Source organism: Rhodovulum tesquicola, assembly GCF_024128855.1.
Classification (GTDB): Bacteria; Pseudomonadota; Alphaproteobacteria; order Rhodobacterales; family Rhodobacteraceae; genus Rhodovulum; species Rhodovulum tesquicola.
This window is the reverse complement of record NZ_JAMYDV010000006.1, coordinates 56611-168055: the sequence shown is the minus strand read 5'-3', so window position 1 is coordinate 168055 and position 111445 is coordinate 56611. Positions and strand designations below refer to the sequence as shown.

The 111445-nt window shown below is 68.3% G+C and carries 109 protein-coding genes, 1 other RNA gene and 2 riboswitches (1 of these 112 cut by a window edge); of the genes, 67 read left to right on the top strand and 43 right to left on the bottom strand.

Going from position 1 to position 111445, the window contains the following annotated elements; genetic code table 11:
* Positions 1-142: 142 nt before the first annotated feature.
* On the bottom strand, positions 143-496 hold the full coding sequence (locus NHN26_RS07990; protein ID WP_253088960.1) for a thioredoxin domain-containing protein: 354 nt from the start codon (positions 494-496) through the stop codon (positions 143-145).
* Between the two features lie 77 nt (positions 497-573).
* Between NHN26_RS07990 and NHN26_RS07985 the strand changes: the two genes are divergently transcribed.
* Both NHN26_RS07985 and NHN26_RS07980 read left to right on the top strand, forming a co-directional pair.
* Positions 574-795 carry a hypothetical protein gene (locus NHN26_RS07985; protein WP_253088959.1) on the top strand — a complete coding sequence of 74 codons (222 nt, stop codon included), beginning with the start codon at positions 574-576 and terminating at the stop codon, positions 793-795.
* Positions 796-831: 36 nt separating this feature from the next.
* A complete protein-coding gene (locus NHN26_RS07980; protein WP_253088958.1) occupies positions 832-2100 on the top strand; it encodes a DUF2254 domain-containing protein in 1269 nt (422 codons plus the stop codon).
* Between the two features lie 81 nt (positions 2101-2181).
* Here NHN26_RS07980 and gcvP read toward each other — a convergent pair whose 3' ends face one another.
* The 6 genes from gcvP to NHN26_RS07950 all read right to left on the bottom strand — a co-directional run bounded on the left by gcvP (position 2182) and on the right by NHN26_RS07950 (position 8527).
* On the bottom strand, positions 2182-5031 hold the full coding sequence (gene gcvP, locus NHN26_RS07975) for an aminomethyl-transferring glycine dehydrogenase (protein WP_253088957.1): 2850 nt from the start codon (positions 5029-5031) through the stop codon (positions 2182-2184).
* A gap of 11 nt (positions 5032-5042) precedes the next feature.
* A complete protein-coding gene (gcvH, locus tag NHN26_RS07970) occupies positions 5043-5402 on the bottom strand; it encodes a glycine cleavage system protein GcvH (RefSeq protein ID WP_253088956.1) in 360 nt (119 codons plus the stop codon).
* 9 nt (positions 5403-5411) lie between these two features.
* Positions 5412-6542, bottom strand: coding sequence for a glycine cleavage system aminomethyltransferase GcvT (gcvT, locus tag NHN26_RS07965; RefSeq protein ID WP_253088955.1), 1131 nt, complete (start codon positions 6540-6542; stop codon positions 5412-5414).
* A gap of 72 nt (positions 6543-6614) precedes the next feature.
* A riboswitch (glycine riboswitch) is annotated at positions 6615-6700 on the bottom strand.
* Positions 6701-6792: riboswitch (glycine riboswitch) on the bottom strand.
* 139 nt (positions 6793-6931) lie between these two features.
* A complete protein-coding gene (locus NHN26_RS07960; protein WP_253088954.1) occupies positions 6932-7525 on the bottom strand; it encodes a hypothetical protein in 594 nt (197 codons plus the stop codon).
* A gap of 63 nt (positions 7526-7588) precedes the next feature.
* On the bottom strand, positions 7589-8017 hold the full coding sequence (locus NHN26_RS07955) for an FKBP-type peptidyl-prolyl cis-trans isomerase (RefSeq protein WP_132693195.1): 429 nt from the start codon (positions 8015-8017) through the stop codon (positions 7589-7591).
* Positions 8018-8140: 123 nt separating this feature from the next.
* Positions 8141-8527 (bottom strand): VOC family protein, encoded by a 387-nt coding sequence (locus tag NHN26_RS07950; RefSeq protein ID WP_253088953.1) that lies wholly within the window; start codon positions 8525-8527, stop codon positions 8141-8143.
* 117 nt (positions 8528-8644) lie between these two features.
* Here NHN26_RS07950 and NHN26_RS07945 point away from each other — a divergent pair, with 117 nt between their 5' ends.
* From NHN26_RS07945 to NHN26_RS07890, 12 genes are all read left to right on the top strand, one after another.
* Positions 8645-9334, top strand: a complete 690-nt coding sequence (locus NHN26_RS07945) for a haloacid dehalogenase type II (RefSeq protein ID WP_253088952.1) — start codon at positions 8645-8647, stop codon at positions 9332-9334.
* Positions 9331-10167 (top strand): alpha/beta fold hydrolase, encoded by an 837-nt coding sequence (locus NHN26_RS07940; protein WP_354595926.1) that lies wholly within the window; start codon positions 9331-9333, stop codon positions 10165-10167. Before NHN26_RS07945 ends, NHN26_RS07940 begins: the two co-directional genes overlap by 4 nt.
* A gap of 8 nt (positions 10168-10175) precedes the next feature.
* Positions 10176-11138, top strand: coding sequence for a threonine ammonia-lyase (locus tag NHN26_RS07935; RefSeq protein WP_253088969.1), 963 nt, complete (start codon positions 10176-10178; stop codon positions 11136-11138).
* A complete protein-coding gene (locus NHN26_RS07930) occupies positions 11135-12253 on the top strand; it encodes an endonuclease/exonuclease/phosphatase family protein (RefSeq protein WP_253088951.1) in 1119 nt (372 codons plus the stop codon). Before NHN26_RS07935 ends, NHN26_RS07930 begins: the two co-directional genes overlap by 4 nt.
* A gap of 60 nt (positions 12254-12313) precedes the next feature.
* Positions 12314-13102, top strand: coding sequence for a 3-oxoadipate enol-lactonase (pcaD, locus tag NHN26_RS07925; protein ID WP_253088968.1), 789 nt, complete (start codon positions 12314-12316; stop codon positions 13100-13102).
* A gap of 84 nt (positions 13103-13186) precedes the next feature.
* Entirely contained in the window at positions 13187-13894 is a 708-nt protein-coding gene (locus NHN26_RS07920) for an alpha/beta fold hydrolase (RefSeq protein WP_253088950.1), read from the top strand.
* Positions 13891-14721 carry a 3-oxoadipate:acetyl-CoA acetyltransferase gene (locus tag NHN26_RS07915; RefSeq protein WP_253088949.1) on the top strand — a complete coding sequence of 277 codons (831 nt, stop codon included), beginning with the start codon at positions 13891-13893 and terminating at the stop codon, positions 14719-14721. The genes NHN26_RS07920 and NHN26_RS07915 overlap by 4 nt, the downstream gene beginning before the upstream one ends.
* Before the next feature lie 75 nt (positions 14722-14796).
* A complete protein-coding gene (locus NHN26_RS07910) occupies positions 14797-16017 on the top strand; it encodes a TCR/Tet family MFS transporter (protein ID WP_253088948.1) in 1221 nt (406 codons plus the stop codon).
* A gap of 17 nt (positions 16018-16034) precedes the next feature.
* Positions 16035-17117, top strand: coding sequence for a Zn-dependent alcohol dehydrogenase (locus NHN26_RS07905; RefSeq protein WP_253088947.1), 1083 nt, complete (start codon positions 16035-16037; stop codon positions 17115-17117).
* Positions 17118-17211: 94 nt separating this feature from the next.
* A complete protein-coding gene (locus tag NHN26_RS07900; RefSeq protein WP_253088946.1) occupies positions 17212-18660 on the top strand; it encodes a hypothetical protein in 1449 nt (482 codons plus the stop codon).
* A gap of 142 nt (positions 18661-18802) precedes the next feature.
* Positions 18803-19951, top strand: coding sequence for an AI-2E family transporter (locus tag NHN26_RS07895; RefSeq protein WP_253088945.1), 1149 nt, complete (start codon positions 18803-18805; stop codon positions 19949-19951).
* Between the two features lie 393 nt (positions 19952-20344).
* Positions 20345-21793 carry a c-type cytochrome gene (locus NHN26_RS07890; RefSeq protein WP_253088944.1) on the top strand — a complete coding sequence of 483 codons (1449 nt, stop codon included), beginning with the start codon at positions 20345-20347 and terminating at the stop codon, positions 21791-21793.
* A gap of 71 nt (positions 21794-21864) precedes the next feature.
* On the opposite strand, the gene NHN26_RS07885 is transcribed toward NHN26_RS07890, so the two are convergent.
* From NHN26_RS07885 to NHN26_RS07870, 4 genes are read right to left on the bottom strand one after another with little or no spacing between them, the layout of a single operon-like run.
* On the bottom strand, positions 21865-24156 hold the full coding sequence (locus NHN26_RS07885; protein ID WP_253088943.1) for a nitric oxide reductase activation protein NorD: 2292 nt from the start codon (positions 24154-24156) through the stop codon (positions 21865-21867).
* Positions 24157-24159: 3 nt separating this feature from the next.
* Entirely contained in the window at positions 24160-24963 is an 804-nt protein-coding gene (locus tag NHN26_RS07880) for a CbbQ/NirQ/NorQ/GpvN family protein (protein WP_253088942.1), read from the bottom strand.
* 55 nt (positions 24964-25018) lie between these two features.
* Complete coding sequence (locus NHN26_RS07875) at positions 25019-25375, bottom strand: ribulose bisphosphate carboxylase small subunit (RefSeq protein WP_132695484.1); 357 nt, start codon at positions 25373-25375, stop codon at positions 25019-25021.
* Between the two features lie 21 nt (positions 25376-25396).
* Positions 25397-26818 (bottom strand): form I ribulose bisphosphate carboxylase large subunit, encoded by a 1422-nt coding sequence (locus NHN26_RS07870; protein WP_253088941.1) that lies wholly within the window; start codon positions 26816-26818, stop codon positions 25397-25399.
* Between the two features lie 126 nt (positions 26819-26944).
* On the opposite strand from NHN26_RS07870, the gene NHN26_RS07865 reads away from it, so the two are divergent.
* From NHN26_RS07865 to NHN26_RS07850, 4 genes are all read left to right on the top strand, one after another.
* Positions 26945-27889, top strand: a complete 945-nt coding sequence (locus tag NHN26_RS07865; protein ID WP_253088940.1) for a LysR family transcriptional regulator — start codon at positions 26945-26947, stop codon at positions 27887-27889.
* 85 nt (positions 27890-27974) lie between these two features.
* Complete coding sequence (pheT, locus tag NHN26_RS07860) at positions 27975-30374, top strand: phenylalanine--tRNA ligase subunit beta (protein ID WP_253088939.1); 2400 nt, start codon at positions 27975-27977, stop codon at positions 30372-30374.
* A 26-nt stretch (positions 30375-30400) separates the two neighbouring features.
* A complete protein-coding gene (locus NHN26_RS07855; RefSeq protein WP_253088938.1) occupies positions 30401-31054 on the top strand; it encodes a phosphoribosyltransferase in 654 nt (217 codons plus the stop codon).
* Positions 31055-31064: 10 nt separating this feature from the next.
* Positions 31065-31514 (top strand): YtoQ family protein, encoded by a 450-nt coding sequence (locus NHN26_RS07850; protein WP_132695493.1) that lies wholly within the window; start codon positions 31065-31067, stop codon positions 31512-31514.
* Between the two features lie 157 nt (positions 31515-31671).
* Here the strand turns inward: NHN26_RS07850 and NHN26_RS07845 are convergent, their stop codons facing one another.
* Positions 31672-32373: a glutathione S-transferase N-terminal domain-containing protein gene (locus tag NHN26_RS07845; RefSeq protein ID WP_253088967.1), complete on the bottom strand. Its 702-nt coding sequence runs from the start codon at positions 32371-32373 to the stop codon at positions 31672-31674.
* A gap of 147 nt (positions 32374-32520) precedes the next feature.
* On the opposite strand from NHN26_RS07845, the gene mscL reads away from it, so the two are divergent.
* Positions 32521-32916, top strand: a complete 396-nt coding sequence (gene mscL / locus NHN26_RS07840) for a large-conductance mechanosensitive channel protein MscL (RefSeq protein WP_253088937.1) — start codon at positions 32521-32523, stop codon at positions 32914-32916.
* A gap of 39 nt (positions 32917-32955) precedes the next feature.
* On the opposite strand, the gene ald is transcribed toward mscL, so the two are convergent.
* Positions 32956-34074 (bottom strand): alanine dehydrogenase, encoded by a 1119-nt coding sequence (gene ald / locus NHN26_RS07835; protein WP_253088936.1) that lies wholly within the window; start codon positions 34072-34074, stop codon positions 32956-32958.
* A gap of 137 nt (positions 34075-34211) precedes the next feature.
* On the opposite strand from ald, the gene NHN26_RS07830 reads away from it, so the two are divergent.
* Positions 34212-34670, top strand: a complete 459-nt coding sequence (locus NHN26_RS07830) for an Lrp/AsnC family transcriptional regulator (RefSeq protein WP_253088935.1) — start codon at positions 34212-34214, stop codon at positions 34668-34670.
* Positions 34671-34697: 27 nt separating this feature from the next.
* Positions 34698-35348: a class II aldolase/adducin family protein gene (locus tag NHN26_RS07825; protein WP_253088934.1), complete on the top strand. Its 651-nt coding sequence runs from the start codon at positions 34698-34700 to the stop codon at positions 35346-35348.
* A gap of 200 nt (positions 35349-35548) precedes the next feature.
* Here the strand turns inward: NHN26_RS07825 and rpsU are convergent, their stop codons facing one another.
* A complete protein-coding gene (rpsU, locus tag NHN26_RS07820) occupies positions 35549-35755 on the bottom strand; it encodes a 30S ribosomal protein S21 (protein WP_005614280.1) in 207 nt (68 codons plus the stop codon).
* A gap of 112 nt (positions 35756-35867) precedes the next feature.
* Between rpsU and NHN26_RS07815 the strand changes: the two genes are divergently transcribed.
* The 3 genes from NHN26_RS07815 (at position 35868) to NHN26_RS07805 (ending at position 38335) form a co-directional block, all read left to right on the top strand.
* Positions 35868-36575 carry a COQ9 family protein gene (locus NHN26_RS07815; protein WP_253088933.1) on the top strand — a complete coding sequence of 236 codons (708 nt, stop codon included), beginning with the start codon at positions 35868-35870 and terminating at the stop codon, positions 36573-36575.
* A gap of 2 nt (positions 36576-36577) precedes the next feature.
* Complete coding sequence (locus NHN26_RS07810; protein ID WP_253088932.1) at positions 36578-37567, top strand: NAD(P)H-quinone oxidoreductase; 990 nt, start codon at positions 36578-36580, stop codon at positions 37565-37567.
* A 120-nt stretch (positions 37568-37687) separates the two neighbouring features.
* Positions 37688-38335 carry a PEP-CTERM sorting domain-containing protein gene (locus NHN26_RS07805; RefSeq protein ID WP_253088931.1) on the top strand — a complete coding sequence of 216 codons (648 nt, stop codon included), beginning with the start codon at positions 37688-37690 and terminating at the stop codon, positions 38333-38335.
* A 147-nt stretch (positions 38336-38482) separates the two neighbouring features.
* Here NHN26_RS07805 and NHN26_RS07800 read toward each other — a convergent pair whose 3' ends face one another.
* Positions 38483-39112 carry a ribonuclease T2 family protein gene (locus NHN26_RS07800; protein ID WP_253088930.1) on the bottom strand — a complete coding sequence of 210 codons (630 nt, stop codon included), beginning with the start codon at positions 39110-39112 and terminating at the stop codon, positions 38483-38485.
* Between the two features lie 132 nt (positions 39113-39244).
* Between NHN26_RS07800 and NHN26_RS07795 the strand changes: the two genes are divergently transcribed.
* Positions 39245-40009: a DUF1013 domain-containing protein gene (locus NHN26_RS07795; RefSeq protein WP_253088929.1), complete on the top strand. Its 765-nt coding sequence runs from the start codon at positions 39245-39247 to the stop codon at positions 40007-40009.
* A gap of 24 nt (positions 40010-40033) precedes the next feature.
* Here the strand turns inward: NHN26_RS07795 and NHN26_RS07790 are convergent, their stop codons facing one another.
* Positions 40034-40537 carry a c-type cytochrome gene (locus NHN26_RS07790; RefSeq protein WP_253088928.1) on the bottom strand — a complete coding sequence of 168 codons (504 nt, stop codon included), beginning with the start codon at positions 40535-40537 and terminating at the stop codon, positions 40034-40036.
* A gap of 110 nt (positions 40538-40647) precedes the next feature.
* Here NHN26_RS07790 and NHN26_RS07785 point away from each other — a divergent pair, with 110 nt between their 5' ends.
* Positions 40648-41481, top strand: coding sequence for a prephenate dehydratase (locus NHN26_RS07785; RefSeq protein ID WP_253088927.1), 834 nt, complete (start codon positions 40648-40650; stop codon positions 41479-41481).
* Positions 41482-41497: 16 nt separating this feature from the next.
* On the opposite strand, the gene NHN26_RS07780 is transcribed toward NHN26_RS07785, so the two are convergent.
* Positions 41498-41965: an SRPBCC family protein gene (locus NHN26_RS07780; RefSeq protein ID WP_253088926.1), complete on the bottom strand. Its 468-nt coding sequence runs from the start codon at positions 41963-41965 to the stop codon at positions 41498-41500.
* Between the two features lie 31 nt (positions 41966-41996).
* Entirely contained in the window at positions 41997-42953 is a 957-nt protein-coding gene (nudC, locus tag NHN26_RS07775; protein ID WP_253088925.1) for an NAD(+) diphosphatase, read from the bottom strand.
* A 301-nt stretch (positions 42954-43254) separates the two neighbouring features.
* Here nudC and NHN26_RS07770 point away from each other — a divergent pair, with 301 nt between their 5' ends.
* The 12 genes from NHN26_RS07770 (at position 43255) to NHN26_RS07715 (ending at position 55830) form a co-directional block, all read left to right on the top strand.
* The gene (locus NHN26_RS07770) at positions 43255-45105 is read left to right on the top strand and encodes a bifunctional 2',3'-cyclic-nucleotide 2'-phosphodiesterase/3'-nucleotidase (protein WP_253088966.1); all 1851 of its coding nucleotides are present in this window, start codon (positions 43255-43257) and stop codon (positions 45103-45105) included.
* Between the two features lie 161 nt (positions 45106-45266).
* Positions 45267-46025, top strand: coding sequence for an Npun_F0296 family exosortase-dependent surface protein (locus NHN26_RS07765; RefSeq protein WP_253088924.1), 759 nt, complete (start codon positions 45267-45269; stop codon positions 46023-46025).
* Between the two features lie 147 nt (positions 46026-46172).
* On the top strand, positions 46173-46706 hold the full coding sequence (locus tag NHN26_RS07760) for a hypothetical protein (protein WP_253088923.1): 534 nt from the start codon (positions 46173-46175) through the stop codon (positions 46704-46706).
* Between the two features lie 49 nt (positions 46707-46755).
* Positions 46756-46852, top strand: an RNA gene (gene ffs, locus NHN26_RS07755) — signal recognition particle sRNA small type.
* A gap of 73 nt (positions 46853-46925) precedes the next feature.
* Positions 46926-48671, top strand: a complete 1746-nt coding sequence (locus tag NHN26_RS07750) for a DNA polymerase III subunit gamma/tau (RefSeq protein ID WP_253088922.1) — start codon at positions 46926-46928, stop codon at positions 48669-48671.
* Positions 48672-48687: 16 nt separating this feature from the next.
* Positions 48688-49032, top strand: coding sequence for a YbaB/EbfC family nucleoid-associated protein (locus NHN26_RS07745; RefSeq protein ID WP_132695521.1), 345 nt, complete (start codon positions 48688-48690; stop codon positions 49030-49032).
* A 3-nt stretch (positions 49033-49035) separates the two neighbouring features.
* Positions 49036-49392 carry a hypothetical protein gene (locus NHN26_RS07740; protein WP_253088921.1) on the top strand — a complete coding sequence of 119 codons (357 nt, stop codon included), beginning with the start codon at positions 49036-49038 and terminating at the stop codon, positions 49390-49392.
* Positions 49389-49985: a recombination mediator RecR gene (gene recR, locus NHN26_RS07735; RefSeq protein WP_253088965.1), complete on the top strand. Its 597-nt coding sequence runs from the start codon at positions 49389-49391 to the stop codon at positions 49983-49985. Before NHN26_RS07740 ends, recR begins: the two co-directional genes overlap by 4 nt.
* 126 nt (positions 49986-50111) lie before the next feature.
* A complete protein-coding gene (locus NHN26_RS07730) occupies positions 50112-52016 on the top strand; it encodes an extracellular solute-binding protein (protein WP_253088920.1) in 1905 nt (634 codons plus the stop codon).
* Between the two features lie 16 nt (positions 52017-52032).
* Positions 52033-53118, top strand: coding sequence for a microcin C ABC transporter permease YejB (locus NHN26_RS07725; protein ID WP_253088919.1), 1086 nt, complete (start codon positions 52033-52035; stop codon positions 53116-53118).
* Between the two features lies 1 nt (position 53119).
* Positions 53120-54229, top strand: a complete 1110-nt coding sequence (locus NHN26_RS07720; RefSeq protein ID WP_253088918.1) for an ABC transporter permease — start codon at positions 53120-53122, stop codon at positions 54227-54229.
* Entirely contained in the window at positions 54226-55830 is a 1605-nt protein-coding gene (locus tag NHN26_RS07715; protein ID WP_253088917.1) for an ABC transporter ATP-binding protein, read from the top strand. Before NHN26_RS07720 ends, NHN26_RS07715 begins: the two co-directional genes overlap by 4 nt.
* A 109-nt stretch (positions 55831-55939) precedes the next feature.
* On the opposite strand, the gene hemN is transcribed toward NHN26_RS07715, so the two are convergent.
* A complete protein-coding gene (hemN, locus tag NHN26_RS07710; RefSeq protein WP_253088916.1) occupies positions 55940-57295 on the bottom strand; it encodes an oxygen-independent coproporphyrinogen III oxidase in 1356 nt (451 codons plus the stop codon).
* 62 nt (positions 57296-57357) lie between these two features.
* Here hemN and fnrL point away from each other — a divergent pair, with 62 nt between their 5' ends.
* Positions 57358-58104, top strand: coding sequence for a transcriptional regulator FnrL (gene fnrL / locus NHN26_RS07705; RefSeq protein WP_435594182.1), 747 nt, complete (start codon positions 57358-57360; stop codon positions 58102-58104).
* Between the two features lie 41 nt (positions 58105-58145).
* Here fnrL and NHN26_RS07700 read toward each other — a convergent pair whose 3' ends face one another.
* Positions 58146-58985, bottom strand: coding sequence for a universal stress protein (locus NHN26_RS07700; protein ID WP_253088914.1), 840 nt, complete (start codon positions 58983-58985; stop codon positions 58146-58148).
* A gap of 213 nt (positions 58986-59198) precedes the next feature.
* Here NHN26_RS07700 and ccoN point away from each other — a divergent pair, with 213 nt between their 5' ends.
* The 8 genes from ccoN (at position 59199) to ccoS (ending at position 67223) form a co-directional block, all read left to right on the top strand.
* Positions 59199-60797, top strand: coding sequence for a cytochrome-c oxidase, cbb3-type subunit I (ccoN, locus tag NHN26_RS07695; RefSeq protein WP_253088913.1), 1599 nt, complete (start codon positions 59199-59201; stop codon positions 60795-60797).
* Positions 60798-60809: 12 nt separating this feature from the next.
* Complete coding sequence (gene ccoO, locus NHN26_RS07690) at positions 60810-61538, top strand: cytochrome-c oxidase, cbb3-type subunit II (RefSeq protein ID WP_253088912.1); 729 nt, start codon at positions 60810-60812, stop codon at positions 61536-61538.
* A 12-nt stretch (positions 61539-61550) separates the two neighbouring features.
* Positions 61551-61763: a cbb3-type cytochrome c oxidase subunit 3 gene (locus NHN26_RS07685; protein WP_253088911.1), complete on the top strand. Its 213-nt coding sequence runs from the start codon at positions 61551-61553 to the stop codon at positions 61761-61763.
* A complete protein-coding gene (gene ccoP, locus NHN26_RS07680) occupies positions 61760-62647 on the top strand; it encodes a cytochrome-c oxidase, cbb3-type subunit III (RefSeq protein WP_253088910.1) in 888 nt (295 codons plus the stop codon). The genes NHN26_RS07685 and ccoP overlap by 4 nt, the downstream gene beginning before the upstream one ends.
* A gap of 333 nt (positions 62648-62980) precedes the next feature.
* A complete protein-coding gene (gene ccoG / locus NHN26_RS07675) occupies positions 62981-64414 on the top strand; it encodes a cytochrome c oxidase accessory protein CcoG (RefSeq protein WP_253088909.1) in 1434 nt (477 codons plus the stop codon).
* Positions 64411-64875 (top strand): FixH family protein, encoded by a 465-nt coding sequence (locus NHN26_RS07670; RefSeq protein WP_253088908.1) that lies wholly within the window; start codon positions 64411-64413, stop codon positions 64873-64875. The genes ccoG and NHN26_RS07670 overlap by 4 nt, the downstream gene beginning before the upstream one ends.
* Positions 64876-64878: 3 nt before the next feature.
* A complete protein-coding gene (locus NHN26_RS07665; protein ID WP_253088907.1) occupies positions 64879-67059 on the top strand; it encodes a heavy metal translocating P-type ATPase in 2181 nt (726 codons plus the stop codon).
* 5 nt (positions 67060-67064) lie between these two features.
* Entirely contained in the window at positions 67065-67223 is a 159-nt protein-coding gene (gene ccoS / locus NHN26_RS07660; protein ID WP_253088906.1) for a cbb3-type cytochrome oxidase assembly protein CcoS, read from the top strand.
* Positions 67224-67416: 193 nt separating this feature from the next.
* Here ccoS and NHN26_RS07655 read toward each other — a convergent pair whose 3' ends face one another.
* Positions 67417-68817 (bottom strand): D-alanyl-D-alanine carboxypeptidase family protein, encoded by a 1401-nt coding sequence (locus NHN26_RS07655; RefSeq protein WP_253088905.1) that lies wholly within the window; start codon positions 68815-68817, stop codon positions 67417-67419.
* A 246-nt stretch (positions 68818-69063) separates the two neighbouring features.
* Positions 69064-69765 carry an HAD family hydrolase gene (locus NHN26_RS07650; protein ID WP_253088904.1) on the bottom strand — a complete coding sequence of 234 codons (702 nt, stop codon included), beginning with the start codon at positions 69763-69765 and terminating at the stop codon, positions 69064-69066.
* 122 nt (positions 69766-69887) lie between these two features.
* Between NHN26_RS07650 and clpS the strand changes: the two genes are divergently transcribed.
* The 3 genes from clpS to NHN26_RS07635 are packed head-to-tail and all read left to right on the top strand — an operon-like array spanning position 69888 to position 72100.
* Positions 69888-70208 (top strand): ATP-dependent Clp protease adapter ClpS, encoded by a 321-nt coding sequence (gene clpS / locus NHN26_RS07645; RefSeq protein ID WP_253088964.1) that lies wholly within the window; start codon positions 69888-69890, stop codon positions 70206-70208.
* 31 nt (positions 70209-70239) lie between these two features.
* Positions 70240-71250 (top strand): class I SAM-dependent methyltransferase, encoded by a 1011-nt coding sequence (locus tag NHN26_RS07640; protein ID WP_253088903.1) that lies wholly within the window; start codon positions 70240-70242, stop codon positions 71248-71250.
* 40 nt (positions 71251-71290) lie between these two features.
* The gene (locus NHN26_RS07635) at positions 71291-72100 is read left to right on the top strand and encodes an SDR family NAD(P)-dependent oxidoreductase (protein WP_253088902.1); all 810 of its coding nucleotides are present in this window, start codon (positions 71291-71293) and stop codon (positions 72098-72100) included.
* Positions 72101-72194: 94 nt separating this feature from the next.
* Here the strand turns inward: NHN26_RS07635 and NHN26_RS07630 are convergent, their stop codons facing one another.
* Positions 72195-73481 (bottom strand): acetylornithine deacetylase/succinyl-diaminopimelate desuccinylase family protein, encoded by a 1287-nt coding sequence (locus tag NHN26_RS07630; protein ID WP_253088901.1) that lies wholly within the window; start codon positions 73479-73481, stop codon positions 72195-72197.
* Between the two features lie 134 nt (positions 73482-73615).
* Between NHN26_RS07630 and NHN26_RS07625 the strand changes: the two genes are divergently transcribed.
* Together NHN26_RS07625 and NHN26_RS07620 are read left to right on the top strand one after the other, a co-directional pair.
* The gene (locus NHN26_RS07625; protein ID WP_132694026.1) at positions 73616-73882 is read left to right on the top strand and encodes a hypothetical protein; all 267 of its coding nucleotides are present in this window, start codon (positions 73616-73618) and stop codon (positions 73880-73882) included.
* Positions 73883-73889: 7 nt separating this feature from the next.
* Positions 73890-74501: a DUF1523 family protein gene (locus NHN26_RS07620; protein ID WP_253088900.1), complete on the top strand. Its 612-nt coding sequence runs from the start codon at positions 73890-73892 to the stop codon at positions 74499-74501.
* Between the two features lie 3 nt (positions 74502-74504).
* On the opposite strand, the gene NHN26_RS07615 is transcribed toward NHN26_RS07620, so the two are convergent.
* From NHN26_RS07615 to NHN26_RS07605, 3 genes are read right to left on the bottom strand one after another with little or no spacing between them, the layout of a single operon-like run.
* Positions 74505-76805 (bottom strand): aldehyde dehydrogenase family protein, encoded by a 2301-nt coding sequence (locus NHN26_RS07615; RefSeq protein ID WP_253088899.1) that lies wholly within the window; start codon positions 76803-76805, stop codon positions 74505-74507.
* A gap of 4 nt (positions 76806-76809) precedes the next feature.
* Positions 76810-77853, bottom strand: a complete 1044-nt coding sequence (gene deoC, locus NHN26_RS07610) for a deoxyribose-phosphate aldolase (RefSeq protein WP_253088898.1) — start codon at positions 77851-77853, stop codon at positions 76810-76812.
* A gap of 35 nt (positions 77854-77888) precedes the next feature.
* Positions 77889-78272 (bottom strand): hypothetical protein, encoded by a 384-nt coding sequence (locus tag NHN26_RS07605; RefSeq protein ID WP_253088897.1) that lies wholly within the window; start codon positions 78270-78272, stop codon positions 77889-77891.
* Between the two features lie 352 nt (positions 78273-78624).
* On the opposite strand from NHN26_RS07605, the gene NHN26_RS07600 reads away from it, so the two are divergent.
* Entirely contained in the window at positions 78625-79608 is a 984-nt protein-coding gene (locus NHN26_RS07600; protein WP_253088896.1) for an efflux RND transporter periplasmic adaptor subunit, read from the top strand.
* Positions 79601-82825: an efflux RND transporter permease subunit gene (locus NHN26_RS07595; RefSeq protein WP_253088895.1), complete on the top strand. Its 3225-nt coding sequence runs from the start codon at positions 79601-79603 to the stop codon at positions 82823-82825. Before NHN26_RS07600 ends, NHN26_RS07595 begins: the two co-directional genes overlap by 8 nt.
* 18 nt (positions 82826-82843) lie before the next feature.
* Here the strand turns inward: NHN26_RS07595 and urtE are convergent, their stop codons facing one another.
* From urtE to urtA, 5 genes are all read right to left on the bottom strand, one after another.
* The gene (gene urtE / locus NHN26_RS07590) at positions 82844-83539 is read right to left on the bottom strand and encodes an urea ABC transporter ATP-binding subunit UrtE (RefSeq protein WP_253088894.1); all 696 of its coding nucleotides are present in this window, start codon (positions 83537-83539) and stop codon (positions 82844-82846) included.
* Positions 83540-83542: 3 nt separating this feature from the next.
* A complete protein-coding gene (gene urtD / locus NHN26_RS07585; protein WP_253088893.1) occupies positions 83543-84283 on the bottom strand; it encodes an urea ABC transporter ATP-binding protein UrtD in 741 nt (246 codons plus the stop codon).
* Positions 84280-85512: an urea ABC transporter permease subunit UrtC gene (gene urtC / locus NHN26_RS07580; protein ID WP_253088892.1), complete on the bottom strand. Its 1233-nt coding sequence runs from the start codon at positions 85510-85512 to the stop codon at positions 84280-84282. Before urtC ends, urtD begins: the two co-directional genes overlap by 4 nt.
* A 66-nt stretch (positions 85513-85578) precedes the next feature.
* Positions 85579-87552, bottom strand: a complete 1974-nt coding sequence (urtB, locus tag NHN26_RS07575; protein ID WP_435594183.1) for an urea ABC transporter permease subunit UrtB — start codon at positions 87550-87552, stop codon at positions 85579-85581.
* A gap of 50 nt (positions 87553-87602) precedes the next feature.
* Complete coding sequence (urtA, locus tag NHN26_RS07570) at positions 87603-88883, bottom strand: urea ABC transporter substrate-binding protein (protein WP_132694016.1); 1281 nt, start codon at positions 88881-88883, stop codon at positions 87603-87605.
* Positions 88884-89314: 431 nt separating this feature from the next.
* On the opposite strand from urtA, the gene NHN26_RS07565 reads away from it, so the two are divergent.
* From NHN26_RS07565 to ureG, 12 genes are all read left to right on the top strand, one after another.
* Complete coding sequence (locus tag NHN26_RS07565) at positions 89315-90124, top strand: urease accessory protein UreD (RefSeq protein ID WP_253088890.1); 810 nt, start codon at positions 89315-89317, stop codon at positions 90122-90124.
* Between the two features lies 1 nt (position 90125).
* The gene (locus tag NHN26_RS07560) at positions 90126-90428 is read left to right on the top strand and encodes an urease subunit gamma (protein WP_253088889.1); all 303 of its coding nucleotides are present in this window, start codon (positions 90126-90128) and stop codon (positions 90426-90428) included.
* A gap of 4 nt (positions 90429-90432) precedes the next feature.
* Complete coding sequence (locus NHN26_RS07555) at positions 90433-90720, top strand: hypothetical protein (RefSeq protein ID WP_253088888.1); 288 nt, start codon at positions 90433-90435, stop codon at positions 90718-90720.
* A gap of 68 nt (positions 90721-90788) precedes the next feature.
* Complete coding sequence (locus NHN26_RS07550) at positions 90789-91364, top strand: HupE/UreJ family protein (protein ID WP_253088887.1); 576 nt, start codon at positions 90789-90791, stop codon at positions 91362-91364.
* Positions 91365-91374: 10 nt separating this feature from the next.
* Entirely contained in the window at positions 91375-91680 is a 306-nt protein-coding gene (locus tag NHN26_RS07545) for an urease subunit beta (RefSeq protein ID WP_132694011.1), read from the top strand.
* Between the two features lie 27 nt (positions 91681-91707).
* A complete protein-coding gene (locus NHN26_RS07540; protein ID WP_253088886.1) occupies positions 91708-92190 on the top strand; it encodes a hypothetical protein in 483 nt (160 codons plus the stop codon).
* Positions 92191-92224: 34 nt separating this feature from the next.
* The gene (locus NHN26_RS07535; RefSeq protein WP_132694009.1) at positions 92225-92575 is read left to right on the top strand and encodes an antifreeze protein; all 351 of its coding nucleotides are present in this window, start codon (positions 92225-92227) and stop codon (positions 92573-92575) included.
* Positions 92576-94285 carry an urease subunit alpha gene (gene ureC / locus NHN26_RS07530; protein ID WP_253088885.1) on the top strand — a complete coding sequence of 570 codons (1710 nt, stop codon included), beginning with the start codon at positions 92576-92578 and terminating at the stop codon, positions 94283-94285.
* A 146-nt stretch (positions 94286-94431) separates the two neighbouring features.
* On the top strand, positions 94432-94656 hold the full coding sequence (locus tag NHN26_RS07525; RefSeq protein WP_253088884.1) for a hypothetical protein: 225 nt from the start codon (positions 94432-94434) through the stop codon (positions 94654-94656).
* 25 nt (positions 94657-94681) lie between these two features.
* Entirely contained in the window at positions 94682-95248 is a 567-nt protein-coding gene (locus NHN26_RS07520; protein ID WP_253088883.1) for an urease accessory protein UreE, read from the top strand.
* Positions 95238-95885 carry an urease accessory protein UreF gene (locus NHN26_RS07515; RefSeq protein WP_253088963.1) on the top strand — a complete coding sequence of 216 codons (648 nt, stop codon included), beginning with the start codon at positions 95238-95240 and terminating at the stop codon, positions 95883-95885. Before NHN26_RS07520 ends, NHN26_RS07515 begins: the two co-directional genes overlap by 11 nt.
* The gene (ureG, locus tag NHN26_RS07510) at positions 95882-96505 is read left to right on the top strand and encodes an urease accessory protein UreG (RefSeq protein WP_253088882.1); all 624 of its coding nucleotides are present in this window, start codon (positions 95882-95884) and stop codon (positions 96503-96505) included. Before NHN26_RS07515 ends, ureG begins: the two co-directional genes overlap by 4 nt.
* Positions 96506-96512: 7 nt before the next feature.
* Here the strand turns inward: ureG and NHN26_RS07505 are convergent, their stop codons facing one another.
* The 10 genes from NHN26_RS07505 to NHN26_RS07460 form a co-directional block, all read right to left on the bottom strand.
* A complete protein-coding gene (locus NHN26_RS07505; protein WP_253088881.1) occupies positions 96513-97328 on the bottom strand; it encodes an XdhC family protein in 816 nt (271 codons plus the stop codon).
* 5 nt (positions 97329-97333) lie between these two features.
* Positions 97334-98509: a vWA domain-containing protein gene (locus tag NHN26_RS07500; protein ID WP_253088880.1), complete on the bottom strand. Its 1176-nt coding sequence runs from the start codon at positions 98507-98509 to the stop codon at positions 97334-97336.
* Positions 98506-99387, bottom strand: coding sequence for an AAA family ATPase (locus tag NHN26_RS07495; protein WP_253088879.1), 882 nt, complete (start codon positions 99385-99387; stop codon positions 98506-98508). The genes NHN26_RS07500 and NHN26_RS07495 overlap by 4 nt, the downstream gene beginning before the upstream one ends.
* Positions 99384-99734, bottom strand: coding sequence for a CopM family metallochaperone (gene copM / locus NHN26_RS07490; RefSeq protein ID WP_253088878.1), 351 nt, complete (start codon positions 99732-99734; stop codon positions 99384-99386). Before copM ends, NHN26_RS07495 begins: the two co-directional genes overlap by 4 nt.
* The gene (locus tag NHN26_RS07485) at positions 99731-102148 is read right to left on the bottom strand and encodes an aerobic carbon-monoxide dehydrogenase large subunit (RefSeq protein WP_253088877.1); all 2418 of its coding nucleotides are present in this window, start codon (positions 102146-102148) and stop codon (positions 99731-99733) included. Before NHN26_RS07485 ends, copM begins: the two co-directional genes overlap by 4 nt.
* Positions 102145-102639: a (2Fe-2S)-binding protein gene (locus NHN26_RS07480; RefSeq protein ID WP_253088876.1), complete on the bottom strand. Its 495-nt coding sequence runs from the start codon at positions 102637-102639 to the stop codon at positions 102145-102147. The genes NHN26_RS07485 and NHN26_RS07480 overlap by 4 nt, the downstream gene beginning before the upstream one ends.
* 11 nt (positions 102640-102650) lie before the next feature.
* A complete protein-coding gene (locus tag NHN26_RS07475; protein WP_253088875.1) occupies positions 102651-103502 on the bottom strand; it encodes an FAD binding domain-containing protein in 852 nt (283 codons plus the stop codon).
* Between the two features lie 156 nt (positions 103503-103658).
* Complete coding sequence (locus NHN26_RS07470) at positions 103659-104750, bottom strand: MHYT domain-containing protein (protein ID WP_253088874.1); 1092 nt, start codon at positions 104748-104750, stop codon at positions 103659-103661.
* Positions 104751-104827: 77 nt separating this feature from the next.
* On the bottom strand, positions 104828-107935 hold the full coding sequence (locus NHN26_RS07465) for an efflux RND transporter permease subunit (protein WP_253088873.1): 3108 nt from the start codon (positions 107933-107935) through the stop codon (positions 104828-104830).
* A 15-nt stretch (positions 107936-107950) separates the two neighbouring features.
* The gene (locus NHN26_RS07460) at positions 107951-109093 is read right to left on the bottom strand and encodes an efflux RND transporter periplasmic adaptor subunit (protein ID WP_253088872.1); all 1143 of its coding nucleotides are present in this window, start codon (positions 109091-109093) and stop codon (positions 107951-107953) included.
* A 272-nt stretch (positions 109094-109365) separates the two neighbouring features.
* Between NHN26_RS07460 and NHN26_RS07455 the strand changes: the two genes are divergently transcribed.
* Positions 109366-110139 (top strand): SseB family protein, encoded by a 774-nt coding sequence (locus tag NHN26_RS07455; RefSeq protein WP_253088871.1) that lies wholly within the window; start codon positions 109366-109368, stop codon positions 110137-110139.
* Between the two features lie 131 nt (positions 110140-110270).
* Here the strand turns inward: NHN26_RS07455 and NHN26_RS07450 are convergent, their stop codons facing one another.
* Together NHN26_RS07450 and rodA are read right to left on the bottom strand one after the other, a co-directional pair.
* Positions 110271-111203: a 2-hydroxyacid dehydrogenase gene (locus NHN26_RS07450; protein WP_253088870.1), complete on the bottom strand. Its 933-nt coding sequence runs from the start codon at positions 111201-111203 to the stop codon at positions 110271-110273.
* Positions 111203-111445: the 3' portion of a rod shape-determining protein RodA gene (gene rodA, locus NHN26_RS07445; protein ID WP_253088869.1), read on the bottom strand. Its footprint extends 903 nt past the window's final position; 243 of the gene's 1146 nt are visible here — the last part of the coding sequence; the start codon falls outside the window, past its right edge; it ends in the stop codon at positions 111203-111205. The genes NHN26_RS07450 and rodA overlap by 1 nt, the downstream gene beginning before the upstream one ends.

The window sequence follows — 111445 nt, the reverse complement described above, 5'->3', positions numbered from 1 at the left end:
TTTACAACACCCTGCGCCCCCATTCGGCGCTTGGCGGAAGGACACCGGTTGAGGCCCATCAGGGCCAAGACCTGAAGGCGGCGGCATGATCAACAGGCAAGCTTAGCAACGCCGCAAATCTGTCCAGAAAACGGGGACCACCTCACAGGATCAGCAGCGGAATGCCGCGGATGTCGTAGCGCACCGTGGCATCGGGATTCGACTGGGTGTCGACCTTGGCAAAGCGGACACCCGGCGCCATCATCTGCGCGGCCTGGGCGAATTGCGGACCCATCATCCGGCAGGGCCCGCACCAGGCCGCCCAGAAATCCACCAGCAGGGGCAGGTCGTCGCCCCTGACGCATTTCTGGAGGGTCTGGAAGTCGATTTCGGCGGGTTTGCCGGGCACGAGCCGGGCCCCGCAGGTTCCGCATTTCGGTCCCGCGCCCAGCTTGTCGGCGGGCACGCGGTTCACCGTGCCGCAATCCGTGCAGGTCAGTTTTACTCCGGCGCCCATGGATCGCCCTCCAGAAATATTCGCGTTCTTGAATATATCGCGTTGAACCCGGCCACTTTCAAGGTCAAACTCGTATCATGGATGACTCGACGGCCGATCACCTGACCCCTTGGTCCGCGCTGGACCCGGCGCAGCAGATGGGCCTGCGCACGACCTATGCCGCAGATCCGGTCTGCCTGACCGGCACCTGCTCGCTCGAGGCCAAGACCCGGCATTTCGCCGCATGGCTGGCCGAGCGCGGAATCGCCTTTTCGGCTGACGACCTCCACCCCGCGCGGCGGCTGGACCGGGGCGCCTGACCTGCTAGGCTCGACGCAGGTTCCGAGGAGTCCCTCATGTTATCAAGACGGCTCTGGCAGCTTATCAACCTGTCGCGCAAGCTCTGGGTCCGGACGACCCTGATCGCGCTGCTGGGCATCGTTGCGGCGGTGACCGCGGCGGTTGTCGATCCGGTCATACCGCGGGCGCTTGCCGATCGGATCGGCGAGGATGCGGTGATGCCGATCCTGAACGTGCTGGCCTCGTCGATGCTGGCGGTCACCACCTTCTCGCTGTCGGTGATGGTCTCGGCCCATCACGCGGCGTCCAGCCAGGTGACGCCACGCTCGCACCGCCTGCTGCTTGAGGACACGACGACGCAGACGGTGCTGGCGACCTTCCTCGGCGCCTTCGTCTTTGCGCTGGTCTCGATCATCCTGTTCCGGGCGGGGTTCCACGCCGGTTCCGCCCCGGTCGTCGTCTTCCTGTTCACGGTGCTGGTGGTGGCGCTTGTGGTTCTGGCGATCCTGCGATGGATCGATCACCTGTCGCGGCTGGGCAGCATGGACGAGACCATCGCCCAGGTCGAAACCCGCGCCCGCGCCACGCTGCGAAAATACCGCGCGGCCCCCAGCCTCGGGGCGCGCCCCCTGCCCGGCACCGCGTCGATCCCCGCGGGCGCCGAGCCGATCCTGGCCCCGCGGGGCGGCCATGTGCAATTCGTCGACATGGCGGGGCTGTCGGCGCGGGCCGCCGAAGCGGAGGCCGAGATCTACCTTGCCGCCACGCCGGGCGAGTTTCTCGTCGCGGGCGCCCCGCTGGCCTGGCTGCACCCCGCCGGAAGCGCGCCGCCGGCGGCGTTCCAGCCCGCCTTCGAAATCGACGCTGTCCGCAGCTTTGACCAGGATGCGCGCTTTGCGCTGGTGGTGCTGTCCGAGATCGCCTCGCGCGCGCTGTCGCCGGGGCTGAACGATCCCGGGACTGCGATCGACGTGATCGCCCGGCTGGAACGGCTGCTTGCTGAATGTGATCCGGTCAACGACGAGGTGCGCTATCCCAATCTTTTCGCCCCGACGGTCAACGCCGACGACCTGGTGGGGGATGCCTTCGACGCCATCGCGCGCGACGGGGCGGGCATGGTCGAGGTGATGCGGCGTCTGGTCAAGGCGCTGAACACGCTGCGCACGGGCGGGGACGCGGGGCTTGCCCATGCCGCCGAGCGGATGACGGCGCGCGCGCTGGCCCAGGCCGAACGCGCACTTGTGCTTGACGACGACAAGGCCGGGCTGAAGGCGCTGGCCGATCAGCGGGATCGGCACCGCAGCGGAGCGGCGGCGCCGGGCTAAGCCCCCGAGCGAGAAGGGCAAGGCGCCCGGATGTCCGGTTAGGCCAACAGGACATCCGGGCGGCCCCGCCATCCGCGTGGACTATTCCGCGGCTTCGGCCAGATCCTCGACCGCCGGGCAGGTGCAGACGAGGTGGCGGTCGCCAAAGACGTTGTCCACCCGGTTGACCGGCGGCCAGTACTTGTCGACCCGGAAGGCGCCGGGCGGAAAGCAGGCCTGTTCGCGGGTATAGGGCCGGTCCCAGTCGTTCACCAGGTCCTCGACCGTGTGGGGGGCGCGTTTCAGCGGGTTGTTCTCGCGGTCGGCGCGGCCCTCCTCGATCGCGCGGATCTCCTCGCGGATCGCCAGCATCGCGGTGATGAAGCGGTCAAGCTCGGCCTTGGTCTCGCTTTCGGTGGGCTCGATCATCAGCGTGCCCGCGACCGGCCAGCTCATCGTCGGCGCGTGAAAACCGCAATCGACCAGCCGCTTCGCGATGTCGTCCACCGTGACCCCCGCGCTGTCGGCGAAGGGGCGGGTGTCGATGATGCATTCATGCGCGACCCGCCCGTTCCGCCCCTTGAAGAGCACGTCATAGGCACCCTCCAGCCGTTTCGCGATGTAATTGGCGTTCAGGATCGCGAGTTTGGTGGCCTGGGTCAGCCCCGCGCCGCCCATCAGCAGGATATAGGCATAGCTGATCGGCAGGATCGAGGCCGAGCCGTGCATCGCGCCCGACACCGCCCCCGGCCCGCCCGTCATCGGATCGCCCGGCAGGTGGGGGGCAAGATGCGCCTTGACCCCGATCGGGCCCATGCCGGGGCCCCCGCCGCCATGGGGGATGCAGAAGGTCTTGTGCAGGTTCAGGTGGCTGACATCCGCCCCGATCTCGCCGGGTTTGACCAGCCCCACCAGCGCGTTCAGGTTCGCGCCGTCCAGATAGACCTGCCCGCCGAAGCGGTGGGTGATCTCGCAGACCTCGCGCACGGTTTCCTCGAACACGCCATGGGTCGAGGGATAGGTGATCATGCAGGCCGCCAGGTTGTCGCCCGCCGCCTCGGCCTTGGCGCGGAAATCGGCCAGGTCGATATCGCCGGTCCCGGTCGCCTTGACCGCCACCACCTTCATCCCCGCCATATGGGCCGAGGCGGGGTTGGTGCCATGCGCCGAGGTGGGGATCAGGCAGACATTGCGGTGCCCCTGTCCGTTCGCCCGGTGATAGGCGGCAATCGTCAGCAGCCCCGCATATTCGCCCTGCGCGCCCGAATTGGGCTGCATCGACATCGCGTCATAGCCGGTGATGAGACACAGTTTGTCGGCCAGATCGGCCAGCATCTCGGCATAGCCCTTAACCTGTTCCGCCGGCGCCAGCGGGTGGATGTTGGCGAATTCCGGCCAGGTGATCGGCATCATCTCGACCGCGGCGTTCAGCTTCATCGTGCAGGACCCGAGCGGGATCATCGCCCGGTCCAGCGCCAGGTCGCGGTCGGCCAGACGGCGCATGTAGCGCATCATTTCCGTCTCGGCCCGGTTCATCTGGAAGACCGGGTGGGTCAGGTAGTCGGATGTGCGCAGCATCGCGTCGGGAAAGCGGTATTGCCCGTCGCCGCCCTCGTCCTTGCGGGTGATGCCGAAGGCGCGCCACAGCGCCTCGATCGACGCGGGGCGGGTGGTCTCGTCCAGCGAAATCCCCAGCTTGGTCTCGCCCACCTTGCGCAGGTTGATCCGCTCGGCCTGCGCGGCCTTGAGGATCACGCCCTGCATCGGGCCGACCTCGACCGTGAAGGTGTCGAAGAAGTCCTGCGGCTCGACCCTGAACCCCGCCTCTTCCAGCCCGCGCGCGGTGCGCACCGCCTTGCGGTGTATGCGCTGGGCGATGGCGCGCAGCCCCTTCGGCCCGTGAAAGACCGCGTAGAACCCCGCGATCACCGCCAGCAGCGCCTGCGCGGTGCAGACGTTCGAGGTGGCCTTTTCGCGGCGGATATGCTGTTCGCGCGTCTGCAACGCCAGCCGATAGGCCTTGCGCCCGTGGGCGTCGACCGACACGCCGACGATCCGGCCCGGCATGGCGCGCTTGTAGGCCTCGCGGCAGGCCATGTAGGCGGCATGCGGGCCGCCGAACCCCATCGGCACGCCGAAACGCTGGGTGGAGCCCACGGCGATATCGGCCCCCATCGCGCCCGGTTCCTTGAGGATCACCAGCGCCATCGGATCGGCCACGACGATGCCCAGCGCGCCCGCGTCATGCAGCGCCGCGATGGGGCCGGTGAAGTCGTGCAGATGGCCATGGGTGCCGGGATACTGGAAGAGGCCAGCAAAGACCCGGGCCGGATCCAGATCGGCAAAGGGATCGCCCACGATCACCTCGATCCCCAGCGGTTCGGCGCGGGTGCGGATCACCGCGATGTTCTGCGGGTGGCAGTTCTCGTCCACGAAGACCGCCCCTGCCTTCGACGTCGCCACGCGCTGGGCCATGGTCATCGCCTCGGCACAGGCCGTCGCCTCGTCCAGCAGCGAGGCATTGGCCACCTCCAGCCCCGTCAGGTCGCAGACCATGGTCTGGTAGTTCAGCAGAGCCTCCAGCCGGCCCTGGCTGATTTCCGGCTGATAGGGGGTGTAGGCGGTATACCAGGCGGGGTTTTCCAGGATGTTGCGCTGGATCGCGGGCGGCGTGACCGTGCCGTAATAGCCCTGTCCGATCAGCGTGGTGAAGGGGCGGTTCTTCTTGGCGATCTGGCGCATGAACCACAGCATCTCGCGTTCGGATTTCGGCTTGCCGAAGTCCAGCGGCTCGGCCTGGCGGATGCTGGCGGGCACGGTCTCGTCGATCAGCCCTTCGAGCGTGGACAGCCCCAGCACCTTCAGCATCTCGACCATTTCCTCGGGCGAGGGGCCGATATGGCGGCGGTTTGCGAAATCGTAGGGCAGGTAGGTGCTGGGGGAATAGGGCATGGGGCGTTCCGTCAGCCGATGAATTTCTTGTAGGCGGCTTCGTCCATCAGATCGTCGAGTGCCGACAGATCCTCGACCTTCATCTTGAAGAACCACGCCTCGCCCAGCGGATCGTCATTGACGAGGCCGGGATTGTCGGAAAGCGCGATGTTCACCTCGACGATCTCGCCATCCAGCGGCGCCAGGATGTCGGACGCCGCCTTGACGCTCTCGATCACCACGACCTCGTCATCCTTGGACACGGTCTTGCCCTCGTCGGGCAGGTCGACAAAGACGATGTCGCCCAGTTGCTCGGCGGCATGCTCGGTGATGCCGACGACGACCAGATCGTCCTCGACGCGCAGCCATTCATGTTCTTCGGTGTAATACATGGGGGATCCTCAACGCTTGTAGTTCGGGTCTCTGAACGGCAGGGCGACGACATCGGCAGCCATCCGCCTGCCGCGCACCTCGCCCCAGACTGTGCGCCCTTTTTGGCCAAGATCAACGGGCAGATAGCCCATCGCCAGCGGCGCCTCGATCGACGGGCCGAAACCGCCCGATGTGACGATGCCGACCGGATCGGCGGCGTCTTCGGTCGCGAAAAGCGGCGTGCCCTCGCGCATCGGCGCGCGGGTTTGCGGGCGCAGGCCTATGCGCTGCCGCGCGGGGCCGTCGGCCAGTTCCCGCAGGATGCGGCCCGCACCCGGAAAGCCGCCTTCGCGCGCCCCGCCTGCCCGCCGCGCCGTCTGGATCGCCCAGGACAGCCCCGCCTCGACGGGCGAGGTCGTGCTGTCGATATCATGGCCGTAAAGGCACAGCCCCGCCTCCAGCCGCAGGCTGTCGCGCGCACCAAGGCCGATGGGCTGGACCGCCTCATGGGCCAGCAGCGCATGCGCCAGCGCCTCGCATTGCGCCCCCTCGACCGAAATCTCGAACCCGTCCTCGCCGGTATAGCCCGACCGCGACAGCCAGAGCGGGCCGAACGCGCTGTCCAGCGTGGCCACATCCATGAAGCGCATCGCCGCGGCCCCCGGGGCGACCCCGTCCATCACCGACGCGGCCGCAGGCCCCTGAAGCGCCAGCAGGCCGCGGTCGGCCACCTCCTCGACCGCACAATCCCCGGCCAGATGCGCCCGCAGATGGGCGAGATCGGCCCCCTTGCAGGCGGCATTCACGACAAGAAACAGATGATCCCCGCGATTGGCCACCATCAGGTCGTCCAGAATCCCGCCCGCCGCATCGGTGAACATCGCATAGCGCTGCCGCCCCGGCGCAAGCCCCAGCAGATCGACCGGCACCAGCCGTTCCAGCGCAGCCGCGGCATCCGCCGCCTGACCCGAGGGCGCGCGCAGGATCACCTGGCCCATATGGCCCACATCGAACAGCCCCGCCGCGGCGCGGCAATGCAGATGCTCCTTCAGCACGCCGGGGGCGTATTGCACGGGCATCTCGTAGCCCGCGAAGGGCACCATCTTCGCGCCCAGTTCCAGATGAAGACCGTAAAGCGCGGTGCGCCTCAGTTCCGACATGTCGCCCCTTTCCGCCGGATGCAGCACGCATCCCGACACCGATTGCGGCCATCCCCGCGGGATGTCCGTTGCGATGCCCCCTCTGTCCCTTCGCCTGAGATCGCTATCCCTTCGGCGGACACCGGGCCGACCCCCCGTGCCTCTCTCCAGAGTTTCCGTGCCCATCCGCGGTCCTTGCGCCTGAGAGTTTACCGGGGCGGTTGCTCCTTCGGCACCGGCCACGGGGGCCGGATTCTCCCGGGATGGATGACGCGGACGCTAGATGAAGCGTCGCTTGCAGGCAAGAGCCCGCCGCCGCCAAGGGCGCCGCGCGATGTCGGCCTGCGGCCCCATGGCGCAAACGCCACGGCCAGGGATCCGGACGGCAAGGCCCGCGTTTTCCGCGCCCGCTACCGCCCCCGGATCCGCCGCAGATCCGACCTCAGCGCGGATTGCCGCGCCCGGAACCCCTCGGCATCGCCGAAATCGTTGAAATTGCCGTAGAGCGCGTGCGGATCGCCGACCCGGCGGGCATGCTTGATCGGGCACCAGTATTGCTCGGTCCGCGCTGCGACCTCCCGGGCCAGGGCCAGCACCCCGTTGGCATAGCCGCAATAGATGCAGTTCAGCTTCTGCAACCCGTTCAGATAGGCCAGCTGATGGCGGTCGATCACCACATGATCGCCCCGGCGCACCTTGTCGATGCCATAGACCGGGAAACAGATCGCCTGATAGATCGCCACGAACAGGTCCAGCAGCACGACCGGCAGGATCAGCGCATAGCTCACCGGCGCGGTCAGGATGAACAGCGGCCGCGGGCTGGCCAGAAAGGCCAGCAGGCTGACCCGCAGCGCCCGGTGGCGGGCCAGCACCTCCTCCTCGAAGCGGGCACGCCCGGACACCAGGCGGTAACGGAACTCTGCCCGCTTCTCCTCCAGGTCATCCTGAAGGCCCTGCTGCAATTCGCGGATCCGGGCCAGCAGGGTATCGACGGTCTGGGACATGGCGCGCGCCTCCTGCGGCCGAGTTGACCACGAAGGGTCCCGCGCGCCAAGCCCCGCGGCCGGTCAGCCGATCGAGACCAGCTCGATCTCGAAGGTCAGATCCTCGCCCGCCAGCGGGTGATTGGCGTCAAGCACCACCGCCTCGTCGCTCACCTCGGCGACGGTCACCGCCACGACCTGTCCATCGGGCGTCTGCAATTGCAGCCGGGTGCCGATCTCCAGCGGGATTTCCGCGGGCACCTGGGCGCGCGGGATCGCCTGGCGCGCACCGGGATTGCGTTCGCCATAGGCTTCGGCGCAGGGCACCTCGACCGTCTTGCTGTCCCCCGCGCGCATGCCCGGCAGCGCGGTGTCCAGCCCGGGAATGATCTCGCCCGACCCCACGGTGAATTCCAGCGGGTCGCGGCCTTCGGACGAGTCGAAGGTGGTGCCGTCGGCCAGCGTGCCGGTGTAATGGATGCGGACCTTGTCGCCCGGTTTGACCTCGGTCATGGGTCTCTCCTTCGCTTGTCTGTCGGGGGAACGGGTTTGCCGAGGCCGCGCGATCGGCACGGGTGCTCGGGTCGTGACCCGAACCTGAAGGGACGCCTCCCCGATGTAAAGCGCCGCGATGCCTCAGCCCATGCGCGCGGGCGTCATCAATCCCAGCGCCGCGCCGGTCGGATCGCGCAGGATGGCGATCTGTCCCACGCCCTCGATCCGAAAGGGCTCGCGGATCACGCCGCCGCCCTGGGCGCGGGTCTGCTCCAGCGCGCGGGGCAGGTCGGAGACCGCGAAATAGCTGAACCAGTGCGGCGGCACGTCCTCCATGCCGGGCAGATCGCCCAGATCCATGACCCCCACGACCGGCTGCCCGGCGCGAAAGCCCACCTGGTAGACGCCCGCACCCATCGGCATCGGCTCGAAATACCAGCTGCAGACGGCCTTGTAATAGGCCAGTGCGCCGGGCACGTCGCGGGTCATCAGTTCGGTCCACCAGACCTTGCCGTGATCTTGTGACATCGCGGTCTCCTTCCTGTGGCAGCATCCTACCCGATTCCCGTGACATCCCGCTGCGGCGCGTCCGCACCCTTTTCCCCCGCCCGGCTCTGTGCCAGTCTCGCCCCCGAGGAGGACCCCATGGCCATCACCACCTGCATCTTCGATGCCTATGGCACGTTGTTCGACGTGACCGCCGCCGCGCGCGAAGCGGCCAGCGCGCCGGGCTGCGAACGACTCGCCGGTCTCTGGGTGCGGCTGGCCGAGGACTGGCGGCGCAAGCAGCTCGAATACACCTGGCTGCGCGCCATCACCGGGGCGCATGCCGATTTCTGGCAGGTCACGCAGGACGGGCTGGACTGGGCGATGGAGGCCCACGGCCTGCAGGGCGATGCAAGGCTGCGCGCCCGCCTGCTCGACCTCTACCGCGCGCTGTCGCCCTATCCCGAGGTGTCCGCCATGCTGAGCGCGCTGAAACAGGCGGGCAAGGCCACCGCCATCCTGTCGAACGGCGCGCCCGGCATGCTGGCCAATGCCGTGGCCTCGGCCGGGATCGGTGCGCTGCTCGACGACGTGCTCTCGGTCGAGAGCGTCGGCATCTTCAAGCCGCACCCGTCCGTCTATGACCTTGTCGGCCGGCGGTTCGGCACGGCCCCGGACCAGGTGCTCTTCGTCTCGTCCAACGGCTGGGATGCCGCGGCCGGTGCCGGTTACGGCTTCGTGACCGCCTGGGTCAACCGCACGGGCGCCCCGGTCGACCGGATGCCCTGGCGACCGGCCCATGTCCTGCCTGACCTGACCGGCATCCCGGCATTGGCAAAGGGCGCATGATGCAGCATTTCGCCGCCGATGACGGGCTGATGCTGGCCTATGACGACCAGGGCGCGGGCACCCCGCTGCTGTGCCTTGCGGGCCTGACGCGCAACATGGACGATTTCGAGCCGGTTCTGGACCATTTCGCCGACAGCGCCCGGGTGATCCGCCTCGACATGCGCGGGCGCGGCCGGTCCGGCCATGATCCCGACTTCATGAATTACAACCTGATCCGGGAGGGCCGGGACGCGCTGGCACTGCTCGACCATCTCGGGCTTGAAAAGGCCGCGATCCTGGGCACCTCGCGCGGCGGGCTGATCGCGATGGTGCTGGCGATGGGCCATCGCGACCGGCTGCTGGGCGTCTGTCTCAACGATATCGGCCCGCTGGTCGATCCCCGGGGGCTGGCCTATATCATGGGCCATCTCGGCAAACGCCCCGGCCTTGCCGATTTCGACGCGGCCGCAGAGCGGCTTGAGGCGGCGATGCAGGACCGGTTTCCCGGCGTTTCGCGCGCGACCTGGCGCGAATATGCCAGGCGGGTCTGGGACGAGGCGCCCGATGGACTCGCGCTGCGTTACGACCCGCGGCTGCGCAACGCGGTGTCCGAAGCATCCGCAACCGACGCCTTGCCCGATCTGTGGCCGATGTTCGATGCGCTCGCGGGCCTGCCGGTCGCGCTGATCCGGGGGGCCAATTCCGACATCCTGTCCGCCGAGACCGCGGCCGAGATGCGCCGCCGCCGCCCCGACATGATCTTTGCCGAGGTGGCGGATCGCGGCCATGTGCCCTTCCTCGACGAACCCGAAAGCCTCGCCGCGATCCGCGCCTTCCTGAAGGCCGTGGCGTGAACATCGCGATGATCGAGGCCGCGGCGACGCGCCTTGCGGGCCATGTGCGCGAAACGCCGCTGCTGTCCGCGCCCGGGCTGGACCGGATCGCAGGCCGCCGCGTGCTGCTCAAGGCCGAATGCCTGCAACATGCCGGCAGCTTCAAGGCGCGCGGCGGCTGGGCGGCGGTCTCGGCGCTGGATGCGGGGGCGCGCGGCGTGATCGCCCTGTCCTCGGGCAACCATGCGCAGGGCGTGGCCCGCGCCGCGGCCGCGTTCGGACTGCCCGCGGTGATCGTGATGCCCGCCGACGCGCCCGCGCCCAAGATCGCGAACACCCGCGCGCTGGGCGCCGAGGTGGTGCTGCATGACCGCGCCACCGAAGACCGCGAGGCGCTTGCGGCCGGGATCGCGGACGCGCGGGGGCTGACGCTGATCCGGCCCTTCGACGATCCGCAGGTGATCGCGGGGCAGGGCACGGCCGGGCTGGAACTGGCCGCGCAGGCCGCCGCGGCAGGCGTGACGCAGGCCGATGTGCTGATCCCCTGCGGCGGCGGCGGGCTGACCGCGGGCGTCGCGCTGGCGCTCGCGGCGCGCGCGCCGGGGCTGCGGGTGCGCCCCGTGGAGCCAGAGGGCTTCGACGACACCGCCCGGTCCCTGGCCTCGAGCTGGATCGTTGCGAACGACGCCCGCGCGGGCGCGCTTTGCGACGCGATCCTGACGCCCAGCCCGGGGCGGATCACCTTCCCGATCATGGCGCGGCTCTGCGGCCCCGGTCTTGTCGTGACCGAGGACGAGGCCCTGCGCGCCATGGCCGCCGCCTTCGACCATCTGAAGATCGTGCTCGAACCCGGCGGCGCGGTGGCACTGGCCGCCTCATTGTTCCATCCCGACGCGGTGACAGGCGACGCGGTGATCGTGATCGGATCGGGCGGCAATGTGGCGGCGGAAACCTTCCGGATGGCGCTTCGCCAAAGCGGAGAGATGCAATGACGACTTTCAGAATCGCAACATTCAACGCCCAGAACCTGATCGGGCCGGATCAGGAATACCAGCGGTTCGAGCGTTATTCCCCAGAGGATTACGCCGCCAAGCGGGACTGGATGGCGGATCAGGTGAACCGCATGGATTCCGACATTCTGGCGTTCCAGGAAATCATCGACCCCGAGGCCCTGCGCGAGGTGATCGCCGAGGCCGATGCACGCGCCCCCCACCGCCGCCCGTATGCCGAGGCCGATCTGGCCGTTGCCCCCAACCTCGCCGATTCCGGCCCGGGCGAGCGGCGGCCGGGGCTGGCGATCCTGTCGCGCTTCGGCTTTGCCGGGCAGCCGGTCTCGATCCAGCGGCTCGACCCGCCGCTGGAGATCCCGTTCAACCATCTGGGCGGCGGCGATGCGGGCCAGTATGTCCTGAACCGGCTGACGCGCCCGATCCTGAAGGTGCGCGTGCCCGTCGGCGGCCATGTGCTGACCGTCTTCAACCTGCATCTCAGATCGCGCATGGGCGAATTCGTCCGCCCCAGGGGCGCGCGCTTCTCGCCCGAGGTGGACCTGTCGCATTACGACGCCCCGGGCCGGGCGCTGGGCCTCCTGCGCGCCTCGCTGCGCCGGATGGCCGAGGCCTGGGTGCTGCGCAAGCTGGTGGTCGACGAGCTTGAGGCCGGCAACCCCGTGGCGGTGCTGGGCGATCTGAACGCCACCCCGCAATCGGCCACGCAACAGATCATCGCGGGCGAACGGCCCTTTACCGATTACACCTGGCTGCGCCGCCACGACGCGAAATCGGCGGACGACCATTATTCCGAGGCCGAGGCGGCCGCGATTACCGAAGCCGTCGAACGGGTCCGACTGCATTCGGCCGAGCGGCTCTTCATCCGCAAATCCCTGCGCGACACGGCCTATACCAACGCCTTCGGCGGCGTCTTCGAATCCTTCGATGCGATCCTCCTGTCACGCCATTTCCACCCCGACTGGCCCGGCCGCATCGGCGAGATGACCCATTTCGGCGTCTATAACGACCACATCACCGACGGCACCCATCCCGAGGCGCCGGGCAATATCCGCGCCTCGGATCACGGCCAGATCATGGCGCATGTCCGGCTGGTCTGATTGACGCCCCCCGGCGCGCGGGCCATGCTGCGCCGCGGCCGGACAGGACAGGAGGTGCCGATGCGGATTGCCGATCTGGGCGACGTGGCCCTGCATTTCCGCGAGGATGGCGACCCGGACGGCGCGCCGGTGGTCTTCGCGAATGCGCTGGGCACCGATCTGCGCATCTGGGACGAGGTGGTGGCGCTGCTGCCCGCGGGCCTGCGCGCGATCCGCTACGACATGCGCGGGCACGGGCTGTCCGCCTGCCCGCCGGGGCCTTATTCCATGGGCGCGCTGGTGCGCGATGCCGAGCGGCTGCTGGATTTTCTCGGCGTGACCGACTGCGTCTTCGTCGGCCTCTCGATCGGCGGGATGGTGGCGCAGGGGCTGGCGGTCAAGCGGCTGGATCAGGTGCGCGCGCTGGTGCTGTCGAACAGCGCGGCCAAAATCGGCACCCCCGCGATCTGGGCCGAGCGCATGGCGGCCATCCGCGCGGGCGGGATCGCGGCACTGGCAGATGCCACGATGGAGCGCTGGTTCGCGCGCCCCTACCGCGAAAGCCCCGATTGCGCGCTCTGGCGCCACATGCTGACACGCCAGCCGGTCGAGGGCTATCTGGGCTGCTGCGCGGCGATCTCGGGCACGGATTTCTACACGCCGACCTCGGGGCTGAGCCTGCCGACCCTCGCCATCGCGGGCAGCGCGGACGGCTCGACCCCGCCCGATCTGGTGCGCGAGACGGCGGCCCTGATCAAGGGCTCGCGGTTCCAGCTGATCCGCGGCGCGGGCCATCTGCCCTGTATCGAGAAACCCGGCGACTATGCCGAGATCCTGACCGCATTCCTCAAGGAGACAGGCCATGTCTGACCGATCCGATGCCGCGCAGCCCTGCGCCAGACTTTCACTTTTCCAACATTTCGACGGGTCAAACACCCCTTATTGGGCTTGATCATGGCAGAATTCCTGCTTGTCCACGGCTCGAACCACGGCGCCTGGTGCTGGCGTGACATCCTGCCCCGGCTTCAGGCGGCGGGCCACGGGGCACGCGCGCTCGACCTGCCGTCGGCGGGGTCGGACCCGACGCCGCCCGAGTCCGTGACGCTCGCCGCCTGTCGCGACGCGGTGCTGGCGGCGATTGATGGCCCGACGATACTCGTCGGCCATTCGCTGGGCGGCATCACGATCACCGCAGCGGCCGCCGCCGCGCCCGAGCGGGTCGCGGCCCTTGTCTACCTGGCTGCATGGGCGCCGCGGGAGGGCGAGTCCGCGCGCGATCTGAGGGCGCGCCATGGCTGCGCGAACCTGATGGCGGCGATACGGCTGAGCCCCGACCGCAAGACCTCGACCTTCCGCGACGAGACGCTGGACACCTATTTCTACCATGACTGCCCGCCCGGCACCGCGGATTATGCCCGCGCCCGCCTGACCCCGCAGCCGACCGCACCCGGCACCGAACCGGCCGCCGCCCTGCCGCCCGGTCTGGCGCGCCATTACATCCGCTGCACCGCCGACCGCATCATCCCGCCCGAGGCCCAGCGCGACATGACCCGGGACTGGCCAATCGCCCATCTCCATGACATGGAGTGCGGCCACTCGCCCTTCTTCGCCCAGCCCGACAGACTGGCCGACATTCTGAACCGGATTGCCGAAACGACATGACCAAACCCTGCATCATCTGCGTCGCCATCACCGGATCCGTCCCCCGCAAGGAGGACAACCCGGCGGTTCCCATCACCGTCGCCGAACAGGTCGAAAGCACCCACGAAAGCTTCGAGGCGGGCGCGGCCATCGCGCATTGCCATGTCCGCAACGACGACCAGACGCCGACCTCGGACCCCGAGCGCTTCGCCCGCCTGATGGAGGGCATCCACAAGCATTGCCCCGGCATGATCGTGCAATTGTCCACCGGCGGCCGCTCCGGCGCGGGCGCGGCGCGCGCCGGGATGCTGCCGCTGCGCCCCGACATGGCCTCGTTGGCGGTCGGCTCCAACAATTTTCCAACACGGGTCTACGAGAATCCGCCCGATTTGATCGATTTCCTGGCCTCGGAAATGCACAAATACGATGTGAAGCCGGAAATCGAGGCGTTCGACCTGTCCCATATCTTCCAGGCCGTGAAGATGACCGGGGACGGGCGGCTGGCCAGACCGCTTTACGTCCAGTTCGTGATGGGGGTGAAGAACGCGATGCCCGCCGACAGGCCCGGTTTCGATTTCTACATCGAGACGCTGAAGCGGATCGCCCCCGATGCCGAATGGTGCGGCGCGGGGATCGGGCGGCACCAGATCGAGGTGAATGAATGGTCCATCGCCGCGGGCGGCCATACCCGCACGGGGCTCGAGGACAATGTGCGGCTGGACCGCGACCGGCTTGCCCCCTCGAATGCCGCGCTGGTGCGCCGGGCGGTCGAGCTTTGCGAGAAATACCACCGCCCCGTCGCCACCTGGGCCGAGGCACGCGCGATCCTGGGGCTTCGGCCCGGCTGAGACCCGCGCAAAACGCTTTGCCGCGCGCGCCCTCACGGCTAAGCCTTTGTCATCCAACGCCCGGACGCGCGCCCCATGAGCCAGCCCAAGACCCGCCTGCCGATCATCTTCATCCTGGTCACGCTGATCCTCGATGCCATCGGGATCGGGCTGATCCTGCCGGTGATGCCCGACCTGATCCGCGATATCGAGGGCGTGGGCCTGTCGGATGCCGCGATCTGGGGCGGCATCCTCGCCACCTCGTTCGCGGTGATGCAGTTCCTGTGCGGCCCGCTGGTCGGCAACCTGTCGGATCGCTACGGGCGGCGGCCGGTCCTGCTGATCTCGCTCGCCACGATGGCGCTGGATTATGTGGTGATGGCGCTGGCGGGCTCGATCTGGCTGTTGTTCGCGGCCCGCATCGTGGGCGGGATCACCGCCGCCACGCAGGCGACCGCGGGCGCCTTCATCGCCGATATCTCGCCCCCCGAACGCAAGGCCGCGCGCTTCGGGCTGGTGGGCGCGACCTTCGGCATCGGCTTCGTCCTCGGCCCGCTGATCGGCGGTTTCCTGGGCGAGCTTGGCCCCCGCGCGCCGTTCTGGGCCGCCGCCGGGCTGGCCACGGCCAACCTGATCTTCGGGTATTTCGTGCTGCCCGAGACCGTGACCGACCGCATCCGCCGCCCGTTCGACTGGCGCCGCGCGAACCCGCTGGGCGCCTTCCGCGAGATGGGGCGGCTGCCCGGGGTGCGGCCGCTGCTGACGCTGTTCTTCCTCTATGAATGCGCGATGTTCATCTATCCCGCGATCTGGGCCTATTTCACCCAGTATCGCTTTGGCTGGTCGACCGGCACGATCGGCATTTCGCTGGCGATGTTCGGCATCGGCATCGCCGCGGTGCAGGGCGGGCTGATCCGGGTGATCCTGCGGGTGCTGGGCGAACGCGGCACCGTCTGGTACGGGCTGTCCTACAATTTCCTGGCCTTCCTCATCATCGGCCTTGTCGACAATTCGACCGCGATCCTTCTGATGACGCCGCTTCTGGCGCTGGGGGCGGTGGTCACGCCCGCGATCCTGGGGCTGATGTCCAGGGCCGCGCAGGACAACCAGCAGGGCGAATTGCAGGGGGCGATTTCCTCGACCCGCTCGGTCGCGATGATCCTCTCGCCCATCGCGATGACGCAGATCTTCGCCGCCTTCACCCGCGAGGGCGCGCCCCTGATCCTGCCCGGCGCGCCGTTCCTGCTGGCGGCCGGCCTGATGATCGCCTGCGCCCTTGTCTTCGTCGCGCGACGCGATAGCCGCGCCCCGGCCTGAGCCCCAGGGAGATGCCCATGCGCCCGATCAAAGCCGCCATCTGCCGCGCCTTCGGCGCCCCCCTGACCATCGAGACCCTGCACCTGCGCCCGCCGGGGCCGGGCGAGGTCGAGGTCACGCTGGGCGCGGTCGCGATCTGCCATTCCGACATCTCGATGGCCGAGGGGGCCTGGAACCAGAGCCTGCCCGCCGTCTACGGGCACGAGGCCGCGGGCCATGTCGCCGCCATCGGGCCGGGGGTCACGGGGTTTGCGCCGGGCGACAGGGTGCTGGTCACGCTGATCCGCGCCTGCGGCCGCTGCCCCACCTGCGCCGGGGGGCACCCGACGATCTGCCGCACGAAACCGGGCGATGGCGACACGCCGCTCTTCACCGCTGCGGGCGAACCCGTGCATCAGGGGCTGGATACCGGCGCCTTTGCCGAGGCGGTGGTGGTCCATCACAGCCAGCTTGCCCCGATCCCGGCCGACATGGCGCTGGATGCGGCCAGCCTGATCTCCTGCGGGGTCATCACGGGGCTGGGCGCGGCGGTCAACACCGCGCGGATCCGGCCCGGCGAAACCGTGGTGGTGATCGGCGCGGGCGGCGTGGGGCTGAACGCGATCCAGGGCGCGCGGCTGGCGGGCGCCGCCCGGATCATCGCCATCGACATGCGCGCGGACAAGCTCGAGGCCGCGCGGGAATTCGGCGCGACCGACGGCGTTCTGGCCACCGGGGACAAGCCCTGGCGCGCGGCCCGCCAGATCGCGGGCCGTGCCGCCGATGCGGTGCTGGTCGCGGTCGGCAGCCCCGCGGCCTATGACAGCGCGCCGCGCTACCTTGCCCCGGGCGGGCGGCTGGTGATGGTGGGCATGCCCCATTCCGGCCAGACGGCGCGCTATGAACCGATGTCGATTGCCCTTCTGGGGCAGGAACTGCGCGGCTCGATGATGGGCGACACGGTGCTGGCCCGCGACATCCCGTGGATCGTGGATCTTTACCGCCAGGGCCGGATCCGGCTGGACGAGCTGATCTCGGGGCGCTGGCGGCTTGACCAGATCAACGCGGCCATCGCCGACACGAAAACCGGCGCGGCACGGCGCAACGTGATCCTGTTCTGACATCCCTGCCCCGGCCCGGTTTGTCACCTGCCCTTCAAATTGCTGTTACACGCGGACGATAGCCCGCAGGCATTTACAATTCGAAGGACCTGACATGACCCGAATTCTGCTTCTGACCACCGCCACGCTCGGACTTGTCGCGCTGACGCCCGCGGCCCAGGCCTGCACGCTGTCGGCCCTGACGCTGACCTGCGCGGACGGCACCACCTCGACCGACCAGCGCTGGGATGAGGACGGCCTGACCATCCGTGTCGAAAGCGGCGCGACCGTGTCCTCGACCGGCAAGACGACGCCCGCCTTCCGCTTTGACGGCGACGACATCACGCTGACCAATGACGGGCTGATCGAGAACCCGAATACCGCCAACGACAACGCGAACAACGCGATCGAGGTGCGCGGCACGAACCAGACCTATATCAACAATGGCACGATCTCGGGCGGCGACCGGGGCATCCACAGCCGGGGCGGCGATGGCGGGCTGACCGTGATCAATGCCGAGGGGGCGCTGATCGAGGCCCGCCGCCAGGCGGTGCGCGGCGGCGAGGATTATCCGGGCACGACCGTCATCAATGATGGCGTGATCCGTTCGACCGACGGCCGGGCGCTTCAGATCCGCGGCCAGGGCTCGAGCGTCACCAACAATGGCGAGCTTTACGGCGGCGAAGAGGTGGTCGAGGCGCGCGACGATTTCACCCTGATCAATCGCGGCCTGATCCAGATCGACGAGACCGAGGCCGATGAGGACGGCGTGCAGTTCGCCTCGGGCCGGGCCGAGAATTACGGCCGCATCGTCGGCACCGACGACGCGATCGACATGGACGAGGGCGAGGTCTACAACGCCCTTGGCGGTGTCCTGCTGTCGGTTGGTCCCGATGACGACCCCAACAAGGCCGCCATCGACCTCGACGGCGAATTCGACAACAGCCGCGACCCCGTGCGCCCCGCCGGATCCGTCCGGATCGTCAACGAGGGCTACATGGAAGGGCCGCGCGCAATCTCGGCCGCCTATGACCCGACCCTGCCCGACGACCATGTCAGCCAGGCGCGCCAATCGGTCGAGATCGTCAATTCCGGCACGATGGTCGGGCGCGGCGGCATCGCCATCGGCCTTGCCCCGACGCAGGGCGACAGCCAGCTGACCCTGTTCGGCGACAGCCGTCTTGACGGCGATGTCCTGTTCGGCGCGGGCGACGACCTGCTCGGCATCGGCGCGCTGACCTCCGACCTGCTGATCGCGGGGCTGTTCGACGGCGGCGCGGGCGAGAATACCGTCAGCCTCATGTCCTACATGCTGACGGATGTTCTGGGCTTCGAGGCGGTCGATGACGACACCTACATGCTGCGGCTGATGACCGGGCAGGGCGAGCTGTCGGGCGGCTTCCGCAACTGGCAGGACTGGCTCTTCGCCGATGGCAGCCGCCTGAGCACCGCCGAATTCGCCGCCGCCCTGGCGCCTGCCCCGGTGCCGCTGCCGGCGGGCCTGCCGCTGCTGCTGGCCGGGCTTGCGGGCTTCGGCGCGCTGCGGCTGCGCGCCCGGGGCTGAGGCGCCCGAAAGACGACAGACCGGCGCCCGCGGGCGCCGGTTTCCCTGTGCGGGTGGGGCCATGACTTGCTCCGCGGGCTGCCCTTCCCTAGGTTTGGGGGACAGCCCTGGCCGCCCGCTGCGGCGCAACGGATCGCGCGCAATGAAAGCTCCTTTCGACCCCGACCTGCAACCGCCCCCGCAATCGGGGTTGCCCAGACACGACCTGCGGCGGCTTCAGGTCTGGTTCCTGGGCATCATCGCCTTCGCGGTGGTGCTGTTCCTGCTGGTGCAGGCCAAGTTCCTGCTGATCTCTCTGGCCATCGCCATCATGCTGTTCTCGCTGACATCGGACGCGATCGGCTACATGAAGCGGCTGCGCTTCGGCGAGGCAAGGTTCTCCGAATGGCTGGCCTCGCTGCTGGCGGTGCTGCTGATCGCGACGGTGCTGATCTCGCTCTCGGCGATCATCCTGACCCAGGCGAACACCGTGGTCACCACCATCATGCAATATGCCGAACCGGGCCAGCGTGCGGTGGCCGAGATGTTCGGCTGGATGGGCGAGGACGTGGAACAGGCCGTGCTGAACTGGCTGCGCGGCGTCCGGCTCGGATCCTGGCTGACGACCATGGCCGGGCAGGCGGGCAACATCGCCTCGGGCGCGGTGCTGGTGACGCTGTTCGTGGGCTTCCTGTTTCTCGAACGGCTGTGGTTCTCGACCAAGCTCAACAGCCTGATGGGCGATGCCGAGCGTGCCGCGCGGGTCGAGCGGATCATCGGCTCGATCATGCATCGCGTGAACCGCTACCTCGTGGTCAAGACGCTGGTCAGCCTGGTGACCGGTGCGATGGTCTATGCCGTGATGCGCCTGTTCGGTCTGGAACTGGCGCTGGCCATGGGCGTGCTGACCTTCGTGCTGAACTTCATCCCGAATATCGGCTCGATCGTGGCCACGCTGGCCACCGCGCTGGTGGCCTATGTGCAGACCGGGGACAACGTGACCGGGCTTGCCGTGCTGGCCATCGTGGGGATCCTGCAATTCGTGGTCGGGCAGGTTCTCGACCCGCTGCTTCTGGGCAAGACGCTGCGGCTGTCCTCCTTCGGGATCATCGCCTCGCTCGCCTTCTGGGCGGCGGTCTGGGGCGTGCCGGGCATGTTCCTTGCCGTGCCGATCATGGTCTCGGTGATGATCGTCTGCTCGCAGATCGCCTGGCTGCGCCCGGTCGCGGTGCTGCTCTCGCGCGAGGGGCTGCCCGACGCCGACATGGACGATGCCGCGGCCCGCAAGCCCGAACATCGCGACGCCGCCTGAGCCTGCGCGTCGAACAGGGCGGTCGGCAGCGTCCCGGCCACCCGGGCGATTCGGGCCAAGCCGTTCATCCGGACGGCTTTCCCGCGGGGAATGCCCCGCGGGCAGCCCAGCGCCCCCGCGGGAAGCGGATTCAACCCCCCGCATCGTCCCGGGGCCGCGTATCAGCGTCGCAGGGGGGCCGACTCCGGATGTCATCGCCGTTCGGGCGCGCTATTGTCCCGCGTGGTCGGCGGCGCCTGCGTCGTTCCGAAGGGGCCTCGATCCCTCGGGCGCGCGGATGCTTCATGGCCGGGCGCGGGAGGTAACTGGGGCTCCCGCCGGAACCCTCAGGAGGATGTCCTGCCACGGGGCATATGCGTCACGCCGGGGCAGCGGACAGAAAAAGGATGGAAGATGGCCAATAATACTCAAAACCTGATCCGGCTGATCGTTGCCGCTCCGGCGATCGGTCTGGCGTTCTATGCCGTGAACTACAGCTCCGCGCCGAAACCCGAACCGGCCCCCGCCGCCGAGGTCGCGGCCGAGGAAACGGTCGCCGAAGAAGCCGTGGCCGAAGAGGCCGTGGCCGAGGAAGACGCCGCCGAAGAGGCTGTCGAGGACGTCGCCGAAGAAGCCGCCGCCGAAGAGGCCACCGAGGAAGAGGCCACCGAAGAGGCCGCGGCCGAAGACGTCGCCGAAGAGGCCGCCGCCGAAGAGGCCACCGAGGACGCCGCCGAAGACGCCGCGGCCGAAGACGTCGCCGAAGAGGCCGCCGCCGAAGAGGCCACCGAGGACGCCGCCGAAGACGCCGCGGCCGAGGAAGAGGTTGCCGAAGAGGCTGCCGGCGAAGCGGTCGCCGAGGATACCGCCGTCGAGGCCCCCGCGGTCGACACGCCGCAAGCCGTCGCCACCGCGCAGACGCTCGCCGACCAGGCCTCGGCGCTTGCCGCCGAATATGCCGACCTCGCCGCCCGCGCCGCCGCCCTGGCCGGCCAGTCCGCCGCGATCGTCGCGGCCCAGGCCGATGAGGCCGTGGAAGAGGCCGCCGAGGAAGCGGTGACCGAGGACGTCACCGAAGCGGCCGCCGAGGAAGCGCCCGCCGAGGACGCCACCGAAGAAGCCGCCGAGGAAGCAGCGGAAGAGGCCCCCGCGGAAGAAGCGGCGGCGGAAGAGGTGACTGAAGAGGCCGCCGAAGAGGCGCCGGCCGAAGAGGCCGCCGAGGAAGCGCCCGCCGAAGAGGTGACCGAGGAAGCCGCGGAAGAAGCCCCGGCCGAGGAATCCGCCGAGGAAGCCGCCGCGGAAGAAGCCCCCGCCGAAGAGGCGACCGAGGAAGCCGCGGAAGAAGCCCCGGCCGAGGAAGCCGCCGAAGAAGTGACCGAGGAAGTCGCGGAAGAGGCGCCCGCCGAGGACGCCGCGGAAGAAGCCACGGAAGAGGCGCCCGCCGAGGAAGCCACCGAGGAAGCCGCCGACGAAGCCCCCGCGGCGATGACCGTGGCCTTCAGCGGCGACCCGGCCGCGGGCGAGGCGGCGTTCCGTCAGTGCACCACCTGCCACACCGTCACCAACCCTGCGGGCGAGATGCTGGCGGGCCGGGGCCTTGCGGTTGGCCCGAACCTCTACGGCGTCGCGGGCCGTCACGCCGGGTCAGTCGAGGGCTTCAAGTACTCGCCCTCGATGACGGCGGCGGGCGAGGCGGGCCTCGTCTGGACCGAGGACCAGTTCGTGATCTATGCGGCCAACCCGACCGCGTTCCTGCGCGAATATCTCAACGACCCCCGCGCGCGCGGCTCGATGACCCACCAGGTCCGTCGCGAGCAGGAATCCTACGACGTCTACGCCTATCTCGCCACGCTGGCGCAATAACGCGCTCCCGGCCCACGCGGCCGGGACGACCCGGACACACGCCCCGTCCCGGCCATGCGCCGGGGCGGGGTTTATCTTGTCAGACCGGCGTAAAGCATCGGCAGCCGCTCGGGCAGGCGCTCGACATTCTCAAGCACCAGATAGTTCCGCTGCCCGAAGATCTGCGCCACATACTGGTCCGCGCGCGGATCGAGCGTCAGGCAGAACGGGATCACGCCCATCCGCGCCACCTCCTGCACCGCGGCGCGGGCGTCCTGGCGCAGATATTGCGGATCGCGCGCGTCGATATCGGCCGGCGCCCCGTCGGTGATGACCAGCATCAGCTTCTTGTTGGCCGCCACCCGGTTCAGATGCGCGCCCGCATGGCGGATCGCGGCGCCCATGCGGGTCGACAACTGCCCCCGCATCCCCGCCAGCCGCGCCTTGGGCATCTCGCCCCAGGGCTGATCGAAATCCTTGTAGCGCTGGTAAAAGACATTGTGCCGCCCGTCCGAACAGAACCCGTGCAGCGCAAAGGCATCGCCCACCTTGTGAATGGCCTCGGCCAGCAGCACGGTCGCGGACCGGGTCAGGTCCAGCACGGTCTGATCCTGCCCCGCCACCGGATCATTGGTCGATTCCGACAGGTCCAGCAGCGTCATCACCGCGATATCGCGCACCTTCCGCACCGAGCGCATCATCACCCGCGGGTCGGGCTGGCGGCCCATGCGGATGTCGATCATCGCCGTCAGCGCGGCATTGATGTCGATCTCGTCGCCATCCTCCAGCTTGCGGATGCGCTGCACGCCCTGCGGCTGCATCGCGTCCAGCAGATGCCGCATCCGCTGGGTCAGCTTGCGGTTCTCGGTCAGGATCGCGTCGATCTCCGCCGGGTCGCCCAGCCGCGGGCGCTTTTCCAGCACGGTCGCCCAGGCCGGGCGGTTCATCTGGATCTGGTAGTCGAACTCGTCATAGAAGACCGGCGCCGCGACGGGCTCCTTGCCTTCCTTCTCGTTGAAGGACAGGCCGTCATCGTCGAACAGTTCGTTCTCGGCGACCCAGATCTCCTGCGCATCCTCGCCCGCGGTCTCGACCTCGACCTCGTTCACCATCTCCATCAGCGAGACATATTTGCGGACCTGTTCCGGGGCCTCGCCCGGCCCCTTGTCCCAGTCGATCTCCTCGAATTCCCAGATATAGCGGTTGTCGTCGCGATAGGGGGCGCCCTGCACGTCGCGCCAGGCCGAATAGGGCCGCTCGCGCAGCCGATGGGCAAGTTCCAGCCCCAGATCGCGCGAGATCCGCGCATCCGACAGGTCGGCCGCCGCAAACGCGTCCCGCGCCCAGGCCGCCACCGGATCCTCGGTCGCCCAGTCCGGGTCCAGCAGCGCCAGCGCGATCCGGTCGAACTGCGCGCCCATCGACCCGTCATCCGTGGGGACGTGGAACCGCCGCCACAGGTCGCGCAGGCGCGGAAAGCGCGCGATGGCCAGCATTTCCACCCGCGCATCCTCGATCAGCCCGATACAGGCCTGTTGCAGCGCGTTCAGCCCGTCGCCCTGGATCGCGGCCGTTGTCGCAACCACATGGGCCGCGGCATGCGCGGCCGCGGCGCGGTAGAGGTCGAGCCCCGCAACTCCGTTCCAGTCGTCATAGGCATCCGGCAGGTGCAGGAACCAGTCCGCGATGAAGGGGCGCGCGCCCTCGCGGCTTTCGAAATCGCCCGCGGTGGGGCGCATCAGGAAATCCCGGCCCCAGAGTGCGCGCAGATACATCCCGATCCGGCGGTGGATATCGACGAACAGCGTGCCCTTGCGTTCCTTTTGCAGCACGGCCTGCGATTCCGCGCTTTCAAGGCCGAAATAGCGCGTCAGCTCCTCGAAATTCGTGCGATGCGCCTGCGCGCCCCAATTCGCCCAGCGGCGCAACCCGCCAAGGGTCAGCACATCCAGCAAATCCTCCAGATGCTCCAGCATCGGGCGCAACCCGCGCGGCGCCTGGGCAAGCAACTGGTTCAGCAATTGCAGATAGGCGCGGAACAGATCCGGGTCCGACAACCGGCGCGAGGCGACGGGCGCGGTCGCGATCACCCGCTCGATCACCGCGCCGGAGGTGCGCGAGGCAAAGCCCAGCAGGGTCTGGGCGAAATCGGGGATGATGTCCTCGCCCAGATCGCGGGCGAGCGTGGGGACCACCTCGATCCAGGTGCGCACGATATGATCGCCGCGCCCCATATGGCCCAGCGCCACCGCTCCCTTCAGCCAGTTGTCCAGCCCCCGCGGCGACAGCACCCGGATCGCGTCGGGCCAGCACTGGTCGAGGATCGCGCGCTGGGCCTCGTCCAGCTCGGCGGTCAGCTCGGCGAAATCGGCGAGCGTGGCCATGGCCTAGAAATAGGTCGAGACGGCCGCGTCCAGCGCGTCGCGCATGTCGGGGTCGTCGGTGATGGGGCGGACCAGCGCCATCTGGCAGGCGGCCACCGCCGGGATGCCCTGCGCCATCAGGCTGGCGGCATGGATCAGCATGCGCGTGGAAATCCCTTCGTCCAGCCCGTGCCCCTTGAGGTTGCGCGCGCGTTCCGCGATCGACACCAGCTTGTCGGCGTCCTTCGCCTCGATACCCGATTCATGGGCGACGATCTCGACCTCGACCCCGTGGGCGGGATAGTTGAAATCCAGCGCGCCGAAGCGTTGCTTGGTGGACTGTTTCAGGTCCTTCATCAGGCTCTGGTAGCCCGGGTTGTAGCTGATGACGAGGTGGAAATCCGGATGCGCGCGCAGCAATTCCCCTTTCTTCTCAAGGGGAAGGACGCGGCGGTTGTCGGTCAGCGGGTGGATCACGACGGTCGTGTCCTGGCGCGCCTCGACGATTTCGTCCAGGTAACAGATCGCCCCGTGCCGCGCGGCAAAGGTCAGCGGTCCGTCCTGCCAGCGCGTGCCATCGGCATCCAGCAGGAACCGGCCCACGATGTCCGAGGCGGTCATGTCCTCGTTGCAGGCGACGGTGACCAGCGGCTTGCCCAGCTTCCAGGCCATGTGCTCGACAAAGCGGGTCTTGCCGCAGCCCGTGGGGCCCTTCAGCATCACCGGCATCTTGGCGGCATAGGCCGCCTCGAACATCTCGACCTCGTTTGCGACGGGCCGGTAATAGGGTTCGGCCGTCACGCGGTACTGTTCGATCATGTCCTTCATACTCGCCTCCCAGGGGGATGCCCGCCGCGCAGGTCACGCGGCGGGCAAGGGTGCATCAGACCGGCGTGCCGCGATAGACCACCATGTTGGCGCCCTGGCTCTGGCTGAAATTGTTGTAGCCGATCAGGCGGACATGGTTGTCCGGGTTCGCCTCGTGGCAGGCCTTCAGTTCGGCCAGGATCACGTCGACATCGGTTTCCCCGAACATCGGCAGCTTCCACATGTACCAGAAATTCGACATCGCGTATTCCGGCTCGGTGTGCTCGATGGCCGGGTTCCAGCCATGCTTCACGATCCATTCCACCTGCTTGCGGATCTGTGCGTCATCCATCGGCGGCAGGTAGGAAAAGGTGCCCATCTTGCGGCTTGCGGGATCCGACAGCCGCGAATTGTAGTCCTGAACCTTGCTCATTCTCTCTCTCCCTTCGGGCGATCAGCGGTGCTGGGTGTCCAGCTTGTCCACGGTGTCGAACTCGAACTTGATCTCTTTCCACGTCTCCATGGCGATCTTCAGTTCGGGGCTGTGCTGGGCGGCGGCGATCAGGATGTCCTTGCCTTCCTTCTCGATCTCGCGGCCCTCGTTGCGGGCCTGCACGCAGGCTTCCAGCGCCACGCGGTTGGCCGCGGCCCCGGCCGCGTTGCCCCAGGGGTGGCCCAGCGTGCCGCCGCCGAATTGCAGCACCGAGTCGTTGCCGAAGATCGAGACCAGCGCCGGCATGTGCCAGACATGGATCCCGCCCGAGGCCACCGGGAACAGCCCCGGCATCCCGCCCCAGTCCTGATCGAAGAAGATCCCGCGCGAGCGGTCTTCCTTGATGTAGCGGTCGCGCATCAGGTCGATCCAGCCCAGCGTCGCCTCGCGGTCGCCTTCCAGCTTGCCGACGACCGTGCCCGAATGCAGGTGGTCGCCGCCCAGCAGGCGCAGCAGTTTCGTCAGGACGCGGAAGTTGATGCCGTGGTTGGGGTTGCGGTCCATCACCGCATGCATGGCGCGGTGGACGTGCAGCAGCAGCCCGTTGTCCCGGCACCATTTCGACAGCGAGTTATGCGCCGCCCAGCCCAGCGTCAGGTAGTCCGACATGATGATCGGCGTGCCGATCTCCTTGGCGTATTCGGCGCGCTTGTAGACCTCTTCCATGGTCGGCGCGGTCACGTTCATGTAGTGACCCTTGCGCTCGCCGGTCTCGATCTCGGCCTTCTCGATGGCTTCCTGGCAGAAATCGAAGCGGTCGCGCCAGCGCATGAAGGGCTGGCTGTTGACGTTCTCGTCATCCTTGGTGAAGTCCAGACCGCCGCGCAGGCATTCATAGACGGCCCGGCCGTAATTCTTGGCTGACAGGCCCAGTTTCGGCTTGATCGTGCAGCCCAGCATCGGGCGGCCATACTTGTCCAGCTTGTCGCGCTCGACCTGGATGCCGTGGGGCGGGCCGAAGCAGGTCATCACGAACCACAGCGGGAAGCGCACGTCTTCCAGGCGCAGCGAGCGCACCGCCTTGAAGCCGAACACGTTGCCCACGATCGAGGTGAAGACGTTGACGACCGAGCCTTCCTCGAACAGGTCCATCGGATAGGCGATGAAGGCATAGAAGGCGTCATCGCTGCCGGGCACGTCCTCGATCGCGTAGGCGCGGCCCTTGTAATAGTCCAGATCGGTCAGAAGGTCGGTCCAGACCGTCGTCCAGGTCCCCGTGCTGCTTTCGGCCGCGACCGCCGCGGCGGCTTCCTCGCGGTCCACGCCGGGCTGCGGGATCACCTTGAACACGGCCAGAACGTCGCTGTCCTTCACCTTGTAATCGGGTTCCCAATAGGTGGACCGGTAGTCCTTCACACCGGCATCGTATTTCTTGGCAGACATGGTGCCTCCTCCGCGAATGATCCGTCTCCCCCCGATCCGAGTCGGGTCGAGGGCACTATGGCTGCTTGTGTCACTATGGAAAAATGAATAGTTCTTATTTCCATAATAGACGAAAGCTTATGATCCATGCCCGTCACCATCCGCCAGTTCCGCGTCTTCCAGGCCGTCGCCCGGCATGAAAGCTATACCCGCGCCGCGGAGGAGCTGAACCTGACCCAGCCCGCCGTCTTCGCCCAGGTCCGCCAGCTGGAGGACCGGCTTGGCATGGTATTGCTCGACCGGGTGGGCAAGCGGATGTTCCTGACCGATGCGGGCCGCGTCGTGCTGGAGGGCGCGCGCGAGACGCTCGAAGGGATGGAACGGATGAAGATGCGGCTGGCCGACATGCGCGGTCTGCGCGAGGGGCGGCTGCGCCTCGCGATCGTGTCCACCGCGCAATATTTCATGCCCCGGCTGCTGGGCGATTTCTGCACCCGCAATCCCGGCATCGAGGTCGCGCTGACCGTCACCAACCGCCAGGCCATGCTGGAACGGCTCGCCGCCAGCGAGGACGATCTCTGCGTTCTGGGCTCCGTGCCCGACGGGCTGGACGTGATCGCCACCGCGATTGCCGACAACCCCATCGTCGCGGTCGCCCGCTACGATCACCCGCTGGTCGCCGAGCGCAACATCGCCCCCGAACGGGTGGCGCTGGAAACCTTCATCCTGCGCGAACCGGGCTCGGGCACAAGGCTTGCCGCCGAACGCTTCTTCCGCGCGCGCGGGCTGACGCTGCCGATGCGGATGGAACTGGGCAGCAACGAGGCGATCAAGCAGGCGGTCATCGGCGGGCTGGGGCTTGCCATGCTGTCGCGCGACACCCTCGCGCTGGAGGGGCAGACCGGCGTGCTCAAGGTGCTGGACCTTGCCGGTTTCCCGCTGATGCGGCAATGGCAGGTCGCCTATCCGCGCGGCAAGCACCTTTCGGTCGCGGCCGAGGCGTTCATGGATCACCTCGTCGCCAATGCCCGCACCGCGGTCGAGGCCGGCCCCGAACTGCCCCCCGCGCTGCCGGCGGTGGCGACCGCCTGACCCCCGCGCGCCCAGCCCCTTTCCCCGCCCCGGCCTTTGGGCTAGAGACAGGCCCAACCGGCGACCCTGGACAGGCCCCAAAGCGATGAAATTCACCCTCTCCTGGCTCAAGGACCACCTCGAGACCGAGGCGTCCCTCGACGACATCCTCCACGCGCTGACCGATCTCGGCCTCGAGGTCGAAGGGGTCGAGAACCCGGCCGTCAAGCTCGAGGAATTCACCATCGGCAAGGTGCTCAAGGCCGAGAAGCACCCCGATGCCGACCGCCTGCGCGTCTGCCAGGTCGCGACCGGGCAGGGCGAGACCCAGATCATCTGCGGCGCCCCCAATGCCCGCGAGGGCATCACCGTCGTCGTGGCCCATCCCGGCACCTACATTCCCGGCATCGACACGATCATCCAGGTCGGCAGGATCCGCGGCGTCGAAAGCCACGGCATGATGTGTTCCGAACGCGAGATGGAACTGTCCGAGGAACATGACGGCATCATCGAACTGCCCTCGGGCGAGGTCGGCCAGAAATTCACCGACTGGCTGGCGGCAAACGACCCCGCCCGCGTCGATCCGGTGATCGAGATCGCCATCACCCCCAACCGCCCCGACGCGCTGGGCGTCCACGGCATCGCCCGCGACCTTGCCGCCCGCGGCATCGGGCGGCTGAAACCGCTGGCCGTCGACCCCGTCCCGGGCACCTTCCCCTGCCCGATCCCCGTCACCATCGACCCCGCGCTCCGCGACAAGGGCTGCCCGCATTTCACCGGCCGCCTGATCCGCGGCGTGACGAACGGCCCCAGCCCGCAATGGCTTCAGGACCGGCTCAAGGCGATCGGCCTGCGCCCGATCTCGGCGCTGGTCGATATCACGAACTTCTTCACCTATGACCAGAACCGCCCGTTGCACGTCTTCGACGCCGATATCGTCAGGGGCGGGTTGCGCATCCACCCGGCCGCGGGTGGCGAGACGCTGACCGCGCTGGACGACAGGGACTATGTCTTCGCCCCCGGCATGATGGTCATTTCCGACGAGACCGGCCCCGAAAGCATCGCGGGCGTGATGGGCGGGGACCATACCGGCGTGACCGAGGCCACGGTGAACGTCTTCCTCGAAAGCGCCTGGTGGGACCCGATCACCATCGCCGCCACCGGCCGCGCGCTGCGCATCAATTCGGATGCCCGCTACCGTTTCGAACGCGGCGTGGACCCGGCCCATACCCTGCCCGGGCTCGAAGCCGCGACCCGGATGATCCTTGAGCTTTGCGGCGGCGAGCCGTCCGAGGTGGTGGCCGATGGCGCCGCCCCCGACACCGCCCGCGCCTATCGGCTGGACACCGACCGCGTGGCCCGCCTCGTCGGCATGGACATCCCGGCCGAGGACCAGCGCGCCACGCTGAGCGCGCTGGGCTTCCGGCTCGCGGGCGACATGGCCCATGTCCCCTCCTGGCGGCCCGACGTGCTGGGCGAGGCCGATCTGGTCGAGGAAGTCGCCCGCGTCGCCTCGCTGACGAAACTGGTGGGCAAGCCGCTGCCGCGCAGCCATCTCGGCGTGCCCAGCGGCATCCTGACGCCGCTGCAGAAACGCGAAGCCGCCGCCCGGCGCAGCTGTGCCGCGCTCGGCTACAACGAATGCGTCACCTATTCCTTCATCGACCAGGCCTCGGCCGCGCTGTTCGGCGGCGGCGATGACGCCACCGCGCTGGAGAACCCGATCTCCAGCGAGATGAGCCATATGCGCCCCGCGCTGCTGCCCGGCCTGTTGCAGGCCGCCGCCCGCAACCAGGCCCGCGGCTTCGCCGATCTGGCGCTGTTCGAGATCGGCCCCGCATTTCACGGCGCCGAACCGGGCGACCAGCACCTGCTGGCCACCGGCCTGCTGGTCGGCCAGGCCGGACCGCGCGACCCCCATGGCTCGCGCCGCCCGGTCGACATCTACGACGCCAAGGCCGATTGCGAGGCCGTGCTGGCCGCCATCGGCGCGCCCGCCCGCGCGCAGATCCTGCGCGGCGCCCCGGGCTGGTGGCACCCGGGACGGCATGGCATGATCTGCCTCGGCCCGAAGAAGGTGCTGGCCGTCTATGGCGAGCTGCACCCCAGGGTCCTGCGCGCGATGGACGTCAAGGGCCCGGCCATGGCCTTCGCGATCTGGCTTGAGGAACCGCCCTTCCCGCGCAAGACGGGCGCCACGCGCGACGCGCTGGGCGTGTCCGACTTCCAGGCGGTGGAACGCGATTTCGCCTTCGTGCTGGATGCCCGGGTCGAGGCGCTGAACGTGGTCAACGCCGCCGCGGGCGCCGACAAGGCCCTGATCGAGGAGGTCCGCGTCTTCGACGAATTCATCGGCGGCAGCCTCGGCGCGGGCCGGAAATCGCTCGCCATCACCGTGCGGCTGCAACCGGTGGACCGCACGCTGACCGAGGACGAGATCGAGGCGGTCAGCCGCAGGATCGTCGAGAAGGTCGAAAAGGCGACCGGCGGCACGCTGCGGGGCTAGACCGACAGGGCAGGGGGACACGCGCGATGTTCGAGAACCGCACCGAGGCCGGGCACCGCCTGGCCGAGAAACTCGCCGAGGCCGCGCCCGAAAACCCGCTGGTGCTGGCCCTGCCGCGCGGCGGGGTGCCGGTCGCGCTGCCGATCGCCCGGGCGCTGGGCGCGCCGCTGGACCTGGCCTTCGTGCGCAAGATCGGCATGCCGGGCAATCCCGAACTGGCCGCGGGCGCGGTCGTGGACGGCAATGCCCGCGAGGTGGTGTTCAACAGCGACGTTCTGGCCATGACCGGCCTCACCCCCGCCGATTTCGCCCCCGAGGTCGAGCGCAAGCTGGCCGAGATCGCCGCCCGCCGCGCGCTCTATCTGGGCGACCGCCCGCCGCAGAAGATCGCCGGCCGCACGGCGATCGTGGTCGATGACGGCATCGCCACCGGCGCGACCATGCGCGCCGTGCTGCAGGCGCTGCGCAAGCGCGGCCCGATCGAGACCTGGCTTGCCGTGCCCGTCGGCCCGCAGGAAACGATCTGGCAGATGCGCGGCATGACCGACCGGCTGTTCTTCCTCGAGGCGCCGCGCGACTTCCGCGCCGTCGGTTTCCATTACAGGCAGTTCGACCAGGTCGAGGATGACGATGTCGTGCAGATGCTGCGCGCCGCCTGGGCGGCCGAGGACCAGCGATAGGAGGGCAGGGATGACGTTGAGGGTGTATCTTTCGGGCGAAATCCACACCGACTGGCGCGAGCGGATCGTCGCGGGCGCGACGGGTCTGGACGTGGTCTTCGACGCCCCGGTGACCGATCACGCCGCCAGCGACGATTGCGGCGTGGCGATCCTGGGGCCGGAGGACAAGAAGGTCTGGCACGACCACAAGGGCGCCAGGCTCAACGCGATCCGCACCCGAAAGGGGATCGCGGATGCCGATATCGTGGTGGTCCGCTTCGGCGAGCAATACAGGCAGTGGAACGCTGCCTTCGATGCGGGCTTTGCCGCGGCGCTCGGCAAGTCGCTGATCGTGCTGCACGGCCCCGAACACGCCCACGCGCTCAAGGAGGTGGACGCCGCCGCCCTGGCAGTGGCCGAGCATCCCGAACAGGTCGTGCAGATCCTGCGCTACGTCCTGACCGGCATCTTGCCGGGCTGAGGCCGGGGCAGGGGGGCGCTGCCCCCCGTCCTTGCGGACTCCCCCCGGGATATTTCCGGCCAGAAGAAGGAGAAAAGGGCCTTCGGTCTTCTTCTTGGTGAAAATACCCAGATCCTGCGGGTGCCGCAGCGCCGCCGGTCGGGGCAGGGGGGATGCGTCACGCCCGCGGCGGCTGGACCAGCCCGCGCTGCACCGCCGGGCGGGCTAGGAAGCGGTCGAGCCAGGCGTGCAGGTTGGCGAAGTCGGTCCAGCCGACCAGGTCGCCCGCCTCATAGCCGACCAGCAGGTTGCGCAGCCAGGGCAGGAGGGCGATATCGGCGATGGAATAGTCGCCGCAGATCCAGGCGCGCCCCTCCATCCGCCTGTCCAGCACCGTCAGCAGCCGCCGGCTTTCCGCCACATAGCGCTCGCGCGGGCGCGGATCCTCGATCTCGGAGCCCTTGAACCTGACGAAGAACCCCATCTGCCCGAACATCGGCCCGACGCCGCCCATCTGGAACATCAGCCATTGCAGCACCTCGTGGCGGGCGCGCGGGGCGGTCGGCAGGAACTGTCCGGTCTTCTCGGCCAGGTAGATCAGGATCGCCCCGCTTTCGAACAGCGCCATGGGCGCGCCGTCCGGCCCCTCGGGGTCGATGATCGCGGGGATCTTGTTGTTGGGGTTGAGCGACAGGAAGGCCCCGGTCATCTGCTCGCCCGCATTGATGTCGACCCGGTGCGCGTCATAGGGCAGGCCGGTTTCCTCGAGCATGATCGACACCTTGACCCCGTTCGGCGTGGGGTAGGAATAAAGCTGGATCGCCCGCGGATCGCGGGGCGGCCAGCGTTTGGTCACGGGAAAATCGGCAAGCGTCGTCATCGGGTCCTCCGGCGCGGTCATTCCCCGGTCTTGTCGGGGTCCGGGGCAAAAATTGCAACAGGGCCGGGCGGGGCGCGTGTTACGCTTTTCCATCTGTCGCGCAAAGGACGGCAGAGGGACGGATGTACCATTTCCGGTGGAGCACACATGCTGAAGGAATTTCGTGATTTCATCGCCCGGGGCAATGTCATGGACATGGCCGTGGGCATCATCATCGGGGCGGCATTCACCGCCATCGTCACCTCGCTGGTCGAGGACATGATCAACCCGATCATCGGGCTGTTCATCGGCGGCGTCGATTTCTCGGGGCTCGCCCTCAGGGTCGGCGAGGGCGACAATGCGGGCGTCTTCGCCTATGGCAAGTTCATCACCGCGCTGATCAATTTCCTGATCATCGCCTGGGTCGTCTTCCTGCTGGTCAAGGGCGTGAACCGGGTCAAGGAGATGGCGATCAAGGCCGAGAACGCCGCCGCGCCGCCGCCCGGCCCCAGCCAGGAAGAGCTGCTGATCGAGATCCGCGACGCGCTGAAGGCGCGCGGCTGAGCCCGGCCGGGGCGCCCGGCACCGTCCGGGGGCCCCGCCTCAGAGCCGCAGCGCCAGATGCGGCGACAGCACGTCGATGCCCTGCGCCTTGCCCGCGCCATAGCAGGTCAGATGCCCCGCATGGGCGTTCAGCCCGGCCAGCAGGTGCGGATCCTCCTCGCAGGCCCGCCGCCAGCCCTTGTCCGCCAGCGCCAGCAGGAAGGGCATCGTCGCATTGCCCAGCGCCAGGGTCGAACTGCGCGGCACCGCGCCGGGCATGTTGGCCACGCAGTAATGCACGACCCCGTCCACCTCGTAGATCGGCGCCTGATGCGTCGTGGCGTGCGAGGTTTCGAAACAGCCGCCCTGGTCGATCGCCACATCGACCAGCACCGCGCCGGGTTTCATCCGGGCCAGATCGGCGCGGGACACCAGCTTCGGCGCCGCGGCGCCGGGGATCAGCACCGCGCCCACCACCATGTCGGCCCGTTCCAGCAATTCCCCCAGCGCCCCGCCCGAGGAATAGCGCGTGCGCATCAGCGGCCCGAAGGCATCGTCGAGATAGCGCAGCCGCGCCAGCGACCGGTCCAGCACCGTCACCTCGGCCCCCATCCCGGCCGCGATCCTTGCTGCATGGGTTCCGACCACGCCGCCGCCGATCACCACCACTTCGGCCGGACCCACCCCCGGCACGCCGCCCATCAGCACGCCGCGCCCGCCATTGGCCTTTTGCAGCGCCCAGGCGCCGACCTGCGGCGCGAGCCGCCCCGCCACCTCGGACATCGGCGCCAGAAGCGGCAGCCCGCCGCCCGCATCGGTCACCGTTTCATAGGCGATGGCGGTCACCCCGCTGTCCAGCAGGTCGCGGGTCTGGTCGGGATCGGGGGCAAGATGCAGATAGGTGAACAGAACCTGCCCCGCGCGCAGCAGCCTGCGTTCGCCCGCCTGCGGTTCCTTGACCTTCACGACCAGATCGGCGCGGGCAAAGACCTCTTCGGCCGTCTCCGCCAGCATCGCCCCGGCCGCCCTGTAATCGGCATCCGCAAAGCCTGCGCCCAGCCCCGCGCCCTGTTCCACCAGCACCTCATGGCCATGGGCCACCGCCTCGCGCGCGGCATGGGGCGTCAGCCCGACGCGGTATTCCTGCGGCTTGATCTCCCTCGGGCATCCGATACGCATGGCCTGTCCTCCCTCTTGCCGCGCCCAGAATGCCGCAGCCAGCGGGGGAATGCATCGAAATCCACCCCCTTTCCCGCGTGATTTCGCGGCAGAACCGTGCAAGATTGCCCGCAAACCGCGAAGGATCTTTCACGCGCATGCAGCTTGACGACACCGACCGGCGCCTCTTGCGGGTGCTTCAGAAAGAGGGCCGCATCTCGAATGCCGAGTTGAGCGAGCGGGTGAACCTCTCGCCCTCGGCCTGTCACCGCCGCGTCGCCCGGCTGGAACGCGACGGCTTCATCCGCGATTACGTTGCCCTTCTGGACCCGCGCAAGGTCGACCGCCCCACCACCGTCTTTGTCGAGATCACGCTTTCGGGTCAGGCCGACGAGGTGCTGGAGGCGTTCGAAAAGGCCGTCGGCCGGGTGCCCGACGTGCTGGAATGCCACCTGATGGCGGGCAGCGCGGATTACCTGCTCAAGGTCGTCGCCGAGGACAGCGAGGATTTCGCCCGCATCCACCGCCAGCACCTGACCCGCCTGCCCGGCGTGGCGCGGATGCAGTCGTCGTTTGCGCTCAGGACAGTGTTCAAGACCACCTCCCTGCCGCTATAGGGGGGGGCAAACCGGATGGGGGCTGCGATGGGCAAGGACAAGGACAAGCGCAAGGCGATCGTCGCCGCGTGCCTCAGGATGAACGCGGTCGGGCTGAACCAGGGCAGTTCCGGCAATATCAGCCTGCGCCACCATGACGGGCTGCTCATCACGCCCAGTTCCATCCCCTACGAGGACATGACGCCCGAGGATATCGTCTTTCTCGACATGGACGGCACGGCGCATGGGGACCGCAAGCCCTCGTCCGAATGGCGCTTTCACCGCGACATCCTGGCCCGCCGCCCCGATCTGGGCGCCGTGGTCCATGCGCATGCGCCCTACTGCACGACGCTGGCGATCATGCACAGGGAGATCCCCGCGGTGCATTACATGATCGCCGCGGCAGGCGGCGGCACCATCCGCTGCGCGCGCTATGAAACCTTCGGCACGCAGGCGCTGTCGGATGCCGTGATCGAGGCGATGGAGGGGCGCAAGGCCTGCCTGATGGCCCATCACGGCATGATCGCGGCCGAGGCGACGCTGGACCGCGCCATGTGGCTCGCCATCGAGGTCGAGGCGCTGGCCCGCCAGTATCACGGCGCGCTGCAACTGGGCGATCCGCCGCTTCTGTCGGATGCGCAACTGGCCGAGGCGGTCGCGCAGTTCAGCGCGGGCTACGGGCAGGGCGGCAAGGACTGAACCCGGGGCCTGGGCCGGGGCGTTGCCCGGCTCGACCCCGCCGCGTGACCGGCGAAGGGTCTGACAAAAGGTCCGATGAAAGTCCGATGGAATTCCGATTTCCGCCGCAGCCCGGAATCCCGGAAACGAAAAACCCCCGGGCCGGAGCCTCGGGGGTCGTCGTACCGGGGCCGAAGCCCCCGTTCGCATGTCGTCGGGACTTACAGAAGCCCTTCGCGCTGGGCTTTCTTGCGCGCCAGCTTCCGGGCACGGCGGATGGCCTCGGCCTTCTCGCGCGCCTTCTTCTCGGACGGTTTCTCGAAATGCTGCTTGAGCTTCATTTCCCGGAACACGCCCTCGCGCTGAAGCTTCTTCTTCAGCGCACGAAGTGCCTGATCGACATTGTTGTCGCGAACGCTTACCTGCATGTGGTTGTCACCACCTTCCTTGTTAGAGTTGCCTTCGTCAGCAGGAGGTGGTCCTATAGCAAAGCACCGCTAACTTGTCTATAGACCGCCCCGGCAACATGGAGGCCAAGCGATGACCGACACGCCGACCGGCATGGAACAGATCAGGGATCAGCTTCTCGATGCGGCGCTGATGCATGTGCCCTTCGACGGCTGGAGCGAGGCCGCCTTTCGCGCCGCCATCTCGGATGCCGGAATCGAGCCGCAGATGGCCCGCGCCGCCTGTCCGCGGGGTGCCGTCGATCTGGCCGCGGCGTTCCACCGGCGCGGCGACGACCTGATGGTGCAGCATCTTCACCGCACCGACCTGACCGAGATGCGTATCCGCGACAAGGTGGGGCTGGCGATCCGCTACCGGATCGAGGCGGCCGAGGACAAGGAACTGGTGCGCCGCGGCGCCACGCTGTTTGCCCTGCCGCAACATGCCGCCGAAGGCTCGCGGCTGGTCTGGGGCACCGCCGACCGGATCTGGACGGCGCTGGGCGATGTCTCGGACGATGTCAACTGGTACACGAAACGCGCCTCGCTCGCCGCGGTCTACGGGTCGACCGTGCTTTACTGGCTGGGGGACGAGACGCCCGGAGAACAGGCGACCTGGGAATTTCTCGACCGCCGCATCGGCAATGTGATGCAGGTCGAGAAGGCCAAGGCGCAGGCGCGCAAGAACCCGCTGCTCAAGCCCTTCCTGATCGGTCCCGATTTCATCGCCCGCCAGATCAGGCCCCCCCATGCCCGGCCGCGCCATCGCATGCCGGGCTGGCTGTCGCCGCGCACGGAGTAAACATGACCCTTCCCGCCACGATGCGCGCCGTCGAGATTTCCGAACCCGGCGGCCCCGAGGTCCTGCGCCTGACCGACCGCCCGGTGCCGGTGCCCGGCGCGGGCGAGATCCTGATCCGGCTGGCCTATGCGGGCGTCAACCGGCCCGATGCGCTGCAACGCGCGGGGCTTTACGCGCCGCCGCCCTGGGCATCCGACCTGCCCGGTCTGGAAGGGGCGGGCGAGGTGGTGGCCATCGGCCCGGATGTCGCGGGTGTCGCGGTGGGCGATCGGGTCTGCGCGCTGCTGCCGGGCGGGGGCTATGCGGAATACGTCGTCACCCCCGCCGCCCATGCCCTGCCCGTGCCCGAGGGGCTGGACCTGGAACAGGCCGCCTGCCTGCCCGAAACCTTCTTCACCGTCTGGTCCAATGTCTTCATGCGCGGCGGGCTCAAGGCGGGCGAACGGTTCCTGGTCCATGGCGGGTCGTCGGGCATCGGGACAACCGCGATCCAGTTGGCGCATGTCTTCGGCGCGCGGGTCTTCACGACCGCCGGAAGCGCCGAGAAATGCGCGGTCTGTGTGGCGCTGGGCGCCGAGCGCGCGATCAACTACCGCGAGGAGGATTTCGCCGAGGTCCTGCGCGCCGAGGGCGGCGCCGACCTGATCCTCGACATGGTGGGGGGCGACTACCTGCCGAAGAACGTCAAGGCCTTGGCCGATGACGGGCGGCTGGTGCAGATAGCGTTCCTCAAGGGGGCGAAGGTCGAGTTGAACTTCGCCCAGGTGATGATGCGGCGGCTGACGATCACGGGTTCCACCCTGCGCCCGCAATCCGATCTGGCCAAGGCACGGATCGCCGACGAGTTGCGCGACAAGGTCTGGCCGCTGATCGCCGCGGGCCGTGTCCGGCCCGTGATGGACAGCGAATTCCCGCTGGAAGAGGCCGCCGCCGCCCATGCCCGCATGGAATCCAGCGCCCATGTCGGAAAGATCGTGCTGAAGGTCGCCTGACCCGTGCAGGACGGCGAAACGGACTGTTTCCTGCCTGCTTCTGGCCATATTGCCGCCACGGAACTACCCTGATCGCTGGGGCCGCGATGTGCGGCCGGTGTGGTAAGGGGTTCGGTGGTGATGAAGATGAGCGTTCCCGGTCTGGCCTGTCTGGCCCTTGTCGGATCGCTGGCCGCAGCGCCTGCGGCGACGATCGAACTGGACTATATCGGGCAGAAGAAGGGCGGGGTGAATACCTATTTCCGCTTCGACGGCGTGTCGATGGGCGCGCACGCCGGAGAGTTCACCTTCGATGTCCTCGGCACGGAAGACCAGATCGCCGCCTGGTGCGTGGACATCGCCCATGTCCTGATCCAGAGCGCCACGCCCTACGCCCCCGATCCGGGCCTGTTCGACGCCGGGGTCGTGGCCAATCTCGACCGGCTGTTCACCCAGCATTACCACGCGGTGGTGGATGCGGTCAGTTCGGCCGCCTTCCAGCTAGCGATCTGGGAACTGATCTATGACGGCGGCGATGTCGGCCTTGGCGCGGGCCGGTTCTCGTTGCGCGACCAGACGCCCGAAAATGTCCGCATCGCGGCGCAGGGGTTTCTCGATCTCGACGCGCGGGGGGGCGGCTACCAGCTTAGTTTCCTGCGGTCCGAGGCGAGCCCCGTGCCCAGCCAGAACCTGGTGACGGTCGCGCCGGTGCCGCTGCCGGCCTCGGTGATGCTGCTGCTGGCCGGGCTGGGGCTGATGGGGGCGGTGGGCGCGCGCCGCAGCGCCTGACCGGCGGCAGGAGATGTCCTGCCGCCGCCGCGAATCCGTCACCCGATACCGGACCCGGCGTCTTTGGGGGAAGGCGCGCCGGGACAGGTGAGGGCAGACGGAAGGCCCCGCCCCGGTCCGGGCGGGGCCGACGATGTCCGCCGCAGTCTACCGGACCCGGTCCATCAGCGCATCGCGCAGGTTGCAATCCTCGACCACGTCGGCGCCGCATAGCCGGGGCTTCAGGGCGCGCGTCAGGCAAAGCCGCGCCTCCTGGATGCGGCCCTCCTTGCAGGTGATCGTCAGCATGTCGGGCCGCCATGCCGGATTGGCCTGAAGAAAGCTCTCCTCGACCACGCCGGCGGGCAGGCGCACATTCTCCGGCAGCTTGCGGAACGCCTCGGGCAGGCTCACCGACATGTAGGCCCGCCGGGACAGGTCGAAATAGTCGCCGGGTGTCAGTCCCGTGCAGCGCCCATGCTTGTTCCACTGGTGCCAGGCAAGCCCCGCGCTGCCCATGATATCGGTCATCGCGCGGGTCTGGGCGCGGCTCGGCCCGCGCTCGGTCGAGGGGCAATAGCTCGGCCAGCCCCGTTCATATTGCGGCCAGAGCCCGTGCAGCACCCATCCCCTGTCCGTCCCCGCCTCGCATTGCGGGCTGCCGCGCGCATCGCCTTCCAGCGCGCACCATGTCGGCGACCAGCTCAGCGACAACACGTAATAGTCGAACTTTCCGGGTTGCTCTCCCGCGGCGCGGGTCACGGTTGCGGCCAGGATCAGCAGGACAAGCCAGCGCATTTTCTCTTTTCTCCCGGCCCGCAGCCTACTATACAGTCGCCCAACCTCCCCGAAAACGAGGATCGGCGCCAGAGCGGCGCAGCCGTTTTCCCGGCTGGGGAGCCCGTTGTTTGTTCGAGAGGAGTTGAACCCATGAACAAGCCGATCATGGCAAAAGCCACCGCTGTCTGGCTGGTAGACAACACGACGCTGACATTCAAGCAGATCGCCGATTTCTGCGGCATGCACGAGCTTGAGGTTCAGGGGATTGCCGATGGCGACGTGGCCGCAGGCGTCAAGGGATTTGACCCGATCGCCAACAACCAGCTCGACCCCGTCGAGATCGAGAAGGGCGAGAAGGATCCGCTCTACAAGCTGCGGCTCAAGTTCAACCCCGCCGCGGTCGGCGAGGAAAAGCGCCGCGGTCCGCGCTATACGCCGCTGTCCAAGCGGCAGGACCGCCCGGCGGCGATCCTGTGGCTGGTCAAGTTCCATCCCGAACTGGCCGACAGCCAGATCGCCAAGCTGGTCGGCACCACCAAGCCGACGATCCAGACGATTCGCGAGCGCACGCACTGGAACATCTCGAACATCCAGCCGATCGACCCGGTGGCGCTGGGGCTGTGTCGGCAGAGCGAACTGGACGCCGCCGTGCACAAGGCGGCGAGGAAAAAGTCCGCCGAAGGCGGGCTGATGTCGGATGACGAGCGGCGCAAGCTGGTCTCGACCGAGCAGTCGCTCGACATGGCACCCGAGCCGCGCCTGCCCACGGCGATCTCGGGTCTGGAAACCTTCTCGCTGACACGCCATGACGACGAGGACGAGGACAAGGACCTGCCCGACGCGGACAGCTTCTTCAACCTGCCCGACAGCGACGACGAGGATGACGACGAGACCGACCAGGGGCACGGGCGCTGAGCGCCCGCCGCCTTCCGCGGGGGTCTACATGCCGAGGCTTTGCAGATAGGCGATGACATCCGCCCGGTCGCTGGCCCGGCGCATCCCGGCATAGGTCATCGCGGTCCCGCGGGCAAAGCCCTGGGGATTGGTGATCAGGGCGTCGATCCGCTCCGGCGTCCAGACGCCCTCGATCGCCGAGAACGCGGCGGAATAGCGGAAATCGTCGAAACTGGCCACATCGCGGCCCACGACCCCGTAAAGCGAGGGGCCGACGCCGTGAACGCCTTCCTCGACCCGGTGGCAGGCCTGGCATTCGCGGAACAGGCGCTCGCCACTGGCGGCACTGGCATTGGCCAGCAACTCTTCGAAGCTGGGCGCTTCGGCAGCGGCCTCGGCGGGGGCGTCGTCGGCAAGGATGACATAGGCGGGCTGTTCGAGGCCCCGTTGGGTGTAAAGCGCGCCCGCAGCCAGGTTCATCACATAGAAGATAGCCAGCGCAAGGCACAGTGCGGCCACGGATTTCAGCACGCCAATCAAGGCCAACATCGCGATTTTCCCGTTTTTCCCGATCCCTTCCTAAGCGCTTCAACTTGCGTATTGCAAGGTTTATCAACCCTCGGAACACCCCCCGGAACCGAACGAGGAGCGGCCGCCGCATGACCCGACGCATCGCCTTTCAGGGAGAGCCCGGCGCCTATTCGCACCAGGCCTGCCATGACGCCCGCCCCGAGATGGAGGCCGTGCCCTGCCGCACCTTCGAGGACGTGATCGACGCGGCCCGAAGCGGCACGGCGGATCTGGCGATGCTGCCGGTCGAGAACTCGACCTACGGGCGGGTGGCCGACATTCACCAGCTCCTGCCCGATTCCGGGCTGCATATCGTCGACGAGGCCTTCGTGCGGGTGCATATCAACCTTCTGGGCGTGCCCGGCGCGCGGCTGGACGGGATCACCCACGCGATGAGCCACACGGTCCTTCTGGGCCAGTGTCGCGACTTCCTGCGCGCCCATGGCATCCACCGGGTGACCGCGGCGGATACGGCCGGCTCCGCGCGGCATGTCGCCCAGACCGGGGACCGCACGCTGGCGGCCCTTGCCGGCGATCTGGCGGCCGAGATCTACGGGCTGGACATCCTCGCCCGCCATATCGAGGATCACGACAAGAACACCACCCGCTTCCTGCTGATGGCGCGCGAGCCCGACCGGTCGCGGCGCGGCGATCTGGGGATGATGACGACCTTCGTCTTCCAGGTCCGCAACATCCCGGCCGCGCTCTACAAGGCGATGGGGGGCTTTGCCACCAACGGGGTGAACATGACCAAGCTGGAAAGCTACATGGTCGACGGCTCGTTCACCGCGACCCAGTTCTATGCCGATATCGAGGGCCATCCCGAGGATCCGAATGTCAGGCTGGCGCTCGAGGAACTGGACTATTTCACCACCAAGCTGGAAATCCTCGGCGTCTACCCGGCGGACCGCAAGCGCCACTAGGGCGACGGCGGGCGGGTCAGAGCTGGTGGAAGCGGCCCGCCTCGATGTCGCGGGCGAGCCGCGCGATGCCAGTCTTGAACCGCTCTGTCATGCGCGTCTTGGCCAGCCGTATCGTCTGAAGCAGCAGCCGTGCCTGTATAGTCTGGGGATGCAGGTCGATGGCGACCGCAAGGCGGGTCTGAGCCGGTGCCAGGCGAACCAGATCGACGGTGCCGATGCTGGACAGGCCGCTGACGGTGGTCTGGACGACCAGGGTCTCGGGCGGCAGGAACCCGGTCAGTTCCGAGCGCACCGACCGGGGCGCGCCGCGAAAGGTGAACTGCCCCGCCCATGTCATGCCCGGCCCCGGCGCCGCCAGCGTGTCCAGCCGCGTGATCTCGGCGCCGCGGCGCAGCGCGGCCCGTTCCAGCCGCTCGAAATCCGTGATGACGGCAAAGACTTCCTCGATGGGAAGACCGATATCCTCACGCGTCGAGAACTTCATGGCACCTCCGGAGCCCCGTTTCGTTGTCGCGTCAATCCAGCCGGTCTGCAAGCCACAATCGCAGGATGTGATGCGCGATGGCGCCCTTGCGCGCGGGCAGGATGTCCTCGCGCTCGCCCGCCAGGGATGCCAGCAATTCCTCGCGGCTGACCCAGCGCGCCGCCTCCAGTTCCACGGGATCGAGCGTGATCTCGCGGGTGGTGGCGCGGCCATGGCAGCCGATCATCAGCGAGGCGGGGAAGGGCCAGGGCTGGCTGGCCAGGTAACCGACCTCGGCCACCGCGATCCCGGCCTCCTCGGCCACCTCGCGGCGCACCGCGGCCTCGACGGTCTCGCCCGGCTCGACGAACCCGGCCAGCAGCGAGAACATGCCCTCGGGCCAGCCCGGCCCGCGCCCCAGAAGCACGGAATTGCCATGGGTTATCAGCATGATGACCACGGGATCGGTGCGCGGGAAATGGGTGCCGCCGCAGGCCGGGCAGGCGCGCTGCCAGCCGGCCTGGACGACGCGGCTCTGGGCTCCGCAGCGGGCGCAGAACCTGTGCGTGGCATGCCAGCCCAGCACCGCCCGCGCCGTGGCGGCCAGTTCCGCATCAAGCGGCGTCAGCCCGGTCATCACGCGCCGCAGCTCGGTAAAGGCATGGGTCTCGGGCAGGCCGGGATGGCGCTGTTCCGAAGGGTCGAGAAACGCGCCCAGCGTGTCGGGCATCTCGGCCGGCACCCAGTCCGACAGGTCCACCGCAAGGCGCGCGGCGCCCCCGGCCAGGCCCAGGAAGACGGTCTCTCCGCCCGTCGCGCCAAGGACCGGATGATCCGGCGCGATCCAGCCCAGACCGTCCGGGCCGACCAGCGGCTTGCCCTGCCACAGCGGCAATGCGCGCGCCTGCGGGGCGGCGCGCAGCCCGGCCAGCGCGGCGGCGTCCATGCGCAGTGCCGCGGCGCGGTCCAGACCGCCGCCCCCGAATGTCACCTGCTCTGCCAGACGCATCTCCCGCCTCCCGGTTCCGGCCTTCGCCCGGCTTGCCATGCCCGATCCGGCAAGGAAAGGGTGCTCGCCCTATACGATAGTATGACCACCCCTTGAACTCCCCAAGGAGGTGGTGTCAGATGGCGACAAGACGTAACGGTCCTTCGTCGGCGGATCACGTCGGGGACGTCCCGTGTCGGACGGTCGGGAAACAACCTCAACTGCCGGGCCATCCAGGCCGGCGTCGCTGCGGGAAGAGACGTTGAGCGCGCCGCATTCCTTCTCCAGACGGGCAACGGCCCGGCAGGCCCATCTGCGCCTGATGGGGACGACGGATCTGCACGTCCATATCTATCCCTACGACTACTATACCGATCGGCCTGTCGACACGGTGGGCCTGGCGCGCACCGCCGCCCATATCGCGGGTATCCGCGCCGAGGCGACGAATTCGATGCTGTTCGACAATGGCGATTTCCTGCAGGGCAACCCGATGGGCGATTACATCGCCTATGAACGGGGCATGCAGGACGGCGACATGCACCCGATCATCCAGGCGATGAACGCGGTCGGCTTCGACGCCTCGACACTGGGCAACCACGAATTCAACTACGGGCTCGATTTCGCCATGCGCTCGATCGCGGGGGCCGAGTTCCCGGTGATCTCGGCCAATATCGTGCGCTCGCTCGGCGCGCGGCCGACCGAGGACGCGACGCTGGTGGCGCCCTTTGTCGTGCTCGAACGGATGCTGACAGACGGGGCGGGCATGGCGCATCCGATCCGCGTGGGCGTGATCGGCTTCACCCCGCCCCAGGTGATGACCTGGGACCGCCGCCACCTGGAGGGCAAGGTGGTCGTGCGCGACATCGTCGAGACGGCCCGCGCCTGGGTGCCGGTGATGAAGGCCGAGGGCGCGGATATCGTGATCGCGCTGAACCATTCGGGCATCGGCGAGCCGGGCCATGTCGCGGGTCAGGAAAATGCGGCCGTGCCGCTTGCCGCGGTCGAGGGTCTGGACGTGGTCATGGCCGGCCATCAGCATCTGCTGTTTCCCGGCCCCGGCTTCGAGACGATCGCGGGCGTGGACGCCGACAAGGGCACGATCCATGGCAAGCCCGCGGTGATGGGCGGGTTCTGGGGCTCGCATCTGGGCGTGATCGACCTGTTGCTGGAATGGGCCGACGGCGGGTGGCGGATTGTCGGGCATGAAAGCACGCTGCGCCCGATCTCGCGCCGCAACGACGATCGCACGGTGACGCCGCTGGTCGAAAGCGAGCGCAACGTGCTCGATGCCGTCGCCACGGAGCACCGCGCCACCTTGCGCTACATCCGTCGCGCGGTGGGATGGACCTCGGCGCCGCTGTTCAGCTATTTCGCGCTGGTGGCCGACGATCCCTCGGTGCAGCTCGTCGCGAATGCGCAGATGTGGTACGTCGCCGAGATGCTGAAGGGCACCCCGCACGAGGGGGTTCCGCTGCTGTCGGCCGCGGCCCCGCTCAAGGCGGGCGGTCGCGCGGGGCCGGACCACTATACCGACGTCCCCGCGGGCGAGATCGCGATCAAGCATGTGGCCGATCTCTACCTGTTCCCGAACAGGCTGCGCGCGGTGCGGATCAGCGGGGCCGATCTGCGCGGATGGCTGGAACGCTCGGCGGGCCTGTTCAACCGGATCGAGCCGGGCGGACGGAACCAGATGCTGCTGAACCCGGATTTCCCCAGCTACCATTTCGACGTGATCGACGGGGTCACCTACCAGATCGACCTCAGCCAGCCCCCGCGTTTCGATGCCAAGGGCAAGCTGATCGCCCCCGATTCCTGGCGGATCCTGGACCTTGCCTGGCAGGGGCGTCCGGTGACCGACGACATGGAATTCGTGATCGCGACCAACAGCTATCGCGCGGGCGGGGGTGGCGAGTTTCCGGGGGCCAGGGGCGACACCATCATCCTCGAGGCGCCGGACACCAACCGCGACGTTCTGGTGCGCTATATCGCCGAACAGGGCACCATCGACCCGACGGCCGACAACAACTGGCGCCTCGCGCCCTTGCCCGGCACGACCGTGTTGTTCGACACCGGCCCGCGGGCGATGCGCTATCTGGACCAGATGACCGCGTTGAGACTCGAACCCGCAGGCGATGCACCGGGCGGCTTCATCCGTTTTCGTCTCGCCCTTTAGGCGAGTTTGCTGGCGGCAAGGGGGTGTTCGCGTATTGGAAATACAACAGCCCCGGATCGGAAATAATTGCACCGAAATGAAAATTGCCACGGTTCTGCCCCTGTGTTACCGCAGGGGTCACAATTTTTATGGCGACAATACGGCATGCGGAGGCGCCCGTGATGAATTCCCTTTCGATCCCCGTGGTTCTGGCGGCATTGAGCTGCGCGACGCTGGCCGAGGCGTCCACGATTGCCATCCGCGGGGTTGACGTAACGGTTTCCGGCATCGGAACTGCGGCCTTGGGCGAGGTCGACATGACCCGCAGCACCGACCTGCCCTCGGGCGCGGCCTGGCAGGCCGGAACCGCGATCACGGAACTTCCGACTGCGGAGTTCGGCATCGACAATGGCCCCGACCGCGATCTTGATCCCTGCCGCTTCGCCTGCTCGCCCTTCTATGGCGGTGTCTACGAGGTCGAGGCCACCTATTCCGGCAAGGACGTCGCCGATCTGGGCCCGCTCGGCTGGGAGACGACGCCGTTCTGGACGGTTTTCGCGCCCACCGATGGTTCCGAGGGCGCGCGGAACGAGGCCGTGCTGACCTTCGGCTCGACGCGCTCCGTCCTGTCGATGCTCTGGGGTTCGCCCGACCAGGATAATCATGTCGAGTTCCTGCTGGGCGACACGGTCGTGGGCGACTTCTGGGGCGCGGATTTTCTCTCGTTCAACGATTTCGAGATCGTCAAGCAACCGGGGCAGGGCGCCGTTCATGTCTCCTTCTCGGGCATCGACTTCGACGCGGTCCGGTTCTCGGCCTATATGGGCGGCGGGTCTTTCGAGTTCAGCAACGTCGTCGCGCCCGTTCCGCTTCCGGCGGGGGCGCTCTTGCTGCTGACCGGGCTCGGCGCCCTGGCAGCCGCACGCCGGGCGCGCGACTGAAGCCACCGAACGGCCCGGGCCGGGGGCTGAACCCGGCCCCGTCTGCCCTTTTCGCCGATGCTGGAATTTTCCCGCGATCCGTGGTCAAATGCCGCAGGGAAAGGCCCCCGTGCCTGCGCGCCGGGGCCGCGATTGGGGGGACGCGACATGATCGGAAAAGGGCTTACGGGCTGCGTGCTGGGCGCAGCCCTTTTCTGTTCTGCGGGACAGGGTCTGGCGCAGAGCAATCTCACCGAAATCGGCAGGTGCCGCGATGACGGCATCGCCGGCGGCACGGTCGAACGCACGCGCGGCGCAACGCATTGCAACATCAACACCGCGCTCGCCGCGGCGCGCAATTCCGCCATCGCGGCGGCAGAGGCGGCCGCCGCCAATGCCTGTCCCACGCCGATCAGCACCGCGAATGCGCAAAACCGTTGCAGCGCGGCCGGAAGCTTCTTTGCGCCGACCGCGATCCCGAACGTCCAGGTGCAGCAAAGCCAGGGGGCCACCGCCGCGGAACGCGCCGCAACCCATCTGAAACGGGTCGGCAATAGCGGCATCTGCACCTATACGCGCGTGATCGCCGAGCGTGAGCAGAGCGACCTGACCGACAGATCCTGCGGCATCTGGCCGTTCAGGTACAACCGGCGCACCGTTCTGGCCGACGCCCGCGCCGCCTGCGGGGTGATCTGCCGCTAGGGGCGGCTGCGCCTTGCGAATCCGTCGCGTGACGCCTATGTAACGGGGCGAGAGGTTGGCGCGGGCGAGCGCCTCGCCAACCCGGTCAGGTCCGGAAGGAAGCAGCCGTAACGAGCCCCGTTCGGGTCGCTGTCCAGCCTCTCACCTCTCCCCCCGATGCGCTGGACGCCGCAGCATGCAGCCCCTAGGCTGGCACGCGCCCCGAATCCACGAGGACCCATGGCCGAGACCCAAGGCACCGCCTACCAGGTGCTCGCCCGAAAGTATCGCCCCGCGACCTTTGCCGACCTGATCGGGCAGGATGCCATGGTGCGCACGCTTCGCAACGCCTTTGCCGCCGACCGGATCGCGCAGGCTTTCGTGATGACGGGCATCCGCGGCACCGGCAAGACCACGACCGCGCGGATCATCGCCAAGGGGATGAACTGCATCGGCCCGGACGGGCAGGGCGGGCCGACGACCGATCCCTGCGGGCTGTGCGAGCATTGCGTCGCCATCGCCGAAGGCCGCCATGTCGACGTTCTCGAGATGGACGCCGCCAGCCGGACCGGCGTGGGCGACATCCGCGAGATCATCGACAGCGTGGCCTATCGCGCGGCCTCCGCACGCTACAAGATCTACATCATCGACGAGGTTCACATGCTGTCCAACAACGCGTTCAACGCGTTGCTGAAGACGCTGGAGGAACCGCCCGCCCATGTGAAATTCATCTTCGCCACGACCGAGATCCGCAAGGTGCCGGTCACGGTGCTGTCGCGCTGCCAGCGCTTCGACCTGCGCCGGATCGAGCCCGAGGTGATGATCGCCCATCTGCGCCGCATCGCGGAACTGGAAGGCGCGCAGATCAGCGCCGAGGCGCTGGGCCTGATCACGCGGGCGGCCGAAGGGTCGGTGCGCGACGCGATGAGCCTTCTGGATCAGGCGATCTCGCATGGTGCGGGTGAAACGACGGCCGAACAGGTGCGCGCCATGCTGGGGCTGGCCGATCGCGGCCGGGTGCTGGACCTGTTCGATCTGATCGTGTCGGGCGATGCGGCGGGCGCGCTGGCCGAACTGTCGGCGCAATATGCCGACGGGGCCGATCCGATGGCGGTTCTGCGCGATCTGGCCGAGATCACGCATTGGCTGAGCGTCGTCAAGATCACCCCCGAAGGCGCCGACGACCCCACCGTGGGCCCAGACGAGCGCGCCCGCGGCCGCGCCATGGCCGAGCGGCTGTCGATGCGCGTGCTGGCGCGGATGTGGCAGATGCTGCTCAAGGCGCTCGAGGAGGTCGCGCAGGCGCCGAACGCGATGATGGCGGCCGAGATGGCGGTGATCCGGCTGACCCATGTCTCGACCCTGCCCACGCCCGAGGACCTGGTCCGCCAGCTGCGCGAGACGCCGCCCACGGGACCCGCGCCTACGGGCGGACCCATGCCCGGCGGGGCGGGGCAGGGCGCGCGCGCGCAGGCGGTCGCCATGCCACGTCCGGCACCCGGCGGCGGCGGGGCCGCCACGGCGCTGGCCCAGTCCCCCGAACCGACGCTGGCCGCCTATGGCTCTTTCGCGCAGGTGGTCGAACTGATCCGCGCCAGCCGCGACATGAAGCTTCTGTTCGAGGTGGAATCCTGCCTGCGGCTTGTCAGCTATGCCCCCGGCCGGATCGAGTTCGAGCCGACGGCCGATGCGCCGCGCGATCTGGCCGCGCGGCTTGGCCAGCGGTTGCAGGCGCTGACCGGGGCGCGCTGGGGCGTGTCGGTCGTCGCCTCGGGCGGTGCTCCCACCCTTGCCGAGACGCGCGCAGCGGAAGAGGACCGGCTGACCGCGGCCGCCCGCGAACATCCGCTGGTGCAGGCCGTTTTTGCCGCCTTCCCAGAGGCCGAGATCATCGACATAAGGACCCCCGAAGCCCCGGCGCCGGATGCCGCCCTGGAGGCGCTGCCCGAGGTCGAGGACGAGTGGGACCCCTTCGAGGACGACTGAGCAAAGGAGACACGCGATGCTGAAAGGATTGGGCGGCCTTGGCGACATGGCCAAGATGATGAAGGCCGCGCAGGAAATGCAGACCAAGATGGTGGCGCTTCAGGAAACGCTGTCCACGACCATCGTGGTGGGCGAAAGCGGGGCGGGGCTGGTCAAGGCCACCGCGACCGCCAAGGGCACGCTGACCGCGCTGGACATCGACCCCTCGATCTTCAATGCCGAGGAAAAGGAAGTCGTCGAAGACCTGATCCTCGCCGCGATCAAGGACGCGCAGGAAAAGGCGACGGCGAAGACCCAGGAAGAGACACGCAAGCTGTCCGAGGAACTGGGCCTGCCCGCGGGGATGGGTCTGCCGATCTGATCCATGGTTTTCTTCGGCTATTCAGATGCAGCGAAACTGCCTCTAACCGAAGAAGCGGTAGAGTATGTGATCTCCGAGGCTCGTAGAGCCTATCTCACGCAGATCGGTGGGTTCTTGGGGATCACCATGCTGTTCGGATGGATCGGAGGCGCTTCCACTGGTCCGGCTGCCGAAATCATGTTCGTGGTGGGCGGATTTGGTCTTCCGTTCTTTGTGGTGAGCATTGTTACGTTCTTCAATGGGCATCTTCCCCACGCTAAGTATGTACGCCGCGATATCCTTACCGCGTTAGAGCGGCAAACCGATCCTGCGGCTTTTTGGTGGGCATACCGCGATCTTTTCCCGATGGCATGGAAATGAACTCTCCGCGCGAGATCGAGACGCTGATCGACATGATGGCGCGGCTGCCGGGACTTGGCCCCCGGTCGGCCCGGCGCGCTGTGCTGCACCTGATCCGCAAGCGCGCGGTCCTGCTGGCGCCGCTGGCCGAGGCGCTGCGCCGGGTGGCCGAGACGGTGCGCGAATGTCCCCGCTGCGGCAACGTCACCACCGCCGACCTGTGCGAGATCTGTGCCGATGACCGCCGCGCCAATGGCGAGATCTGCGTGGTCGAGGACGTGGCCGACCTCTGGGCGATGGAGCGGGGGGGCGCGTTCAAGGGCCGCTATCACGTTCTGGGCGGCACGCTTTCGGCGCTGGATGCGGTCGGCCCCGCAGATCTGCGCATCCCCGATCTGGTGGCCCGGGTGCGGGACGAGGGGATTTCCGAGGTCATCCTTGCGCTGAATGCCACGGTCGATGGCCAGACCACCGCCCATTACATCGCCGAGGAACTCACCGGGACGGGGGTTGCCATCACCTCGCTCGCCCAGGGCGTGCCGATCGGGGGCCAGCTTGATTATCTCGATGACGGCACGATCAGCGCCGCCTTGAGGGCACGCAAGGGGTTCTGAGCCCGGCTCGCGCCCCCATCACGCAATCTCAACTTGAATAGCCGGCAAGCCGCCCCTTAGCCTAGCGCGACGCGCACCCTGGATCGTGTCTGCGACACGAGGGGTCCACCGAGGAGGAATTCGCCGATGCCCACGCCCCGCCCCGCCCGTGCCACGGCCCTTGCCCGCGCGGTTCCGCTTCGGCTCTGGCTGACCGCATGGGGGCTTGCGCTGGTGCTGGCGCTTGGGGCGCAGCAGGCGCTGGCCGAGCAGAAGGTGATCGTCTCGCACGCCATCTCGACCTTCGGCGAGCCGAAATACCCGGCCGATTTCCCCCATCTCGATTACGTCAACCCCGACGCGCCCAAGGGCGGCGAGATCTCGGTCTGGGCCTTCGGTTCGTTCGACTCGATGCATCCCTACACCACCAAGGGCCGGTCCGCGGGCCTGGCGAGCGTGTTCTTCGAATCGCTGATGACCGGCACTGCCGACGAGATCGGCACGGTCTATGGCCTGCTGGCCGAAACCATCGAGTATCCCGAGGATCGGTCCTGGGCGATCTTCAAGCTGCGCCCCGAGGCGCGGTTCTCCGATGGCTCGCCGGTCACGGCCGAGGATGTCGTCCATTCCTTCGAGCTGTTCCGCGACAAGGGCCTGCCCAGCTTCCGTGTCCAGCTTTCGCGCCAGGTCGACCGCGCCGAGGTGCTGGAGGATGGACGGGTCAGGTTCACCTTTGCCGAGGGCGTGCCCACCCGCGACCTGCCGCAACTGGTGGGCGGGCTGCCCGTCTTTTCCAAGGCGCATTACATCGCCAGCAACCGCGACTTCGAGGAATCGAGCCTTGAGCCGCTGCTGGGGTCCGGGCCCTATGTGCTGGGCCGGATGGATGTCGGCCAGACCGTCGTCTACCAGCGCAACCCCGATTACTGGGGCGCCGATCTGCCGGTCAACCGTGGACGACAGAATTTCGACCGCATCCGCATCGAATATTACGCCGACTACAACGCCGCCTTCGAGGGGTTCAAGGGCGGCAGCTACACCTTCCGCAACGAGGCGTCGTCCAAGATCTGGGCCACCGGCTACGATTTCCCCGCCGTGCGCAATGGCGGTGTGCTCAAGGCCGAACTGCCCGACGGCACCATCGCGACCGGGCAGAGCTTCGTCTTCAACCTGCGCCGCCCGCAATTCCAGGACCCCCGTGTGCGCGAGGCGATCGGGCTGATGTTCAACTTCGAATGGTCGAACGAAACGCTGTTCTACGGGCTTTACGCGCGGGTCAACTCGTTCTGGGAAAACAGCCACCTGGCCGCCGAAGGGGTGCCGGGCGAGGGCGAACGCGCACTGCTGGAGCCGCTGGTGGCCGAGGGCCTTCTGCCCGATACGATCCTGACCGACGCGGCGGCGATGGCCCCCACATCCGGCGCGCGCCAGCTTGACCGGGCCAACCTGCGCCGGGCTTCGGAATTGCTGGACGACGCGGGCTGGGAGGTTGGCGCCGACGGATTGCGGCGCAAGGACGGGCGCACGCTACGGGTCGAATTCCTGAACGACAGCCAGACCTTCGACCGGGTCATCAACCCCTATGTGGAGAACCTGCGCCGCGCGGGCGTGGATGCGGTCCATACCCGCGTGGACAACGCGCAGGCGACAAACCGCGAACGCAGCTACGATTTCGACGTGGTCACCGCGCAATTCCCGATGGACTACATCCCCGGTTCGGGACTCAAGCAGTATTTCGGCTCGGAAACCGCGGACACGTCCGTCTTCAACATGATGGGCCTGAAAAGCGAGGCCGTGGACCGCCTGATCGAGCATGTCCTGGCCGCCGACGACGATGCCCAGGTCGAGACTGCCGTCAAGGCGCTGGACCGGGTGCTGCGTGCCGAACGGTTCTGGGTGCCGCAATGGTTCAAGAACACCCACACGGTCGCCTATTTCGACATGTACGAGTATCCCGACCCGCTGCCGCCCTACAGCTTGGGCAATCTCGATTTCTGGTGGTATAACGCCGAAAAGGCCGCGGCGCTGCGTGCCGCCGGTGTGCTGAGATAACGAGGCAGAGCAGCCCATGGGCGCCTATATCCTGCGGCGATTGTTGCTGATCGTCCCGACGCTGTTGGGCATCATGATCATCAACTTCACCCTGACCCAGTTCGTGCCCGGCGGCCCGATCGAACAGATCATTGCCCAGATGGAGGGGCAGGGCGACGTCTTCCAGGGCATCGCGGGCGGCGGCGATGTGGGCGAACGGGCGCAGGGCTTTGGCGATGACCGCTATGTGGGCGCGCGCGGCCTGCCGCCCGAGTTCATCGCGGAACTGGAACGCGAATTCGGCTTCGACAAGCCGCCGCTGGAACGGTTCCTGACGATGATATGGAACTATATCCGCTTCGATTTCGGCCAGAGCTATTTCCGCTCGGTCGCGGTGGTCGATCTGGTGCTGGAAAAGATGCCGGTCTCGATCACGCTGGGGCTGTGGTCCACGCTGATCGCCTATCTGGTCTCGATTCCGCTGGGCATCCGCAAGGCGGTGCGCGACGGCACCCCGTTCGACACCTGGACCAGCGGCGCGATCATCATCGCCTATGCGGTCCCGGGCTTCCTGTTCGCGGTGCTTCTGCTGGTGCTGTTCGCGGGCGGGTCCTATTTCCAGTGGTTCCCGCTCAGGGGGCTGACCTCGGACAATTTCGACGAGCTCAGCCTGCTGGGCAAGATCGGCGACTATTTCTGGCACATCACCCTGCCGGTGCTGGCCACGACGATTTCCAGCTTCGCGACGCTGACGCTGCTGACCAAGAACTCGTTCCTCGACGAGATCCGGAAGCAATATGTCATCACCGCCAAGGCCAAGGGGCTGACCGAATCCCGCATCCTTTACGGCCATGTCTTCCGCAACGCGATGCTGATCGTGATCGCGGGCTTCCCGGCGATGTTCATCGGCGTGTTCTTCGGCGCCTCGATCATCATCGAGACGATCTTCTCGCTCGACGGCCTTGGCCGGCTGGGCTTCGAGGCGGCGGTGGCGCGGGATTACCCGGTGATCTTCGCCACGCTCTATGTCTTCGGGCTGATCGGGCTGCTGGTGGGGCTGATCTCGGACCTGACCTATGTGCTGGTCGATCCGCGGATCGACTTCGAAAGCCGGGAGACCTGAGATGTTCGCGCTCTCCCCCCTGAACCAGCGCCGCTGGCGGAATTTCAAGCGCAACCGCCGGGCCTATTGGTCGCTGATCCTGTTCGCCATCCTGTTCGGCCTGTCGCTGTTCGCCGAGGTCATCGCCAACGACAAGCCGATCTATGTCCGCTACCAGGGCGAGAACTTCTTTCCGATCTACCGCTTCTACCCCGAAACCGCCTTTGGCGGCGACCTGCGCACCGAAGCCGTCTATCGCGACATCGAGGTGCAATGCCTGATCCTGACCGGCGGGCTGGAGGAGTGCTGGGACGCGCCCGAGGACCTGATCGCCGAGGCAAGGACCGGCGTGATCGACGGGCAGGACATCGCGCAGGGCCGCATCATCTGGCCGCTGATCCCCTACAGCTACAACACCATTTCGGACATTTCGGGCACCGCACCGGCTCCGCCCAGCGCGGATCACTGGCTGGGCACCGACGACACCGCGCGCGACGTGGTGGCGCGGGTGATCTACGGCTTCCGGCTGTCGATCTTCTTCACGCTGATCGTGACCAGCATCGCCTCGGTGATCGGGATCGTGGCGGGCGCGGTGCAGGGGTTCTTCGGCGGGATCACCGACCTGATCTTTCAGCGGGTGATCGAGATCTGGACCTCGACGCCCCAGCTTTACATCATCATCATCCTGTTCGCGGTGCTGGGGCGCAGTTTCTGGCTGCTGGTCTTCCTGACCGCGCTGTTCGGCTGGCCCGCGCTGGTCGGCGTGGTGCGGGCCGAATTCCTTCGGGCGCGCAACTTCGAATATGTCCGCGCGGCCCGCGCGCTGGGCGTGTCGAACGCCACGATCATGTTCCGCCACATGCTGCCGAATGCCATGGTGGCGACCCTGACGCTTCTGCCCTTCCTGATTACCGCGACCATCGGCACGCTCGCCTCGCTCGATTTTCTGGGCTTCGGGCTGCCCTCCTCGGCGCCCTCGCTCGGGGAATTGACGCTTCAGGCGAAACAGAACCTCCAGGCGCCCTGGCTGGGCTTCACCGCGTTCTTCACCTTCGCGATCATGCTGTCGCTTCTGGTGTTCATCTTCGAAGGCGTGCGCGATGCCTTCGACCCCAGAAAGACCTTTCGATGAGCGCGGTCCTCAAGGTGCGGAACCTGTCGGTCAGCTTCCGGCAGGACGGGCGCGACATCGCCGCCGTGCGCGGCGTCAGCTTCGAGGTGGGCCGGGGCGAGACCGTGGCCATCGTGGGCGAATCCGGGTCGGGCAAGTCGGTTACGGCGCTTTCGACCGTGGCGCTGCTGCCCGGCAGCGCGACGGCCACGGGCTCGATCACCTATGGCGGCGAGGAACTGATCGGCGCGTCCGAGGCGCGGCTGCGCGCGGTGCGGGGCAACGATATCAGCTTCATCTTCCAGGAGCCGATGACCTCGCTCAACCCGCTGCACACGCTGGAAAAGCAGCTGACCGAAAGCCTTGCGCTGCATCAGGGCCTGACCGGCGCGCCCGCGCGGGCCCGGGTGCTGGAACTGTTGCACAAGGTCGGCATCCGCGACCCTGAATCCCGCCTCAAGGACTATCCGCACCAGTTGTCGGGCGGACAGCGCCAGCGGGTGATGATCGCCATGGCACTGGCCAACGGGCCGGAATTGCTGATCGCGGACGAACCCACCACCGCGCTGGATGTGACCATCGAGGCGCAGATCCTCGAACTGCTGGCCGAGTTGAAACGCGCCGAGGGGCTGAGCCTTCTGTTCATCACCCATGATCTGGGCGTGGTCCGCCGCATCGCCGACCGGGTCTGCGTGATGAAGGATGGCGAGATCGTCGAGACCGGCCCGACCGAAAGCATCTTCACCGCGCCGCAGCACCCCTATACCCGCAAGCTTCTGGCTGCCGAGGCAGTGGGCGGCCCCGATCCGGTCAAGCCCGACGCGCCGGAAGTGATGCGCACCGAGGCGTTGAAGGTCTGGTTCCCCGTCCAGCGCGGGTTCCTGCGCCGCACCGTCGGCCATGTCAAGGCGGTGAACGCGGCCGACATTTCCGTGCGCGCGGGCGAGACGCTGGGCATCGTGGGCGAATCCGGTTCCGGCAAGACCACGCTGGCGCTGGCGATCATGCGGCTGATCTCGTCCGAGGGGCGGATCGTCTTTCAGGGCAGCGGCATCGACGGGCTGAAATCGCGCCAGATGCGCCCGCTTCGCCGCGACATGCAGATCGTGTTCCAGGACCCGTTCGGCAGCCTCAGCCCGCGCATGACCGTCGAGCAGATCGTCGCCGAGGGGCTTGGCGTGCATGGCGCCCGCTCGGGCCGGTCCGCGCGCGAGGAAGTGGCGCAGATCCTGACCGAGGTGGGGCTGGACCCCGCGATGATGCACCGCTACCCGCACGAGTTTTCCGGCGGGCAGCGCCAGCGCATCGCGATCGCGCGGGCCATGATCCTGCGCCCGCGCCTGCTGGTGCTGGACGAACCGACCTCGGCGCTGGACATGACGGTGCAGGTTCAGATCGTGGACCTGCTGCGCGAGCTGCAACGCCGCAACGACCTGGCCTATCTGTTCATCAGCCACGATCTGCGCGTGGTCCGCGCGCTCAGCCACAAGGTCATCGTGATGAAGCAGGGCGACATCGTCGAGGCGGGTGAGGCCCGCGCGATCTTCGAGGCGCCGCAAAGCGGCTATACCCGCACGCTGATGCAGGCCGCCTTTGGCGTGCCGGTGGCCGCCGCCCAATAGAACGCGCAAAAGGAAAACGCCCGCGGCGGGGGATGCTGCGGGCGTCAGGCGGGGCGTAATTTCCCCGCCGCAGGTCCGGGCCACGCAGAGCGCGGACCGGCCGTCTCGGTCAGATCGCCGAACTGTGACCCGCCTTCGACAGGTCGTAGGCGTCGAAGGCGCGGGCGATCATCCGGGTCAGCGGCTTGCCATGCTCGGGGATCACCAGCCCGTCATTGGTCAGGTCCACGAAACCCGCGAACTGGTCGACGACCTCGCCGAACATGCGGTTCAGTTCCGATTTCGAGATGCCGAAGGTCTCGGTGATCTCGGCGGTCGAGATGCGGAACTCGCACATCAGCTGCTCGATCAGGCGCGAGCGCATGTTGTCCTCGGGCGTGAAGACATGGCCCCGCCCGGTGGCAAAGCGCCCGTCGCGGATGCGCGCGGTATAGTCCGACGTGCCCGACAGGTTCTGCGCGAAGCCCTGCGGAAACTTCGAGATCGAGGACGCCCCCAGCCCGATGAGCGCGGGCGCGGTGTCGTCGGTATAGCCCTGGAAGTTCCGCCGCAGCCGACCGGCATCCAGCGCGCGGGCCAGCCCGTCCTCGGGCCGCGAGAAGTGGTCGATGCCGATCTCGCGATAGCCGTCCCACAGGAACAGTTCCTTCGCGGTCTCGTAAAGCTTCAGCCGCGCCTCGGGCGTGGGCAGCGCCTCGGCCGGGATCATCGACTGGCGACGCGCCATCCACGGCACATGGGCATAGCCGTAAAGCGCCACCCGGTCGGGCGAGAGCGACATCAGCTTCTGCACCGATTCGGCGATCCGCTCGTTCGACTGGTGCGGCAGGCCATAGAGGATGTCGGCGTTCAGGCTGGGGATGCCGCGGGCGCGGATCATGTCCACCGCGTCGCGGGTCACGTCATAGCTCTGGATGCGCCCGATCACCGACTGGATCTGCGGGTCGAAATCCTGGATCCCGATCGAGGCGCGGTTCATCCCCGCCGCGGCCAGCACGTCCAGACGCGCCTCGTCGATCTCGTTGGGGTCGATCTCGACCGAGAACTCGCCGGTTTCGTGCATCGGCGCGGCCCTGAAGATGACCTCGGTCAACTCCTTCATCATGTCCGGCGCCAGAAGCGTCGGCGTGCCCCCGCCCCAGTGCAGCCGCGACAGCGTCACCCCCGAGGGCAGGCGCCGGCCCAGCATCTCGACCTCGGCCTTGAGCGTCTCGAGATAGGCGCGCACCGGCGAGTCGGACCGCGTGCCCTGCGTCCGGCAGGCGCAGAACCAGCACAACCGCCGGCAGAACGGCACATGGATATACAGGGAAATCTGCGAACCGGGCTCGATCTGGTCGATCCAGCCGGCGAAGTCTCCGTCGTCTACCGATGCGTTGAAGTGCGGCGCCGTCGGGTAACTGGTGTAGCGGGGCACTTTCGCATCGAATAGACCGAGACGCGTGAGTTGCGATTCGGTGCTCATTGCACTAGCGTTATTTTCACCCAAGCGTTCGCTCCTTGATCGAAGTCAAAATTGGAAACGGAATGGCCGTGACCGACCCCCACCTCGCGCAGACGGAATGCGCGGATTGCCCGATCCGGCACCGGGCCGTCTGTGCCCGCTGCGAGACCGACGAACTGGATCAGCTCGAGGCGATCAAGTACTACCGGACCTACGATGCCGGGCAGACCGTCATCTGGTCGGGCGACCGGATGGATTTCGTCGCCTCGGTGATCGAGGGCATCGCGACGCTCAGCCAGACGATGGAGGACGGGCGCACCCAGATGGTGGGCCTGCTGCTGCCCTCGGATTTCGTGGGCCGCCCGGGCCGCGAGACGGCCGCCTATGACGTGGTGGCGACGACGGCGCTGACCATGTGCTGCTTCCGCAAGAAACCCTTCGAAGAGCTGATGATCCGCACGCCCCATATCGGGCAGCGCCTGCTGGAGATGACGCTGGACGAACTGGACGCGGCGCGCGAATGGATGCTGCTGCTGGGCCGCAAGACCGCGCGCGAGAAGATCGCGAGCCTGCTGGCGATCATCGCCCGGCGCGACGCGACGCTGAAACTGTCCAACCCGCGCGGCCGGATCGTGTTCGACCTGCCGCTGACGCGCGAGGCGATGGCCGATTATCTTGGGCTGACGCTGGAAACCGTCAGCCGGCAGATGTCGGCGCTCAAGCGCGACGGGGTGATCGTTCTGGAAGGCAAGCGTCACGTGACCATTCCCGATTTCGACCGTCTGCTCGGCGAGACGGGCGACGACAGCGACGGCGGCATGTTGCCCTGAGGCGGGCGGGGGCCGCCTGGCCCCGCGCCGCCCGCGCCGCGTCAATGCGCCATCAGGATCGGCACTCCGGTTCGCTCAAGCATGTCTCTGGTGGCGCCGCCCAGGATCGCCTCGCGGAAGCGGGAATGGCCATAGGCTCCCATGACCATCATGTCGGCCGCGATGTCCTGGGTGTGGCGCTGGAGCACGTCCGAAATCCGCGGCATGGTTCTGGCCAGCACCGAGATTTCGGCCTTCACCCCATGGCGCGACAGCATCTGCGACAGCGCCCCGCCCGGGTCCGACCGATCCGAGCCGTGCCTCGGCGGATCGACGATGGCGATGTTCACCAGCTCCGCATGCTTCATCAGCGGCATCGCCTGCTTGATCGCGGCCATCGCCTCGTGGCTCTGGTTCCATGCGATCACGATCTTCTGCCCGATCACCCCGGCATCCGCGTCCTCGGGCATGATCAGAAGGGGCGCATGGCCGTCGAACAGCACCGCCTCGGTCGCCGCCTCGTCCTCGATGCCGCGCCGTTCTCCATAGGGGCGGGGCATCACGACCAGGTCGGAAAAGCGCGCGCGCTGCGCGACAAGATGGCTCAACCCAGCGATCTGCGCGACCGCAGCCTCGGTGGCCCAGACAATCCCCTCGCGGCCCAGCCGGTCCTTGACGGCGGCCTCGATCGCGGCAGAATCCTCCTGCGCCTTGTGCAGCGTCTCCTGCTGGATGAAGGCGTTCGTACCGGCGTAGTAATAGCCCGTCTGGGTGCGGTCCACGCCCAGGCAGAGAATGTCGAGATGGGCATCCTCCCGGTTCGCAAGCGTGATGGCGGGCTCGAGCGCCGAATGGGCGATGTCGGTATCCGTGATGATCGTGAGAATGGTCTTGTAACCCACCTGAACTGCTCCTTCGCGTCGACCCTGACGTTGCCCGCGACTCTAGCGCCGAGGTCGGCGGCCGGGCTTTGACAAGGATCAACCAGACTTTGGAACCGTTCGAAGATGCCTTGACATGGATCAATGCATATTTTTGCATACAACGGGATACGTCACGGTATAGTGAGGGAGTCGGCCGCCGGGAATCGGCCGGATGAGACGAAGGGACTTCCAATGTGGGACTACGTTAAGATCGCCGTCTATGGCGTCATCGCGGTTTGTGCCGCGATCGCGGCGAGCTATGCGCGCGACTTCGCATATCAGGTGCACGCGGTGATCGTGATGCTGGTCGCGGCGGGGCTTTTTCTGTGGACGGTGCGGCGCACCGGCGACCCGAAACCGGTGCCGGAAACGGGATATATGGACGATGTCGTCCGCGCGGGTGTCATCGCGACAGCATTCTGGGGGGTGGTCGGCTTTGCCGCGGGAACCTTCATCGCCAGTCAGCTTGCCTTTCCCTGGCTCAATTTCGAATGGGCGCAGGGCCACCTGAACTTCGGTCGGCTGCGGCCCCTTCACACCTCGGCGGTGATCTTCGCCTTCGGCGGCAACGCCCTGATCGCCACATCGTTCTACGTGGTGCAGCGCACCAGCGCCGCGCGGCTCTGGGGCGGCAATGCCGCCTGGTTCGTGTTCTGGGGCTACCAGCTTTTCATCATCCTCGCGGCGACGGGCTACGTCCTGGGCGCGACCCAGTCCAAGGAATATGCCGAGCCGGAATGGTACGTGGACTGGTGGCTGACCATCGTCTGGGTGGTCTACCTGGCGATCTTCCTGGGCACGATCTTCCGCCGCAAGGAACCCCACATCTACGTGGCGAACTGGTTCTACCTGTCCTTCATCGTGACCGTGGCGATGCTGCACATCGTCAACAACCTCAGCGTGCCGGTGTCGCTCTTCGGGTCGAAATCGGTTCAGGTCTTCGCCGGCGTGCAGGACGCGATGATCCAGTGGTGGTATGGCCACAATGCGGTGGGCTTCTTCCTGACCGCGGGTTTCCTGGGCATGATGTACTATTTCGTGCCCAAGCAGGCCGAGCGCCCGGTCTACAGCTACAAGCTGTCGATCATCCACTTCTGGGCGCTGATCTTCCTCTATATCTGGGCGGGTCCGCACCACCTGCACTATACCGCGCTGCCCGACTGGGCCTCGACGCTGGGCATGGTGTTCTCGATCATGCTGTGGATGCCCTCCTGGGGCGGCATGATCAACGGCCTGATGACGCTGTCGGGGGCCTGGGACAAGCTGCGCACCGACCCGGTGATCCGGATGATGGTGGTGGCCGTGGGCTTCTACGGCATGTCCACCTTCGAGGGACCGATGATGTCCATCAAGGCGGTCAACTCGCTGTCGCACTACACCGACTGGACCATCGGCCACGTCCATTCCGGCGCTCTGGGCTGGAACGGCATGATCACCTTCGGCGCGCTCTACTTCCTCGCGCCGCGGCTCTGGGGCAAGGAGCGGCTCTACTCGACCGCGCTGGTCTCCTGGCACTTCTGGCTCGCGACCATCGGGATCGTGCTCTACGCCGCCTCGATGTGGGTGTCGGGCATCATGGAAGGGCTGATGTGGCGTGAGGTCGATGCCCAGGGCTTCCTGGTCAACAGCTTTGCCGACACCGTCAGCGCCAAGTTCCCGATGTATGTGGTCCGTGCCATCGGCGGGGGGCTCTATGTCCTCGGCGGCCTGATCATGTGCTTCAACATCTGGAAGACCGCCACCTCCGCGCCGGCCCGTCAGCCCGCGCGCGTCGCGGCCCCCGCGGAATAAGGAGCACAAGCCATGGCCATTCTCGAAAAGCACAAGATCCTTGAGAAGAACGCCTCGCTGCTTCTGGTGTTCAGCTTCCTGGTGGTGACCGTCGGCGGTCTGGTGGAGATCGCGCCGCTCTTCTACCTCGAGAACACGATCGAGGAGGTGGAGGGCGTGCGCCCCTACTCGCCGATGGAGCTGGAAGGGCGCGACATCTATGTCCGCGAGGGCTGCTATGTCTGCCACAGCCAGATGATCCGCCCGATGCGCGACGAGGTCGAACGCTACGGTCACTACTCGTTGGCGGCGGAGTCGATGTATGACCACCCGTTCCAGTGGGGGTCCAAGCGGACCGGGCCCGACCTCGCCCGCGTCGGCGGGCGCTACTCGGACGACTGGCATGTCCAGCACCTGCGCGACCCGCAATCTGTGGTGCCGGAATCGATCATGCCCAAATACGGCTTCCTCGAGAACCGGATGATCGACCCGCAGGGGATCGCGGACAAGCTGCGCGTTCACCGCATGGTCGGCGTGCCCTATACCGACGAGATGATCGAGAACGCGGTGGCGGATTTCAACGCCCAGATCGACCCGTTCTCGGATGGCGCCGATGCGCTGCTGGAACGCTATCCCGGTGCGCAGGTGCGCAATTTCGACGGCAGGCCAGGCATCTCGGAAATGGATGCGCTGGTCGCCTATCTGCAGATGCTGGGCACGCTGGTCGATTTCTCGACCTTCGAGCCGCATGCAAGCCGGTAGGGGGGGGGCGCAATGGAAACCTATACCGCCATGCGCGCCTTCGCGGACAGCTGGATGCTCTTGTTCCTGACGCTGTTCTTCATCGGCGTGATCTTCTGGGCTTTGCGCCCGGGCAGCGCGCGGGTGCATCGCGACAGCGCCGACATCCCGTTCCGGCATGACAACGAACCCGCCCCGTCCGATGACGCGGATGAGGCCGCCCGCCACAAGGAGGCGCGGACATGAGCACGAGCGACAAGAAACCCCTGCCCGAAGACGTGGTCGGCACCACCGGCCATAGCTGGGACGGCATCGAGGAGTTGAACAATCCCCTGCCGCGCTGGTGGCTCTGGTCCTTCTACGCCTGCATCGCCTTCGCACTGATCTACGCGGTCCTTTACCCGGCCATCCCGCTGAAATCGGGGGCGACGCCGGGCCTTCTGGGCTATTCGACCCGGGCCGAGGTGGCGCGCGAGATCGAGCGGTTCCAGGGGGCGAATGCCGATCTGGTGGCGCGTCTGATCGAGGTGGAACTGGACCCCGAGGTGATCCGCGCCGATCCCGACCTCTACAACTACGCCGTTCAGGGCGGGGCGGCGGTGTTCCGGACCTTCTGCGCGCAATGCCACGGCTCGGGTGCGGCGGGCGTGCAGGCGGCGGGCTATCCCAGCCTTCTGGACGATGACTGGCTCTGGGGTGGCGCGCTCGAGGACATCTATACCACCGTCACCCACGGCATCCGCAACGAGGACGATCCGGATGCGCGCTGGTCCCAGATGCCGGCCTTCGGCGTGGACGAGTTGCTGACCGACGAGGAAATCGGGCAGGTCGTGCATTACGTCCGAAAAATATCCGGCCAGGAACATGATGCCGCATTGGCAAGCGATGGCGAAGAGGTGTTTCTATACAACTGTGCCTCGTGCCACATGGATGATGGAACCGGAGACCGCTATCAGGGCGCGCCCAATCTGACGGACGCGATCTGGCTTTATGGCGGAAGTGTCGAGACGCTGACCGAAACGGTGTTCTACGCGCGCTTCGGCGTCATGCCGAGCCACCAGGAACGCCTGAGCGAGGCCGACCGGCGTGCGGTTGCGACCTATGTCCATCAGCTTGGCGGGGGCGAGTGAGATCAAAGTCTTCCGGGGGCCGCAAGGCCCCCGGTCGATGGCACCGGCCCCCATCCTGTTCGCGCGTTTCCACGGGGGCCGGTGTTCATCCTCGCCCATCCCCCCGAACCCGTCCAGCGCGCCAGGTGAGATACGGCTGTTCGCCTGCGCACAGATTTGGAACTTTTCCAGTTCTCAGGCGAGGCGTCCGCTGATTCGGTCCGGCCGCGGCCCAGAATGTGAACGGGCGGGTGCTTTCAATCGCCCGGCGCAAGGTCTAGTTAGAACAGATGCAGGGTCCAGTGGCGCGCCGCGAACGGCCGGCCGGGCCTGCAGCCCGAACGGAGTGAGCCCGTGAGCTCGACAGAACAGCCCCCCGAACGCCTTTACGTCGCCCGCGAACCGATCTTCCCGCGCCGCGTCTCGGGCAGGTTCCGCACCCTCAGATGGTGGCTTCTCGCCATCTGCCTCGGCATCTACTACCTGCTGCCCTGGATCCGCTGGGACCGGGGGCCGAACATGCCCGACCAGGCGGTGCTGATCGACCTTGCCAACCGGCGCTTCTTCTTCTTCTGGATCGAGATCTGGCCGCACGAATTCTATTTCGTCGCGGGCCTGCTGATCATGGCGGGGCTGGGGCTGTTCCTGTTCACCTCGGCACTGGGCCGGGTGTGGTGCGGCTATTTCTGCCCGCAGACGGTCTGGACCGACCTGTTCATCCTGACCGAGCGCTGGATCGAGGGCGACCGCAACAAGCGCGCGCGGCTGTGGAACGCCAAGTGGGATCTGCACAAGACGCGCCTGCGGCTGTCCAAATGGACGCTCTGGCTGCTGATCTCGGTGGCGACGGGCGGCGCCTGGGTGTTCTACTTCGCCGACGCGCCGACGCTCTTGTGGAACCTGATCACGCTTCAGGCCCACCCGATCGCCTATTCCACCATCCTCGTGCTGACGCTGACCACGCTGATCCTGGGCGGCTTCATGCGCGAACAGGTCTGCATCTACATGTGCCCCTGGCCGCGGATCCAGGCCGCGATGATGGACGAGGACACGATCACCATCGGCTATCGCGACTGGCGGGGCGAGCCGCGCGGCAAGCATCGCAAGGCCGAGGGCGCCGAGGTGCTGGGCGATTGCATCGACTGCTATGCCTGTGTGAATGTCTGTCCCATGGGCATCGACATCCGCGACGGCCAGCAACTGGCCTGCATCACCTGCGGGCTGTGCATCGACGCCTGCGACGAGGTGATGGATAAGATCGGCAAGCCGCGCGGGCTGGTCGACTACATGGCCCTGTCGGACGAGACGCGCGAACGGGCGGGCGAAAAGCCCCGCTCGATCTGGACCCATGTCTTCCGCACCCGGACGATCCTTTACACCGCACTCTGGTCGGCGGTCGGCGTGGGCCTGATGGTCGCGCTGTTCGTGCGCTCGGATATCGACCTGACGGTGGCGCCGATCCGCAACCCGACCTTCGTGACGCTGTCCGACGGCTCGATCCGCAACGCCTACGAGGTGCGGGTGCGCAACATGCAGGGCGAGGCGCGCGCCTTCTCGATCTCCGTCACGCCGGGCGACAAGTTCAGGATCGAGATCGAGGGCGCCGAGGATGGCGTGTTCACCGTTGCGCCGGACGCGACCGAGCTCAAGCGCGTCTATGTCATCGCCCCCCCGGGCAGCGCCCCGGCGACCGCCCAGAGCACGCCCATGCGGCTGTGGCTGGAAGACCTCGCCGCCGCCGAGCGGGCCTTCAACGACACCATCTTCAACGGAAAGACACTGCCATGAGCACAAGGGAACTGACCGGCCGCAAGGTCCTGATCATCATTGTGTCCTTTTTCACGGTGGTGATCGGCGTGAACCTGCTGCTCGCCTTCAAGGCGGTCAGCACCTTCCCCGGCCTCGAGGTCCAGAACTCCTATGTCGCCAGCCAGCATTTCGACGAGATGCGCGAGGCGCAACAGGCGCTGGGCTGGAGCGTGGCGGCCGATTACGATGGCGCGGCCGGGCTGTTCCTGCTGCGTTTCACCGATGCCGACGGGCTGCCCGTGCGTGCCCCCGAGGTTGCGGTGACGATCGGCCGGGCGACCAGCAACCGCGACGACCGCGCGCCCGAGCTGGCCTATTACAACGGCGCCTTCGCGGCACCGATGGACCTGGGCCCCGGCTACTGGACCGTGCGTCTCGAGGCGCGCGCCGCGGATGGCACGCTGTTCCGTCAGCGGTTGCAGCTTTACGTCCGGGGCTAGGTCATGGAGGCCGCGCTGCGTCAGACCCCCTCGGCCTGTCCAGCCTGCGCCGCCGCCCCCGCAGCGGCCGAGGCGGCGGCGATGCCCAAGGGCGCGCGCCTGCTGCTGTCGCTGCCGACCATCCACTGCGCCGGCTGTATCGGCGCGGTCGAACGTGCACTGTCGCAGGCCCAGGGCGTGCGCTCGGCGCGGGTGAACCTGACGCTGAAACGCGTCAGCGTCGATGCCGAACCCGAGGTCACCGCCGCCGCGCTTATCGAGCGGCTGCGCCGCGCGGGCTACGAGGCGCACGAGCTTGACCCGGGCGTGCTGTCGATGACCGAGACCGACCGGCAGGGCCGCGACCTGCTGATGCGCGTCGGCGTCGCCGGGTTCGCGATGATGAACATCATGATCCTGTCGGTGGCGGTCTGGGCCGGGGCGTCGGACGCCACGCGCGACATGTTCCACCTGATCTCGGCCCTGATCGCGATCCCCACCGTGGCCTTTGCCGGGCAGCCCTTCTTCCGCTCGGCGCTGGGCGCGCTCCGGGCGGGGCGGCTGAACATGGATGGCCCGATCGCGCTGGCGCTGGTGCTGACGGTCGCGATCTCGCTTTACGAAACGCTGAAATCGGGGGAGCACGCCTATTTCGAGGCGGTGCTGATGCTGACCTTCTTCCTGCTGATCGGCCGCTATCTGGACCACCGCGCCCGCGCGCTGGCCCGGTCCGCGGCACAGGAACTGGCCGCCTTGGAAGTGCCCCGCGCGATCCGGCTGAGCGATGGCGCCGAGCAGACGGTCCCGGTGTCCCAGCTGTCAGTGGGCGATCTGGTGCTGGTCCGCCCCGGCGGCCGGGTGCCGGTGGACGGCGTCGTGACCGCAGGCCGGTCCGAGGTGGACCGCTCGCTCCTGACCGGCGAGACGCTGCCGGTGGTGACCACCGAAGGCGCGCAGCTCAGCGCGGGCGAGGTCAACCTGACCGGGCCGCTGACCGTGCGGGTGACGGCGGCGGGGCGCGACAGCTCGCTGCATCGCATGGCCGATCTGGTGGCCGCGGCGGAATCGGCCCGCACCCGCTACACCACGCTGGCCGACCGCGCCGCGCGCGCCTATGCGCCGACGATCCCGCTCCTGTCGCTGGGGGCCTTCTTCGTCTGGATGTGGATCTCGGGCGGCGATCTGCGGCTTTCGGTCAATGTCGCCATCGCCACGCTCATCATCACCTGCCCCTGCGCGCTGGGCCTTGCGGTTCCGGCCGTGGTGACCGCGGCCAGCGGTCGGCTGTTCCGCAAGGGGCTGCTTATCAAGGACGGCACCGCGCTGGAGCGGCTGGCCGAGGTCGATACCGTCGTCTTCGACAAGACCGGCACGCTGACCATGGGCGCGCCGGTTCCCGACAATCTCGACGCCCATCCCGAACAGGCGCTGGGCGTCGCGCTCGCGCTGGCCGGGGCGTCCTCGCACCCGCTGGCGCGCGCCCTGGCCGAGGCGTTACAGGCGCGCGGGGTGCGTCCCGCCGAGATCTCCGATCTGCGCGAGGCGCCGGGCTACGGGGTGCAGGGGACATGGCAGGGCCGGCCGGTCAAGCTGGGCCGCGCGGGCTGGGTCGGCGCCACCCATGCCGCGACCACCGGCGCCTATCTGTCGCTCGGCGAGGAAACCCGCAGCTTCATCTTCGCCGATGCGCTGCGCCCCGGTGCCGAAGAGGTCGTGCAGGCGCTGCGGGCACAGGGCAAGGCGGTCTGGCTGATCTCGGGCGATGTCACGGCCGCGGTCGAGGCCATGGCGCGCAGGCTGGGGATCGAGAACTGGCAGGCCGGTGCGCTGCCCGAGGAAAAGGCCGCCAGGATCGCCGCGTTGCAGGATCAGGGCCATCGCGTGCTGATGGTGGGCGACGGGCTGAATGACACCGTGGCTCTGTCGGCCGCGCATGTCTCGATCTCGCCGGCCTCGGCGCTGGATGCGGCGCGGGCGGCCTCCGACATGGTGCTGCTGGGCCGCGACATCGCCCCGATTGCCGATGCGGTGCGCATGGCCAGGGTCTCGACCCGCCGTATCCGCCAGAATTTCTGGCAATCGGGCCTTTACAATGCGGTCTTCGTGCCGGTCGCGCTCCTTGGCCTGTGCACCCCGCTCTGGGCGGCGCTGGCGATGTCGCTCAGTTCCGTCTCCGTGTCGCTGAACGCCTTGCGGCTGAGGTAGGCGCGATGGAGGTTCTTGCCTTCCTCATCCCGATCGCGCTGTTCCTGGGCGGTCTGGGGCTCGCGGCCTTTTTCTGGGCGCTGAAACATCGCCAATACGAAGACCCCGAAGGCGACTCGCGGCGCATCCTCAACGATGACTGGGACGACCAGCCCAGGCCCTGAGAGTCAGTCGATGCGGGCCCAAACCGCGCCGATCCCGTCGATCCCGACCGTGCAGACATTGCCCGCCACCAGCGGCCCGACGCCCGCAGGCGAGCCGGAATGGATCAGCTCGCCCGGGCCTTCGGCGTGACCACAGGCTCGGCGTCGTGATGCAAGTCATGCGTTGCAGGCGGGTAGGGGATCGCCCGGCGGGTCAGGATTGCGGGCCGATCGGGTTGCATTCCGACCCCTGGGCCTGCAAACGGCGGCAGGCCATCGCGGCCTCTTCCTCGGTCATGCCCACGAAATTCGCCTCGAAACCCCGGTTGCTCTGCACCACCTTGCGCAGCGCGGAATCGAGCGCGCCAATTTCCTGCAATGCGGTTCTCAGCAGGATCCGTTCGGCCTGGTTGCGCGACCCGTAGCGTCCGACATTGATGCCCCACATCCGCCCGCCCGACGACGACAGCCGGGTGACGACCTCCTGCCCGACAGGGTCGGCGGCGGCGGGCCTCGGCTCCGGCGGGGGCGTGGTGGCTGCGGTTGCGGCCAGCATGATCGCCTCGGGCCGGGCGCGAGGTGCGATGGTCGGCACCGGGCTCGGCGCGGGCGCGGCCTCGGCCGCCGCAACCGCCAGTTCGGCCTGTGCCGCCTCCAGCACGCTTTCGACGCTCTCGACGACCGCGGCGATCACCTCCGCAGGCGGTTGCACGTTCGGCTGCACGCTCGGACGGTGCAACGGGCGCGGCGATGACGTCAGCCGCATCGAGGCGAGAGCCGTGCCGCCCTCGTTCCCTCCCGGCCCGATCTTGCCGGCATGGGCGGGCCGCGCCGGCGTGCGCTGCGCAACGCGATTCGGCGCGTTCCGGAACCCGAGGTCCAGCAGTTCGGCCACCTTGGCATTGCGGCTTGCCGGAGAGGCGCCGCCGAACACCGTCGCGATGATCCGCTTGCCGCCCCGGTCGGCCGAGGCCACCAGGTTGAACCCCGCCGCGCGGGTATAGCCGGTCTTGATCCCGTCGGCGCCGCGATAGCTGGCCAGAAGACGGCGATTGGTATTCGACACCGTTGCGATCCCCGCATGCGTGCTCTCGCGCGAGAACAGGTTGTAATATTGCGGGTAGTGATAGAACAGGTTGCGCCCCAGCGTCGTCATGTCCCGCGCCGTGGACAGGTGCCCCTCCTGCGTCAGGCCGTGGGCATTGCGGAACGTGGTGCGGCTCATGCCCATCGCCTTGGCGGTGCGGTTCATCCGCCGGGCAAAGGCCGCCTCGGACCCCTCTATCGCCTCGGCCAGGGCGGTGGCCGCATCATTGGCCGACTTGATGGCGGCCGCGCGGACCAGATAGCGCAACTGGATCCTCTGGCCCGGTTTCAGCCCCAGCTTCGAGGGCGGCTCTGCCGCGGCCTTGCGCGAGATGGTGACGTAATCGTCCAGGCCGATCTCGCCGTTCTGCACCGCCTCGAAGACGATATAAAGCGTCATCATCTTGGTCAGCGAGGCCGGATGCAACCGGGTATCCGCGTTCTGTGCATGCAGAACCTCGCCCGACCGCGCGTCGATCACCATGGCCGCGTAGGGCGCGGCGCGCGCCCCGGATGTCATGAATGCCATCGCGACCGCGATGAATGATATGACAAATATGCGCCGGACGTACTGCCCCGAACGTTGCACGGCTGCTGCCTTTTCACTGCCTCGCGTCGCCCGGATTTTTTCGGTGGGCGATCGTTTCTCTGCGAAGCCTAGCACAGCCTTCGACACCGGAAAACACCCCGTTTCTGGGGAGTTTGCGGGTTTAACAAAGGTTGATCGAGATATCGCGTCGGCCGACCCGCAGGCAACAATCCCTGCCTCTCGGCCTCAGCCAAGCGCCGCGATCAGGGCAGGCAATTCGCCCAGATGTTGCAATTCGGCAAAACGGGCATGGCCCCGTGGCGGTTCGGCATGTTCCAGCTCCCAGGTCAGCTCATGCGGCACGAACACGCCCCAGGCGCCCGCCTCGATCGCGGGAATCACGTCCGAGCGCAGCGAGTTGCCCACCATCGCCGCGCGGCTTGCCCCGTCGCCATGGCGGGCAAAGATCGTCCCGTAACGCGGCGCGGTCTTGTCCGACACGATCTCGACTCCGTCGAACAGATCGCCCAGCCCCGACTGCGCCAGCTTGCGCTCCTGGTCCAGCAGATCTCCCTTTGTTATCAATAGTATGCGATAATCTGCCGCCAATGCCTCGACCGCCTCCCGCGCCTCGGGCATCAGCTCGATCGGATGGCGCAGCATCTCCTGCCCCGCCGCCAGCAATTCGCGGATTACGCTGGCAGGCACCCGGTCCTCGGTCACCTCGATCGCGGTCTCGATCATCGACAGAACGAAGCCCTTGATGCCGAATCCGTAATGGCCAAGGTTGCGCATCTCGGCCGCCAGCAGCCGCTCCATCAGCCGGTCGGCCTCGGTGTAATCCGCCAGCAAGGCGGCGAATCGCTCCTGCGTCATGCGGAAGAACCGCTCGTTCTGCCAGAGCGTGTCGTCGGCATCGAACCCGATTGTCGTGATCGCCCTGGACATCCCGCGCCCGCCCCCATGCTCGACCCTTTTCAGACGGGCCGGCCCGCATATATAAAGAGGCCCAAGCCGAACACCACCCGATTTGCCGGAGACGGGCCGCCGTGACCACCGACCCTCGCATGATGGCCGACAAGGGCGACGCCCCCGAAGGCGAGACCGGGGTCATCACCAAGACGCGCCCCAAGACCCAGCGCCCGCCGCTCTACAAGGTGCTGCTGCTGAACGACGACTATACCCCGATGGAATTCGTCGTGCATGTCCTGGAACGCTTCTTCGGCATGACCCATGCGCAGGCTTTCGAACTGATGCTGGTCGTGCACAAGAAGGGCGTCGCGGTGGTGGGCGTCTTCAGCTTCGAGGTGGCCGAGACCAAGGTCGCGCAGGTGATGGATTTCGCCCGCCGCCACCAGCACCCGCTGCAATGCACCATGGAAAAGGAATAGGGCCGCGCGCCCGCATTCCGGAAAGCACCTCATGTCCGATGCCCGCCTGACCCTTGCGCTGCATAGCGGCGCGGTCGCCTTGCCCGATACCGGCCGCATTGTGGTCTTCGGCCCCTCGGCGGCCGCGGATCTCTCGGCGCTGCCGAAGGACCGGGTGCAGATCGTGCAGGGCTTCGCCCCCGATCACGATGCCTGGGTGCGGCGCGGCTGGGACGTGGTCGTGTCCCCCACGGGCGATTTCGCCGCCGCCATGGTCGTGGTGCCGCGCGCCAAGGCGCTGGGCCGCGCCTGGATCGCCGAGGCGCTGGCCCTGACCGGCGGCGGGCCGGTGATCGTGGATGGCGACAGGACCGACGGGGTCGACAGCCTGTTCAGGGCGATCAAGGGGCAGGGGGCGGATGTCACGGCACCCTTCGCCAAGGCCCATGGCAAATGCTTCGCGCTGACCGCGGATCCGGCCGCCTTCGCCGCGTGGCGCCCGGGCGAGGGGGCGTTGATCGAAGGCCGCTACCGCACCGCGCCGGGCGTCTTCTCGGCGGACGGGGTGGACCGGGGCTCGGCGCTGCTGCTCGCCGCCCTTCCCGCCAAGCTCAAGGGGCGCGTGGCCGATCTGGGTGCAGGCTGGGGATACCTGGCGGGCGAGGCGCTCCCGGCCCATCCCGAGATCGCCGAGATGCACCTGATCGAGGCCGACCACGCCGCCCTGTCCTGCGCGCGCGCCAATGTCCCCGACCCGCGCGCCCGCTTCCACTGGGCCGACGCCACCGCCTTCGCCCCCGATGCGCCCTTCGACATCGTGCTGGCCAACCCGCCCTTCCATGCCTCGCGCGCCGCCGATCCGGGCCTCGGCCGCGCCTTCCTGGCCGCCGCCGCCCGCCTGCTCGCGCCGCACGGGCAGGTCTTCGTCGTCGCCAACCGCCATCTGCCCTATGAACGCGACCTTGCCGCGCTCTTCGTCGAGACCCACGAGATCGGCGGCGATGCGGGCTTCAAGGTCCTGCATGGGCACAGGCCAAGGCGCGCCGCTCGCGGGGGGCGGTGAAATCGCCTAGCTTGGGTATCCGAATCAGGAGTTCCACCGCATGTCCTTCTCCATCTCCGGCAAGACCGCCATCGTGACCGGCGCAGCCAATGGCGTGGGCCTCGCCATCGCACGCCACTTCGTGGATCGCGGCGCCAACGTGATGTTCGCCGATATCGACGAGGACCGCCTGACCGACGAATGCGGCAAGCAGACCGAAGCCGAAGGCAACATGCGCTATTTCGCGGGCGACCTGCGCGAAAGGCTGACGGTCGCCAACCTGCTCTCGGCGACCATCGACGCCTTCGACCGGATCGACATCCTTGTGAATGCCAGCCGCCAGATGATCTCCTCGGACCCGCTCGACCCCGATCAGGACGCGGTCGAGACGCTGTTGCAGCAGAACCTGATGACCGGCCTGCGCCTCAGCCAATGCGTCGCCCGCCGGATGATCCGCCAGGCCGAGGAGGACGGGCTGGAAGACGGCTGCGCGGGGGCGATCGTGAACCTCTCCTCTATCGCGGCCCGGCGCACCCATCCCGACCTGATGGGCTATTCGGTCAGCTGCGCCGCGCTGGACCAGCTTACGCGCTCGATGGCGGTGGCGCTCGCGCCGCACCGGATCCGGGTGAACGCGGTGGCCTTCGGCTCGGTGCTCTCGGCCAGCCTGCAAGGTGTGCTCAAGGATCACGCCGAATACCGCGACGACATCCGCGTCCACACCCCGCTCGGCCGTATCGCCAAGCCCGCCGAACTGGCCGAGACGGTGCAGTTCCTTGCCTCCGACGGCGCGCAGTTCATCACCGGCCAGATCCTGACGGTCGATGGCGGGCGCACATTGCTCGACCCGGTCAACGCCCCGGCCCACTGACCCCGCGCCCCCTTCTTCTTCTGGCCGGAAATATCCCGGGGGGAGTCCGCAAGGACGGGGGGCAGCGCCCCCCTTGCGACCCGCCGCCGGTCCGTCACCGCAGCAGCAGCATCCCCAGCGTCCGCGCCATCACCCGCGCGCTGTCCAGCATGTCGTCGATGCCCACCCATTCGTCGGGCTGATGCGCCAGGTCCAGGATCCCCGGCCCATAGGCGATGCAGTTCTTCAGCCGCCCGATCCGGTCGATATGCTTCTGGTCATAGGTGCCGGGCGAGACGACGAAATCGGGCGCCCGGCCCAGGACATGCGTGATCGCCTGCGCCACGGTCGTCACCACCGGGGCATCGCGCGGGGCCATGGTCGGCGCCACCTCGAACAACTCGCGGATCTCGTAGGCAAAGCCCGGCCGGCGGGCCTTGACCCGCTCCATCAGCGCGGCGATCTCGGCCTTGACCTCGGCGATGTCCTCCTCGATCAGCACGCGCCGGTCGATCACGATGCGGCAGCGGTCGGGCACGCAGGGCGCGGGCAGGCCGGTGTAATCGGCCGCCTGTTCCGGCTCGCCGCCATGGATCGCGTTGATGTTCAGCGTCGAGGACCGCGCCCCTTCGGGCACCACCGGCATCGCGGTCTGCCGGCCCGCGAGCAGCGGGAACAGCGTCTCCTCCATCTCGGCGATCACCGCGCCCATGTGGCGCACCGCACAATCGCCGAGGAAGGGCATCGAGCCATGGGCGATGCGCCCCTGCGTCTCGATCTCGGCCCACCAGACGCCGCGATGGCCCAGGCAGATGCGGTCCTTGTTCAGCGGTTCGGGGATGATGACATGCTGCACCCGGTCGGGGTCGAACCAGCCGCGTTCGGCGAGCCACGCGACACCGCCATAGCCGCCCGATTCCTCGTCCGCCGTGGCGCTGATCTCGACCGCGCCGCGATAATCCGGGCAGGTCTCGACAAAGGCTTCGGCGGCGATCACGGCGGCGGCGATGCCCCCCTTCATGTCGCAGGCGCCCCGGCCATAGACGCGGCCATCCCGAACCTCGCCGCCAAAGGGATCGACGCTCCAGCCATGGCCGACCTCGACGACATCGTGATGGCCGTTGAAATGCACGCATTCCCCCGGTTCCGCGCCCTCATGCCGGGCGATCAGGTTCCAGCGCGGATGCGCGTCGCTGTCGGCCGGTGCGCCCGTGGCGCGGATCATCTCGACGCCAAAGCCTTTTTCCGCCAGCCGGGCGGCAAGCAACTCGCAGATCTCGCGATAGTTCCGCCCCGGCGGGTTCAGCGTGGGGATGCGGACCAATGCCTGCGTCAGCGCCACCAGATCGTCGCGCCGCGCGGCAATCGCCGCCTCCAGCCTCTGCCATCCGTCCTCGTCCATCGCCAGAGCCTAGCGCGCGCCGAACGCCACAGCAATCGCGCCGCGGCGTTGCGGCAGGGTGCAAAACGCATCCGATGCGCCTATATCGGAACGCAAGAGGCTGACCCGTTATCCTGCGGCCGAGGGGGGCCGAGATGATCGCCCTGCTGCGCTTCCTCCTGATGGGGTTCGTCGTCCTGACGGTGGTCTATGTTTCCGTCTCGCTCTATTCCCGCGCCATGCGCCGCCAGAAGCTGCGGCGCCACTGGGACGAGAAGATCGGCACGGGCGACCGCGACGCCTTCGTCCGCAAGGGGCTTGCCCTCTATGACCGCTCGCTGCGGCGCAGGCTGATCCTCGGGGTCTACATCATTCCGATGATCGTGGTCGGCACGATCGTCTACATCGTCAATTATACGTGAGGCTGCGATGGTTTACGTCAAATGGACCTTCCTTGCGGTGATCGCCGCGCTGGTCTTCTCCTTCCTGCACTACACGCTGCCCCAGCACGACATCGTGCGCATCACCAATACCGAGGTGCGCCGGATCGACTTCGGCGACAACTCGATCTTCTGGTCGGGCTCGGCGCCCGGCACGGCGGGCGGCGTCGCCAATCGCGACGTGCATTTCATCGAGACCTTCCGCCCCAACGACAAGCCGATGGTCTATCGCAACGAGGATACCGGCTGGGGCTGGCCGCCCTATTTCAAGGTCAACACCTCGAATCTTCAGGCCATGGCGCGGGATCTGATCTCGACCAAGGAAAACCCGCAATGGGTGGTGGTCACCCATTACGGCTGGCGCAACGAATATCTCTCGATCTACCCCAACGCGGTCGCCGTGCGCCCCGCCGAGGGCCCGGACGAGTTCATCATCCCGTGGTTCAACATCGCCGTCCTGTTCAGCCTCGCGGTCTTCGCGGCGTGGGTCTGGACCTTGTTCGCCCGGTTCAAGGAGAACCGGATCGAACCGCTGATCGACGACCCGGACAGCCGCGCCGGGGCGGTCCTGCGCCGTCTGTTCGGCGGGGGCGGGCGGTAGCGCTCAGGCCCCCCACGGGATCAGGATCGTCCTGACATCGGTGGCCGCGCGCAGGAACGCGCGGTCCTCGCCCTCCGCGCCCCACCAGTCGCGGGCGCGTCCGTGATTGACCCAGCTCCGTTTCAGGTCGCCCGCCGCCGCGCGCTCGATCCCGGCGGACAGGTCCGCGGATGAAAACGACCAGACCGCATCGACATCCATATGCGCGGCCAGCGGTTCGGCCAGCGCGGCATGCGCCCCGGTGAGCAGGTTCACCACACCCCCCGGCAGGTCCGATGCCTCCAGCACCTCGCAGAACGCCGCCGCCGCCAGCGGGCAGGGCTCCGAGGGGACCAGCACGCAGGCATTGCCCATCGCGATGGCGGGCGCCAGCACCGAGACAAGGCCCAGAAGCGGCGCCTCGTCCGGGCAAAGCGCGCCGATCACGCCCAGGGGCACCGCCATCGCCAGCGCCGTGCCGCGGGTCGGCCCCGGCCTGATCTCGCCCGCCTGCGTCCCGGCGCGCCCGGCCCATGTGAACAGCCGTTCGACACTTTGCGCCACCTCGGCCTTTGCGCCGGGTCCCCCGGTCATCGTCCGCAGCAGGTCCGCAACCTCGCCCGCCCGCGCCGACAGGGCCTCGGCGATGGTGCATAGCACCTGCGCACGGGCCTGCGCGCCCTGCGTCGCCCATCCCGGTTGTGCCTTGCGCGCCGCCGCCACCGCGGCATGGACATCCTCGCGCGTGGCCAGCCCCACATGGCCGATCACCTGCCCGCGCGGCCCATGGATCGCGCGCGCCTGCCCACCACTTGGCGGCACCCGCCTGCCCCCGATCCACAGCCTTTCGGCCCGCGCCAGCGGATCGCCTTGCCGGGGCGGGGCGGGCGGTTTCAGCCGCTTTCCCCGTCCCTCGGGCCGCAGATACGCGGTCAGCCCGTCCAGGCCGCCGACTCCGGCCGCATCGACCAGGTTCGCCCCGTTCACCCGGACGACCCCCGCCGCCAGCCCCGCCGCCACGTCCAGCGCCAGGGTGATGGTCTCGGACCAGACGCTCGCCACCTGCCCATGGCGGGCGTCATTGGCCATCTGCACCGCTTCGGTCGGCGTGCGGAAGGTGGTCGAGACCAGCACGGGGCCGAAAACCTCCGCCTGCATCAGCCGCGAGGCCGGGGCCAGCCCCGAGACCAGCGTCGGCGGATGGAACGCCCCCCGTTCGGGCAACGCGCCATCGGGCTGGAAAAGATCGCCCTCCGCCGCGCCCTCGGCCACCAGCGCGGCCACATGGTCGCGCTGGCCTTCGTCGATCAGCGCGCCGATATCGGTGCACTTGTCCAGCGGACCGCCCAGCCGCAGCCCCGCCATCCGCGCCTTCAGCCGCGCAAGGAAATCCCCCGCGATCCCCTCCTGAAGGATCAGCCGCGCCCCCGCACCGCCCGCCGGACCACGGCTGCACATCGCCTCGACCGCGCCTTCGACCGCTGCATCCAGATCGGCATCCTCGAAGACGATCACCGGCGGCTTGGCCGACAGATGCAGCCCCAGCGCCTTGCCGCTGCCCGCCGTCGCCGCCCTGATCGCCCGCCCGACCCCGGCCGACCCGGCAAACCCGACCCCGTCGATCCCGGGATGGGCCACCATCGCCTCGCCCACCGCCGCGCCGCCGGTCACGACATTGACGACCCCCCTGGGCAGCCCCGCCACGCGCGCAAGGTCCGCAAACAGCAGCGCGCCCAGCGAGGTCCGTTCGGCCGGTTTCAGAACAATCGTGTTCCCCGCCGCAAGCGCGGGCGCGGCCATCGAGGCCAGCATCACGAAGGGCAGGGTCGAGGGCAGGATCAGGCCGCAGACGCCCAGCGGCACCTCGCCGGGCAAATCCTGCTCCAGAAGCTGCGCCAGCCCCGCATGGTGATGGAACAGCCGCTCGGCCAGCGCCACGCCCATCTCGCGGCTTTCGCGGATCGGCTGGCCGCTGTCCAGCGTCTCCAGCACCGCGATCAGGCGGGCGCGCTGGCGGATCAGCCGGGCCAGCGCGCGCAGATGCCGCGCCCGCCCCGCCCCGCCCAGACCGGCCCATTTCGGCTGCGCCTGACGCGCGGCGGCCACGGCGTCCTCCACCTCTCCGGGCGTCGCGGCGGTCAGCATCGCCAGCCCCTCGCCCGTGGCGGGGTTCCGCGCCTCGACCCCCGCGCGCGGCTCGGTGAACCGGCCCGCGATGAACAGCCCGAACCGGTTCCCGTGCCCCGCCAGCCAGTCCAGCGCCTCGGCCGGGCTTTCGGGGGCGGGGCCATAGTCCATAGTCTGCATCAGCTCGGAAACGCTCATCCCGTCACCCCATCGGATGCCGCCACGCGGCCGAAGGGGCGCCGGTGACATGCTGTTCGATCTGCCGCTCGATATCGCCCAGAAGCGACGAGGCGCCAAAGCGGAACAGGTCGGGCGACAGCCAGCGATCCCCCAGTTCCTTCTTGATGAGCGCGAGCCAGACAAGCGCCTCCTTCGCCGTGGAAATCCCCCCCGCGGGCTTGAACCCGACCCGCTGGCCGGTGGCCGCGTGATAGGCGCGGATCGCGCGCAGCATGGTCAGGCCGACGGGCAGGGTGGCGTTCACCGGCTCCTTGCCGGTCGAGGTCTTGATGAAATCCGCCCCTGCCATCATGCACACAAGGCTTGCGCGCGCGACATTCGTCAATGTTCCCAACTCGCCCGTGGCAAGGATCGTCTTCAGATGCGCCGGGCCGCAGGCCGCGCGAAAGGCGGCCACCTCGTCGTAAAGCGCGGCCCAGTCGCCCAGCAGCACATGGCGGCGCGAAATCACGATGTCGATTTCCGCGGCCCCCGCCGCGACCGATGCCTCGATCTCGGCCAGCCGGGTGGCCATCGGCGACAGCCCCGCGGGAAACCCCGTGGACACCGCCGCCACCGGAATGCCCGAGCCCCGCAGCGCGGCCAGCGCGGGCGCGATCATCTCGTGATAGACGCAGACCGCCGCGGTGCTCAGCCCGTCCACCTCCAGCGCGTCCAGCAGATCGGCGCGCACCGGCTGGCGGGCCTTGGCACAGAGCCGATGCACCCGGCCGGGCGTGTCATCGCCCGACAGCGTGGTCAGGTCGATCAGGCCGACCGCCCGCAGCAGCCACGCCACCCGATGCACGCCCGTCACCGGCCGACACGCGGTCAGGCTGGCGCAGCGCCGCTCGGCCGCAGGGCGGTTGACCCGGGCCGTCCGCAGCCAGTCCATGTCCAGCGGCAGGCCCGGATTGCGCGCATGGCTGACAAGCGGCAGCGCGGCGTGGGGCGGTGTTTCGGTTCGGGGGGCGTCTGGGGGCACGGCGGCGGGCACCTGTCGCGGGCGTTCCGCCCTTGGTCGCATGGGGGCACCCGGCTTGGCAAGCGGGGCGGGGCGCCTCAGAGCGTCAGGAAATAATCGTCATGGGCGCGCCAATAGGCCACCAGATCCGCAGCCCGCGCCCGCTTCAGGCCCAGGGTTTCCATCGCGTAAAGATCGGCGGATATCAGACCGGCGACACGAAATCCATGCTGCGCGGCGGTGCGTGCGGGGCTACCCTCGGAAAAGATCGCCTCGACCTGTGCCGAGGCATTGACCAGCGCGAAGACGATCGCCAGCGGCGGTGTCGCGGGCCAGCGCCCGGCCGCCTCGCGGGCGAAGCTGCGCCAGCCATCGGGGCTGGACAACAGCGTTTCCAGCGCGAATTCCGTCAGACCATCGGGATCGGCCTCAGGCCCCGATGTCGCGTCGCGCGTCTCCTCGGCGGCGATCGGCTGAGTCATAGGCATCTCTTTACCCCTGGGGCGAGCGACAGCCGCCCGCCCAACTATAACTGAACATAATATGGGGCGCGAGACCGAACCACCCTGGCCACCTCGCCCCGTTGGCGCAGCATAGGCGGACGCGCGGGACCGGGCAAGACGTTCGGGACCGATGGGCGGTCTTTCCCGAATGGCGCTGGCCGCTGCGCGCGCGCATCCCTCTTGCATCGGGAAATCCGATGGTCCATATATTCAAGAAATTGCATGTGATGATCGCATGCGGGTTTCCGGTAGCCTGCGCTGCCGGACCAAGCCTATGAACGGGATGGCGGCCCGCAGCGGACGACCGCAAGGCCCGGAAAGGACGGACCAGATGAAGAAGGCCCTGTTTTTCATGCTCGCGCTCGGGATGGCCCTGCCGGTCGCGGCGCGCGAACTGGTGCTTGAGCCGGTCGAGATCACCGAATGGAAGGCCGTCCATGGCCAGGTCGAGACCCGCGACCGGGTGCCCGCCCGCGCGCGGATCGGCGGCACGCTGGTCGAACTCAAGGTGACCGAGGGCGACCGGGTCGAGGCGGGCCAGGAAATCGCGCGGGTCGAGGATGACAAGCTGACATTCCAGCTGCGCGCCATCGACGCGCAACTGACCGCGCTGCGAACCCAGCTTCAGACCGCCACGACCGATCTGGACCGGGGCGAGGCGCTGCGCGAGCGGGGCGTCATCACCCAGCAGCGGCTGGACCAGTTGCGCACCCAGGTCGACATCCTTCAGGGCCAGATCGGCACCGCCGAGGCCGAACGCCGGGTGATCGAGCAGCAGGTGGCCGAAGGTGCGGTGCTCTCGCCCGATGCGGGCGTGGTTCTGGCGGTGCCGCAGTCCTTGGGGTCGGTGATGACGCCGGGCGAGACGGTGGCCGCGATCGGCGGCGGCGGCGTCTTCCTGCGGCTTGCCGTGCCCGAACGCCACGCCACCGCGCTGGCCGAGGGCGACGCGATCGCGCTGGGCGCGGGCGTGGGGCTGGACGGACAGACCGGGCGGCTGGCCAAGATCTATCCCCAGATCGAGGGCGGCCGCGTGATCGCGGATGTCGAGGTCGAGGGGCTGGATGGCCGCTTCGTCGGCCGCCGCGTGCCGGTGCGCCTGCCCGTGGGCACGCGCGCCGCGCTTCTGGTGCCGCCCGGGGCGGTCAGCCGGGCGGGCGGGCTGGATTTCGTGACCGTGGCAGGGCAGGCGGGGGCAGGGCCGGTGCGCCGGGCCGTCGTGCCGGGCGAGATCGTCACCCATGACGGCGCCGAATGGCGCGAAATCCTGAGCGGGCTTGTCCCCGGCGAGACCGTGGTGACCGGCCATGACTGACGCGCCGAAATCCCCCGACGCGCCCCGCGGCCCGAAACTGGGCATCGCGGGCCAGTTGACGCGTGGCTTCATCTCCTCGCCGCTGACGCCGCTTCTGCTGCTGGCGGCGCTGGCCGTGGGGCTGATCGCCCTGATGAGCCTGCCGCGCGAGGAAGAGCCGCAGATCTCGGTCCCGCTGGTGGACATCCATGTCCGCGCCGACGGGTTGAAGGCCGCCGATGCCGTCAAGCTGGTGACCGAACCGCTTGAGACCATCGTCAAGGGCATAGACGAGGTCGAGCATGTCTATTCCGAAACTCGCGACGACCAGGTGATGCTGACCGCCCGCTTCGAGGTGGGCCTCAGCCAGGACACCGCGATCCTGCGGGTGCGCGACAAGATCCTCGCCAATCTCGACCGCATCCCGGTCGGCATCCCCGAACCGATGGTGGTGGGCCGCGGCATCAACGATGTGGCCATCGTCTCGCTGACCTTCGCCCCCGTTGCCGGTCAGGACGCGATCACCCCGGCCGACCTGACCCGCATCGCCCGCGAGGTCGAGGTCGAACTGGCCAAGGTCACGGATGTCGGCCTGACCTATCTGGTCGGCGCCACCGACGAGGCGTTGCGCGTCGCGCCCGACCCCGAGAAACTGGCGCTTTACGGCATCACGCTGCAACAGCTTGCCGCCAAGGTGCAGGGCGCCAATGCCGCAGCCCCCGCAGGGATGGTGCGCGCGGGCGGCGACCAGCTTGGCCTCGTGATCGGCCGCACGCTGTCCACGCCCGAGGAAATCGGCAATCTGGAACTGACCGCCCGCGACGGGCGCACCGTCTATGTCCGCGACGTGGCGGCCATCGGCCTTGCCCAGGATCTGGACGAGCAACACGTCGCCACGCTCAGCCGGGACGCGAGCGGCGAGATCACCCGCCGCCCGGCGGTAACGCTGGCGCTGGCCAAGCGCGCAGGCGCCAATGCCGTGGTCGTGGCCGAGGCGATCCTTGGGCGCGTGCAGCAGATGGAGGGCGGGCTGATCCCCGACTCGGTCGCGGTCGAGATCACCCGCGACTATGGCGCGACCGCGCAGGACAAGGCCAACACGCTGCTGGCCAAGCTGTTCATCGCGACGATGTCGATCATCCTGCTGACGCTTCTGGCCATCGGCTGGCGCGAGGCGATCGTGGTGGCCATCGTCATTCCGGTGACGATCCTTCTCACGCTCTTTGCGGCCTATTTCATGGGCTACACGCTGAACCGCGTGTCGCTCTTCGCGCTGATCTTCTCCATCGGCATCCTGGTCGATGACGCCATCGTGGTGATCGAGAACATCGCGCGCCACTGGGCGATGCGCGACGATGGCCGCAGCCGGTTGCAACGCGCCATCGACGGCGTGGCCGAGGTCGGCAACCCCACCATCATCGCCACGCTGACCGTTGTTGCCGCCCTGCTGCCGATGCTGTTCGTCTCGGGGCTGATGGGCCCCTACATGAGCCCGATCCCGGCGGTGGCCTCGGCGGCGATGATCTTCTCCTTCTTCGTGGCGGTGATGATCACGCCCTGGCTGATGATGAAGGTCGCGGGCCGCGCGCCGATCCACGCCCATGGCGGCCATGGCCATCCCGGCGGCCGTCTGGGTCGGCTTTACGCCGCCACCGTCCGCCCGATCCTTGCGCGCAAATGGATCTCCCTCGCCTTCCTGCTGGCGGTGGCGGTGGTCTCCTTCGGCTCGATGGGCGCGCTTTACACCAAGGATGTCACCGTCAAGCTGCTGCCCTTCGACAACAAGTCGGAACTCGCCGTGGTGATCGACCTGCCCGAGGGGGCGTCTGTCGAGGCAACGGATGCCGTGGCGCAGGCCGTGGCCCAAGTGGCGCTGGACATGCCCGAAACGCTGAGCGTGCAGACCTATGCGGGCACCGCGCAGCCCTTCAACTTCAACGGGCTGGTGCGCCACTACTTCCTGCGCCAAAGCCCGCATCTGGGCGATGTGCAGCTGAACCTGACGGGCAAGGACGACCGCGACCGCACCAGCCACGAGATCGCGCTGGATCTGCGCACCCGGCTTGCGGCACTCGACCTGCCCGGGGGCACGGTCCTCAAGGTGGTCGAACCGCCCCCCGGCCCCCCGGTGATCGCGACGCTTCTGGCCGAGATCTACGGCCCCGACGGCGAAACCCGCCGGGCGGTCGCGACCAAGGTGCGCGAGGTATTCGAGGAAATCCCCTTCATCGTCGATGTCGATGACAGTTTCGGCACCCCGCCGCGCCGCATCCGGGCCGAGCTCGACCCCGCCGATCTGGCCTTCTTCAACGTGCAGGAGGCCGACGCGCTGGAAACCCTGCGCCTGCTGCATGGCGACAGGGTGGTGGGCTATTCCCATCGCGGCGAGGGGCGGGTGCCGATCCCCATCGTGGTCGGCCGCGACCGGGCGGGCCGGGTGATGGACGAACGCGCGCTGGCCACGCCCGTGCCCGCCAACGCGCTGCCCGGCGGGCGGGGCGTGGTGGAACTGGGCGATGTGGTGCGACTGTCCGAGGAACGCGCCTCGCACCCGATCTTCCGCCATAATGGCCGCTATGCCGAGATGGTCACCGCAGAGCTTGCGGGCGAATTCGAGGCGCCGCTTTACGGCATGCTCGCGGTGCAGCAACGGCTGGACGAAATCGACTGGGGCGATCTGCCGAAACCCGCGATCAGCCTTTACGGCCAGCCCCTGTCCGAGGACGACACCGTCCTGCTGTGGGATGGCGAATGGGAAGTGACCTATGTCACCTTCCGCGACATGGGCGCCGCCTTCGGCGTGGCGCTGGTGGGGATCTACATCCTTGTCGTGGCGCAGTTCGGCTCGTTCAAGCTGCCGCTGGTGGTGCTGACGCCGGTGCCCCTGACCTTTCTCGGGATCATGCTCGGGCACTGGCTGTTCTCGGCGCCCTTCACCGCGACCTCGATGATCGGCTTCATCGCGCTTGCGGGCATCATCGTGCGCAACTCGATCCTGCTGGTCGATTTCATCCGCCATTCCGGCGGCCCGGTCACGGTCGAGACGCTGGTCGAGGCGGGCGCCACGCGGTTCAAGCCGATCCTTCTGACCGCGCTGGCCGCGATGATCGGCGCGACGGTGATCCTGGCCGATCCGATCTTCCAGGGGCTGGCGCTGTCGCTTCTGTTCGGTCTGGCCTCCTCCACCGCGCTGACGGTGCTGGTGATCCCGGCGATCTACCGCATCTTCCGCACCTGATCCCGCTGGCGGCGGGCCTCAGACCGAGACCGCCGCCACCAGCCGTTCCTTCGGCAATTCTGCCTTGCTGCCCGCGACGGTCACGGCGCCGCGTTCCATCACATAGAAGCGGTCGGCCAGCCCATAGGCGAACTCGAAATACTGTTCGACCAGCACGATCGCCATGCGGCCCTGATCGCGCAGATATTCGATCACCCGGCCGATCTGCTGGATGATGTTGGGCTGGATGCCCTCGGTCGGCTCGTCCAGCAACAGCAGCTTGGGCTTGGTGATCATCGCCCGCGCGATGGCAAGCTGTTGCTGTTGCCCGCCCGACAGATCGCCGCCGCGCCGGTGCGCCATGTCCTTGAGCACCGGGAACAGTTCATAGATCTCGTCCGGCACGAAACGTTCGGCCCGCGGCAGGCAGGCAAAGCCGGTTTCCAGGTTCTCGCGCACGGTCAGCAGGGGAAAGATCATCCGCCCCTGCGGCACATAGCCCACGCCCAGATGCGCCATCGCCTGCGCCGTCACCCGGCCCACCGGCTTGCCGTCCAGTTCCATCGTCCCGGCCGAGCGCAGATGCGTCCCCGAGATCGCCTTGAGCAGGCTGGTCTTGCCCACGCCATTGGTGCCCATGACACAGGTCACCTCGCCCGCCCGCGCCTCCAGGTCGATCCCGTACAGGATCTGCGAGCCGCCGTAATGCAGGGTCAGCCCTTGGGTTTTCAACATTTCTCAGCGCCCCAGATAGACATCGATCACCTGCTGGTTCTTCGTCACGAAATCCAGGCTCCCCTCGGCCAGAACCGAGCCCTCGTGCAGCACCGTCACCCGGCAATCCAGCCGCCGGACGAATTCCATGTCATGTTCCACCACGATCACCGCGCGCGTCCTGGCCGCCTGTTTCAACAGGTCGGTGGTATGCTCGCGCTCGGCCAGCGTCATGCCCGCGGCGGGTTCGTCGACCAGCAACAGCCGCGGCTCCTGCGCCAGCAGCATGCCGATTTCCAGCCATTGCTTCTGGCCGTGGCTCAACTCGCCCGCCTTGCGCCCGATCTGGTCGGCCAGCCCGATCTCCTCGGCCAGTTCGCCCACCCGCGCCCGGTCTTCCGCCGTCTCGCGGTAGAACAGCACCTTCCACGGCGCGCGGTCCTTCTTCAGCGCCATCAGCAGGTTGTCGAAGACCGACTGGTCCTCGAACACGGTGGGGCGCTGGAACTTGCGCCCGATGCCCGCCTGCGCGATCTGGCTTTCGTTCATCTTCAGCAGCGACCGGCTCATCTCGCCCCACAGCACATCGCCCTCGTCGGGCCGGGTCTTTCCGGTGACGATATCCATGAAGGTCGTCTTGCCCGCCCCGTTCGGCCCGATGATCGCGCGCAGCTCGGCCGGGCCGATCTCGAAGGACAGGTTGTTGATCGCCTTGAACCCGTCGAAACTGACCGAGACGCCCGAGACTTCCAGAAGCGTGCTCATCGCTCGGCCTCCTTCTCGCGCAGGGCGCCGGGATCGGGGCCCAGGTCGGCGCCATGGCGGTCGGGCGCGCGGCGTCCCGCGACCAGATCGAACAGCCCGCCGATCCCCTTTGGCGCGAACAGCGTGACCAGCACGAAACTCAGCCCCAGCAGCACCTGCCACCAATCCACCCAGCTGATCGTGTAGAAGCCCAGCGGCAGATCGGGTACCCGCCCGCCGGTGAACCATGTGGACAGAAGCGACACCAGCGCCGCCCCGATCACCGCCCCGTAAAGTCGCCCGCGCCCGCCGATCGCCACCCAGACCGCCAGGTAGATCGAGGCGATGGGCGCGATTTCCTTGGGATTGATGATGCCCGCCTGCGGATAGTAAAGCGCGCCTGCAATCCCCGCGATCACGGCCGTCAGGGTAAAGACGAACAGCTTGTAGCCCTCGACCGAATAGCCCAGGAACCGCACCCGCGCCTCGTCATCGCGGATGCCGCGGATCACGCTGCCGAACTTGCCCGACACGACGAAGGCCGCGATCACATAGCCCAGCCCCAATGCGGCGGCCGAGGCCCAGAGAAACCAGACCGAGATCACCGATTGCGGCACGCCCTCGGCGCCGGGGATGTTCTGCAGCCCCGACAGCCCGTTATTGCCGCGCAGGCCGCTGTCGTTCTGGAACAGGTACAGCGCCAGTGCCAGCGTCATCGCCTGTGTCAGGATCGAAAGGTAAACCCCCGTCACGCGCGAGCGGAACGCGAGCCAGCCGAAGACCAGCGCCAGCAGTCCCGGCACCAGCACCACCAGCGCCATTTGCAGCGGCAGCGAATGGGCAAAGACCCAGATCGCCGGAAAGTCGGAACTGCCCACGACGCCGAAGATCTGGTTGGCGATGGCGCTGCGCAGCTCGTCGGGGGTCGGCGGGATCTCGGCATTGGAAAGCGAGGCCGCGACGATGCCCTCGGTGCGTGCATACATCAGCCACATGCCGATCATGTAGCCGCCCAGCCCGAAAAAGGCGAAATGGCCCAGCGACAGGATGCCCGCATAGCCCCAGACCAGATCCATCGCGATGGCGACAAGGCACAGGCACAGCGTCTTGCCCAGCGTCTTGACGAAACTGGTCGAGATCAGCCCGATCCCCATGCCTTCGCTCAGAACCGAAACGCCCAGCGTGAACAGCCCCAGGCAGGCGAGGAAGACCAGCACCGAGGGGTTCTTCGCGACAAAGCTCTGTCTCATGCGGCGGCTCCCCTTGCACGGGCAGGATCTGGGTATTTGGACCAAGAAGAAGGCACGGGCATTTCCTCAATCCCCCGCGGCGCGGCCCTTCAGGGCGATGATCCCCCGCGGCCGGAACTGGATGAACAGGATGATGAACAGGATCATGTAGGTCTGCGCGGCCAGCGTGTTGGAGGGGTTGAACCACTCGATCCCCTTTTGCAGGAAGCCGATCAGCGTGGCGCCCAGCAGCGTGCCCCAGATATTGCCGACGCCGCCCACGACCACCGTCATGAAGCTTTGCACGATGTAGTCCTGGCCGAGTTCGGACGTTACCTTGGCATAGAGCCCGATGGCCACGCCCGCCACACCCGCGATGCCCGAGCCCAGCCCGAAGGTCAGCATGTTGATCCGGTCGGGATTGATCCCCATGGACGCCGCCATGCGCGGGTTCTGCGTGACCGCGCGCACCTCCAGCCCTAGACGGGTGCGGCGCATGATGAACAGGAACAGGCCGAGGAACATCAGCGCAAGGACGAAGATCGCGATGCGGATATAGCTGATCGAGACGACATCGTTGATGACCAGCGACCCGTCCAGCCAGGCGGGCGAGGTCAGCGGGCGGGCCTGCGTGCCGAAGATGTTCTTCGCCAGTTGCTGCAACGCGATGGAAATGCCGAAGGTCGCCAGCAGCGTTTCCAGCGGCCGGTTGTAGAGCCAGCGGATCACCAGCCGTTCCATCGCCACGCCCGCGCCGAAGGTGATGGCAAAGGCCAGCGGCAGCGCGACAAGGATCGAGATCGTGTAGTCGGGGATGAATTGCTGGACGACATAGCCGGTATAGGCGCCCATCATGATGAACTCGCCATGGGCCATGTTGATGACGCGCATCACGCCGAAGGTGATCGCCAGCCCGATGGCCGCCAGGAAATAGATCGAGGCCAGCGACAGCGCGTCCAGCGCCAGATCGGCCATCTGGTTGCCCCCGACCATCAGCGCGATGGCGGAAAGCGCCGCGCTTGCGGCCTCGGTCACGCGCGGATCGGCTTCGGCATAGCGATCGTAGAAGCTGTGCGCGGCAAGGGCCGCGTCGATCCCGGCCTCGGTGACATGGGCGGGCACCAGCCCCGCCGCGGCCAGCCCGGCATAGGCCCGCTCGCGCGCGGCATCGCTGTTCAGCTCGGCCACCGGCACGCCGCCCACCCGGCCGCCTTCGACATGGGCGGCAAGGGCCGCGCGGATCCCGGGCCGGCCGATCCGGGGCGGGGCCAGCCCGGCCTCGACCAGAATGGCATAGGCCGCCTCGCGCGGCAGCGCCTCGCTGCCGGGGCTCAGGCGGCGCGCGATGTTCTCGCCCGCGGGCGGTTCGCCCGGCGCTACCGCACGGGTGGTCGCGACCAGCGGGTTCAGCGCGGCGCGCACATCGACGCCGATATCGCCCGCAAAGCCTTCGATGGCGGCGATCCGTGCATCCGGGTCCGGGTCGAAGGAAATCGTCAGCAGCCGCTCCAGACGCGCCTTGCGCGCCTTCAGCCGCGGGTCGGGCTCGTCCTCCAGCACCGCGCGCAGGGCGTCCAGATGCCCGGCCTCGGACCGCCGCGCGATGGCGTCCAGCGCCGCTGCGCGCACGGCCGGATTCGGGTCGGTCAGCTGGAACTGCACCAGCGCGCCCGCCAGCACGGCGCGGATGCCGCTATTGGGCCGGATCTGGATCACCTCGTCGCGGGTGGCGCTGCCCGCCGCTTCGCCGGTGGCCGGGTCGGTCAGGCGATAGCCGCCCTCGGCCGGCTCGGCCAGGAAGAACAGACCGTCCGCCTTGCGCAGCCACAGCTCGCGCGCCTGCCATTTCTCGAGGATCAGACGCGCTTCGGGCAGGCCGCTGTCACGCAGCGCCTCGATCGCCGGGCCGATGCCGCGGCGCGCGCCCTGCTCGATGGCCGCGCGATGCTCTTGCAGCAGGCTCTGCAAGGGCGTGGCAGCCGGGCCATCGGCGGCGATGTCCTGTGCCCCGGCGGTGGCGACGAGACACAGGAAGGTGAGGGCGGCAAGAAGGATGCGCATGGCGGTCAGCCTGTCGGGAAAGGGGGGCGGCATCCCGCCCCCCGGTCACGTCAATAGTTCGACTTGATCTGCACGCAGGACTGGGTCTCGGTGTTGTACATGCCGCAGCCCAGGTCCTTCCAGTCCGAGGTCAGCACCGCCGATTCCGGCAGGAAATCGGTCCAGGCATCGCCCGGCACCTCTTCGGTCTGGCTGATGATGTCGAACTGCCCGTCGGCCAGGATCTCGCCGATCAGCACGGGTTTGGACAGGTGATGGTTGGTGCCCATCACGGCCATGCCGCCCGTCAGGTTGGGGAATTCCTGTCCCCACATCGCCTCGCGCACGGCATCGACATCGGTGGTCCCGGCCTGTTCGACCGCGTTCACCCACATGTTGAAGCCGATGTAATGGGCTTCCATCGGGTCATTGGTCACGCGGTTGGTGTCGCCGATGAAGGCATGCCAGGCTTCGATGAAGGTGGCGTTCTCGGACGTGTCGGCGGACATGAAGTAGTTCCAGGCCGCCAGATGCCCCACCAGGTTCGAGGTGTCGAGGCCCGAAAGCTCCTCCTCGCCCACCGAGAAGGCGACCACCGGAATGTCGTCGGCCGAAACGCCCTTGGCCGCCAGTTCCTTGTAGAAGCCGATATTGGCGTCGCCATTGATCGTCGAGATCACGCCCACCTTCTTGCCGTCCGCGCCCAGCGCGATCACGTCCGAGACGATCTTGGACCAGTCGGAATGGCCGAAGGGGGTGTAGTTCACGAAGATGTCCGACTCGGCGATGCCCTTGGATTTCAGATAGGATTCCAGGATGTTGTTCGTCGTGCGCGGATAGACATAGTCGGTGCCGAGCAGGGCGAATTTCTCGACGCCCAGTTCCTCGAGGAAATAGTCGGTCGCCGGGATCGCCTGCTGGTTCGGCGCGGCGCCGGTGTAGAACACGTTTTTCGAGCTTTCCTCGCCCTCATACTGCACCGGGTAGAACAGCAGCCCGTTCAGTTCCTCGATCACCGGCAGGACCGACTTGCGGCTGACCGACGTCCAGCAGCCGAACATCACGTCCACATTCGACACGGTCAGCAATTCGCGCGCCTTCTCCGCGAAAAGCGGCCAGTCCGAGGCCGGATCGACCACGACCGCCTCAAGCTGCTTGCCCAGCACGCCGCCCTTCTTGTTCTGCTCGTCGATGAGCATCAGCATGGTGTCCTTCAGCGTGGTCTCGGAAATCGCCATCGTGCCCGACAGCGAATGCAGCACGCCCACCTTGATCGTGTCCTGTGCCCAGGCCGGCAGGCTCAGCGCCGAAAAGGCGACGGCACCGGCAAGAAACGTCTTGATCTTCTTCATGGATTCCCTCCGCGCGGGGCGTTTGCGGCTGGCCTGCGCGCATGGCGCGCAACACCCTCCCCAGGCCCCGCAGCTTTTTCATTGCACCCGTGCGCCGACCCCGCCGATGTCCCGGTTCGCGAGGTCGCCGCACACCCCCCCCGATCCACGGATGACGTCGTGACGGGCGCCCCAAGGCTTTTCTGCGCTGCGGCAGGCGCGCAATCGCAAGGGACGTGGCGGCGATCCGATTTCCGGCTTCGTCGGGATATTTGCACAACAAACGAACAAAAATCCCCAAAAGCGCACAATAGTACGGCGAAAAGCTGCGCTTCCCGCTTCGTTTCCGGCGAAAACCTGTGCAGTCCGCCGCGATCTGCGGAACAAGAAGCCAAGGTGAAGGCGGTCCGGGGGGCAATCAGATTACCTGTCTTGCGACGGAAAGGGCGGCGATGACGGCCTGCGCGCAGCCGCGGGCGCAGGGCCTTGTCCGGCTCTCGGCCAAGCCCGGCTTGCATGGCACGGCCATCGCAGGGCTGCGCCAGAGCGGGGCGTTCAAGGCGCTGTTCCCGCGCCCGCGGGATGGCGCGCTGGATGCGATCCTCGTGAACACCGCGGGCGGGATCACCGGCGGCGACCGCTTCGAGGCCGATCTTCAGGCGCAGCCGGGCAGCCATCTGCGGGTGACGACACAGGCCGCCGAACGCGCCTATCGCGCCCAGCCCGGCGAACGCGGCCGCGTGACCAACCGGCTGAACGTTGCCGCGGGCGCCCGGCTGGACTGGCTGCCGCAGGAGACGATCCTGTTCGACAGCGCGGCGCTTGACCGGCGGCTGGTGGCCGACCTGGCCCCCGGCGCCCGGCTTCTGCTGGTCGAACCGCTGGTCTTCGGCCGCGCCGCGATGGGCGAGGTGCTGCGCGCCGTCTCGTTCCGCGACCGGATCGAGATCCGCCGCGCGGGCGTGCCCCTTTATCTCGACGCCCTGCGCTTCGAGGGCGATCTGGCCGACCATCTGGCCCGGCCCGCCGTGGCGGGCGGCGCGGGGGCAATGGCCAGCCTGATCCTTGTCGCCCCCGAGGCCGAGGCGCATCTGGCGCCCCTGCGCGCCTTGATGCCCGCCACCGGCGGGGTTAGCCTGATCGGCGCCGACCTGCTGGCCCTGCGCCTGCTGGCCCCCGACAGTTTCGCCCTGCGCCGGGTGCTGGTGCCGGTGCTCGGGCACCTGACCGACGATGCGCTGCCAAGATCATGGATGACCTGACATGCAACTGACCCCCCGCGAGAAGGACAAGCTTCTGATCGCCATGGCCGCCGAGGTGGCCCGCAAGCGGCTGGCCCGCGGCGTCAAGCTGAACCATCCCGAGGCGATCGCGCTGATCACCGATGCCGTGGTCGAGGGCGCCCGCGACGGCCGCTCCGTCGCCGACATGATGGAGGCGGGCGCGCAGGTCATCACCCGCGCGCAATGCATGGACGGCGTGCCCGAGATGATCCACGAGGTCCAGGTCGAGGCCACCTTCCCCGACGGCACGAAACTCGTCACCGTCCACAACCCGATCCGCTAGCCCCATGGTCCTTGTCGCCTTCATCCTGTCCTCCATGCTGATCGGCTGGGTCGTGCCCCAGCTTCTGGTCCGGCGCCTGCCGGGGCGGCTGGCCGTGCCCGTGGCGATCCTCGCGGCGCTGCTGCTGGGGGCGGGGGCGGTCTGGCTGGGCGCGCAGGGGTTCGACCTGCTCGGCGTCGAGGAGGCCGAAACCGCCTTCGCCCGCGGCTTCAACGCGTGGAAGATCATGCTGCTGGTGGCGCCCGCCTCGGCGCTTCAGGCCCGGCGCGAGCTGCGCAAGGAGGCCCTATGACCCCGCCCGCATCCCCGTCCGGCCCGGCGCCGGTCCCGATCCGTCTTGCCATTCCAGGAGGTCCGCCCATGAAACGCCTTGCCCTCGCCCTCGCGCCCGCGCTGCTGGCCGCCAGCCCCGCGCTGGCCCATCTCGACCCGGTCGCGCATGGATCCTTCGCGGCGGGCTTCACCCATCCGGTCTTCGGGCTCGACCACATCCTTGCCATGGTGGCCGTCGGCCTCTGGGCGGTGACGCTGGGCGGGCGCGCGCTCGTGGCGCTGCCCGCCGCGTTCGTCGGCGCGATGACGCTGGGATTTGCGCTGGCGCTGGTGGGTCTGCCGCTGCCGATGGTCGAGCCGATGATCCTGGCCTCCGTGCTGGTGCTGGGCGTGCTGGTTGCTCTTGCCGTCCGGCTGCCGCTCGCCGCAGGCGCGGCGGTGGTCGGCGCGCTTGCGCTGTTCCACGGCCACGCCCATGGCGCGGAAATGGGCGGGGCGACTGCGCTGGCCTATCTGGGCGGCTTCGCGCTGGCCACCGCGCTCCTGCACGGGGCGGGCGTTCTGGCGGGCTGGGCGATGGCCCGGTTCGGCGGCGCGATCCTCGCCCGCGCCTCCGGCGCCCTTGTCGCCGGGGCCGGGGCGGTTCTGGTCCTTGCAGGCTGAGGAAATCCCCATGATCCCCGGAGAGCTTTTCCCCGCGACCGGCACCCTGACCTTGAACGCCGACCGCGAGGCCATCACCTTGATGGTGGCGAATACCGGCGACCGCCCGGTGCAGGTCGGCAGCCATTACCATTTCGCCGAGACGAACCCGGCGCTCGATTTCGACCGGGCGGCGGCGCGCGGCAGGCGGCTGGACATCGCCGCGGGCACCGCCGTCCGCTTCGAGCCCGGGCAGAAACGCGAGGTCGCGCTGATCCCCATCGCCGGGGCCCGCAGGGTCTTCGGCTTCAACGGGCAGGTCATGGGCGATCTCTGATCCGTCCCGACCCAAGGAGGACATGCCATGACATGCAACCCGACCCGGCCCAGCCCCTTCCAGATGGCGGCGAACCCGTTCCTGCTCTCCAACTGGATGGTGGAACAGCAGTTTCAGGCGTTCCGGATGATGACCGACATCCTGATCCGGACCAACCCCTGGTTCATGCTGCTGCGTGCGCGCGGCATCGACCCGCTGACCGCCGACGGGGCGCTGGGCGAGGGCGACGCGCCCACCGATATCGACCTCGAAGCCGGCGGCGCCGAGGCCGAGGCGCGCGCCGATCCGCCGGCCCCGCCCCCGGCCGAGACATCCGCGCCCCCGGCCGCCGTGGCAAGGATCACGCCCGCCGCCCCGGCCAAGGCCAAGCCCGCCCGTCCCCGCGCCGCCGCATCCCCGCGCAAGCCCGCAACCGGCGCGGACCCGTCGCGCAGCCGGGCCCGTCGCCAGCCCGCGCCCCCGCCCCGCCTGCCCGTCGAACCCGGCGGACCCGAGGGGGGCGGCGAATGACCGACCCTTGCCCGCCTGACCCGGAGTTGCGCCGATGATCCCCTTTGCCTTCCGGGTCAGCGCCACGCCCGGCGCGATGATAGAGTTCTGGCGCGTCGGCTGGCAGATGGCGCTGATGGCGCAAGAGGCGCAGATGGTCATCGCGATGCGCATGCTGGGCATGGGTGGGCTCTGGGCGACCACGCCGCAGGAGACCACGCGCATGTTCACCGAGAAGGCCGCGGCCTTCACCCGCGCCGCGATGCAGGGCGGGCAGGCGGCCGCGCGCGGGGCCTCGCCTGCCGGGATCGCCGCAGAGATGGTGCGCCCGATCCGCCGCCGCACCCGATCCAATGTCACGCGGCTCGCCAGGCGCGGGCCGAAAAACCCGCTCGGGAGACCCTAGATGCCCAGAGAAATCGCCCGCGCCGATTACGCCGCGATGTTCGGCCCCACCACCGGCGACCGGCTGCGCCTTGCCGATACCGACCTCATCATCGAGGTGGAACGCGACCTGACCACCTATGGCGAAGAGGTCAAGTTCGGCGGCGGCAAGGTGATCCGCGACGGCATGGGCCAGTCCCAGGCCACCCGGGCCGAGGGCGCGGTCGATACCGTCATCACCAACGCGCTGATCCTGGACCATACCGGCATCTACAAGGCCGATGTCGGGCTGAAGGACGGGCGCATCGCGAAAATCGGCAAGGCGGGCAACCCCGACACCCAGCCCGGCGTCGACATCATCGTCGGCCCCGGCACCGAGGCGATTGCAGGCGAGGGGAAAATCCTCACGGCGGGCGGCTTCGACAGCCATATCCACTACATCTGCCCCCAGCAGATCGAGGATGCGCTGCATTCGGGCCTGACGACCATGCTGGGCGGCGGCACCGGCCCCGCGCATGGCACGCTGGCCACCACCTGCACGCCGGGGCCGTGGCATATCGGGCGGATGTTGCAGGCCGCCGATGCCTTCCCGATGAACCTGGCCTTCGCGGGCAAGGGCAACGCCTCGCTGCCGGGCGCGCTGGTCGAACAGGTCAAGGCGGGCGCCTGCGCGCTGAAGCTGCACGAGGATTGGGGCACGACGCCGGCCGCCATCGACTGCTGCCTGTCCGTGGCCGACGACATGGACGTACAGGTGATGATCCATACCGACACGCTGAACGAAAGCGGCTTCGTGGAGCATACCGTCGCGGCGATGAAGGGCCGCACGATCCACGCCTTCCACACCGAAGGGGCAGGGGGCGGTCACGCGCCCGACATCATCCGCATCTGCGGCGAGGAGTTCGTGCTGCCCTCCTCCACGAACCCGACGCGGCCCTTCACCGTGAACACGCTGGAAGAGCATCTCGACATGCTCATGGTCTGCCACCATCTCGACAAGTCGATCCCCGAGGATGTGGCCTTCGCCGAAAGCCGCATCCGGCGCGAGACCATCGCGGCCGAGGACATCCTGCACGACATGGGCGCGTTTTCGATCATCGCATCCGACAGCCAGGCGATGGGTCGGGTGGGCGAGGTCATCATCCGCACATGGCAGACCGCCCACAAGATGAAGCTCCAGCGCGGCCGACTGGCCGAGGAAACCGGCGAGAACGACAATTTCCGCGTCCGCCGCTATGTCGCGAAATACACGATCAACCCCGCCATCGCGCATGGCATCGCGCATGAGATCGGCTCGATCGAGGTGGGCAAGCGCGCCGATCTGGTGCTGTGGCACCCGGCCTTCTTCGGGGTGAAACCGGAAATGGTGCTGATCGGCGGCACCATCGCCTGCGCCCAGATGGGCGATCCCAACGCCTCGATCCCGACGCCGCAGCCGGTCTATACCCGGCCCATGTTCGGCGCCTATGGCCGGTCGCTGGAAAATTCCGCCGTCATCTTCGTGTCCGAGGCCGCCCAGGCCGAGGGCATTCGTGGGAAACTGGGTCTGGCCAAGCAGACGCTCGCGGTCCGGAACACCCGCACCATCGGCAAGCGCGACCTGATCCTGAACGACGCCACCCCGCAGATCGAGGTGAACCCCGAAACCTACGAGGTGCGCGCCGATGGCGAGCTGCTGACCTGCCAGCCCGCCGAGGTGCTGCCGATGGCGCAGCGATACTTCCTGTTCTGAGGGAAAAATGGAACAGATGCACAAATTTGCTGCAATGCAGCATGCGGGTGGCGGGAATGTCCAGTCGGCATTGGGCAGGGCGCCCCGTGAACCCTATGTTGACCATCAAGGGGGGAAACTTCTTGTGACATACGATGAGGTTTCCGATGGCGACGCCTTTCATGACGGTGAAATATGTGCCCGCGGGCATGTCCGAACGGCTGGACCTGTTCTTCGCGGGGCTGGGGCAGGGCTTCAACGCCTATACCCTGCGCCGCGCGCGGATGCGCGAGATCCACAATCTCAACGCCTGCACCGACGCCCAGCTTGCCAGGCTCGGCATCACGCGCGAGGGGATTCCCGACTACGTCTTCCGCGACATCTTTTCCTGAGCCCCATTCGGGCCGGAGTCCGGGCATGAGCGCGCTGCCCGTGGCCCGCGAGTTGCGCCTGAACGTGGACGGGCGCGCGGACGATTGCGTGACGCTCGGCTATGATGCGCGCTTCCTGCGCCGCAAGCGGCTGGTCAGCGATGGCGGGCTGGCCTTCCTTGTCGATCTGGCAAAGACCACGTCGCTGAACGAGGGCGACGTTCTGGTGCTGGATGACGGGCTGACGGTCAAGATCCGCGCCGCCGACGAACCGCTCTACGAAGTGACCGGCCCGGACCTGGTGCGCATCGCCTGGCATGTCGGCAACCGCCACACCCCCTGCCAGATCGACCCCGGCCGTCTGGTGATCCAGCGCGACCATGTCATCCGCGACATGCTGGAACGCCTCGGCGCCGAGATCATCGAGATCGAGGAACCCTTCCTGCCCGAAGGCGGCGCCTATGGTCATGGCCGGACCCATGCCCACAGCCACGGGCATGACCATTCTCATGACCACGGGCTCCACCACCACGGTCACGACCATGACCACCATCACGACCACCCGCATGACCATGGCCACCACCACGGGCATGACCACGGCCATGGCCACTGACGCCCAGATCCTGAAACTGGTGCAATGGCTTTCCCCCGCCTATCCGGTGGGGGCCTTCGCCTATTCCCACGGGCTGGAATGGGCGGTCCAGTCGGGTGCGGTCACGGATGCCGCCAGCTTGCGCGACTGGCTCGCCGACCTGCTGGACCACGGCGCCGGGCGGACCGATTCGATCCTGCTGGCCGCCGCCCACAACGCCCCCGATGCCGCCGCGCTGGCGATGATCGACGCGACTGCCCGCGCCTTCCAGCCCTCGGCCGAACGGCTTGTGGAAACCACGGCGCAGGGGGCCGCCTTCGCCCAGATCACGGCCGCCATATGGCCCGCCGATCTGCCCGGTTACACCTACCCCGTGGCGCTGGGCCGCGCCGCGCGGCTGCATGACCTGCCGCTGGTGCTGACCGCGCGGATGTATCTGCACGCCTTCACCTCGAACCTCGTCTCGGCCGGGATCCGGCTGATCCCCATCGGCCAGACCGAGGGCCAGACCGTGCTGACCGCCCTGACGCCGCTTTGCGCCGAGGTGGCCGAGGCGGCGACCGCCCTGACGCTCGACGATCTTGCCAGCACCGCCTTTCTGGCCGACATCGCATCCATGAACCACGAAACCCAGTATTCGAGGCTGTTTCGCACATGACTTCCCCCAACGGACCCTTGCGCATCGGCATCGGCGGCCCCGTGGGCGCCGGCAAGACCACGCTGACCGCGGCGCTGGCCCGCGCGCTGGCCCCCCGCTTTTCGGTCGCGGTCGTGACCAACGACATCTACACGCAAGAGGATGCCGAGGCGCTGACGCGCATGCAGGTGCTGCCCGCCGAACGCATCAGGGGCGTGGAAACCGGCGGCTGCCCGCATACCGCGATCCGCGAGGATGCCTCGATCAACCTCGCCGCCATCGCGGATCTGACCGCCCGCTTCCCCGATCTTGAGGTGGTCCTGATCGAGTCGGGCGGCGACAACCTGTCGGCCACCTTCAGCCCGGAACTGGCCGATCTCACCGTCTATGTGATCGACGTCGCCGCTGGCGAGGAAATCCCGCGCAAGGGCGGGCCCGCGATCACGAAATCCGATCTGCTCATCATCAACAAGACCGACCTCGCCCCCCATGTCGGCGCCGATCTTGCGGTGATGGAGCGGGATGCGCGGCGGATGCGCGGGCAGGGCCGGTTCATCTTCGCCGCGCTGCGCCATGGCCAGGGCGTGGACGAGATCGTGCAGCATCTCTGCCTGATCGGCGGTCTGGCCGAAACCGCCTGACCCCCGCTCAGCCCCCGCGCTGGCCCGCCCGGCGCAGGGCCACCATCTCGGCCAGGATCGACAGCGCGATTTCCTCTGGCGTGATCGCGCCCAGATCCAGCCCCGCGGGCGCGCGCAGGTTCGCGAACGCCTCCGGCGCCACCCCCGCCGCGGTCAGCCTGTCGCGCAGCGCCGCGGTCTTGGCCCGGCTGCCGACAAAGGCCAGATAGGCCGACGGCACCGACAGCGCCGCGCGCAGCGCCGCCTCGTCCCCCTTGCCCTGCGTCGCCACGACGACATAGCGCGCGCCAGTGGGGGCCACCTCCAGCGCATAGCCCTCGATCCGCCGGTCCGGCGCGGCAAAGGCGGCCTGTTCCTCGGCGGGCGCGCAGGCGGTGACCGAAAAACCCATGCGCGGCGCCAGATCGGCCAGCGCGACCGCCACCGGCGCGGCGCCGCAGATCACGCATTCGGGGGCGGGCATCACGGCCTCCACGAAAATGTCCATCATGCCCCGGCTCGGGCACATGTTGCGGGCAAAGCGGATGCCGTCGCGCGTCTCTCCCGGGCTCAGCCCGCCTTCCGCCAGCGCCGCCTCGGGCTGGACCGAGATCAGCCGCGGCGCGCCGTCCGCCAGCGCCTCGCGGGCGGCCCGGATCACCGCGCCCCGCGCGCAGCCCCCGCCGATCCAGCCCGCCAGCACCGTGCCATCGGGCAGGATCACCGCCTTGGCGCCCGCCTTGGCCGCGGTGGCGCGCACCGTGCGCACCACGGTCGCCACCGCAAAGGCGGTCCCTGCGCGTTTCAGTTCCGCGATGCGGTCGAGGATGTCGTCCTGTCTCATCGGTTTCATAGCCGCGCAAGCTCCGGTTCCAGCGCGGCCAGCGCCGCAAGCGTGTTGGCCGCCGCGAAATGGTCCAGATGGGGCAGGGCGGCCGCCATCCCGCGCGCGACGGGTGCGTAGTCCCGCCAGCCCAGCAGCGGGTTCAGCCAGACGATCCGGCAGCCGCGCTTCCTCAGCCGCGCGAGTTCCGCGCCGATCATCCCCGGCGGGTCGGTGTCATAGCCGTCCGACAGCACGATCACCACCGACCGCCCGTTGACCCGCGCCTTGGCATGGCCCCGGTTGAACGCCGCCAGCGCCCCCCCGATCCGCGTCCCCCCGCCAAAGCCCTGCGCCATCAGGCTCAGCCGGTTGACCGCGCGCAACGGGTCTGGATCGCGCAGCGCGTCGGTGATCCGCACCAGCCTTGTGTGGAACAGATAGCCATCCGCCGTCAGGTCCGCCCCGATCAGCCCCTTGAGAAAGGACAGGAAAACGCGGGCATAAACCGTCATCGAGCCCGAAACGTCGCACAGCGCAACGACATTGGCGGGCCGGTCGGGCCGGGTGCGGCGGAACAGCCGCAGCGGCTCGCCCCCCGTCGCGACCGAGGCCCGCAGCGTGCGGCGCAAATCCAGCCGCGCCCCCCGCCGGTCGGCCCTGAACCGGCGCGCGCGGCGGTCGCGGATCGCCTGCGCGATGCGCCGCGCGGTGGCTTCGGCCTCCGCGATATCCTCGGGGCTGACCAGCTCGCGCAGATCGGTGCGGTCCAGCCGCGCCACGCGTGCGCCCACCAGCCGCCCCTCGCCCGACTGGTCCGCCGCGCCCTCGCTCCCTTCGGGCCGGTCGGCCTGTCCCCGCCCCAAAGCCGACAGCGCCTCGGTGACAAAGGGCGACCGGCGCCGGGGTTCTGCCGTTTTCCCCGGCCCCGCGCCCGTCCGCTCCCGCCCGCGGTTCAGCCAATAGGCCGCGAAGAGGCCGTCGAAGCGGTCGGCCTCATCCCGCGTGCCTGCGCAGACCGCCTTCAGCGCCAGCCGCAATTGCCCCGGATCGGTCGGATCGACCCGCGCCGCCGCCGCCAGCGCCGTCGCGGTCTCGTTCACCCCCAGGGCCAGCCCGTTGAGCCGCAGATGCGCCATGAACCCCGCCATCCGCTCGGCCGGCCCGGTCGCGCGGGCGGGAAAGCGCGTGACCCCGCTCATGCCGCCCGCCCCGCCAGCCGCTGCGCCACCTCGCTCGGCACCCGCGCCCGGTCGGCCTGCGTCTTCAGCAGCGTGACCAGGGCCGCCTGAAGCGTCCCCGGATCGTCGGTCAGGTCCGCCACCCCCAGCCCCGAAACGGCCGCGGCGAAATCCAGCGTCTCGGCCACGCCCGGCACCTTGTCCAGATCCTCGCGCCTGAGCGCCTGCACGAAGCCCACGATCTGCGCCGCCAGCCGCGGCTCCAGCCCCGGATGGCGCTTTTCCAGGATCGCCAGTTCCGTCGCCGGGTCGGGATACTCGACATAGGCATAGATGCAGCGCCGCCTCAGCGCGTCCGACAGGTCGCGCGTGCCGTTCGAGGTCAGGATCACATGCGGCCGCGCGGTCGCGTGGATGGTGCCCAGCTCGGGGATCGAGATCGTGAAATCCGACAGGATTTCCAGCAGATAGGCTTCGAACTCCTCATCCGCGCGATCAATCTCGTCGATCAGCAGGACAGGCGGCACCGCCTGCCGGATCGCCTGCAACAGCGGCCGTTCCAGCAGGTAGTCCTCGGAAAATATGCGCGCCTCAAGCCCCGGCCCCGCCGCGCCGCTTTCGCCCGCGGCCCGGATCGCCAGCAATTGCCGCTGATAGTTCCACTCGTAGATCGCGTGGCTGGCATCCAGCCCCTCATAGCATTGCAGCCGGATCAGCGGGGCCGATTTCAGCGCCGCCAGCACCTTGGCCACCTCGGTCTTGCCGACCCCCGCCGCGCCTTCCAGCAGCAGCGGCCGTTCCAGTTCCAGCGCAAGGTACAGCGCCATGACCAGCTCGTCCGAGGCGACATAGCCCGCCCCGAAAAGCTGCGCCTGCAACGCCGCGGCCCCGCCGGTCATTGGCCCGCGTTCTTTTCCAGCCAGGCGCGCATCTGCGCGATCTCCTCCTCCTGCGCGGCGATGATCCCTTCGGCCAGCGCCCGGATCTCGGGGTTCTCGCCGAATTCCAGCACCACGCGCGCCATGTCGATGGCGCCCTGATGGTGGGGGATCATGCCGCGGATGAAGTCGATATCGGCATCCCCCGTAAAGGGGATCTCCATCTCCGCATGCATCCGGTCGTTCGCCGCGCGATAGGCGGCGGTCGAGGGGCTGTCCCCCCCGGCCGCGCCATGCTGGTGATGGGCGTGCTGCGCCAGCGCCGGGGCGGCGGCAAGCATGGCCGCCAGAAGAACCGCGCGCCTCATCCGTGCAGCCCCAGATCGCGCGCCGTCCGCCAGATCCGCCAATGGTCATGCGGCATGTGGGTCTGGGTCAGACCGAAGGCGCGGAACGCGTCGTGCACGGCATTGGAAAACGCGGGAACCCCTCCGACATTCGGGCTTTCGCCCACGCCCTTGGCCCCGATCGGGTGATGCGGGCTGGGGGTTTCGGTCCAGTCGGTCTGGTAATTGGGCGTCTCCCACGCGGTCGGCAGGAAGAAGTCCATCAGCGTGCCGGTCCGCACATTGCCCATGTCGTCATAGGCGATCTCCTGGCCCATGGCGATCGCCAGCGCCTCGGTCAGCCCGCCATGGACCTGCCCTTCGATGATCATCGGGTTGATCCGCGTGCCGCAATCGTCCAGCGCGTAGAACTGGCGCACCTGCCATTCGCCCGTGTCCACGTCGATCTCCATCACGCAGATATAGGCGCCGAAGGGGTAGGTCATGTTGGGCGGGTCGTAATAGCTGACCGCCTCGAGCCCGGGTTCGAGCCCCGGGATCGCCTGGTTGTAGGCGGCATAGGCGATCTCGGCCATGGTCTTGAACCGCTCGGGCGCGCCCTTGACGGCAAAGCGGTCCACGTCCCATTCCAGATCGTCGTCGTGGACTTCCAGCAGGTAGGCCGCGATCATCTGCGCCTTGGCCCGGATCTTGCGCCCCGCCATCGCGGTCGCCGCCCCCGCCACGGGAGTCGAGCGCGACCCGTAGGTGCCAAGCCCATAGGGCGCGGTATCGGTGTCGCCCTCCTCGATTGTGATCTTGTCCGCCGGGATGCCGGTCTCGCTGGCGAGGATCTGCGCGAATGTCGTCGCATGCCCCTGGCCCTGGCTGATCGTGCCGAGCCGCGCGATGGCGCTGCCCGTGGGATGGATGCGGATCTCGCAGGAATCGAACATCCCCATGCCCAGGATGTCGCAATTCTTCACCGGCCCCGCCCCCACGATTTCCGTGAAATGCGTCAGCCCGATGCCCAGCAGCTTGCGGGTCTCGCCGCGCCGGAACGCCTCGACCCGCTCGGCCTGTTCGCGGCGCAGCCCTTCGTAATCCACCGCCTTCAGCGCCTTGTCCCAGGCGGTGTGATAATCGCCCGAGTCGTATTCCCAGCCCAGCGCCGAGATATAGGGGAACTGGTCCTTGCGGATGAAGTTGATGCGCCGCAACTCGGCCGCATCCATGCCCAGCCTGATCGCGAGGATCTCGATCATCCGCTCGATGAAATAGGCCGCCTCGGTCACGCGGAACGAACAGCGATAGGCCACGCCGCCGGGCGCCTTGTTGGTATAGACGCCATCGACCGCGCAATAGGCCACGGGAATGTCGTAGCTGCCGGTGCAGATGTGGAAGAACCCGGCGGGAAACTTGGTCGGATCCGCGCAGGCATCGAACGCCCCGTGATCGGCGGTGACATGGGCATGGAGCCCCGTGATCCGCCCGTCCCTCGTGGCCCCGATCCGGCCCTTCATCCAGTAGTCCCGGGCAAAGGCCGTGGCCATCAGGTTCTCCATCCGGTCCTCGACCCATTTCACCGGCTTGCCGGTGACGATGGTCGCCACGATGGAGCAGACATAGCCGGGATAAACCCCCACCTTGTTGCCGAAGCCCCCGCCGATATCGGGGCTGACCACGCGGATGTTGTGCTCGTCGATGCCCGACAGCAGCGAGGCCACCGTGCGCACCACATGCGGCGCCTGGAAGGTGCCCCAGACCGTCAGCTTGCCGTTGACCTTGTCCATCGACGCCACGCAGCCGCAGGTTTCCAGCGGGCAGGGATGGGTGCGGTGGTAATAGATCGTCTCCTCGGCGATCACCTCGGATCCGTCGATCGCCGCCGTCGCACCCTCGGCATCGCCCTGTTCCCAGGTGAAGATATGGTTGTGATGCCGCCGCGGCCCATGCGCGCCCTCGGTCACGCCCGCCAGATCCTCGCGCAGCACCGGCGCATCCGGTTCCTGCGCCTTGAACGGGTCGACGACCACGGGCAGGTCCTCGTAATCCACCTCGACCAGTTCCACCGCGTCCGCCGCGATATAACGGTCGGTGGCGACGACAAAGGCGACCTCCTGCCCCTGGAACAGCACCTTGCCATCGGCCAGCACCATCTGCTTGTCGCCCGCGAGCGTCGGCATCCAGTGCAGGCCCAGCGGCTCCAGATCCTTCGCGGTCAGCACCGCCACCACGCCCGGCAGGGCCAGCGCGGCCGAGGCGTCGATGGATTTCACGCGGGCATGGGCATAGGGCGAGCGGACGAAATCGCCGAACAGCATGCCGGGCAGCTTGATGTCGTCGACATAATTGCCCTTGCCCTGCGTGAAGCGCGCGTCCTCGACGCGCTTGCGGGCGCAGCCCAGCCCCTTGAGGTTCGCGCGGCGTTCCGCGCTGTCGGGAAGGTCCTTCATTCCGCGGCCTCCTTGACACTGTTCAACTCATGCGCGGCGGCCAGCACCGCCTTGACGATGTTCTGATAGCCGGTGCAGCGGCAGAGGTTCCCGGCCATGCCGAAGCGCACCTCCTCCTCGGTCGGCGACGGATTCTCCTGCAACAGCCGCCAGGCGCGGGTAATCATCCCCGGCGTGCAGAAGCCGCATTGCAGCCCGTGATGCTCGCGGAACATCTCCTGCAAGACATGCAGGCTGTCGGGCGTGCCGATCCCCTCGATGGTGGTGATCTCGGCCCCCTGCGCCTGCGCGGCAAAGACCGTGCAGGCCTTGACCGATTTGCCGTCCATGTCGACGGTGCAGGCGCCGCAATGGCTGGTCTCGCAGCCGATATGCGGGCCGGTGATACCCAGCCGCTCGCGCAGCACATGGATCAGCAATTCGCGCGGTTCGGCCAGCGTCTCGACCGCCTCGCCATTCACCGTCAGTTTCAGATGCATCTTGTCGGACATCCTTCCCTCCCTCAGGCCCGCGACCAGGCGCGGGCAATGGCGCGGGTCAGGATCACGCCCGCGACATGGCGCTTGAACTCCACGGGTCCGCGATTGTCCTCGACCGGGTCGATATCGCCCTGCATGGCGGCGACCGCGGCGGCGACCGCGTCTGCCGCGCAGTCCGTGCTGACCAGTGCCTCGCCGGCCGCCGCGCTGAAGACCGGCACATCCGCCACATTGGTCATCGCGACCGAGGCCGAGACGACGCGGCCGCCCTCGGCCCCGATCAGCACGGCGGCCGCGGCGGTCGCGTAATCGCCGATCTTTCGCTTCTGCTTTTCATAGGCGAACCCGCGGGCCGGGCGGTCAAAGCCGACCGCGGTCAGGATCTCCTCCTCCTCTCGCGCGGTGACATAGGGCGCCTCGTAGAAGCCGCGCGCCGCGACCTCACGCACCCCCTCCGGCCCCTCCAGCGTGAAGGTCGCATCCAGGCACAGCATCAGCGCGGGCAGGTCGTTGCCCGGATCGCCATTCGCCACATTGCCGCCGACGGTGCCCAGATTGCGCACCTGCGGATCGGCGATCTGGCGCGCGGCCTCGGCCAGGATCGGCGCGGCCTCGGCCAGCCCGGCATGGGCGATCATCTCGGATTGCGTGACCATCGCCCCGATCCGGATCCGCTCGCCCGCCTCGATCCCGCGCAACGCGGCGATGCCCTGCAGGTCCACCAGATGCGCAGGCGCGGCCATGCGCAGCTTCATCATCGGGATCAGGCTGTGCCCGCCCGCAACCACGCGCGCCTCGTCACCATGCTGCTGCAACAGCCCCACCGCCGCCGCGACAGAGTCCGGCCGGTGATAGTCGAATCTCGCTGGGATCATCTCCCGCTCCTCCCTTGTCGAACGCGCCCCCGCTCATGCAGCGGCGGGGTGTCACGTCTGGCCGAAGGGTAGGGGGCAGGCCCCGGGCGGCGACAGGGTGTCGCACCGCCCGCCGGGGCATTTTCACGAATTGCGAAATGGCTGCACCAGGTGCGATCAAAGCCCCAGCGCCGCGCGCAGCGCCTGCACCCGCGAGCGGCTGACCGGAACCCGGTCCAGATCGGCCAGCCCCTCGAACCGGCAGATGCCATTATCCTTCAGCCGCTCGAAGGCGGCGACATGGGCGGTATTGACCAGATAGCTGCGATGCACGCGAAAGAACCCGGCCCCGGCAAGCCGCCTTTCCGCCTCGCTGATCAACCAGGGGCAGAAGACCCGGCCAAGGGGCGCATAGGCGATGGTGTAATGCCCCTCGGCCCGGATCGCGGCCACCTCGGCGGCGGGCAGGAAATAGGTCACCCCCTCGCGCTCATAGGGCAGGCGGGGGCCGGTGGCGGGCGGCGGCGCGGGCTCGGCCGGGGCCGGCGCGTCCGGACCAGGGGTCGCCGCCAGAAACGACGCCCCCGACAGCAGGAACGCCCCCGAAATGACGAAGGCCGTCACCAGCACGATCAGCGCCAGATGCGCGTTGTCGATGGCCGGACCCGCCGCCGCACCGGCCACCGCCCGGGCAAAGCCGGTCCAGTGCATCGCCGCGAAATGCACGATCGCCACCGACAGCCCGAAGATCGCCGTCGCGCCCAGGATGTTCGCCGCCCGCCGCTGCCCATAGGCCACCCGGATCGCCAGAACCCCCAGCCCCACCGCCAGCCCGCCCGCCACCGCAAAGCCGAGGGGCCGGTAGACCGGCGCGCAGCCCTCGATGGCGGACAGCCCGGTGTAGTGCATCGCCACGATCCCCAGGCCCAGCACCGCTCCCGCCAGCCCCATGCGCGGCCCCGTGCGCCGCCCGAAATGCATCAGGATCAGCGCCAGCCCCGCCAGCAGGATCGCGATCAGCACCGAGGCCACCGTGGGCAGCGCCCGGTAATGGACCGCCACCTCGAAACGCATCGCCAGCATGGCCACGAAATGCATCGTCCAGATGCCGCCGCCCAGCGCCACCGCCGCCATCGCGATGCGCAGATGGCGCACGCCTTCGGACACGCCCGACAGCCCGCGGGTCAGCGCAAGCCCGGTGAACGCGGCCATCATCGAGATGAGCACGGAGGCGGCGATCAGCCTGTAATCATACCCGTAAACCAGCATGCGGCAGAGCCGCGCCTCCCCTCGCGGTCCGGGGGCAAGTATCCCGCCCGCCGGGCCTGCGGTCAACCGCCCCCGCCTCAGCCCGCCAGCGCCTCTTCCAACTCGCGCGCCAGCCGCTTGCTTTCCTCCGCCCGCGGTTTCGAGAAGCGCGCCAGCAGCAGATAGACCACCGGCGTCAGATACAGCGTGGACAACGTCGCCAGACCCAGCCCGCCCACGATCACCCAGCCCAGCGCCTCGCGCGCCTCGGCGCCCGCGCCCGCGGACAGGATCAGCGGCACGCCGCCCAGCACTGTCGAGGCCATGGTCATCATCACCGGCCGCAGCCGGATCGTCGCCGCATCATGGGCCGCCTGCGCCACGCTCGCGCCCCCGTCGCGCAACTGGTTGGCGAATTCGACGATCAGGATGCCGTTCTTGGCCATGATCCCGATCAGCATCACCAGCCCGATCTGCGAATAGACGTTCAGGCTTTGCCCCGTCAGCATCAGCGCAAACACCGCGCAGGCCAGCCCCAGCGGCACCGTCGACATCACGACGATGGCCGAGATGAAGCTCTCGAACTGCGCCGACAGCACCAGGAACACCACCGCGATGGCAAAGCCGAAGATGATCAGCAGCCCCGCATTGGTCTGGTTCAGCGTCGCCGCCTCGCCCAGCGGCACGATGCGGTTCTGCTCCTCCATCAGATCGGCCGCCAGCGCCTCGACCCGCACCAGCGCCTCGCCCAGCGCCAGTTCGGGCGTCAGCCCGGCCGCGATCTTGACCGCGCGGCCCTGGTTCTCGCGGTCCAGTTCCGGGGCGACGGGGCGTTCCTCCAGATGCACGAAACTCGACATCGGCACCATCTGGCCGTCGCCCGTGCGCACATAGATGTTCTGCAGATCGCCCGGATCGTTCACCGGGTTGGCGCTCGACAGCATCTGGATGTCAAAGCTCTGGTCGCCGATGAAGACCGAGCCCACCGTCCGCCCGTTGAGCATCGCCCGCAGTGCATCCCCCAGACCGGTGATGTCGATGCCCAGATCGGCGGCGCGGGTGCGGTCGATCTCGACGAACAATTGCGGCTGCGTGGTCTCGTATTCCAGTTGCACCTCGCCGAAGGCGGGATCGTCCTGCATCCGTTCGACCAGCGTCTCGGCCAGATCGGCCAGCCGCTCATAGCTGTCGCCGGTGATCGCGAAACTCAGCCCCCGCCCGGCGCCGCGAATCCCCAGCGAGTTGGGCTGGATCGCGAAGGCGCGCACGCCCACGATCTCGCGCAGCTTGGCGTTGATCTCGCCCACGATCTCGTCCTGGCTGCGGGCGCGCGCGCCCCAATCGGCCAGCCGGAACACCATGAAGCCGGAATTGGCCGTGCCCATCCCCGAGATCGCGAAAGTGCCGGTGATCTCGCCCGTCTCCAGCAGGGGCGCCACCGCTGCCTCGATGGCCAGCATCTTTTCCTGCGTGTAGTCCAGCGACACGCCCTGCGGCGCGCTGACCCGCAGCAGCGCGACGGCGCGATCCTCGCGCGGGGTCAGCTCCTGCCGGATGCCGCCCGCCACCAGCACCGCGGTCGCCGCGAACAGCACCGCGACCAGAACCACGACAAGGGGCATCGCCAACGCCCCGCGCAGCGTGCGCGCATAGATCCCGGCCAGCACCGCCCCCAGCCAGCCCACCGGGCTGCGCCCCGCCTTCTTTTCCCCATCGGCACGCAACAGCCGGCTGGCCAGCACCGGGCACAGCGTCAGCGCCACCACCGACGAGATCCCGACCGCAATCGCCAGCGTGAAGCCGAATTCGCGGAACAGCCCCCCCGCCTGTCCGGGCAGGAAGGACAGCGGCACGAAGACCGCGGCCAGCGTCGCCGTCGTCGTCACCACCGCAAAGAACACCTGTTTCGTGCCCAGCACCGCCGCCGCGCGCGGCCCCATCCCCTCGCCCCGGCGGCGCACGATGTTTTCCAGCACCACGATGGCGTCATCCACCACCAGCCCCGTGGCCAGCACCAGCGCCAGCAGCGTCAGGATATTGACCGAGAACCCCACCAGGTAGATCGCCGCCAGCGTCCCGATCAGCGCGACCGGCATGGTCAGCGCCGGGATCAGCGTGGCGCGCGCATCGCGCAGGAACAGAAAGATCACCGCCACCACGATCGCGATGGCCAGGCCCAGCGTCTTCAGCACCTCGGCAATCGCGCCATTGACGAAGATCGCGTCATCCGAGGTGACGAAGATGTCCAGATCCTCGGGCAGGGTGCGGTCCAGCTCGGCCACCAGCGCACGCACATTGCGCGAGATGTCCAGCGTGTTGCTGCCCGCCTGCCGGATCACGCCCAGCCCGATGCCGGTCTGCCCGTTCGCGCGCAGCACCGTCTCGTTCGGCGCGGGACCCAGCGTCACCCGGGCCACGTCGCGGATCTCGACATGCGGGGCGATGCGCAGATCCTCGAACGCCTCGGGCGAGGCGACCATCGCCGTCGTGCGCACATTGATCGACTGCCGCGCCCCTTCCAGGTCGCCCGCCGCCGCGTTGAACCCCGCATCCGACAGCGCGCGCGCCATGTCCGCCAGCGTCAGCCCGCGGCTGGCCAGCGCCGCCTGGTCGATATCGACGCGAAAGATCGGCTCGCGGTCGCCATAGACGCGCACATCCGCCACCCCCTCGACCGAGATCATCCGGTCCAGCACGCGGTCCTCGACGATCTGCGTCAGGTCCTGCGCGCTGCGCCGCGACGAGGTGACGGCGACCCGCATCACCGGCTGGGCATCGGCATCGGCCTTGACCACCTGCGGGGCATCCGCCCCGGTCGGCAACTGCCCCTCGACCCGGGCCACCGCGTCGCGGATATCGGTCGCGGCCACGTCGATATCGACGCTTTCGGCGAATTCCACCGTCACCCGGCTGCGCCCGAAGCGCGAATTGGACGAGATCGAGCGCACGCCCGCCACCCTTCCCACCGCGCCTTCGATCCGGCCGGTGATCTCCTGGTCGATGGTCTCGGGCGCGGCCCCCTGGAAATCGGTCGTGACGGTGACCACGGGCCGGTCCACATTGGGCAATTCGCGCACCTCGACGCCGAACAGCGCGGCAAACCCCGCCAGCACGATCAGGGCCGAGACCACCAGCGCCAGGATCGGCCGGCGCACGAACAGCGCGGGGCCTCCTCCTTCGGCGGCGCGCGTCGCTTCCTCCAGCATGGCAGGCTCCTTTCGCTAAAGCGGCGCCGCGCGATCCCCGGCCAGCGCGGCCTGCGGCGCCACGATCCGCACCTCGGCGCCCGGGCGCAGGACCTGCACCCCCTCGACCACGACCATTTCGCCGACCTCCAGCGCGGCCTCGACCAGCACGGCATCGGCACTGCGCTGGCGGATCGTCACCGGCACCCGCTCGGCCCGGTCCTCGCGCACCACCCAGACATAGGCGCCCTCCGCCGACCATTGCACCGACAGCGGATCGACCGAGGGCAGCACCTCGCCGGGAAAGCGCAGCACCACCTCGAAGGCCATGCCCGCGCGCAACAGATCCGCCGCGTTGTCCAGCCGCCCCTGCACCCGCATGGTCCGGCTCGCCTGGTCCACCACATTGTCGATGGCCTGAACCGTGCCCTCCAGCACCGTGCCCCGCATCGACAGCGGCCGCGCCTCCAGCGCCATGCCGGTCGCGACCTGGCCCACCACCCGCTCGGGCACGCGGAAATCTATCAGGATCTGCGTGCGATCCGTGATCGTGACCACCGGCTCCTGCGCCGACACGCTGTCGCCCACCGCCAGGTCCAGCACCCCCGCCCAGCCCGAGACCGGCGCCAGCAGGCTGCGCTGCTCCAGCGCGAATTCGGCCTCGCGCAGCGCCAGCTCGGCCGAGCGCAGCGCCAGATCGGCGGCCCGGCGGCTGACCTCGGTCACCGCCCCGGTGGTCTCCAGGCGGCCCAGCCGCGCCGCCTCGTCGCGCGCATCCGCCAGCATCAGCCGGGCGCGTTCCAGCGCGATCCGCTGGGCCTCGTCCTCCAGCCGCAGGATCAGGCTGCCTTCCTCGACAAAGGCGCCGTCCCCGGTGCCGATCTCGACCACCTCGCCCGCCACCCGCGCACGCACATTGACCGTGCGCAGCGCCCGCCCGTCGCCGATCGCCGTCAACCGGTCGCTGACCCGTCCCTCGGCCACCGGCTCGACCACGACAAGGGCGCCCCCCCCTCGCCGCGGCCCCGCCGCCTCCTGCCCGGGCGCGGTCGCCTCGATCCCGAACAGCCCCAGCAGGCCCAGCCGGTCCAGCACCGGCCGCGCCGAGGGCACGAAGGCCACCCACAGCGCCAGCGTCACCGCGATCACGAGTGTGGAAAGGACAATCTGCCGGAGCATCGGGCGTTCCATTGCCAGGGCGCCGCCATGCGGCCTTGGCCTCAGGATATAGCGCCCCCGCGCCGCCGAGTCACTTCCCCGCCCCCTCACGGACCGGCGAGCGTCGCGTGATCGTCCCCCCGGCCGGCCGCCCGGTCCGCTGGACCATCGCCGCGCAGCGGCGTAGAAGCACGCCATTGCCGCCCGGCAGATGACCCCCAGGACGACCCCATGCCGAGCGCGGACAGGGCAGGGGCCAGCCCTCCCGCCCCCCGACCCCGGAGCCTGCCCGCATGACCGACCCCACCGCCCTCGATCTCGCCCATCGCGCCATGGCCGCCGCGCCCGAGGATCCCTCCCCCCGGCTGCGCTGGTATGGCGCGCTTTCCGCAAGCGAGCTTTACCTGCTGCTCGACCGCGAACCGGCCGGGGACCGCCTCGCCCCCCGCGTCTTCCGGCTGGATACGGGCCCCGTCGTCCTCGCCTTCGACCGCGCGACGCGGCTGACCGATTTCACCGCCGAACCCGCCCCCTATGCCGCGCTGCCGGGCCGGGCGCTGGCGGAGCTTCTGGCCGGGCAGGGGCTTGGCCTCGGCATCAATCTCGGCACCGAAGACGGCGAATTGCTGCCCCCCGACGCGATCGACTGGTGGGCCGGGATGCTCGGCTCCGCGCCCGAACCGCGCATGCTCGCGGCCGGAACGCCGACCCCGCCGCCCGACCTGCCCGCCCCGCTCATCGCCGCGCTTGATCGCTGCCTCGCCACGGCCACCGGCCTTGCCGCCTGCGCCTGCCTCGCCGGGCTGCGCCAGGAGGATGGCGGCCATGGCCTCGTGCTCGCCTTCCTCGACCCCCGCCCCGGCGCCGAAACCGCGCTCGCCCGCGCCGCCGCCGAGGCGCTGCGCTTCTGTGGCCTCGACGAGGCAGAACTCGACATCGCCTTCCTCGCCGCCGACCATCCCGACGCCGCCCGCCTCGCCCGGATCGGCCTGCGCATCGACCTTGCCCCCCCGCCTTCCCCGCCACCCAGGCAGGCCGATCCCGACGCCCCCCCGCGCCTGCGCTGATCTTCTTCTGGCCGGAAATATCCCCGCCGGAGGCACGCGGCCGCAAGGCCGCGCCACCCCCAACCCCGGGCAAGCGGGGCGCATGCCCCGCGCGGCCCGGGGGCGGGAGCGCACCGCCACCGCCCGCCCCGTCAATAGCCCCGCGCGCGGTCCACCAGGTGCAGGAACGGCTCGCCCGCCTCGCCGCGCCGGATATTCTCGGCGATCACGCGGGCGGCAGTTTCGGGCCGCGTCTCGGCCGCGACATGCGGGCTCACCGTCACCCTGGGATGGGTCCAGAACGGATGCCCCGCAGGCAGCGGCTCGGTGCGGAACACGTCCAGCGTCGCATGGCCCAGCCGCCCCGCATCCAGCGCCGCAAGCAGCGCGGCATCCTCCACCAGCGCCCCGCGCCCCGGATTGATCAGCACCGCGCCGGGCGGCAGCCAGCCCAGCCGCTCCGCATCCATCAGGTTTTCGGTCTGCGCCGTCAGCGGCAAGAGCAGCACCACGATGTCCGCGCGCTCCAGCACCGCGCGCAGCTCCGCCGCGCCGTGATGGCAGGCGATCCCCCCGATCTCGCGCGGCGTCCGGCTCCAGCCCGCCACCTCGAACCGCAACCCCGCCAGCGCCAGCGCGCAGGCGCGCCCCAGCGCGCCCAGCCCCAGAACCGCCACCCGCCTTTCGCGCGCCAGCGGCGGCACGACCGGGTCCCAGACCGGCGCGCGGCGCAGCAGATGCCGGTCCAGCCCCAGGTGATGGCGCAGCACCTGCCCCGTCACCCATTCCACCATGCCCTCCTCCAGCCCCGGATCGACCATCCGGCACAGGGGTTGGGTCAGCGTCGGATCGGTCACGATCCGCTCGACCCCGGCCCACAGGCTCAGGACCGCGCGGCAGCGGGTGAAGGGCGCGAAATCGCGCAAGCCGTCATTCGGGGCGTAGACGATGTAATCCACCGCGCCGGGCGCATCGGTTCCGGTGACGATCCGCGCCGCCACCCCCACCTCCTCCAGCGCGCGGGCCAGCGGCGCGCGATAGGCCTCCCACAGCCCGTCGCGGGCGGAAAACAGGACCAGCGGCATCAGCGCCCCCGCGGGCGATGGATATACGCGCTCTGCACCAGCCCGAAGCCCACCATCAGCACCAGCATCGCCGACCCCCCGTAGGACACCATCGGCAGGGGCACCCCCACCACCGGCATCAGCCCCATCACCATCGACATGTTCACCGCGAAATACAGGAAGAAGGTCGCCCCGATCCCCAGCGTCAGCAGCGACGAGAAGCGGTCCTTGTTCTTCAGCGCCGCGCTGATGCAGAAGACCAG

What these genes read in the sequence shown, in the direction of transcription:
- NHN26_RS07985 (WP_253088959.1), top strand. Translation starts at nt 574, where the DNA reads ATGGATGACTCGACGGCCGATCACCTGACCCCTTGGTCCGCGCTGGAC.
- NHN26_RS07770 (WP_253088966.1), top strand. Translation starts at nt 43,255, where the DNA reads ATGGGGACGACGGATCTGCACGTCCATATCTATCCCTACGACTACTAT.
- NHN26_RS07505 (WP_253088881.1), bottom strand. Translation starts at nt 97,328, where the DNA reads ATGAGACAGGACGACATCCTCGACCGCATCGCGGAACTGAAACGCGCA.
- NHN26_RS07685 (WP_253088911.1), top strand. Translation starts at nt 61,551, where the DNA reads ATGGAAACCTATACCGCCATGCGCGCCTTCGCGGACAGCTGGATGCTC.
- fnrL (WP_435594182.1), top strand. Translation starts at nt 57,358, where the DNA reads ATGGCCGTGACCGACCCCCACCTCGCGCAGACGGAATGCGCGGATTGC.
- NHN26_RS07870 (WP_253088941.1), bottom strand. Translation starts at nt 26,818, where the DNA reads ATGTCTGCCAAGAAATACGATGCCGGTGTGAAGGACTACCGGTCCACC.
- NHN26_RS07760 (WP_253088923.1), top strand. Translation starts at nt 46,173, where the DNA reads ATGATCGGAAAAGGGCTTACGGGCTGCGTGCTGGGCGCAGCCCTTTTC.
- gcvH (WP_253088956.1), bottom strand. Translation starts at nt 5,402, where the DNA reads ATGTATTACACCGAAGAACATGAATGGCTGCGCGTCGAGGACGATCTG.
- NHN26_RS07950 (WP_253088953.1), bottom strand. Translation starts at nt 8,527, where the DNA reads ATGTCACAAGATCACGGCAAGGTCTGGTGGACCGAACTGATGACCCGC.
- deoC (WP_253088898.1), bottom strand. Translation starts at nt 77,853, where the DNA reads ATGCGACCAAGGGCGGAACGCCCGCGACAGGTGCCCGCCGCCGTGCCC.
- NHN26_RS07640 (WP_253088903.1), top strand. Translation starts at nt 70,240, where the DNA reads ATGTCCGATGCCCGCCTGACCCTTGCGCTGCATAGCGGCGCGGTCGCC.
- NHN26_RS07635 (WP_253088902.1), top strand. Translation starts at nt 71,291, where the DNA reads ATGTCCTTCTCCATCTCCGGCAAGACCGCCATCGTGACCGGCGCAGCC.
- NHN26_RS07715 (WP_253088917.1), top strand. Translation starts at nt 54,226, where the DNA reads ATGAGCGCGGTCCTCAAGGTGCGGAACCTGTCGGTCAGCTTCCGGCAG.
- NHN26_RS07845 (WP_253088967.1), bottom strand. Translation starts at nt 32,373, where the DNA reads ATGACGACGCTTGCCGATTTTCCCGTGACCAAACGCTGGCCGCCCCGC.
- NHN26_RS07900 (WP_253088946.1), top strand. Translation starts at nt 17,212, where the DNA reads ATGACCCGAATTCTGCTTCTGACCACCGCCACGCTCGGACTTGTCGCG.
- pcaD (WP_253088968.1), top strand. Translation starts at nt 12,314, where the DNA reads ATGCGGATTGCCGATCTGGGCGACGTGGCCCTGCATTTCCGCGAGGAT.
- NHN26_RS07815 (WP_253088933.1), top strand. Translation starts at nt 35,868, where the DNA reads ATGACCGACACGCCGACCGGCATGGAACAGATCAGGGATCAGCTTCTC.
- gcvT (WP_253088955.1), bottom strand. Translation starts at nt 6,542, where the DNA reads ATGTCGGAACTGAGGCGCACCGCGCTTTACGGTCTTCATCTGGAACTG.
- NHN26_RS07885 (WP_253088943.1), bottom strand. Translation starts at nt 24,156, where the DNA reads ATGGCCACGCTCGCCGATTTCGCCGAGCTGACCGCCGAGCTGGACGAG.
- NHN26_RS07960 (WP_253088954.1), bottom strand. Translation starts at nt 7,525, where the DNA reads ATGTCCCAGACCGTCGATACCCTGCTGGCCCGGATCCGCGAATTGCAG.
- NHN26_RS07785 (WP_253088927.1), top strand. Translation starts at nt 40,648, where the DNA reads ATGACCCGACGCATCGCCTTTCAGGGAGAGCCCGGCGCCTATTCGCAC.
- NHN26_RS07865 (WP_253088940.1), top strand. Translation starts at nt 26,945, where the DNA reads ATGCCCGTCACCATCCGCCAGTTCCGCGTCTTCCAGGCCGTCGCCCGG.
- rpsU (WP_005614280.1), bottom strand. Translation starts at nt 35,755, where the DNA reads ATGCAGGTAAGCGTTCGCGACAACAATGTCGATCAGGCACTTCGTGCG.
- NHN26_RS07460 (WP_253088872.1), bottom strand. Translation starts at nt 109,093, where the DNA reads ATGCTCCGGCAGATTGTCCTTTCCACACTCGTGATCGCGGTGACGCTG.
- ureG (WP_253088882.1), top strand. Translation starts at nt 95,882, where the DNA reads ATGACTTCCCCCAACGGACCCTTGCGCATCGGCATCGGCGGCCCCGTG.
- ald (WP_253088936.1), bottom strand. Translation starts at nt 34,074, where the DNA reads ATGCGTATCGGATGCCCGAGGGAGATCAAGCCGCAGGAATACCGCGTC.
- NHN26_RS07830 (WP_253088935.1), top strand. Translation starts at nt 34,212, where the DNA reads ATGCAGCTTGACGACACCGACCGGCGCCTCTTGCGGGTGCTTCAGAAA.
- NHN26_RS07600 (WP_253088896.1), top strand. Translation starts at nt 78,625, where the DNA reads ATGAAGAAGGCCCTGTTTTTCATGCTCGCGCTCGGGATGGCCCTGCCG.
- NHN26_RS07945 (WP_253088952.1), top strand. Translation starts at nt 8,645, where the DNA reads ATGGCCATCACCACCTGCATCTTCGATGCCTATGGCACGTTGTTCGAC.
- NHN26_RS07630 (WP_253088901.1), bottom strand. Translation starts at nt 73,481, where the DNA reads ATGGACGAGGACGGATGGCAGAGGCTGGAGGCGGCGATTGCCGCGCGG.
- NHN26_RS07605 (WP_253088897.1), bottom strand. Translation starts at nt 78,272, where the DNA reads ATGACTCAGCCGATCGCCGCCGAGGAGACGCGCGACGCGACATCGGGG.
- NHN26_RS07880 (WP_253088942.1), bottom strand. Translation starts at nt 24,963, where the DNA reads ATGAAGGACATGATCGAACAGTACCGCGTGACGGCCGAACCCTATTAC.
- clpS (WP_253088964.1), top strand. Translation starts at nt 69,888, where the DNA reads ATGGCCGACAAGGGCGACGCCCCCGAAGGCGAGACCGGGGTCATCACC.
- NHN26_RS07565 (WP_253088890.1), top strand. Translation starts at nt 89,315, where the DNA reads ATGACGGCCTGCGCGCAGCCGCGGGCGCAGGGCCTTGTCCGGCTCTCG.
- NHN26_RS07790 (WP_253088928.1), bottom strand. Translation starts at nt 40,537, where the DNA reads ATGTTGGCCTTGATTGGCGTGCTGAAATCCGTGGCCGCACTGTGCCTT.
- urtA (WP_132694016.1), bottom strand. Translation starts at nt 88,883, where the DNA reads ATGAAGAAGATCAAGACGTTTCTTGCCGGTGCCGTCGCCTTTTCGGCG.
- hemN (WP_253088916.1), bottom strand. Translation starts at nt 57,295, where the DNA reads ATGAGCACCGAATCGCAACTCACGCGTCTCGGTCTATTCGATGCGAAA.
- gcvP (WP_253088957.1), bottom strand. Translation starts at nt 5,031, where the DNA reads ATGCCCTATTCCCCCAGCACCTACCTGCCCTACGATTTCGCAAACCGC.
- NHN26_RS07955 (WP_132693195.1), bottom strand. Translation starts at nt 8,017, where the DNA reads ATGACCGAGGTCAAACCGGGCGACAAGGTCCGCATCCATTACACCGGC.
- NHN26_RS07980 (WP_253088958.1), top strand. Translation starts at nt 832, where the DNA reads ATGTTATCAAGACGGCTCTGGCAGCTTATCAACCTGTCGCGCAAGCTC.
- urtC (WP_253088892.1), bottom strand. Translation starts at nt 85,512, where the DNA reads ATGAGACAGAGCTTTGTCGCGAAGAACCCCTCGGTGCTGGTCTTCCTC.
- NHN26_RS07940 (WP_354595926.1), top strand. Translation starts at nt 9,331, where the DNA reads ATGATGCAGCATTTCGCCGCCGATGACGGGCTGATGCTGGCCTATGAC.
- NHN26_RS07525 (WP_253088884.1), top strand. Translation starts at nt 94,432, where the DNA reads ATGGCGACGCCTTTCATGACGGTGAAATATGTGCCCGCGGGCATGTCC.
- ccoS (WP_253088906.1), top strand. Translation starts at nt 67,065, where the DNA reads ATGGAGGTTCTTGCCTTCCTCATCCCGATCGCGCTGTTCCTGGGCGGT.
- NHN26_RS07545 (WP_132694011.1), top strand. Translation starts at nt 91,375, where the DNA reads ATGATCCCCGGAGAGCTTTTCCCCGCGACCGGCACCCTGACCTTGAAC.
- copM (WP_253088878.1), bottom strand. Translation starts at nt 99,734, where the DNA reads ATGAGGCGCGCGGTTCTTCTGGCGGCCATGCTTGCCGCCGCCCCGGCG.
- NHN26_RS07745 (WP_132695521.1), top strand. Translation starts at nt 48,688, where the DNA reads ATGCTGAAAGGATTGGGCGGCCTTGGCGACATGGCCAAGATGATGAAG.
- NHN26_RS07560 (WP_253088889.1), top strand. Translation starts at nt 90,126, where the DNA reads ATGCAACTGACCCCCCGCGAGAAGGACAAGCTTCTGATCGCCATGGCC.
- NHN26_RS07550 (WP_253088887.1), top strand. Translation starts at nt 90,789, where the DNA reads ATGAAACGCCTTGCCCTCGCCCTCGCGCCCGCGCTGCTGGCCGCCAGC.
- NHN26_RS07720 (WP_253088918.1), top strand. Translation starts at nt 53,120, where the DNA reads ATGTTCGCGCTCTCCCCCCTGAACCAGCGCCGCTGGCGGAATTTCAAG.
- NHN26_RS07765 (WP_253088924.1), top strand. Translation starts at nt 45,267, where the DNA reads ATGAATTCCCTTTCGATCCCCGTGGTTCTGGCGGCATTGAGCTGCGCG.
- NHN26_RS07855 (WP_253088938.1), top strand. Translation starts at nt 30,401, where the DNA reads ATGTTCGAGAACCGCACCGAGGCCGGGCACCGCCTGGCCGAGAAACTC.
- ureC (WP_253088885.1), top strand. Translation starts at nt 92,576, where the DNA reads ATGCCCAGAGAAATCGCCCGCGCCGATTACGCCGCGATGTTCGGCCCC.
- NHN26_RS07910 (WP_253088948.1), top strand. Translation starts at nt 14,797, where the DNA reads ATGAGCCAGCCCAAGACCCGCCTGCCGATCATCTTCATCCTGGTCACG.
- NHN26_RS07810 (WP_253088932.1), top strand. Translation starts at nt 36,578, where the DNA reads ATGACCCTTCCCGCCACGATGCGCGCCGTCGAGATTTCCGAACCCGGC.
- pheT (WP_253088939.1), top strand. Translation starts at nt 27,975, where the DNA reads ATGAAATTCACCCTCTCCTGGCTCAAGGACCACCTCGAGACCGAGGCG.
- NHN26_RS07495 (WP_253088879.1), bottom strand. Translation starts at nt 99,387, where the DNA reads ATGACCGGCGGGGCCGCGGCGTTGCAGGCGCAGCTTTTCGGGGCGGGC.
- NHN26_RS07485 (WP_253088877.1), bottom strand. Translation starts at nt 102,148, where the DNA reads ATGAAGGACCTTCCCGACAGCGCGGAACGCCGCGCGAACCTCAAGGGG.
- NHN26_RS07850 (WP_132695493.1), top strand. Translation starts at nt 31,065, where the DNA reads ATGACGTTGAGGGTGTATCTTTCGGGCGAAATCCACACCGACTGGCGC.
- ccoP (WP_253088910.1), top strand. Translation starts at nt 61,760, where the DNA reads ATGAGCACGAGCGACAAGAAACCCCTGCCCGAAGACGTGGTCGGCACC.
- NHN26_RS07475 (WP_253088875.1), bottom strand. Translation starts at nt 103,502, where the DNA reads ATGATCCCAGCGAGATTCGACTATCACCGGCCGGACTCTGTCGCGGCG.
- NHN26_RS07515 (WP_253088963.1), top strand. Translation starts at nt 95,238, where the DNA reads ATGGCCACTGACGCCCAGATCCTGAAACTGGTGCAATGGCTTTCCCCC.
- ccoO (WP_253088912.1), top strand. Translation starts at nt 60,810, where the DNA reads ATGGCCATTCTCGAAAAGCACAAGATCCTTGAGAAGAACGCCTCGCTG.
- NHN26_RS07450 (WP_253088870.1), bottom strand. Translation starts at nt 111,203, where the DNA reads ATGCCGCTGGTCCTGTTTTCCGCCCGCGACGGGCTGTGGGAGGCCTAT.
- NHN26_RS07935 (WP_253088969.1), top strand. Translation starts at nt 10,176, where the DNA reads ATGATCGAGGCCGCGGCGACGCGCCTTGCGGGCCATGTGCGCGAAACG.
- NHN26_RS07730 (WP_253088920.1), top strand. Translation starts at nt 50,112, where the DNA reads ATGCCCACGCCCCGCCCCGCCCGTGCCACGGCCCTTGCCCGCGCGGTT.
- nudC (WP_253088925.1), bottom strand. Translation starts at nt 42,953, where the DNA reads ATGCGTCTGGCAGAGCAGGTGACATTCGGGGGCGGCGGTCTGGACCGC.
- NHN26_RS07890 (WP_253088944.1), top strand. Translation starts at nt 20,345, where the DNA reads ATGGCCAATAATACTCAAAACCTGATCCGGCTGATCGTTGCCGCTCCG.
- NHN26_RS07915 (WP_253088949.1), top strand. Translation starts at nt 13,891, where the DNA reads ATGACCAAACCCTGCATCATCTGCGTCGCCATCACCGGATCCGTCCCC.
- NHN26_RS07655 (WP_253088905.1), bottom strand. Translation starts at nt 68,817, where the DNA reads ATGGCATTCATGACATCCGGGGCGCGCGCCGCGCCCTACGCGGCCATG.
- NHN26_RS07465 (WP_253088873.1), bottom strand. Translation starts at nt 107,935, where the DNA reads ATGCTGGAGGAAGCGACGCGCGCCGCCGAAGGAGGAGGCCCCGCGCTG.
- ccoN (WP_253088913.1), top strand. Translation starts at nt 59,199, where the DNA reads ATGTGGGACTACGTTAAGATCGCCGTCTATGGCGTCATCGCGGTTTGT.
- NHN26_RS07650 (WP_253088904.1), bottom strand. Translation starts at nt 69,765, where the DNA reads ATGTCCAGGGCGATCACGACAATCGGGTTCGATGCCGACGACACGCTC.
- NHN26_RS07920 (WP_253088950.1), top strand. Translation starts at nt 13,187, where the DNA reads ATGGCAGAATTCCTGCTTGTCCACGGCTCGAACCACGGCGCCTGGTGC.
- NHN26_RS07540 (WP_253088886.1), top strand. Translation starts at nt 91,708, where the DNA reads ATGACATGCAACCCGACCCGGCCCAGCCCCTTCCAGATGGCGGCGAAC.
- NHN26_RS07555 (WP_253088888.1), top strand. Translation starts at nt 90,433, where the DNA reads ATGGTCCTTGTCGCCTTCATCCTGTCCTCCATGCTGATCGGCTGGGTC.
- NHN26_RS07740 (WP_253088921.1), top strand. Translation starts at nt 49,036, where the DNA reads ATGGTTTTCTTCGGCTATTCAGATGCAGCGAAACTGCCTCTAACCGAA.
- recR (WP_253088965.1), top strand. Translation starts at nt 49,389, where the DNA reads ATGAACTCTCCGCGCGAGATCGAGACGCTGATCGACATGATGGCGCGG.
- NHN26_RS07895 (WP_253088945.1), top strand. Translation starts at nt 18,803, where the DNA reads ATGAAAGCTCCTTTCGACCCCGACCTGCAACCGCCCCCGCAATCGGGG.
- NHN26_RS07470 (WP_253088874.1), bottom strand. Translation starts at nt 104,750, where the DNA reads ATGCTGGTTTACGGGTATGATTACAGGCTGATCGCCGCCTCCGTGCTC.
- urtD (WP_253088893.1), bottom strand. Translation starts at nt 84,283, where the DNA reads ATGAGCACGCTTCTGGAAGTCTCGGGCGTCTCGGTCAGTTTCGACGGG.
- NHN26_RS07795 (WP_253088929.1), top strand. Translation starts at nt 39,245, where the DNA reads ATGAACAAGCCGATCATGGCAAAAGCCACCGCTGTCTGGCTGGTAGAC.
- NHN26_RS07990 (WP_253088960.1), bottom strand. Translation starts at nt 496, where the DNA reads ATGGGCGCCGGAGTAAAACTGACCTGCACGGATTGCGGCACGGTGAAC.
- NHN26_RS07480 (WP_253088876.1), bottom strand. Translation starts at nt 102,639, where the DNA reads ATGTCCGACAAGATGCATCTGAAACTGACGGTGAATGGCGAGGCGGTC.
- urtE (WP_253088894.1), bottom strand. Translation starts at nt 83,539, where the DNA reads ATGTTGAAAACCCAAGGGCTGACCCTGCATTACGGCGGCTCGCAGATC.
- NHN26_RS07930 (WP_253088951.1), top strand. Translation starts at nt 11,135, where the DNA reads ATGACGACTTTCAGAATCGCAACATTCAACGCCCAGAACCTGATCGGG.
- NHN26_RS07825 (WP_253088934.1), top strand. Translation starts at nt 34,698, where the DNA reads ATGGGCAAGGACAAGGACAAGCGCAAGGCGATCGTCGCCGCGTGCCTC.
- NHN26_RS07620 (WP_253088900.1), top strand. Translation starts at nt 73,890, where the DNA reads ATGGTTTACGTCAAATGGACCTTCCTTGCGGTGATCGCCGCGCTGGTC.
- mscL (WP_253088937.1), top strand. Translation starts at nt 32,521, where the DNA reads ATGCTGAAGGAATTTCGTGATTTCATCGCCCGGGGCAATGTCATGGAC.
- NHN26_RS07905 (WP_253088947.1), top strand. Translation starts at nt 16,035, where the DNA reads ATGCGCCCGATCAAAGCCGCCATCTGCCGCGCCTTCGGCGCCCCCCTG.
- NHN26_RS07500 (WP_253088880.1), bottom strand. Translation starts at nt 98,509, where the DNA reads ATGAGCGGGGTCACGCGCTTTCCCGCCCGCGCGACCGGGCCGGCCGAG.
- NHN26_RS07750 (WP_253088922.1), top strand. Translation starts at nt 46,926, where the DNA reads ATGGCCGAGACCCAAGGCACCGCCTACCAGGTGCTCGCCCGAAAGTAT.
- NHN26_RS07805 (WP_253088931.1), top strand. Translation starts at nt 37,688, where the DNA reads ATGAAGATGAGCGTTCCCGGTCTGGCCTGTCTGGCCCTTGTCGGATCG.
- NHN26_RS07665 (WP_253088907.1), top strand. Translation starts at nt 64,879, where the DNA reads ATGGAGGCCGCGCTGCGTCAGACCCCCTCGGCCTGTCCAGCCTGCGCC.
- NHN26_RS07725 (WP_253088919.1), top strand. Translation starts at nt 52,033, where the DNA reads ATGGGCGCCTATATCCTGCGGCGATTGTTGCTGATCGTCCCGACGCTG.
- urtB (WP_435594183.1), bottom strand. Translation starts at nt 87,552, where the DNA reads ATGCGCATCCTTCTTGCCGCCCTCACCTTCCTGTGTCTCGTCGCCACC.
- NHN26_RS07875 (WP_132695484.1), bottom strand. Translation starts at nt 25,375, where the DNA reads ATGAGCAAGGTTCAGGACTACAATTCGCGGCTGTCGGATCCCGCAAGC.
- NHN26_RS07615 (WP_253088899.1), bottom strand. Translation starts at nt 76,805, where the DNA reads ATGAGCGTTTCCGAGCTGATGCAGACTATGGACTATGGCCCCGCCCCC.
- NHN26_RS07595 (WP_253088895.1), top strand. Translation starts at nt 79,601, where the DNA reads ATGACTGACGCGCCGAAATCCCCCGACGCGCCCCGCGGCCCGAAACTG.
- NHN26_RS07670 (WP_253088908.1), top strand. Translation starts at nt 64,411, where the DNA reads ATGAGCACAAGGGAACTGACCGGCCGCAAGGTCCTGATCATCATTGTG.
- NHN26_RS07800 (WP_253088930.1), bottom strand. Translation starts at nt 39,112, where the DNA reads ATGCGCTGGCTTGTCCTGCTGATCCTGGCCGCAACCGTGACCCGCGCC.
- NHN26_RS07455 (WP_253088871.1), top strand. Translation starts at nt 109,366, where the DNA reads ATGACCGACCCCACCGCCCTCGATCTCGCCCATCGCGCCATGGCCGCC.
- NHN26_RS07625 (WP_132694026.1), top strand. Translation starts at nt 73,616, where the DNA reads ATGATCGCCCTGCTGCGCTTCCTCCTGATGGGGTTCGTCGTCCTGACG.
- NHN26_RS07535 (WP_132694009.1), top strand. Translation starts at nt 92,225, where the DNA reads ATGATCCCCTTTGCCTTCCGGGTCAGCGCCACGCCCGGCGCGATGATA.
- NHN26_RS07520 (WP_253088883.1), top strand. Translation starts at nt 94,682, where the DNA reads ATGAGCGCGCTGCCCGTGGCCCGCGAGTTGCGCCTGAACGTGGACGGG.
- NHN26_RS07780 (WP_253088926.1), bottom strand. Translation starts at nt 41,965, where the DNA reads ATGAAGTTCTCGACGCGTGAGGATATCGGTCTTCCCATCGAGGAAGTC.